Source organism: Wolbachia endosymbiont (group A) of Andrena hattorfiana (assembly GCF_947179565.1).
Taxonomy (GTDB): domain Bacteria; phylum Pseudomonadota; class Alphaproteobacteria; order Rickettsiales; family Anaplasmataceae; genus Wolbachia.
Window position 1 is genome coordinate 171,297 of sequence record NZ_CAMXBT010000003.1, and the last position, 115,343, is coordinate 286,639.

Genomic DNA, 115,343 nt, shown 5'->3' on the forward strand with positions numbered 1-115,343 from the left:
TTTCTAACTTAAATCTCTTTTCCCATTTTCCCAGTGCTTCTGCTGTTGCTGCATAGATTTCCAAAGTTAAATCTCTATTTATTGGTTTATCCACTAATTCAAATAGTCGTGACCCATAATTTCTACGCATAATACGTGATCCTATCGGTGTGGTCAAAATATCAATAATTGATTGCTTTAAGTGTTCTATTCCTTCTAATTCCTTTCCCGTGCTAGCATTCATGCCTCTCATTCTGCAAATACATTTTTGCTAACACCTATCACTTTAAAACCACACGATACCAAGTCTCCTGTTCTCGTTACTCCAATACCGTTCACAAATACGCTGTTTGATCCTTGTGTTATCGTCTCTCCCAGAGTTACAATATCACCTTTTCGACACACAGATCTTCCTTTCTCAAAAACGTCGTTGCTTCCACTCATACAAACATGGGCTGGTATTCCACTACAATAATCTCCTACACAAACGATTGCTTTACCCATATACTAGTTTAGATCTATTCTCCTTCCCTTAAGTTTTATTCCCTTTTTTGTCATTTTTATACTTGATTCCCCAACTTTCAACGTTATTTTATCTACTACATCTATCTCTAAATGACCATTTTCCTTGTTGTACAACACCTTTGTTCCATCTCCAAATTTAAAACTATTTACCTCTTTTTTGTTTTCTAGTGCAGCATACTTCTGTTGATATATTCTAGCCAGCACTACTCCTAATGATAATTCCCCAAATGGCGATAATACTATCACTTGTTCATCGAGACTCAATGGTGACCAGATTCTATCTTCTCCAGCTCTTCTTGCTATCCATGGCAGATAATCTGTTACAATATCTCCTATTTGCACTTTTACTCTTGCTTTTTCATAATCTACTTCTTTCACAAGCCCAATACGTACAATGTTAGCTAACTTTCTTTGCAACTCTGAAATAGCAAAATTACTTTCCAACATTAATTCCTCCAACATTTATGCTATGTGGCTTAATTTTTTCCTCTAACCAGACTGATTCTCCCAAATGTAGCTCGTGTACCCATTCTACCATCCACACTAAATACGCATCCAATTCGGGTCTAAATCCTTCAATTTCTGCAGATATAAATTCTCCTGGCGAAACATTTTCCACGTTCCAAGTATTTTTATTTACTACTCTCGCAACCTCAGCAGCTAATGCTCTGACAATAATAGGTGCATTCTCTATTGTGCTATCAATCACAATTCGTGCCTCAAATCTTGCTTTTAGGGCTAATTCTTCTGTTCCCGGATCTTTTCCTGGTTCCAAACTCACAAGCTCTACAAACACCGCTGGCGCTATTATTTCCCGACGTTCTGTTGGATACATTTCGCACGTTTGTATTGCTGGGATTTCTTCCCTGAGCTTATTACAGATTGCCTCATGTAAATTTCCCCAGAACATTATTTCATATAACTCATTTGCTGATCAAAATACTTCTCAAATACTCTCTCTACTTCATTATCAACTAACTCTTTCATTATTTCCCGAGCTTGCGTGTTTACTTTAATTTCATCTATTGGTAACGGTGTCATGTACCTTCTTTTGAATATTCCTATATGACCATTTTTCATTGTTGCTATGAATGCTCCTTCATACGTACGGCTTCCTACCTTTGCTCCTATCTTTGTCTGTTTTATACTCCCAAGTTTTGCTACTCCTATCCACTGCGAACTCAGCTTCACTACTGACCATAAACGCTTTCTATTTGCTTTATCCACACTTAACTTTTTTCTCTTTGCTTTTTTTGGTATTTGTTTTTCTTCGCTAACTTGTTTGACAGTTTGCGATCTTACCCATAGTGCCGTTTTGTTTAATGCTCTTACTGTTGCTAATTCTATTTTTCTTCTTTCAGCATCTATACTTTGTATAATACTACCGGTAACTTCAACGTTAATACGCATTCACACTCCCGATGCTTGAATTTTCCACAATACTCCTGAATTGTCCCTAAGTGGTGCTACCTATGGCACATCTCTTCCTTATTACCTGCAATATTTCATCTGCTGATATTTGGATCAATGCACCTATACACACCTTTTTTCTCAGTTGTAAAGTAGTAGTCCCCAACTGCAAGATCAGTTACAGGCGTATGATACACACCTTCTGAAATGCTGACTATCTCTTCTATCATGCCTGACTTCTCATCTAATAGAAATATGATTCCCTTATTGCTCACAATAAATAATTTCCCATCTATCATCGGTCTAGCATAATATGTGTCTTTTAGTTTATCATTTAGCTCATCATTCACCACTAAGTTAGTACTCCAAATTATCTGACCATCAGGTATTGCAACTTTCATAACTTCATTCTTTGTGTTTACTACAAAAAATTCGTTACCATTTATATCATCGGGGTACAGCCATGGCATAATCCCACCACCACTGATATTTTTTGCTTCCATGGCCTTTAACCACAAAAGATCTTCTGATCCTATATCAATCGCAACAATGGTAGAATTGTTTGTAGCTATTAATGTGTTATTCTTTACTACTGGAGTAGTTGTGATATCTGCAAGCTGAGTGTCTAAAATATTTGTAGAAGGTAACTTATAAGACCACAACTTTTTCCCATCTTTGTCAAAAGCTACTAACTCTCCATTTGAAAATGGAACTATTAGCTTATCGTGTATAACCACAGGAGATATGTAATTTGATCTTGTCATTTGATTACTACCATTAGACATATGATAGAACCAGCTTGTATTACCATTCTCTATGTTCAGCATGTACAAATAGTTATCTACAGTCAAAATTGCTATTCTATCATTAAAAATTGTAGGGTCTCCTTTCACCAAAGACTTTAACTCCTTTTTCCACATAACTGCGTCTTCATTTATTTCATATTGTGTATTATCTCTATTTATTGCATATAGCACATTATCTATTGCTAAGTAAATTTCTCTACAATATTCACTGCAAGTAGCACTCATTCTACCAATTGTTTCATGACTACCAGATAAATCTACATCCTTCCAGTACCACCCTGTGTTGTACAATACTCCATCACCACCAATAATTAGCTCATAACTTTCGTGTATAGGAATTGGTTGTATATAACCTTGAGAAAACTCTCTACTTGGATTATTCCACGGGTGACACCTATATTTATTTTTTATTTCTAAGCTAGGCTCTACCCCATCTTTTGCAATCACACAACTTGTGCTCAATAAGAAAGCAATAAAAAAAATGGCTAGTTTCATAAAACTTTTCTAGAAAGATCACTTTATATACACATTAAAGATACGATATATTGAACAATTTCACTATCGTTAGTTTTGATTTTAACATGAAAAAACCATTTTACATTCTCACTGCGTTTATTTTCCACAATATTCCTAAATTATCCCTAAGTGGTGGTGAATATACTTTGTACTTACGCTTACCAATAATAAAGATATCTCCTACTACTAGCTGCAATACATCGAATATACTCACCTCAAGAAAAACCATCTTCCCGACAAATTGCCCTTCCGTATAATTTATCTGGCTGTTGCTTTAATATCTGTACCTTGTATGACTTATCCCTTGATTCATACAACGCTTGCTTCCCTAAATGTGTAAAACAATCTTTCAATAACCTTTTAATATTTTCTTGCATTCTTCCTTTATACTTACTAAACTTCTAAAGCTTATGTAGGCAGAGCAATCCTTTTTCGTACCTCCTTTCTTGTAGTTGCTCTGTCTACAAAAACCATTTTACCTTTATGCAATAAACTTGAAAGGCATACAAAGTGGCTATATTGGTAGGAGTAAATCTCCTTTTTGGCTCCTCTATGCTGCAGCGATTTTAACTAATATCCCCGGGCGATGGCACATCGGCAAAGGGTTGGATTGGGTATGAAGGTCAGTCCCTCTATCAAATCTTCTTGGCTCTTGTTTTGCATATAACGGTTGTCCTAGTGTATTTACCGTCTCATTAAATTCCGCCGGGGCAAAGTAAGTAGTAAATGTGTTTGCTGTTCCTAGTGGAAAACAGTGTCCCGTGTCTTTTTCTATAAACCTTCTCACATTTCCTTCAGGGTCAGTTGCTTGCCCTCTGTACTCCTCAAATGTTATTCCACAGAATGTAAATCCTGACCTCATGTCGTTCCGGAGTTCTGCTCCTTCTTGCCATCTCTCATATGCTTCTTTTACCTTGGTATGAGAAGTTAGTGCATCAAAAAACTCAGGACTTACCAGCGCATGAATCCCCGTCATATATTCACCACTTAAGTTATCTTCAACATGGCGCAATACTTCCAGACACTTACGCTTGACATCGGTGGTTGCTGTTCCCAGTGCAAAATTTACTACTTTTGGTGTAATTTCAAATTCGTTGTAAAGATTTCATAACTCTGACCCATCTGCGTCTAAAATTATTCCTTTGAGCGCCCCCATCCGTAAGTGTTCTAACGCTATTGCATGTTTGTTTCTCATCAACTTCAGGTGATCTGTTACTACACTCGCCAACGCTTTCAGTTCATTCTCTGACCCAAATGCTCTTATTCCTTGCACTTCCTCAGGTAACACTACATCATCATGGGGAATATGTGGTATCGCAAATGTTCTTATTTTTCGTTTTCCACGTTTTCCCACTGTTGCTGGTGCTCCCGGAACTTGCGTTGGTAATAAACTCAATACTCCGTTTTGCTCTTCTATCGTAATATGTCGAAATCTTACCGATCTACTTGGAAATAAATTTAAATTTTCGACGCGACCATAATTTATCGGCAATATGTTTATTGCTTTAGTTAATTCCGTCATACTAAATGCTGGATTTGTAAATGGATTTTGCATGTTTTTTCCCCTTTATGCTGTGTGTTTTAAGATGTTTGGTAGCTCTGCTCTTCACTTAGGCAGTTGGCGTTTAAACTCCCTTGCGGATGATGATTCCTCGTGCTTCAAGTTGCTTTATTGCTGCAGCTTTTTGCTCTTCTGTTATATTTGTTAACTGTAGCCTTTTATCCTCTCTTAGTTCTTTTGATAATATTTGCTGTTCTGTTTTTTGCTCTGCAGCTTGCATAAAACACCTTATCTTGACAATTAATGCCATTTATATTGAACAATTACATAATGTGCAAACATTTTTTTACATAATTTAATTTGTAGAAAGTTTTGCCTCAAATGCTTTTTAATTGACTCTCTTCTACAGGATAGTCATAATATATTATTTAGTCACAAGATTTAAGAGGGGGAACACTATGGGTCTGCTATATGAAATATTAGAAACGTTAAATAATGATCAAAACTTAGACTCAACTAATATAGTTGAAAAGATAAAACAAGAGTTTGAAAGGAGAATGGATGAGCTGTACTCACAATGGGATACTTGCAAACACAAATATAAGCTATGCGAAAAAGAATATAAATCATGGCAAGAAAGTGGGTTTTCATTAGATTACCCACTGCGTATAGCTGCTCGAAATGGTTATATGAATATTCTCAAAGCTATGATAGAAGCTGGTACAAATATTAGTGGTGATATCAAGTATACTCCTCTGCATGAAGCTGTTGAAGATGGCTACATAGAAATGGTACAGTTTTTATTGGAAAATGGAGCAAATGTCAATGCAAAAACTGAAGTGAGTGAAGAAACCCCTTTATACCTTGCTGTTAAAAAAGGCAATGTAGAAATGATAGAGCTACTTATAGAAAAAGGAGCAAATGTTAATGCAGGTAATAAAGATGAGAATACTCCTCTACATTACGCAGGAAACATAAATATAGTGAGGTTACTAGTAGCAAACGGAGCAAATGTTAATGCAAAAAGTAAAAGTGACCCTCCTTATTCTATGGGATCTACTCCTTTACATTATGCTGCCAGTGCAGGTGATAAAGATATAGCAGAATTTCTGATAGATAATGGTGCAGATGTCAATGCCCAAAACGCACAAGGAGATACCCCTCTACATAAAGCTGCTTCACTATTTCGAGTGGACACAATTAAGTTTCTGGCAGCAAAAGGAGCAAAAATCGATATAATAGATAATCTTGGACAGACTCCATTACATGTAGCTGCACATTTAGGTTCAGAGAAAACAATATTAGCCTTAGTAGAACTTGGAGCAGACCCTTGGATAGAGGATAACAATGGTGCAACTCCAATAGACCATTATGTGTATGAAAGGCAAGCTTGGCAAAGCCGTGTTGATTGGGGTTTCACACAAGACCGTCCTCGTGAAACTGGGTACTTAATGAAGTTAAAACAAGCATACAATAAAGATCTATTTGTTCGTTATTCAACACTGTTACTGGGTGCTGTAGCAGCAATAACACTTTTCACAACTGGCAACATTACACCAGATGCAACACGTATAATAGGTGCAGCGGCTATAGTTACAGTAGCAGCACTTGCAGCTGGTCGTATCACATATGAAGCGGTTTAAACCCAGTACTAAAATGGCAAGAGTAGAACATGAGCGTTTTGTAGCAGCACAGCAATCACCACAGTAGTCTATTTCTAAATAAAAAAACTGTTTGCATTATATCTCATATTGTGGTAAGCCTAGCGTTAAGTGGTTCATATGAGGTAAAAATGAAAAACATTATCATCGCAGGCTCTGGTCCTGTTGGTTCATTCATGGCAGTGCTCTGTGCACTGGGATGACATCCTCCTAGTAGAGATCGCTTTTGTAATTGCAACATTCGTGCAATCTTTAGCTATAAATATTTAAGAAATTTACCAAACGAAAAAAAAGGCAAAAGAAGTCCCATGGTGGTTGGCTATTCACTATGTACTTAAATATCGGCGTTTTTTTTATTCTAAAACGCTTGATTAAGAGCGATTTAGCTGCTTTTAACTTGCAACTAACCTACATCGCAAGTGTTTAAGAAATTTACCAAGCAGAAAAAAAGGCAAAGAAACCCCAGGGTAGCTAGTATTCAAATTCTCCCTTGTCAATTTGACGTTTTTTGCTGTCTTAAACGCTTTATAAGCGCGTTTCGGCTTGTATAGGCAGAAACCTAAAAGTTTTATAAAGACATGAGGTACACATAGTGCAAAAAATTAAGCATGATTTACGCCAAATACATTAAGTTTTTTTGTCATTAATCCACTGCAGAGATTGCGAAGATAAATAAATAGCTTCAGTATTATGATAAGTGGGCTGGCGGAGTTTGTCAAGTAAGTTTTTCGTTTCTATGTTGTCAGCTACTTGCATGACACCTCTGGGCACTGCCGTCATAAAGGAACCAGTGTTAGCTACTTGGATGACAACCATTGTATTTGAGGCAAAATTGACTATCACTTCTTTTTATAGAGCTTGCTCCAAATTCTATTGTTAGTTAATACAAAAAACACTGTTAAAATTATAAAATACGCCACTACTTTTAATCCAAGTTTATGCCGGCGCTCTAATTCTGGCTCTGCTGCCCATTGTAAAAAATTTATCACATCATACGCCATATTTTCAACTGTGGCTTTTCTTGCACCATCATATTCCACCATTCCTTCAGAAAGTGGTGGCGCCATAGCTAACCTGCCTGTTGAAAAGTAAGGGTTGAAGTATAAATCATTTTCATCGTGCTCGCCGTTTTGATAGCCTGTTAACAGTGAATAGACATAATTTGCACCATCATGCCTTGCTTTAATAATTAACGATAAGTCTGGTGGAACTGCACCATTATTGCTTGCTGCAGCTGCTTCTTTTGTATCAAAAGGTGCAATAAAATAATCCGAAGGTACTCCAGGTCTATCGAACATTTCACCCAAATCATTCGGACCATCTTTAACTTGATAAGAAGCTGTAATCTGTTTTATATCTTCTTCAGAAAAACCAACATCTTGCAAATTACGAAATGCTATCCTATTCATTGAATGACAAGCAGCACAGACTTCTTTATACACTTTATAGCCTCGTTGAATTGACTCTCTATCGAAAGATCCAGTAATTCCATCAAATTTCCAGTCCATTTTTTTTATTTGGTGATGGCTTGAATTCTTCTGCATACACAAAATTAGCAAGAAACAATATGCAGAGTATAGCTAATATATTTCTCATCAGCATTACTTCATCTCCGGCACAGAATCACTTAAGGTTTTTGGTGGTTCTTTTGGCTTTTCATATTTACTAAGAAGCGGTAAAATTATCACAAAGTATGCAAAATAATAAAGAGTGGATAGCCTACTCATAGTGATGTAAGGCTCTTTCACCTCTTGTCCTCCAAGCCAGGCAAGAAGTGCAAAATTTATTGCGAAAACCCAAAAAAATTTCTTGAATACCGGGCGATAAGCACCACTTTTAACTTTTGATTTATCAAGCCAAGGTAACAAAAACCAAACTAAAATAGACGCAAACATGGTAAGCACACCAGTAAGTTTATCTGGAATTGAACGTAGCATTGCATAAAAAGGTAAAAAGTACCACTCTGGCACTATATGTACCGGAGTGACCATAGAATCAGCTTCTATATAATTGTCTGGATGTCCAAGATAATTAGGAGCATAGAAAACAAATGCAAACAAAACTACAAAAAACAGACCAAAAGTTATGCAATCCTTGACTATATAATAAGGATAGAGAGGAATGGTATCCTTATCTGATCTTACCTCCACTCCACTTGGGTTACCAGAGCCAAACCTATGCAGAGCTATCACATGAAGCATAGCTAAAGCAATAATAACAAAAGGCAGAAGATAATGCAGAGCGAAAAAACGGTTAAGTGTTGGGTTATCCACTGAAAAACCACCCCATAACCATATAACTATTTTATTGCCAACTAAAGGTATAGCAGAAAATAAATTGGTTATAACTGTTGCACCCCAGAAACTCATTTGTCCCCAAGGCAATACATATCCCATAAAGGCAGTTGCCATCATTGCAAAAAATATAAATATACCAACAAACCACACCATCTCTCGTGGCCTCTTGTAAGATCCGTAATATAACCCACGCATTATATGAACATAGACTACCATAAAGAAGAGCGATGCTCCAACAGCGTGAGTGTAGCGTATTAACCACCCGTAATTCACATCTCGCATTATGCGCTCTACACTATTAAACGCATAATCAACATGTGGAGTGTAGTGCATAGCAAGAAATATACCTGTTATTATTTGTAAAATTAGCGCTACACCAGCTAAAGAGCCAAAGTTCCAAGCATAATTTAAGTTTTTTGGCACTTGGTAAGAAGCAGTGTGTTTCAAAAAAGAAAATATAGGCAATCTATATTCTATCCACCCTAATATGCCTTTTTCTTCTTCTATCGTTGTTTTTTTTTTTCTGCATAACTTAAAGCTTTCTCTACCTTTAACTCGTTTTATTGTAACAACTTATCCTTTACACACAAATAAAAAGTTTAAAGCGATATTAATTACTACCTCTTCAGCAACCTATCACGTGCCGCATTTAATTTTTGTGCAAAATACTCTGAGCCTCCTTTATCTGGGTGAACTAATTTCATTAAATTTTGATATGCTTTATTAATTTCATTTTGACTTGCCTCAGGATTCAGCCCCAGTATCTTTAATGCTTCATCTTTGGACATGTTATCACCAGTGTAATTTTCAGTATAACTTCTACTGCTATTAAATTCGTTCAAAAACTTACTCAATATAGAGTTCATCATGAAACTTATGTTATTTTTTTTTGTCAGGAAAAGAAAAAATACAACAACGCTAGGCAAGACAAATGTAATTACTATGAATACTAAAAAAAGAAAAAAGATGAATGACATGTATATTTTTTTATCATTTTATGATTAAATAGTAACAATTATAATTGTCATGGTAAATAACATGTTCATCCAGATTGAAGAAACACCAAATCCAAACACACTGAAATTTCTCCCTGGATTTGCAATTCTAAACGAAGGAGAAACGGCTGATTTTTCAAATGCAGATGAAATAAAAAACTCCAAGTTAGCAGCAAATCTTTTTCAAATAGAACATGTGGTAAGAGTGTTTTTTGGTCATGATTTTATTTCAGTAACAAAATTGTGTGGAATTAATTGGGATACATTAAAAGTAGAAATTTTAACTACAATCATGGATCACTTTACTTCAGGTGGAAAAGCACTAGATAAAGAAGGAGTAAATGATAATAATATACCAGATGAAGAATTTTTTGATAAAAATGATATAGAAATTGTAAATAGAATAAAAGAATTGATGGAAAGTTATATCAAACCTGCAGTTGCTCAAGATGGTGGCGATATCAAATTTCGTGGTTATAAAGACGGGATAGTTTATGTTGAGTTACAAGGAGCTTGCTCTGGATGCCCAAGTGCTGCAATTACTTTAAAGCAAGGAGTGCAGAATATGCTGAGCTACCACATACCAGAGGTTGCAGGTATAGAGACCACACTATGACTAATCAAACGGTTAGAGGAACAAAAGATCTCCTGTTTGATGAATGGTACAAGTCTAAACACATAGAGCAAACAGCAAGCAGAATCTCAAGTCTATATGGCTTTTTGCCTGCTCAAACTCCGATATTTGAATATACGGAAGTTTTCACAAAGACTTTAGGTGATAGCTCAGACATCATCACTAAAGAGATGTACACCTTTAATGATAAAGGGGGAAAGAGCATAACTTTACGTCCTGAGTTCACTGCAGCGGTTGTTAGGCTATTAATTGAAAAAAAACTGCAAACGCCGATAAAATTATTTTCAACAGGGCCTGCATTTCGTTACGAAAGACCGCAAAAGGGAAGACAGAGGCAATTTCATCAGATAAATTTTGAGGTTTTTGGTGTAGAAGATTCAAAAGCCGATGTTGAATTGATATCACTCGCTCAGCACTTACTAACTGAATTTAGCATCAATAAAAATGTAAAGCTGGAAATCAACTCTTTAGGTGATGGTGAAACAATAACTAAGTATAGAGAAGCTTTGATCTTATACTTTACAAAGTATCAAAATGATCTATCAGAAGATAGCAAAAATAGGTTGATCAAAAATCCACTCAGAATACTGGATTCTAAGGATGAGAAAGATAAATCAATAATTTCTGATGCGCCTAAAATCAGTGATCACTATACAAAAGAATCTTCATATTTCTTTGACCAGGTGTTAAATGGACTGCAAGCTCTTGGCATACCTTACACTGTAAATAGCAAATTAGTTCGAGGTCTAGACTATTATTGTCACACAGTATTTGAATTTATCACAGAAGATTTAGGTGCACAAGGGGCAGTTTTTGCCGGTGGAAGATACGATAATCTAGTATCTTCAGTAGGTGGAAAACATACTCCAGCGATAGGATTTGCAGGAGGTATTGAACGCATAATGGAGTTAATCAATTATTCTCCGGAAGAAGAGCGACCTATTTACCTAATTCCGATCGGCAGAGAGGCTGATGAACATGCTCTAACACTTGCGAATGAATTGCGCAGAAATGGTTTACATGTAGTCTACGAATATAGCGGAGCACTTAAAAACCGAATGAAAAAAGCAAATCAAGCAAATGCTAAAGCTGCTTTAATCTTTGGCGATGAAGAATTGAGTAGTAAAACTTTAAAGATTAAAAACATGGATACAGGTGAAGAAAAAATAATTGCTCGCGATAACACAATAGAAAACATCAATTAGGAGCAATGCAAATGTTTTTCTTAGTCAGCTATAGAAGAAAATTCGTCTGCACAAGAATTTTTCATAGCATTCAATGTATCATAATCTGTAAAATCTAATTTTACTGGTGTAATAGTAATAAATCCTCCTTTTATTTTATTTACACTACCACTGCCTGAGTGCTCTCGAGACCAATTTAAGCTAAAAAAGCCATTCGAATTTTCAGTAAAAGTTAAATCCCCATCAATGTTATATTCACCTTGTTCAGCAAATTCTACTCCTTTTACTTTTTCCGTAGCAGGAAAATTTACACTCATCACTATGTTTTTAGGCCAACCAACCTTAACTAGCTTGGCAATAACCTTTGGTGCAAAAACCTTTGTATTGTGCCAGTCTATTTTATCATGATAAACTTGGCTCAGCGCAATAGAAGGTATAGACCTTGCAGCACCTTCCATTACAGCACCAATTGTTCCTGAATAACAAATATCGTCCCCGACATTTGATCCAATATTTACTCCGGACAATATTAAGTCTGGTTTTTTATTCATAACTTTATTTAGCGCAATAATGACACAATCTGCAGGAGTACCAGACACACTAAATTCCCTTTCACTATGTTGGTTTATTCCAATAGATTGTTTCACTGGATAATCAAGAGATCTTGCAGCCCCGCTTCTATCAGTATCTGGTGCCACTATCCATATTTCTGACGCAAAATTCCGTGCAATCTCTTTGAGTAATTTTATTCCTTCACTTCCAAAGCCATCATCGTTTGTTATCAATATTATCATATACAATACTCAGCTATACAGTTCCAAATTATGTAAATCACTGACTGTAAATAAACTCATAAGGCTTTAGGTTTCTTTGCATAACTACAAACTGTAACAAAGAACCTGCTGTAAATCAATAAGAAAAGATTAGGAGTGAAAACAGGTTGGAAAGTATATAGCTAAAGGTTTACTGACAATCGTCTTATTCCACTACCTGCTGACTTACTTTCTGCTTAGCATATCCATCAAATCAGATTCTTTGAGTTTACTATGGTCAACTTTACTGAACTTATTTACCACAGAGCTCATTTGATTATACTGCTTAATCAGAAGATTAACTTCAGTTACACTTGTTCCGGACCCCTTAGAAATTCTAAGTCTTCTTTTGCCATTTAAAATATCTGGATTTTGCCTTTCTTTTTCAGTCATTGAGTTTATGATAGCTATATATTTTTTCACTTTATTGTCATCTGGCACACTGCTACTTAGCTTTTTTGTGAATGAACTAGGAATGAATTTCATTATGTTGCTAATACCATCCATTTTATTGAGAGTTTTTAACATTCCCACTAGGTCGTTTAGGTCGAATTTACCCTTTTTTACTTTCTTTTGTAACTTATCAATTTCTTCCTGACCAACAATCTCAGCAGCTTTTTCAACCAATGAGACAACATCACCCATGCTAAGTATCCTTTTTGCAATTCTATCGGGGTAAAAATCATCGAGGTCACTTAATTTTTCACCACAAGCAATAAATTTAATTGGACAATCGGCGATCATTTTCATAGAAAGAGCAGCACCACCACGTGCATCACCATCAACACGGGTAAGAATAATGCCGGTTACACCTATTGCCTCATTGAATGATTTGGCAATGTTGACCGCATCCTGGCCTATCATTGCGTCGGCTACTAAAATAACTTCTGCAGGTGAAGCTATTTCCTTTATGGCTTTCAACTCATTCATCATATTATTATCAATATGAAGCCTGCCTGCGGTATCTAGTATTAATACATCACAATTATCGTTCTTTGCTGTTGCCAGTGCCCTTTTTGTAATTGCAATAGGCCCCTCATTTATTACTATAGATAAAGTTTGTACGTCTATTTGTTTACCCAGCACCTCAAGTTGTTTCTGGGCAGCCGGCCTATAAATGTCTAAAGAGGCAAGCATCACTTTTTTCTTTTGCTTTTTTAGCTTTAAAGCAAGCTTTCCTGAGGTAGTTGTTTTACCTGCACCTTGTAAGCCCACCATCATAATCACAGCAGGGGGTTTAACTGCTAGATTTAAGTCACTTTTCTCTGATCCGAGAACTGCAACTAAATTATCCTGCACAATTTTAATTATCATTTGTGCTGGAGAAACACTTTTTATGACTTTTTCCCCAATCACTTTATCTTTAATGTCATTGATGAATTTTTTCGCAACTTCAAGTGAAACGTCAGCTTCAATTAAAGCTATACGTATTTCACGTATGGCAAGATTAAAATCATCTTCAGAAATGATTGACTTTCCTCTCAGTTTACTAAATACAGAATTTAAACTTTCAGTTAACGATTTAAACATAATAGCGTTAGTAGAATACTCATTAAAAAGAGAGAAGAAGCTGAAACAAAACTCACTGAGTTATAATCCAGCACTTCTTTTAGTTTAGTAATATTATTAAAGTATAAACCAGCAAGTGAATTAGTCAAGTTTTGCACTATGCTGGCAAACATTTCTCTAGTTTTAGAGACTAACTGATTGAACAGCAAGACAATATAGGGTATGAAAGCTCTAAAAGTCCACTCAACATCCATTTTAAAATTTATTCTCGGGTAAAATAACTTGCGTAAAGGAATAAACAATAAAGTGGTACATAATAACAAATTAAATTGCGACAAAATATTTTTTGTGTTGTACACAAAATCGAAAATCGAAGATTTATTGTAAATAGGTAAGTAAGGATTGCCAGTGATTACGCATATAAATGCTAAAATGATCATAGTCATTTTGCCCCCCCTCTCTGCTAAAGGTTGTGACTTACTTTTTGCAATAAATAAGTAAGTCACAACCTTTAGCCCCACACTTAAATGAAGCAGCAAATTTAGAACCTTATATAAATTTTTATACCCTTTTAAGGCAACAGTGTTCATTTCAATTTCAGCTGTGATATATGATTTACTGATAAATCCAGCGGTTCCAGGAAATGCAGCCATTGTAAGTATTGCGATTATAGCACACATGCCTTCCACTGACATCAGTTTACCTACTCCATTAAAACTAATTGTTTTTGTTCGTGAAATAATCGAATTGCTGACCACAAACAATAATGATTGATAAACAAGAGAGAAGATTATATGCAGTATCAAAATTGGTATTGCCTTTTCCGAAGGGCTGAGTAAACCTCCTGCAATAATCAGCAAGCCCATTTGTCCTACAATATTATAGCATAAAAATCTACGAATATTTTGCTCAAGAGAAGCAAATATAATGCTGTAAATTGCAGTGATGGCGCCTACAAGCGCTAATATTTCAGTACAATCTTGCCATAGGTTATAAGTGTGTAAAAGCATCACTAAAAAAGAGACTTTAGTGGTAAATAAAGAGAGATATGTAGTGCCATGTAGCGATGCAGCAGGATATGCATCAACAACCCAAAACGAAAAAGGGAAACAAGCGCAGTTTATCAATAAACCTAAAATTATCAGGTTAGTACTTTGCAGTGCCAATCCTGCTGTTAATATAACTCCAACGAAAAAGTGTACACAAGCATACCTTATTGCAGGTCCACTATCTCTACAGCCAGCTGCGATAGTAAAAAATGCACTGACGGTCATTAATTCACAGAATATTATAACCAATATCATATGTTCAGATAAAACTGCATAAAGTGAACTAATAGTGTAAGCAGCAAAAGATAGCATCTCTGAAAAAGTCAAATTTTGTGCTGGTAGAACAGCTAAAAATGCAACTGATAAAAAAGATATTAGTATGATACGAAAAGATAAATCAAAATCCAGAATTGGGAGAGACCAATTTACTGCAATGCTCAAATTTTCAGGTAATTTTAGGACTATAACTATTAATACAGTCAGTAGAAGTAACAGTGACGATTTATAAAGTTGCACAATAATTTAAACCAATATGGTTTATGCTATCTCAATATATGAATAAAATCAATTTGCATATTAACCACTAATTAAACTAATTATCATATAATTATATCAGAGTTTAGAAGGTTATAGAGAAACCGGTCAGATTAGGTTTTTAATCTAATCTGACCGATAGCTTTAATAGTGAGGTAAGCTTTAATATAGCATTCTTAATTCACAATTCTACACTCGTGCATAATTTATTTTTAATTTGTGCACGAGCGTTAGTAAATTATTTACTTTTTGAAATAAAATTTGGCATCACTTTAATATCCAGACTTAGTAAACCTCAGTAGGGCTGCCAGTTGGACCCATAAGAATTACTTGTTCACCTTCTTTAAAACATTTACATAAATTAGTGGAACCGCCAGTTTCAAGCAAAATAGTGGAAATAATTCCTTTTTTTTTGTCTACTTCAGTGCCGGTTACGGCTATACCTTCCATAGCAAGGCTTGTATTATTGGTTTTTCTGCTATTGGTTTCAAAATTTTGCAACCTAAAGAATTGTCCAGGTTTAAAATTCTTTGCCGCAAGTGGTGCTTTGATCACTATTTCCACAACTTTGTCTGTTAAATATTGAACTTTTATAACCTTTGCAGTGAATTGCTCTTTGATTTTATTGAAAAATTCTTTATTAGCCAGGTGTTCTGATATTATTCCAGCGCGTGACGCTTTAGTGTACAAATGCTGCAATTTGTAGGTAATTCGCATAGCAGGTGGTGTCATGCAAGTAGCTGACACTGGAATCCAGTTCTGACTATACAACCATCTGGTGTACTCATTCAAAATTAAGTTTTCTGGATCCCAGTGTCTGGGCACTGGAATAACATCTTTTTTGGTGAAAGTTACTCTTACATTACAACATTCATACAATTGTGCATATGACTCCGAGATTCTAGCTGGAGTGGCAGAAATGAAGCTATTAACTCTATTCAAAAGCTGAGAAATGATAGGGTAACCATTCTTAGCGCTTGCCATAGCTTTCACGACGCTGCCGCTATACGAAGGATGAAGATCACCAAAAAAGCTAATTGTTTTATTGCCTTGCTTATATACTAATATTCTGTCTTTATTCTGCATCTTAGGAGAAAATATTGGATCTATTTCTTTTCCTGATGAATTCAAATGAGTAAAATACCCATTGCTTAATTTAAAATGCTTTTTATCTTCTGTTGCAATAACTGTATTTGGCTCAGTACCTGCTGCTATAAAAATAGAACGTGCTTTCATGCATTTGATTTCGCCGGATTTTGTGTCTATTAGTTTTATTGATTCAGCATGATTATATTTATCCGTCACAACTTCAACTGGCTCTAAGTTTTCAATAAAGTAAATCCCTTCTGACAGTGCATTTTGCACCTCTTCACCATTTAATCGATAACTTGGCGAATCTTTTAGCTCTTTTCTATATACAACTTTCACTCCCCCCAAACTCTGCATTAACTCTAATATTTTTATTTCTCTCCTCTCTTTTTTTGCTAACTTTTGCTTTTCTCGGATCAATTGTGCGTGCGATATAAACTCATTCGCAATTTCGCGCTCTTCCTCTGTCCAATCCTTTTCAACACAGTCCTTTCCATACTTATCAACTAATATCTCATAACGAAGAAGAAATTTTTCTGCTTGAATTGGATAATACGCTAAAGCTTCAGTGGCAGTGTCAATCGCAGTAAGCCCCGCACCTATGACAACTATCGGCATACGAACTTGCAGATTTGCTATAGAATCAAATTTAAGAGCGCCAGTCAGCTGTAACGACATAAGAAAGTCAGATGCCATACGCACTCCACGAGCTAGTATATTCTTTATTTTGATCATTCGTTGCTTGCCAGAGCCAAGTGCTAGTGCGATGTGATCAAAACCCAAGTTGAAAGCATCATCAACATTAATCGTGCCACCAAAACGAATGCCCCCATAAAGTGCGAAATTCTCACGTCTTTCCAGCAGTAATCTAATAATCTTTAAGTAATTTTTATCCCACCTAGAAGTAATGCCATATTCTGCCACTCCACCAAACCCACCTGCCGTGCGTTCACTCAATTTTTCGTGTTCAAAATCTTTAATTAGCTGGAAATTATCGATTAAAGGTTCAATCTTTAGTCCATCAATGGCGATAACGTTATGCCCATCATTCAACAAATGATGAGCTAAATTAAAACCAGCAGGACCAAGGCCTACAACTAGAACGTTTTTTCCGGTGTTTTCTCTTGGCAATGAACGCTGAAAATTTAAAGGATTCCAACGGCTGAGCAGAGAATATATTTCAAATCCGTACGGTAAACTAAGCACATCATCCAAAATCCTTGTTTCAATCATTGGCACATTCACGGGTTCTTGTTTCTGATATATGCACGAGTTCATGCAGTCATTGCATATTCTGTGCCCAGTAGCCGCACATAATGGGTTATCTATCATCACAATTGCAAGGCTTGCTGTGCTGTAACCTTCGCTTTTCACCAGATTCATTTCTGATATTTTCTGTTCTAGCGGACAGCCATGCAGCTCAACTTTTAGTGGGGACTGTTTAAAAGTATTGTCGTTATTAATTAGCCCCTTTGAGCAGCTGTCCTTATTTTGCTTATGACAGAATATGCAGTAGTGAGCGTTATCTAATGCTTTGTTCAAACTCACCTTTTTGCTTGTTAGATCAAAACCATATCGTCTTTTTACTTCATTTGAATACAGCACTTCAACTTTGTCCACTTCTTTTTTAGAAAATGGCATGAGGTTTTCGTGGTCGATTTTTTTATGAATACTAAATAATATACTCTGTTTATTTTTTACTCTCCATACTGCATATTGTGCCGCAAGTTCTATTTCTTCTTTGTGATTTTCTTTATCTTCAAACCAATGCATCACCTGCTCGGCAAAATTTTTTTCTGTTGTTGGCAAAGTGAGAAAATGACTTAGTTTGTTAGTAATATCTATATTCGCCACATTAATGTATTTCTTCAATGCGTAGCGTTGGACAAATAACCTTTTGCATTTATATATCACAGCAAAGTCATTGTGTTTTTTCTTTAGCTCTTCTATTTCTTTTTCAATGTTGAAAAGTTTTGCAATGAACTCGTCAAATAAATATGAGAGGTCTATTATTAACTGGCTATCACCAATCTGATTTTCCCTTGCTTCAATTAATGAACAAAACAAGCTTTCATCACATGATTTAATATAATTCAAAAATGTCTCATCCAATTTTATTAATCCACTGCGAGTATATAAACTTGAAAATGAGATATTAAGCTGCATTATACAGTATGCACACTGTCTTTTGTATATTACGTATTTTGTAGCATAGCTAAAATCGTTGCTTCTGCAACCTTTTCTTCACCAACACACGCAATACACTCAAATTTACATGCACTTAAACGTGCGTTTTTAACATTAGCTTGCAGAATCAGTGTGTCCCCTGGAGTGACTGGCTTTCTGAATTTTGCATTTTCAATAGACATAAAGTAAATAGCTTTGTTTTCTATTGTACCTTGACTTTCTTTACCAAGAACACATATAGCAGATGCTTGAGCTAGAGATTCAATTATCAAGACTCCTGGCATTATTGGATGACCAGGGAAATGACCAATAAAAAATGGCTCATTAAAAGTCACATTTTTGATTGCTTTTATACTTTTACCAGGATCACACTCTATAACCCTATCTACTAAGAGAAACGGATAAGAATGTGGTAGTATTTTTATAATATCACTGATATTAAATTGCATAAGCCTACTCAATGCCTTTTAAAGAAAATTCAGGTATTTCCTTGTTTATATTGTTTAATACCATATCCGATAAATCAACTTCATCCATAGAGTATAAAACTTGGTTCTTTTTTGAAATAAATAGTACTAAATCTATGTTGTTTTTTTCTGCCGTTTTTTTAGCAACTTCTTTTATCTTATTAAAAACACTCTCTACTGCATCTCTATAACTTTCTTCTAAATACAACATTTTTTTAGCGTAAGCATCTCTAGCATTTACAGTATGCTTATTAAACTGTTCTGTCTTTTCCTTTTTTGCTTCTTCTGACAAAAGTTCAAATTCTTCTTTTGATGGCTTAAATTTTTCTAACTCACTTTCAAATTCTTGTTGTAATCTAGAATTCTGCTCTTTTATTTGTTGTTGTATGTTTCGCAGAGCAAGAGATTCATTGATAACTTTATCACTATCAATAATGGCAGCCTTTGTGTTCTGAGGTTGATATCCTGCAAACTTATACCCCACAAATAAGGAAATAATTAAGGCAATAACCGATATAAATAACTGTATATATTTCATTCAAATCCCCGCTTCAATAGAAAATTTAACATTTGGTGATGGTATTATATCATAAGATTCCCTTACTAAAGGAAACCCAAAATCTAATCTAAGTCTACCAAAAGGAGAAGGCATTGAAAAGCCAAAACCTGGTGACACTCTTATAAGCTTACTATCATTATATGGATCTTTATATTTCTCATTTTTATCATCTAAGCCAAAAAGTGTTGCATAGTCAACAAATAATGAGCCTTTGATACCAGCATAGTCATATAGTTTTGGTAGTGGGAAATCTACTTGCTGTGTTAAATTAAAATAAGTTTTGCCTCCCAATGAGCTTTTATTTTTGTCTTCTGCTCTTGGTCCAATGCCGGAAAGGTCAAACCCTCTAATCTCATTACCCCCTTTAAAAAAGTGCTGGCCAATGTTTAGATCTTCATCGGTATAAGAAAAAATATGACCTGCTGCCATCTTAAAGCGTAGTATTATGCTATCGTCAATTTTACTTAATATAGGATGCGTGTAAAAAGACAAGAACTCAGATTTTAGGAAGTTTACATTTCCTCCCAATCCTGAAATATCCTGACTTATACGCAATAAATATCCTTCTTTTGGAGCATAAAGATTATCCAGTTTATTATATGCCAATGTGTATCCTACTGATGAAATCTGATGTTCACCTCCTTGCCCCTTTATTATATCAGAGATGTCATTGTCTTTTCTACCCTTATTATCCATGTGTATACGGTTATACTTGTAAGAGTAGCGAATGGAATTAGTTAAGCTTTCTATAACTTTGTATGATAATTTTGTTGAAAATCCCATGTCACAACTGTCGAAGCTAGTGTGTGGTTTATCTTGTTTTTCATAAAATACGCCCACACCTAGTGATGTATCAGAATCGTTGAAATTATTCTCAACAACCTCTACATTAGTAGAAAGTGAATATTTATTTTTTTCAAGAGCAAAAGAGAGCTCTTTACCACTGCCAAATAAATTACGATCTGTGAAATCAGTTTTTACAAATGCTCCGCCAGGAAAGGACATACCTCCTGCTAAAGATAATGAGGCAGTTCTTTTTTCTTTAACATTTAAGTCAAGATTTACTGCATTGTCATTAACTGCGTAACTATTTACTTTCACTATTTCAAAAAAATCACTACTCATTAGTTTTTTTACGTGATTTTTGAATCTCAGATATATTGTATGCATCACCTTCTGCTACACTTAGCTTACTTCTGATCACCTTATCTAAAGTGCGATCGTTACCATCAATTGTAATTTGATTTATATAAATCTTTTTACCCGGCAGCACTCTGTAGGTCACATCTACAACATTGTCACGTTGTGCATACTCTGGATTAACTTTTGCAAATATATATCCTTTCTCATTTAAATACTTGTTTATTTTTTCTACTGTATTATTAATTTTAACTCTATTAAATATCTTATCGTTTTCCTCTGTTATAAAGTCCAATATTTCTTCTTTTAGGCTTAAATCCTGAATTTCAGTTTCAATATTAACCTCATTATTTCCAAACAAATATTGCTGTCCTTCGTCAATCAAAAAAGTCAATTCTATCTGATTGTTATTATTAACCTCAACAATCGGTTGAATATTATTTTGAATATATCCCTTAGACGAATAAAAACGATCGAGCAATTCTGTGTTAATCAATAAATATTGTGGTGAATAACGAGTTCCGCCCTTAAACATGGCTCTAAATAACTTACTAAATATGTCATTACTATGCACTTTAATAGCTTGCTCTAGCTCGTTTTCAGAAAAGTTTTTGTTACCTATAAATCTTATATCCTTAATTTTAGAGGTTTTACCTTCTTTTATTTTAAAAATTAGATTGACCCTATTACTATCAAGCTTATTCAGCTCATATGCAACGTTAACACCAACCTTACCATTATTTCTATAAGTAGTGATTAAATCCATTAAATCGTTTTGCAATTTTGTTTCAGTGAAAACAGTTAGCGATTTTGATTGAATTACATTATTTAGCAGCTCTTTGCTGTTAAATAATTTATTACCCTTTAATATTATCTTGTTAATTAGTGGATTTTCTTGAATTTTTACTACTAAATTTTTTTTATCATCGATATAAGCGTTAACACTAGCAAACAACTTTGTTTTATATAAACCTTTTATAATCGAATCTATATCATCGTCGTCTACATAGCTACCAGGTTCTAACTTTATATAAAACCCTATTGTTTGATTGCTTACTCGCTCATTGCCAATGCATTTGATATCTTTTATCTGTACTTTTTCCTTATTTTCTAAAGCAACAAGTAGAGCGGGAAAGGAGATAAAAATTACTATTAGTATGTAAAATAGCTTTTTCATATTTATTTTAAAAAAGACTCCTAATATCATTCAAAATTGCAATTGCCATCAGCAAGAACAAAATAAAAGCACCAAAGGTAGCCTCATATTTTTGATATTTCAAACTTAAATCTCTACATATAACTGCTTCTATAATATAACGAAATAAATGCCCACCATCCAGTAGCGGAATTGGTAGCAAGTTAATCGCAGCTAAATTAGCTGAAATAATTGCCATGAGATACACAACCATAATAAATCCTTTTTTGGCTGATTGCCCTGAATATTTTGCAATTTTTATTGGTCCACCTATTTCACTTGCACTTCTCTTACCAACGATAATTTGAAAGATAGCTTTGATCGTTAAGCACATAGTGTGGTAAGTTTCACTTACTGATAAGCTCACAGCCCCAAGAAAAGATGACTGCTTTAATGTATTGACTGAAATAATCCCTATAGTTTCTCTTTCTATTATGTTGCCAAAAACATCTCTACTCTCAATTGTCAATGGAGTCAGGCTAGTTCTACGCTCCTCATTATTTCTGCTATATTTAATTTCCATTCTCGTCTTGGGGTTCGACATTATCACACGTGAAATATCTTCAAAGTATTTTATTTTATGTTCATTGATTTGTGTAATAGTGTCACCTGGTAATAGGCCAGCTTGTTTGGCTGCACTTCCTTCAATTACATCCCTAATCACCGGTGGAGTGCGGTAATAACCTGCCGTGCTAAAAAATATTGTAAAAGCTATAACAGCAAGTATCATATTTGCAAAAGGTCCTGCAAAAACCACTGCTGCTTTTTTATACCGTGGTTTTGTATGAAATGAATACAACTTTTCTTCTTCAGTTAATTCTTTTTGATCATCTGGGACACTCGCTGCATTAGTATCCCCTAACATTTTAACATAACCACCCAATGGAACAGCGCTTATTTTCCATCTAGCTCCAGACTTATCGTTAAAACCAAAAATTTCAGGACCAAAACCTATAGAAAAAGATTCAACTTTAACTTTGCATGCTTTGGCAACAACATAATGCCCATACTCATGCACAAACACTATAACAGAAATGATTAAGGCAAATGACAAAAAACAATATATTCCATTGCCAAACTGATGAATGAAATTCAAAATTAACTCCACCTGTGTATTTAGATCTTAAACAAATGTTAAGTATATTAAAACGCGCCTCGCTTGACAAGTATTTAGTTTAACTTTTAAATTAAAAAAAGTTTAATTGTAATGACAGATACCTCACTACTCAGAAGAAAATTGATGTATAGAAGCTGGCATAGGGGTTGCAAAGAAACCGATATACTTTTAGGGCATTTCGCATTGAAATATCTTGATAAATTTTCCTTGAGCGAACTAATCGAATACGAAAAAATAGTTGATCTTGATGATTACGAATTATATTGTTACATAACTCGTAAGACAAACCTCCCTCCTGGCTTAAATAGTCAGATAGTCAATTTAATTGCTTGCTTTATTGAAGCTAATCCTTTATGCACTCAAGATTAGTGATAATCTTATTTACCTTATCTAGTACCTCAATATATTCTATTCTTTTCTCGTTTCTATACTTTTCGCGCTCTTGATTTGCTTCATCCAACCGCTTTGTTAATTCTAAAATTTTATCCTCAAGAATTAGCGCTGCAAGTAAGAAATTTAATGCATCCGAACCCTTACCTCCAGTTTTTTGGGATACAGAACCAACTAGCTTGTCAAAACTATTAGCAAGACGTAATAAATGGCTCTTCTTCCCACTTTCGCAAGATATTTTGTATGTGTTATTACGTATAACTATTTCTACTACTTGCATATGGTGCTAAAAATTTCTATCGTACAGTATAAACTCAAACCCCTACTTTCATCTTATTTATGGTATAAATTTTTATTCATTTATCAAATCAGATAATTTTTTACTGCTACGAAAATATGTTTTAAAGTATTGATTCTTTGTAAACTTCTGTAACATTAAATGGCTTGTTTCTTTCAAGTTATAACTTCTAACTGAAAAAGAACCAAACCCCCTAATTTCAACTCTATTATGATGCTTCAATGTGCTTGAAAGTATCCCAAAAAATCTATCAACTATAGCTGCTATAACAATCTTATCTAAAAAAGGATGTCTTTTTGCTACCCTCGCTATTATATCAGACTTTGTTGCCATTTATATGAAGCCAAAATAAGTAAACCTTATCACTTAGCAGATAATACTACGTTATATTCTTCAACACCCAATACTTCAACTTCTATTTTTTCTGATATAGAGAACTTTTTATTTTCCGGTAAATGCTCTTGATCTATTAGAAGGGTTACATCGTTCTCAACTTCAACGACTAGTCCATTATCTTCTCTCTTACCTACAATAACCTGTATTTTATCGCCTACCTTAACTTTCTTTATCAGTTCTTCAAGAGGATCATACTCTATTTGTTTTATTCCAAGATAAATTCTTACCCGATTCACGTTAGCCCTTATTACTTTTGCTTCTATTTTATCACCTACATTATACTTCTTTATCTCATCTGAGCTATTTTTAGACCAACTTAAATCTTTCACATATATTGCCCCTTCTATGTTCTCATCTATTTCAGAATCATTGAAAGCAACAGATACATATGAGCCGGTATTATTCTTCACTTCGCCAGAAATAATAGAACCAGGAGGATATTTATTGATAAATACTTGCCAAGGGTTGTCTACACACCTTTTCATGCTTAAACTCATCCTACTCTTAGCAATGTCAATACTGAGAATTTTTACATATACTTCTTGTCCCCTTGTTACGAGACTACTAACTGGTAAATTACTCTTAACCCAAGTTATTTCTGACGAGTGCACTAAACCTTCAATTCCAGGTCTAAGCTCAACAAACAATCCATAATCTTCTATGCTTGTTACATAACCCTTATGCACACTATCAACTGGATATTTTGACTCTGCATCTTGCCAAGGGCTATCTTCTAGCTGCTTCACACCCAAGGAAATTTTAGCATTTTCCTTATCTATTTTTATAATTTTAACTTTTATAGTCTGGCCACAAGCAAAAACTGCAGATGGATGACTCACTCTACTCCAAGAGATATCTGTAATATGTAGCAATCCATCTATAACTCCCACTACATCTGATTCATGAATACCGACAAATACACCGTAATGAGTGATGCTTTTTATTTTTCCTTCTATTATATCGCCTTCATTTAAAGATTCTAAAAATTTAATTTTTTCACCAGCGTGCAATTTTTCTAACACCAGCTTTCTTGATACTACAATATTACCTTGCTTCTTATCCATTTTAAGCACGATGAACTTTTGTTCAGTTTCAATAAGGTGCTTCGCGTCTTTTACTTGCTTCAAATCCACATGACTCAGCGGTAAAAAAGCGCTTATTCCGTCACCAAGATCAACAATAAAACCACATTTAATTGAGCGTTTAATAACTCCGCTTACTTCAGCTCTTGTAACTGTATCTTCTTCCAACTTATTCCATTTCTCGTCTCTAATTGCTTTTTCACGGCTAAGAACAACATTACCACGATAATCTTCAATTCTTTCCACATAAACTCTAATTTTCGAGCCAATAATGATCTCATCATTACAACCGAGTTCCTTGATCAGAATTCTCCCGTCAGACTTTAAACCAATATCAACCACAACGTCGTTAGGGTTTATTCTTGTAATTACACCTTCTACCACATCTCCTTCTTTAATTTTGTTAACAAAAGAATCTTCAAACAAGGCATTATCTTGATCCTCAAATTGGCCTTGACATATCTCTTCTATAAACTTGTTTGATGATAGCTTTCTGATAGTAACCGGTAGATTTACAACTGGATCATTATTCATGCAATGTGACCTTTAATTTAAACTTTATTAGAACTCATATATTATATAATATTAATAATTATTGACAAGTAATTTTTCGTTAATTCATTTCGAGAATTGTTTAAGCTATATAAAATATAGTGAGAAAATTATATATGTATCAAGAATATGGTATTTAAGAATAGCAAGTGGATTAGATCGTTCTCCAGAAGGTCCAGGTTAAAACCGGATGTTGATGAAATATTGGAAAAATATTCTATTCAAAACAGCAAGGAATCTATAGAGAAGATTGTAAATTCACGAAAAAGAATATGGGTAGAAATAGGCTTTGGCAACGGTGAAAATATGCTTTACCAGGTGCTCAATGAACCTGATCTATTATTTATAGGATGTGAGCCCTACTTAAAGGGGGTTTCTCGCTTGCTAACAAACATAGAAATACAAAACATAAAAAACATTTTAATATGGACAGAAGATGCGAGAGAATTGATTGCAAATTTTCCTGACAACAGTGTTGAAAGATTCTTTATCCTCTTTCCAGATCCATGGCCAAAAAGAAGTCACAATAAAAGACGATTAATTAATACGGAATTTTTAAATTTATTAGCAAAAAAAATACTTATAACAGGGGAAATATTCATTGCAACCGATCATCAGGACTATGCAGAGTGGATAGCATCACATATAAAGCAGTGTAACTCTTTAATCTATAGGGAAGACGATTTCACAAGTTATACTCTTACAAAATACCACAAAAGAGCGCTCAAAGATCAGCGTAAAGTAAGGTTCTTTAAAGTAAGTGTTATTAATAATTTGCAGACTATGGATCAATAGAGTTTTTGCATATCTCTTTTACGTTAACTATAGATTAAAAATAATAAAAAAAGAGGGAGAAATAGAGTAAATTCCTTTAACTACTTCTCCTTATGAAGAAATAGCAAATTTTTTAAGTTTCTCTTTAACCAACGGGCTCCCATGAGGAGAGGAGAGTAAAGATCTTTTTTTATAGATATCTTAACACTTTTTTCTTCTTTTGTAGTTGGCGGACGAGTAAGAAAGTGAACCTTTGGTGCACCACTAATTATTGCCATTGGTGTTTGCTCTGCCCCTTCTCCCATAACTAAAACAGCAGATGTTGCCAGTGCATCAAGAAGATTGACTTGTGTTACTTGCAGTGATTGATTATAAAGATCTGGCTTGCCTATATAGGAATAAAGTGGTTCAAATCCACACCAACCAAGAGCAACGCCCGTAACCCCACGACGCATAGGTGTTACATTACTATCTGTAATCAAAATGCCAAGATGTTTTATGCAGTGTTTTGTCTTGAGATAGTTCCATATTGATAGAGCTGTTTTCTGAACATCCTTTGGGTATAAAATATACATTTCATTACCATTTGATTCATCAATGCCAGCAGATGGAATTAAGATATTATCTTTAATCGTTAAACAGATACTATGAGGATTGTGGTCCACATCAACAATTGCATCAGCTTCTCTTTTGATTAGCTCTTCTTTAGAACAAGCAGTTTTGCAAACTGCTTGTTTTTGACAAACGGAAATGATTTTTGATGTGATAGCAAGAACAACTTCCTCTCTTAGCAACTCTGAAACATAGCAATCAAGAACCTGCTCTAATACTTCTCCACATTCAATGCGGTGGGTATAAATTGCTTCAATATGCATATTAACGTGTTAGCTTGCATATAGTATAGTCTTTTGTTTTGGTAAGAATAGTTTTATTCCATCTATCAAGAAGTGTTAAGTTGAAATATACATCACCTTTATAAAGTCTGTGAATTTCTGTTATGATAAACTCTGAAATTAGATCATACTCCAAAAAAAGGTGCGCTATTTGTGCTCCACCAATCATGAAGATTTGAGGGTAACTCCAATTACCTTGGATTGACAAGAACTCTTGCATAGAAGAAACAATAGTGCATTCTATGCCTTTATTAAAACAAGGACTTAATTTGTTACGAGAAAAAACAATAGGCTTTAATATGTTTTGTGGTATTGTTTCAAATGTTTTTCTTCCCATCACAATAACTTGTTTGTCAGTGACTTGACGAAAATGATCTAACTCACTTGGATAATGCCAGGGCAATCCATTATTTATTCCAATCACCCCCTTGGGATCAACAGCCATAATTCCGATAATCTTCATTCCTGTAAAGCAGCTTGAGCTACAAAAAATCGCATGTGATCACGCACATTATGCACTCGAAGGAAATCAACCTTGTTGTGCAATGCAGATGATAAAGCAATTGTTTCTAAATCTCGGTTAAAGACAGGTTCTGTAGAAAAAGAAGAAATAAATGACTTTCTAGAATGACCAACCAGAACTTTGCAGCTAAAACTTTGCAATGCTTCTATATTGCGTAAAAGCCAGATATTCTGATATAGAGATTTTCCAAAACCAATACCAGGATCAATAATTATCGAGCTTTGATCAAAACCTAGGGTAAGTAACCTGCTAAGGCTCTTCTCTGCCCAATTATTTATGATATCAATTGGGTCAGTGTCGTCTGGAATAATGTTGTCTTTATGTGGTGGTATTGAAAGTGAATGCATAATAACGATGCTGCAACCATTACTAGCAATTGCTTTTAAGGTATTATTATCTAGAGCTTCCTTCTGATCGTTTACCCAGGTAATTTTGTAGTGTTTTAAAACATTCAAAATAACATCTGGCCAGAAACTATCAATGCTAACTTTAATATCGCCAGCTTTCATATAATCGCTAAGATTATCAAGTACTGGCTTTAGACGTGCATACTCTTCCTCTGGGATCTGCATTAAAGATCCAGGTCTTGTTGATTGAGCACCAAGTTCAACTATGCTTGCACCATCTAATAACAGCCGCAGTGCCTGCTTGGTTGCTTGATCTGAATCATAATAAAGACCACCATCTGAAAATGAATCAGGAGTAATATTGACAATACCTACAAGCTCTGGTGAAAGCGTAAAACTCCTTAAAAAGCAATCCTTAATGTTAGGAATATCATAAGCAACAGTACCGAACGTCTTGTTGATTATTGGAGTATTATCCATGGGGCTCAGCATTGCCATTAAGTGAAGCAAAAATGGTCTGTTTATCAATTCTGGGTGAGGAATTCTAAGGTAGGGTGTATCGAGCGTTAGATCATCCCATAACAAAATATCCAAATCAATAACGCGAGGTGCCCACTTTTTATAGACCTGCGGACGGCCAATATCACACTCAATTTGTTTTAGACCTTTTAATAGCTCTTCGGGAGAAGAAGAACAACTTCCATAGACAATCATGTTGAGAAATGGCTTATCCCACTCAGGTGGAGCACCGTTTGGTAAAATGGCCTTAGTTTCTAGAATGATCGAAGACTTTAAATCTTTAAAATAGCGTTCCTTTAGTAACTGAGCAGCCCTTTGTAAATGGGAAAAGCGATTTCCTATATTTGAGCCAATAGAAATATAGATCATTAGTTACCTTCCTGTTCTTGTAATGTATTACAATAAGTAAAGAGAACACCTCCATGCACACCGGGAACGGGTGGTGCAACTTTGTGAGCAGTCACTCTTATGGAAGAAATAATATGTTTTTTTTGCACCAAAAGATTATTAATGGCTCTGTATATATCATGAGTTAAGTGCTCGATTAAATTGAATTGCTTGCTTTGAACGAGAGATTGAATACTCTGAACTACCTCCAAGTAACATATAGTATCCTCAAGCCGGTCAGTTGTAAGTCCTAAAGGGGGGGATTTAAAGGTAAAATCAATATTAACACTAACTAATTGAGAATGAAACTTCTCTTCTGCACTACATCCTAAATGAACCCAAAGCCGCAGGTCAGATATAAGAAGATTACATTGCATTTTAATATCACTGAGTTTAATCTACTTACAATTAATGACACACACTAGCGTTCATTATCCCGTCAAGAAAACCCCACAAGAGTTTTGCTCCTTTTTTAGCGCCTTGCATGGCTTTCTCTTGCTCTTCTTCGCTTAAGTCTGCAATAAGATTTGTACATTCCTCAGAATGCCATTCATCAGCATGCATATGAACCGTAAAAAATTGAAGAGAACGCTCATCACTTATTGAATAGTGTTTTTTTAAACCTTCAATTTTAGACTTAGAAACCTCTGGAGTTTGACGTTCATAAGCATAAAGTGCACCCAAACCGGAAGCAAAGTCTGATCGTACAATATCAAAGTAACCATCAACTAACTCCTGTGTCTCTTTAATCTGTGCATCCTTATGGAGATCAGACCGTGTTACACCAAGCCCTTCAGCAAAACGTTTCCACAACTCTGGGTGATTTTCATCACCTTGTTCTTCTTCTATCAAATTACCAAGCAAAACCTGTCGCATTTTTAGATCTGGGCACAAAAAATGTATACCACTGATATAACGAGGAAACGCAGCAACGTGATGATAATATTCTTTAGCATAGGTTTGTAAAGCTTGCAAGCTTAAGCTTCCTGTATTCCATGATTGGTAGAATGGATGATTTAGTAAGTGCAACTCATCTAACTTATTATTCAAAGATTTAGTAAATTCCATTATTTCCTCTATTATATCAACATATAATTCATATACTATAGTTTTCTCATTGTTACGATCATGCTAAGATCAACACAATGGTGGGATTGGTAGGACTCGAACCTACGACCAATTCGTTATGAGCGAACTGCTCTAACCGACTGAGCTACAATCCCTTTCATCAATATTTATAATACACACAAAAGCAAATTTGTCTATTAGCTTATTTCACTATCAACCCAACTTAGCAAATCATTTGTTGCACCAATTTTGCGTGCAATTTCCTTACCATCTTGAAATATGATTAAAGTGGGTATAGATTGCACTCCATACTTACTTGGCACTTCAGCCCCTTCATCTATGTCGAACTTGCAGATCTTAATCTTGCCTTTTCTGTCTTTAGCCAGCTGTTCAATACGCGGCATTAGACTTTTACATGGCCCACACCATTCTGCCCAAAAGTCTATCAGAACAAACCCTTTATAGTCAGTGACTTCAAATTTGAAATTTTGATCATTTACTGATATAATGTCATCACTCATAAAATACCTAAACTTAGAACGATTGCTTGTAAAATATAGCGCATCAATCAACAGTTAATCAACTAAATTCTTCTGAAAAATTGCCCTAAAGTGTCTTGCACAAACAAAAAACTTCTCACAAATGGTTATATCTGATGATTAAAGATATCCACGTTTTCCCAACCCATTAAGTCTAACTCAATGCGAGTAGGAAGAAATTCAAAGCACTTTTGGGCCAATTCTTTTCTATTTTCACGTTCCAACATTAAATCTAGCTTTTCCTTTATCTTATGGAGATACAAAACATCAGATGCAGCATAACTTTTTTGTTTGTCTGTCAAATTTTCATTTCCCCAATCAGAAGATTGCTGTTGCTTATTTAATTTGGTATCAAGTAGTTCTAAGCACAGTTCTTTTAAGCTATGATTATCTGTGTAAGTGCGAACTAACCGTGAAGCTATTTTTGTGCAATAGCACGGAAGTGCCCAAGTTTTCAAGTAATAATGTATTATGCTCAGATCAAATCGCGCGAAGTGAAATATTTTAGTTATATTTTTATCCTCTAATATTTTTCTCAAATTTGGCGCTGTGTAATCGTTCTTGAGTTGAACTAAGTGAACGTTGCCATCATTAAAAGAGAGCTGCACAAGGCATAATCTATCTCTGCTATGAAGTAGCCCCATTGCCTCGGTATCAACAGCTATAGACCTTATATCATCTGGTATTGAACTAGCTGGCAAGTCGTCTTTATATAAAAATATTCCCATAAAATTAATACATTTTTTGGCACAATTGAAAACCTATGATAATCAAAAATGAGCCTTAAGTATACGAAAAGATCATAGAAGGAACCACGCAAATTTATGGGCTCTCAAATTTTTCGTGTACACGGGGTTTACAAATCGCTGTATATGCCTATAATTAAGTAAATTTAGGTTAATTTAATTGCGGGAGTAGCTCAGTTGGTAGAGCGCAACCTTGCCAAGGTTGAGGTCGAGGGTTCGAACTCCTTCTCCCGCTCTTTACTTTCAAAATCATTTCGTCAAAAATCCCTTGACATATTTCGCCAGCGCCCTTATTATGACGTCCAGTACAATGTTGCAAATTAAAAATCTCTCCATCTTGTGCTGGTTCTTCGATTCTAAATGCCACTTCTACCTGGTCATAACCAATCTGAATTCGTTCTACTAATGCTCTAATGATGCCACGCTTAGTTTGCCAATCTAGCTGTTCCAAATTCGATTTTACACTGGAATAAAGACTCTTTATACTGTTGATGATAAGGTTCATTCCCTTCTCTATTGCCTTTTGATCAACTACCTTTTTCTTTTCTTCTTCTATTCCTCTTAAGCGTTCCCTCATTCTTTTCATCGTCTGTTTAAATTCTTCCTCACTTATATATCCTTTATCTCCTACATTTTCTTGACTATAATAGTCTTCCATTAACTTTTCGATGCCTTGTTTTATTTAATTTTCTCTTCTTGAAAACTTTTTATCTGATGATTCATCATTTTTATTTTCTGCAATTCTACGTTGATACTCATTTTTTATCATCTCTGGGTTTTTTAGTAAATTTTTCACCTTTTCCCATATAGCTATTTCTAACATATCTGTACGGACCAATTTATTAGTACACTTCTCCCTACCATCAGTAATACGTATAGTACTACTACAGCGATAATAGCTAAACTTTTTTCCCTCAGCTCCACATTGTGCACCACTATACGCATATCCACAGTTTTGACACACAACTAGACCTTGTAATAGATATTTCTTTTTTCCTCCCTCTCTCTGCATCCTTGCTCTTTTTCTATTTTCATCCAGTTGCTTTTGTACTTTATTAAATAACCCTTCATCAACTATTTTTGGTACTGGTATATAAATCCAGCTGTCCTCATCTGTGCGACAGATAGAAACCTTTTGTTTATTTCTTTCTCTTCTTTCAACCCTCTTTAATTTACCAAATGCTGCTTGTCCTTTATATGCTGGATTTCTTAATACCTTCCAAATTATTATTGGACACCACACCTTCTTTCCCGTTCTTGTTCTAATTGACCTATCTCTTAGTCTACGTATCACTTCCCTTATACTTATTCTTTCTTGACCTACCCACATGAATAGCTGCTTTACTATTTTTGCTTCCTCTTCATTTATTTCAAACTTTGTCTTTTCTCTATCTACATGCTTTATACGATTATAACCAAAAGGTGCAACGCCAATTACACTTACACAGCCTTTTTTTGCTCTATGGAGTTTTCCCCTTCGACTACGTTCCATAATCTTTGTACACTCATACTCTGCTACTAATCCTTGCATTCCCAATAACAATTTAGACTCTGGATTATTTTCAGTCTTATGATTTAAGAATATTACTTCTACTCCTGCTTTTTCAAATTCATCAAGTAATATCATTTGATGTGCAGATTTTCTTGATAATCGGTCAGGTGAATGAATATAAATTTTATCAATTTGATCTTCTCCTACTTTATCACGTAATGCATCTAAACCTTCACGTTCTAAACTCCACCCACTAAGCCCATCATCCTTAAATTCATACTCATTCAATAACTCATGCTTATCTGCAGCAATTCTATGCTTGAGCTCGGCAATTTGACTCTCTATTGTATTGTTCTGCGCTTGACTCTTCGATGAAACTCTTGCATATAAGGCCACTGTTATCATTTTTCTTTATCTCCTTTTCATTGTTTCTTTTTACCGCATACCTTAGTAACAGCTCATAGGCGTCTGCTAGATGTTGTTCCGCTAATTCATCTGGCTCATATCGGCAAGTTAATGTTCTTTTTCTCATAGTTTCTCCTGCAAATGTTTTTATAGTGCAAGGAGCCTTACCACTCCTTTTTTCCATCAATCCATTTACTCTTATGAAAAAGACCAACTTTTGTCAGCTACAGCCTTCAAATTTGGTCTAGCCCTTCCTTTGCCAACTGCTGTTGCGCTTTCTGATACGACTCTTATTTTTTTAACAAACTTTCCATTTTCTCTGTTTCTTTCTTTAATACCTCGGCTATTTCTTTGCTATTTTTCGCATAATCCATCGCTGTCATTCCAAACTTATCTGCTTGCTCTATTTCAGCCCCTGCTTTTACTAGCTCCTCCACTATTTCTTTTTCACCTACCATACATGCAAGGTGCAGCGGAGTGCATTTATTGCCATACTCTTCAGCATTTACATTCCCTCCTGATTTTATCAATTCTCTAACTGTTTCTAGACGTTTCTCCGTTATCGCTAGATGCAGTGCTGTATGTCCTCTTACATCTGCTGCATTCACATCTACTCCTTTTTCGATTAATAACCTCACTGTTTTTGCGTCTACTGCATAATATAGAACTGTTCTTCCATTTTCGTCTCTTTCATAAACACTTTTAAATGAGTTCTCTAATAGAGATTTATTAAATGCCTCTTTCTTACCAAGCTTTATGTTTGGTAGAAGCTGTAGCTTTACTCCTCTCGTTTGAGTTTTATTACTACAACTCCCCCTAAAGAACCGTGCTTGCAGATTTCCCGCACACGGCTCATCAATATTAGTTTTCACAGTCGTCCCTCTTATGCATATAAAGAAAAATGTATTTTTGGCTTTGGTAATGGATTTACTTCTACGTAGTGTACAAACTGTTCCCAGGTCATACTCCTTTTCTGACTACGCCGATTTATCCATTTAAATGCTAGCTTTCTTACTGATGTGTAAAATTGTTTCAAACACCAATAATTTCCGCTAATACCAAAGTAGTTATAGTGTCCTGTTAATTTAGCCTTCAGTACTTGCCACCAATCTTTAAGTCGAATACTTCCGCGGACTTTTTCCAACCACTCTTTGATTTCTTTTAGTTTTCTGGCTAGATTTAACTTTGAGGTTTTATGTCCCATCATTAATCTACCACGACGACTTTTTGCACCATAGTGCGTAAACCCCAGAAAATTGAAACTTTCCGTCCTTCGTTTCTCTCTTATCGCTTGTTGCCACTCCCTCTTGCCAAACTTTACTACTCTGGTCTTGTTTTCAGATACTTCCAACCCAAATTTATTTAACCTTTGTTTCAGTAATTCCAGAAATTCTTCCGCGTCTACCTTACTTTCGCAACAAACCACAAAATCGTCGCAAAACCTTATTAGTTGTATATATACTCTGGATCTTGGTTTAAATTTCTTTTCAAGCCATAAATCCAACACATAATGTAAGTATATATTTGCTAATACAGGACTTACTATACCACCTTGGGGTGTACCTTGTTTTGTTGCTTCATAATATCCAGCTTCAACTATCCCTGCCTTAAGAAAACGCTTTATTAACCAAAGTAAATTTGGGTCAGTTATTCGTTCCCTTAGACATCTAATTAGCCATTTATGCTGTATATTATCGTAGAACTTCTTGATATCCACTTCTACAATGTAGTTTATTGGTTTGTACATAACTGCTTTATCTAGTGCATTTACCGTTTGATGACAGTTTCTTCCAGGTCGAAATCCATATGAGCTGTCCAGAAAGTTTGCCTCGTAAATATTTTCTAATATCTTCTTCAGCATAATCTGTACCAACTTATCCTCAGTTGATGGTATTCCGAGTCCGCGTTTCTCTTTACTTCCGGCTTTTGGTATATACACCCTCCTCACCGGTTGTGGTTGATATTGCTTTCTCTTCATACTATCCACTAGTCCTTCCAGTCGCTCTTTTAGATTTTCTCCGTAAGCTTCCACTGTTACCCAGTCTATTCCACAAGCCTTGTACGCTTTAGCTCTTTATAACACTCTGCAAGGTTTCCTACATTTATTAGATGGATTAGCGATGTGAATTTCAGTCGCTTATCTTGCTTTGCTCTTACTGCTATCTGGTTTAGTTTATTTTGCATGTTATTCCAACCTCCGTTGTATTGGCATAGCAATCCCTATACCAGTTACTATATTGCTGATCGCTTCCCCTTGTACGTGGCTTTCCCACACTCCGAGTACTATCAATCAGTCCGACTTCCTCTGCATCTTCCGCTAGTTCTTGCCTTTGTTGACTTGTTCCAGCGTACCTTTGTAGGAATGCATAGGATCTCCCAAGTTCACTTGAAGTCCATTTCAATACATGGCACGGTCTCAGATCCCGATAGAGTGAGTGATAACTCGCCTTTGCATTATCCCTCATGCTGTCTTCCACCAAAATGAAAATGTCGACCTCTATGTCTTCAGGTATTTCGGGACTCAATCCCTTCACTTTCGTTGTACCCTGCATTGTCCATTCCACTAGCTCTATTACACTCGTTACCTCATGCAACATAGTGGTCTGTTCTAAACTGTTGGCTAGACTTTGTTTATGTTGGATTTTCACCAACTGTTCTCCAAGCACTTCTTGGCGCACCATAATCTACCCCACCTTTCTTTAAAATTAAGTCCCTTTTTAAAGCTTTCCTTCTCACCACCTCATCTATCATTTTGTTCACTTTGCTCATTATCTTGCTTGCTAAATTTTTACATTCCTCCTTTATTAGTGATTTATCTTTCTTTCTGATTTCTTCTATCTCTATTATTTTTAACTCAGGTAAATAGCTTCTATCTAACATATATGCTATTTCTCCCACTAGCCTCTCTATTCCATAGCACGTCAGTTCTCTACTTTTTGTTATTCCTCCTTGTTCTCTCAAAAATTTACTTGCCTTTTCACTCTCTTCGCTATCACACAGACAATACTTTTCACTTTCCCATATGTAATACATTGGTGTTGCACCATACTTATTCAGTTGATTAACTTCAGCTCCGGCCTTTACTAGCTCTTTTATTATTTCAACTCCTGCTCCTCCTATTTTGCACGCAGAGTGCAGTGGCGCACATCCGCTGATATATTGAGTGGCATTTATTTCTGCTCCTCCCCTTATCAGCACTTTTACATTTTCTAAACTTTTCGCAAATACTGCACAGTGCAGTGGTGTATAACCATTTTTATCTCTTGCATTGATCTCCGCTCCTTTTTTTATTAATAACTTCACTGTTTTGCAATCGGAGATTCCTACTGCATGGTGCAATACTGTTTCCCCTTTTTCATCCTTTTCATTAATATTCTTAAACGAGTTCTCTAATAATTCATAAAATGACTTATTAAAAGCTTCTCTCTTTTCCTCACTGAACTTCATACATACCTCACTATAAAAAAATACGCCAATTTGGCTCACTTCAGTGCAAGATCAATTTCTTATGTTTACCTACACCTACCTAATTTATAGCTGTTTTAGCATGGAAAAGCAACTTCTTTTTTTTCAAAAAACACACATTTTTACCGAATGTTAATGTAATATATGAAGATATAAATATAAGTATTTAGCATATTAAACATACGACCTGTTTTTCTTCCCAACTTCTATTCAAATGTCGATGTTCGTGCCAAGTTAAGACACCTCCGTACAATACTAAAATGTAACTTTCTAATTCATGTATTGAATCCTTTTGCTCTGAATTTAAATCGCTTTCAAAATGAATATTGTGCTCTGCCACACCAAATCTTATAACTTTTTTGTTGGTAAAATCTTCTACCTTGTAGTGGTGAGTAACGCTAAACCTTTCTAAAATTGGCTTGTGTTTTAAATTCCAATGTTGCCCTGAAAGTTTATCGCTTCCCAATACAAATTTATTCCCTCTTTCCTCTACACTACTAACTGGAAAGCACGCATTTATTTCTCCTAAATTCCAACTATCCGATAATACTATCTGTGCTTTCGCAAACTTAATTTCCGGCAATAAGCTCTGTGGTAGTGGATATAGTGCTTTTAAGTTGTACCACTGATGATTTCTTTCATAGATGCCTTTGTAATCCTTTGTATGAGTCTCTGTTTCCCCAAGTACTGCTACATCTAACCGATATATATCATTACTAAATGTTTGTTCATAATGCTCTCTTAAATAGTTGTCTACAATCTCTACTAACGGACCTCTAGAACTGAAAAAATTTATTCTTCCAAATGATAACACTGGTCCATCTTTTTCAACCTTTCTACCTGAGTAATCCGATAACAAATTTCCAAAAAAGCTTTCATCTAAAATAAACCTATCAACGTTGTAATAATCGTTAAAAATTCTCATTAGTCTCGATCTTGCTGGTAATGACAGCTTCGCAAATTCTACAACCACATCTACAAAAAAGTCATTTGGAACATCTTTTATACCTATCTGCAATTCAAAAAAATGTTTACCAGGTGGTTCTTCGATAATTGTAATGTCTTCTATATTCGCCCACTTTAGTGCTATTTTTAGTGATGCAGGCGTTCCACGTAGCTTTTGAAATTTTACTCCTTCTATTACAGCTTTTCTTTTATCCCTTACCCAACGTAGAATTTCCCCCAATTCATATTCCTCAATCAACCACGGCAATGTTTCTCCTTTTAGGTTGAACTTAAATCCTCTGATACAGTTTGGGTCAACCCTATAATCTGTTGCATCAACCAGTGCTTGCTCTTGCTTTGTTGCATTTGGTGGTAATAACATTACTCAATCTTTAAATTTCTCAAATTTGCACACTCATTACCTAGTACCACAACATTCTCTTTTGGCTCTACTAATTCTACGTTTTCTACACCATCTACAAATAAATTCGCTATTATCCAAGATTTTGTTACACTCCACCCTAATCTTTTTGCTAATTCAAACTTCTTAATAAACTGCTTCTTGATTTCTTCCTCTGATGTTATACAATTCGTGCTGATTCTGCTGTGGATATCTATTTCTGTAATGTTGCAACCCATTACTGTTACTGTATCGGTTAAAACCCTTATATCATCTCTGGTAACCTGCTTTTTTACAATTTCAAGTAGCTCTTCTGGAACTATACTAGTTGTGGATAATTGTGTTGATAAGATTGAAATTTGTACTTTCCCTGGTATAGGTGATTCTACTAATGCATCTTTTACTCTACTATCTGCTGACAGTGCATGATACCTATAATACTCCTTGCTCCCACATGTGCTCCAACCCATTATCTTTGCTTTAATTCTTTTTCTAAATCGTTCATCCTCTTCTTCTTTTTCTCTCTCTACTCCATAAAATTCAGCCAAATTATCAAGATCTTCTCCTACTGCAAATTTCAGTAAATTACTCTCTACTGCTTCATTTATTCTTTCTCTGAGCAAAAGTTCTCTCCATGCTGCTACCTCCATAATCTTTACCGCTGGATCACTTTCAACTAATGCTGAAAAGGTTTCATCTCTACGGACCAATTCTTCCTTCATTCTCGAAAAGATTTCTTCATAACTCAGCTTTTCAATAATATTAGGTGTCTGCATTTCTAAACAACTATTCCTCTAATATCTATGAATTTGCCTTCTGGAAGATAAATACCTTGAAGTACAAGAATCACTTTTCCTTCTTTTACTTCTGTAATTTTTACTTTTTCTAACTTAAATCTCTTCTGAAATTTCCCCAGTGCTTCTGCTGTTGCTGCATAGATTTCCAAAGTTAAATCTCTACTGATTGGCTTATCCACTAACTCAAATAGTCTTGATCCATAATCTCTTCTCATGATTCTACTGTTAATAGGAGTGGTCAGTATATCAATTATCGATTGCCTTAAGTGCTCTATTCCTTCTAATTCTTTCCCTGTTTTAGCATCCATTCCTTTCATTTTTAGCCTGCAAACACGGTTTCACTGCCTTTTATTACTTTAAACCCACATGAAACTATATCTCCTACTCTTCCTGCACTAAGACCATTTGCAAATACTGTTTTTGATCCTTCAGTTAATGCTCTTCCTTCACTAAAACTGTCTCCTTGTCTACATATTGACTTACCGTTTACAAAAACATTGTTACTGCCGCTAATACAGAAATGCGGTGTTACTTCTACACAATAATCTCCTACTCGTGCAATCGACTTATTCATTTAATTAAGGTTTATTCTATCTGCTTTCAGTTTTATTTCGCTCTTCGTCATCTCTATGCTCGATTCCCCAGCCTTCAGTGTTATTTTGTCTACTACTTCAATCTCTAAATGATGTTTTTCCTTATCATATGTAAACTTTGTCCCATCTTGAAACTTCACACTATTTATTTCTTTTTTATTCTCTGATGCAGGGTATTTTTCCTGGTATATCCCTCCTAACACCACTCCTAACGATAATTCACCAAGAGGAGAAAATATCATAACTTGTTCATCGATATCTGGCGGAGACCAATCTCTATCTTTTCCTGCTTTGCTCGTTATCCACGGTAAATAATCTGTTAAAAATTCTCCTATTTTCACTCTTACTTTCGCTTTTTCATAGTCTATTTCTTTAACTAGGCCTATACGAATAATATTCGCTACTTTTCTCTGTAACTCTGCAATGGCAAAATTATTTTCCAACATGCATTTCTCCCACTTCTATTTTATGTGGCTTAATTTTCCCCTCTTCCCATACTGATTTACCTAAATGAAGCTGATGACTCCAATCAACTATCCACACCAAATATGCATCTAATTCGGGTCTAAATCCGTCAATTTCTGCAGAGATAAATTCTCCTGGTGAAACATTTTCCACGTTCCAAGTATTTTTATTTACTACTCTCGCAACCTCAGCAGCTAATGTTCTAACAACTACCGAGGAATCCTCGACTGTTCCATCAACTACAATCCTCGCTTCAAACCTGGCTTTCAATGCTAATTCCTCAGTACCTGCATCTTTACCTGGTTCTAAACTTGCTAATTCTACAAACACCGCTGGCGCTACTAATTCTTTCCTGATTGCTGGATAAACCTCACAAGTTTGAATTGCTGGTATTTCTCTCTTCAGCGTAGTGCAGATTGCGTTATGCAAATCTTTCATTTCCTGTAATATAACTCAATTCACGTTCAAAAAATTTTGTAAAGACTTTCTCAACCTCATAATTAACAAAATCCTCTATTATCCTTGAAGCCTCTGGTTCCAATCGCAATTTAACTTCTTGTATTGGTAATGCTGCTCTTCCTTCACGTTTAAAAGCTCCTTTATAACCTCTTGGCATGGTTGCAGTAAATGCTCCAATAAATTCATGTTTTCCTATTTTTGTACCCCTTCTTGTTTGTTTCATTTTACTCATTGATGATACTCTGATATCATACAAGTTTGCTCTTATTAAAACCTCCAATCTGCTTGTTTTTGCTTTAAAAATTCTTAGCCTTCTTCTCATTACCGTCAATTTTATCTTCTTTTCCTCACTGATTTCCTTAGCTGCTTTTGCTTTTAACCATAGTGCTGTTCTGTTTAACGCTTTCACTATTGCTAATTCTATTTTTTTTCTTTTAGCATTTACACTTTCTATTACCTCATTACTATTAACTTCTATATGCACAGACATTTTACACCCCAGACGCTTCGATTCGCCAGACCATTCCAGATTTATCTCTAAGTGGTGGTGTGTGTATTTTGTATTTGCAATCACCTATAACAAAAATATCTCCTACCATTGGCTGCAGTACATCAAACGCACTTACTTCCAACACTAAAGTTTCTGCTACAAATTGCCCTTCACCAATCTCGTATAATTTATCTGTCTCTTGCTTTAATACCTGTACCATATATGACTTATCCTTTGACTCATATAAAGCTAACTCCCCTAAATGGATAAGACAATCTTTCAATAATCGCTTAATATTTTCTTGCATTTTTATGCATTAAGTCCTTATAAATATGCTAAGAAGAGTCATACTGGTAGAGTTCTCACCGCTTTGTAGTTAGTATTGTTATGCTGCAACGACTTTTACTAGTACCCCTGGTCTATGGCACATTGGCAGAGGATTTGACTGTGTATGTAAATCTGTTCCTCTATCAAATCTTCTTGGTTCTTGCTTTGCATATAGTGGCTGTTCTAGTGTGTTTACCGTCTCATTAAAATCTGCTGGTGCAAAATATGTTGTAAATGTACTTGCTGTTCCTAGTGGAAAACAGTGCCCTGTATCTTTCTTAATAAATCTTCTAACCGTTCCTTCAGGATCAGTTGCTTGTCCTCTGTATTCCTCAAATGTTATTCCACAAAACGTAAATCCTGATCTCATATCGTTCCTTAGCGCTGCTCCTCCTTGCCATCTTTCATATGCTTCTTTTACTTTTGCATGAGAAGTTAGTGCATCAAAAAACTCAGGGCTTACCAAGGCATGAATTCCAGTCATATATTCACCACTTAGATTATCTTCTATGTGCCTCAATACTTCCAGACACTTACGTTTTACATCAGTTGTCGCTGTTCCAAGGGCAAAATTTACCACTTTTGGTGTGATTTCAAATTCGTTGTACAGATTTAATAATTCTGAACCATCTGCATCTAAAATTATTCCTTTCAGCGCTCCCATTCTCAAATGTTCTAATGTTATCGCGTGTTTGTTTCTCATTGATTGCAAATGATCAGTTATTACATCTGCCAGCGCTTTCAGTTCACTTTCTGATCCAAATGCCCTTATTCCCTGTACTTCTTCTGGTAATACTACATCATCATGTGGAATATGTGGAATTGTAAATGTTCTTACCTTTCTTTTGCCGCGTTTTCCTACTGTTGCTGGCGCTCCTGGAACTTGCGTTGGTAGTAAACTTAATATTCCGTTTTGCTCTTCTATGGTAATATGTCTAAATCTTACTGACCTACTTGGAAACAAATTTAGATTTTCAACTCGTCCATAATTTATCGGCAATATATTCATCGCATTTGTTAGTGCCGTCATGCTAAATGCTGTATTTGTAAATGGATTTTGCATTTTTTCTTTTCCCCCTTTATGTTTCTTATTATTTACTAGACCCCTTTGCGGATAATGATCCCTCGTTCTTCAAGTTGCTTTATTGCTGCAGCTTTCTGCTCTTCAGTGATATTTGCTGGCCATACAACTGCATGATCCGCAAGAAGGGCAATACGAGTAATTATTATTGCTTTAGTATCTCCATCTTTGTTATTTACATCGCTTGTTATCACACCTATCGCTATTTGTGTGCCATCTGTTCCAGCGGGATTGAGTACCCTAATAAAACCATCGTCCGTCTTTTTGGCAACTACTGCACCAAGTTTGATATTTTGACCTTTAGCTACTGTTATTTGGTCTCTTGAATATAGACTTGATGCCTCATACTTTAATATGTCACCTAGATTATTTTGCTCAGTTATACAACTCATAAATTTTTCTCCTTAATTGCTTACCGCCGCTTTTATCAATGCTATATACGGCGGTTATAAAAATACTTTAACGCCTGATTGCGCACGACTTTTTGCTACCTGCATCATCAACTCTTCTCCTGAATTCTGTGGTATTGCACTCAGTATCTCTGTCTTCTTCGTTCGCTCTGCAAGTAACTCCATTAAAATCTCCCGTGCTTGCTCAATACTTATGCCCTGCTCAATAAATTCTCCTATTTTCTCTGGCATATGCGATAAATTACATAAGCGTATTAATTCAAGAACTTCAGTACGATACTTAGTTAAATTATCAGTTTCTTCTTTTACATCATTTGTAGTTTGTTCATTCATAGTAATACTCCTGTTTTTATTAATAGATGAAAGAATTGTAATTCCATCCGCAAGGCCTATTTCTACTGCTTTCTCCCCAAAATATAGCCCTGCCTCTGTTGATCGAATCTTTTCAATTGAAAGACCTATGTTCCTTGCTATCAGCTGCACAAACATTTCATATAGTCGGTCTACTTCTTTTTGTAAGCTTTCCAGACTTTCAGATGTCATTGGCTCATGCGGGTTTAAATCATTTTTTCTACTTCCTGCAAATACTGTGGTATATTTTATTCCACATTTTTCATCAAATCCACTTTGATCTATATGACTTGCTATTACTCCAATACTGCCAACACCAGAAGTTCTGCTCACAAATACCTTCTCAGCGCTAGAAGCTATAGCATATGCAGCAGAATATGCATCATCATTTGCTATCGCTATTATCATCTTTTTTCCTCTTGCACTATAGATAAAATCAGCTAAGTCAAATACTCCATTTACCTCTCCTCCTGGGCTGTCTATATCAAGTAGAATCGTTTCTATACTACTATCTGCTAATGCTTGCTTTACTTGTACTTCTATTTGCTCATATGATGTCATCCCGAGTATTTCATCAAATGCACCTGGTTTTTTCGTCAAGATTCCATGAATTGGTATAATTGCAGTTCTTTCTATGTTACTTTTGATGGAGTGCTTTATGTTTTTAAACGTGGGATGTTTTTGATTGTTCAATGACAATAGCTCAAAACTCCTTGGTTCAAGCATTAATGGTTTTCCTAAGAGCATCATAACCCTTTACAATCAGAGTCGAACATTAAGTTGAGACCATTTGCACGTTTTTGATCTTCTGCTATTTCTTGATCAATTTCTTCTACATCGTAACCCATTTCTGATACTACTTCTGCTCGACTTTTGAAGCCATTTCTTACCGCCATCTGTTGTGCTTGCTGGTCTTTAAGTGGATCCACCCAATCAAATCCCTGTGGTATCCATTTTACATCTTTAAATATTTGATTATCTGTTGTAGAAAGCTCTCCAGATAAAGTGGCAAGTTCTAGCCATCTACTCCATACTGGTCTGCAAAACTGGAATACCATAATGTTGTGTTGCAGCATAGCGCATCGACGACGAAACTCTATTAATCCAGCTCTGATTGATGAATAATTAACACCTGTTAAATCTCCTGTTAGTTGCTCATATGTTATTCCTGTGTCTATTGCAATAGCTCTCAGCTGCTGCCTCATGAATGCTTCATAACTTCCTCCAACATCAGATGGCTCTGAAAATTTTATGTCCTCTCCTGGGTCTAAAAGCTGCATAGTTCCAGGTTCTAGGCCAGATAATGCTACTCCTTGCTCATTTGCTTGCGCCTCACCTAAAATATTTGCTTCAGGATCAAGTCTCGTAATAAACCCTGCAAACATCGCTGCTGTCTTTTTTCTCACTAATTCTGCATCATCGTATTGATCAAGCTCATAAAGTTTCAGAAGTATACTCGAAAGCCATGGCTCTCCTCTAATTTGCCCAGGTCTTAGTGGTCTATAGATATGTAAAACATCGTTTGCTGGTACTCTCACTGACTCTCCAAACGTACTTTCACCAGGGTGTTCTTTAAATAGGTAGTATGCTTCTCTTTGCCCAAGCCTGTTAAACTCAATTCCGTTTCTTATTACATTACCATTTCCTAAAGTTTGATTTGTTTTATTATCTAAATGTTCAGACTCAAGTACTTGCAGTTGTAATGGCACAGAAAATCTATCTTCCAGCTTTCTCGTTCTTAAACGTACAAAACATTCTCCTCCCTCTATCATACTTCTGCATACTAGAGCTTGTAATCCATAAAAATCACTTACTCCACTACTGTCTGCTTCATCTGTCCATTTCAGCCATAATTCTTGTACTTTCTTTCGAAATTCTCCATCCCTTGCTTTTGATTGCGGTTTTATTCCTGTTCCAATAGAGTTACTTACTATTGTATCAATGATATTTGCTGCATATGGATTTTTTCTCACCATATCACGTGATCTACTACGTAAAGTTTCAAGGCTCTGAGAAAGTAAATTATTTATGCTTCCTGTTTCTCCTTGCCAATACATTACCCTTCTTCCTGAGCCTGCTGCATCCCAAGCAGAACTTTTGATTTTTGGCTTACTAAATAGTTGTTTTAAGGTTTTTAACATCCTGATAACCAAAAATTCTTTAATTCTTCTATTGTTCCATTAAATTTACTTCTATCACATGGTCCTATTCCTCTTACTGAATGCGGTTTAGGTCCCATTTGACCATTAGTGTATTGCCACAAAACCCACTTATTCCATCCTTTTGGTAGTTTATACCATCTTATTTTCCACAGTGGACACTTAGTTAAAATTGGTGTAGCAAAATCTTTTAGAAAATAAGCTCCTCCACAAATCAACGGTAAACTATTAGTTCTTTCTTGAACTCTAGTAACAAAATCTTCTGCCTGTTTTGGTGTTATGTTTTCTCCATTTTTGTTTTCTTCTATATCTAGAGCAAGTAGAACTTTAGAACTATCACCTACTGTCTCTAAAAAATGCTCAGCTTGGTCTTTTCCGTTTTTTCCTACTCCAAAATGGTATGCACCATACAGAAGTCCTTCTTCTTCAGCAACTTTTCTTCTCTCTGCGTACTTTAGATCTACAAATTTTAATCCTTGAGTTGCCTTATGTACTACACCCAATATTCCATCTTCTTTGACTAGCTTAAAATTTACATCTGCATTCCAATGTGATAGGTCTACTACTGCATTCGCATATACTTTATTTGATAAATCAGCTATTTTCTTACATTTATCTTCTTTTTCTAATACACCACTATTGACTATTACATACTTTAATTGTTTCAGAAAATTTTGATATTCTCTCATATAATTCCTTTACTCGTTGAAAAAACAATTTTCCTCTTTTGGCTTCATTCCAGCAATCTTCAGCTCAGCTTTAATACGTTGTCTTAAGCTTAGTAGATCCTTTATCTGAACTTCAGCATATCTCACAACATGGTCACCATATGCAATTGATACTACTCTTTCGCCACTTTGCAGCTTCTTTATCGCTTCTTCGACTTGAATTAAATAATCTTTATTGTACATCTTACTTCTCATTCAACCATTTACTTTGCCTCACTTTTTTAGGCTTTTTACTTTCCATTTTTCCACTCAAACTATTCCATTTACTCTCTGGCCAACGATCGATTCCAAGCGCAATAGATGCAGCTCTTGCATAAATTCGGCAATCTAGTACTTCATTTCTTTCTCTTACCTTTTGCCACTCTTGTTTGGTATATCCTTTCACCACTTTGCTGACTAATTGCTCTGCCGTTAGCTGCTTAAAATATTCAGGTGCATATTCTGGAAAGTGACAATATCCAGGTAGAGCTTTTCCTTCTTCTTCTTTTAAAATATTAAGTAGTTGAAAAAGCTCTGACTTTAATATCGATACTCCTACTGGCCAGAGCTTTATTCCTCTCTTTAGCTTTTGACCACCAACTGTTACATCTACTCTACTTGGGCTACTAAGTGGTACTAGTGCTTTATTTACACCTTTCACTGCCATTACTCTTCCAGATCCTTGATGACCTCTTACCCAATTGTATACTTCCTGTGTTGCATACCCAGCATCAACTGCCATCATGCTTATCATGTATTCAAGACCATTTTCACCGATAAAATGATGATTGAGTAACTCCGAAAGTTTTTTCCATACTTCTCTACCCCCAGTATCTCCTTCAAATACTCGATAGTCTATTGACCAACTTTCGCGGCTTTTTCCCCAGGCTACAACTTCTACTTCTAAACGATCTTTTTGTACATCTACTCCTGCGGTAAGTACCACTTCTCTCCTAGGTACTGTGCCTACGGGAAAAAATTCTCTCCTGTTAAATAATTGCTTCCAATCTGGTACTTCTCCCTTATCTATCCAGGTTTCTCCAAGCGTTGTGTTGATCCAAACTTTCAGTAATTGTTCACTTTCTTTGGCATGCAGAAAATCCTCTACTGCTTGTTGCCAACTATACCAGCCAACTGGGCTATAAAGACTTGAAAGATGAAATCCTTTTTTCTCCCCTTCTTTTACCCCTATAGCTCTCCATTCTCCACGCTCAAGCATCTCTGTCTTTTGATGATTTTCTATCTTTCCGCTACATTCTATGCAAATATAATGTGCTGTTCTCGAATCATTATTTTCCCATTTTATTTGTGACCATTTTAAAACTTGATAATAACTACAATGCGGACAGGGAACAAAAAAGTATCTCTTATCTGTCGCTTCAAACTCCTTTTCAATTCTGCTTATTCCATGAATCGTTGGTGTTGATACCAGAAAAATCTTTCGACGTGCAAATGTATTGGTTCGAGCTATGCTGAGTAAAACTGGATCTCCTTCTCCTCCTGAATCTCCAGGGTAAGCATCTATTTCATCAAGAAAGAGGTATTTTACTGGCATAGATCTCAGTCCTACACTGCTATTTGCTCCAGTTATTACTACTATTCCACCTGGAAATTCCTTACTTTGTACAGTATTCCCTGAATCTCTTGACCTTGGGTCTTTTACTTTACTCTTTAAACATGGCGTACTCTCTATTAACGGCGCAAATCTTCCTTTTGACCAACGCTTTCCCATTTCAACTGTTGGCTGCACAACTAACATTGGACCAGGAGTCTGATCTATAATATAGCCTATCCAATTGTTACCAGCTTCTGTTCCCCCAATCTGCGCTCCTTTCATGAATATTACTTTTTCCGCTGGAGAAGATGGAGATAGTGAATCCATGATTTCTTTTAAATAAGGAGTTCTCTCTGTTCTCCACTTTCCTGGCTCTGATGCTGCAGTTGGCGCTAAAACTCGATACTCATTCGCCCACTCTGATACTTTAAGCTGCGGATCTGGTCTTAAACCTTCAGAAAAAGCTCTAGCATATATCATTGCCTGCATCTACTCACAATTGGTTCTAACTCAACACCATTAACAGTAGGACTACACTCTTCCAGTTCCATAAACATCTTTTTCTGAAATTCGTTTTCTATATATCTTTTTCTTATCTCACTTAGCATTATTGCTACAGCAAGAGCAAATATCCCTGTCATTGTTGCAAAAATGATTGCACTGCTTATTGTTGTTGCTGTTAAACCTATATATGCTGCTACTGCTATTGCGCTGACCGTAATATAGATGCAGATAATGTTATTATGCTTTTTCATCCTTTTATCTGCTATTTCTCTCTGTGCTATATATTTATTATTAAGGGTTGGAAATTTGACAGCTGTATCTCTACAGAGCAATGCCCCATTTTTTTCAGTAAACAAAACTTTTAGTAATTCTAAATTGTTTGATTTGATTGCTAAATGTAAAATAGGTGTATAATTTGCTCCTTTTTTCAGCAATAACTTTACTACATGTAAATGCCCTTTTTCTGCAGCAAGGTAAATCGGTGATAAACCTTTATTATTTGAAATATCAATATCAATTTCTTCCTTTAAAATTGCATCTATAAGCTCAATTTCTCCTTTTTGTGCAGCTAAATGCAATAGACTATTCTTTTCAGAACCGTATTTATTACTCATCAAAGCCTTTTTTATCTCAGGTTTAGCGTAATCAAATGGTGTCTTGCCGCTATCGTCTTTTACCAGAGGGTCTATATCTTCTCGAGTTAGTAAAACTTCTATTGTTTTAAGTCTTTCAGCGTAATGTAGTGGTGTTCTATTTTCGTAGTCTTGCAAATTGACTTGAGCATTAGGCTCCTTTATTAAGCATTTGAGGATATCAAGACATAAGTCTCTTTCATCGTAATTAGTATTACTTACAGCTATATGCACAGGTGATAATTTCATTGAGTTTTGTCCTATGCGCGCGCTATTTACATCTGCTCCTAGCCTTAGCAGTAACTTTACTATCTCCAACTTTTTGTTATTAACTGCATAGTGCATTGGTGTCTGATTTCGTGCATCAAAAACCTCGATTTCAGCGTTTCCTTCTTCCACTAAAATTTTGACAATATTCTCATGTCCTATGCCTGCTGCTAGATGTAATGGAGTATGATGCAAAGCATTTCGTATATTAACGTCAATACCTTTTCCTATCAAATATCTAACTGCATTAATTTCACCTATCATTGCAGCTAAATGAAGTAAACTATCTTGTTCTGACCCGTATTTGTTATTAATTAGCGCTTTCAATATTTCTGCTTTTTTCCCTTCTTTGGCGTAATCAAGAGATGTTCTGCCATCATTATCTTCCACAAAAGGATTAATATTCTTTTTCGTGAGCAGCAGATCCACCATGCTTAACTCGTCAAACTCTATAGCGCAATGTAGTGGGGTTTTTCCGTTTAATCCTCTAACATTTACATCTACTCCCGGTTGATTAATGAGGCATTTTATTAATTCTAAACTTAAGTTAGCAGACATTATTAAAATTTAGCGTTAGATAATTCTTCAAGTGAGTTTGTAATCTCTTCAGTTAGCGTCTTATGAATCTTTTCAGTATCACTCAGTGATGCAAGCAGCGCTGAAACTCTATTTGGAATATTAAGTAAATTATTACGTACAACTCTTGCTACATTAAATGCTTCAGTTTTTACTTCTTCTACTGCTACAAGTTCTCCTATCTCAGCTTTTGCCTTTGCCTCCAATAATCTTCCCCGCTCCATTTCATTTTTTATTCGCGTTTTTAGCAGCATTGTAGAAAGGTTACTTGTGCTTTCGTTCTCTGAATTGTTTTTTCTTCTCAGTGGTTGACTTGGATCTCTGATTGTTTCTATAGCCCTATTTGCTCGTTCTCGGTCAATGAGTCCATCCTCTAACTCAACTATTCCTTTCTTCACTAAATAACAGACATATTGCTTTGATACTCCTATCTCTCTTGCCCATTCCGTCTGCGTGATTTTTTCCACTTTTTTTGCCCCTTTATTGCTGTTTTTCTTCTTGAATTTGTGCAAAAGTTTTGCCAGTACCAGAAAGAATAGCTTCCCTACCTGTGTACACTTGCCAACGTTTTATAGTTACATCTACAAATTTTGAATCTAGCTCTATTGTCCTGCAGATTCTTCCTGTTCTTTCACATGCAATTAGTGTGCTGCCAGAACCACTAAATGGATCAAGTACAATATCTCCTGGCCTACTGCTGTTTACTACCGCTCTCTCCATTAACTCCACTGGTTTCATCGTTGGGTGCAGTGAGTTGTATGTTGGCTTATCATAGAACCAGAGATCACTTTGATTACGTCCTCCATGCCACTCACGTTTATTGCCGCTTCTCCAACCATAAAGTATTGCTTCGTATTGTCTTTGATAGTCAGACCTTCCCAGCGTAAAATGATTCTTTGCCCAAATGATAAATGTTGACCATCTTCCCCCTGCTTCTTCAAATACCTTCTGCAAGGTCGAAAGCTCCGATGATGATGCACAAATGTAAATTGCCCCTTTGGTGTATGCTAAAACATGAGTACAAACGTCATACAGAAAAAGTTCGTATTTTTCACCTTGATCATCGTTTAGTATTTTTTTGTCTTCTCTTTCTTGACTAGCGCCATAATCAACGTTATACGGAGGATCACACACCGTAATATCTGCCATTTTGTCGTCTAACACCGCTTTAAATGATTCAACTTCGCAGCTATCACCACAATAGATTCTATGACCACCTAAAATCCATAGATCCCCTGGTTTTGTTATTTCCACTTTTTTGTCATCACCAGCTAAATCAGAAAATTTTTCTCCCTTTTCCCCCTTGTTCTTCCCTTCCATCAAGATTATCAAGAAAGCGTTGGACTTTTTCTAGCTCAAATCCAGTCATTTTAAGATCAAACTGCAAATTTTCTAACTCTTGAATTTCCACTCTTAAAAGCTCATCATCCCACTTTGCCCAATTAGCTGATTGATTGGCAAGTAACCGAAAAGCTTTGGTTTGTGGTTCATTTAAATTATCACTTAAGACCACGGGAATACTCTCCATACCAAGTTTTCTTGCTGCTTTCAGTCTTAAATGACCATCAACCACAGTACCATCACTTTTTGCAACTATTGGAATACGAAAGCCAAATTCCCTGATTGAAGCACACATTCTGTTTACTACGTCATCATTTTTACGTGGGTTACGCTCATATTCAACTAGGTTTTCAACAGGATAATAGTGGATTGCTAAATTCATATAATTTAAATTCTTAATAATTAAAAAGTTAATATTCAAAATATGTCTAACACTAGAAAAGGCCTGAGGTCGAACCCACCAAACCCGCCAGTCTGGCTGAAAGGACCCACTTTTTATGGGATTTTTGATTATTAAGATCTTTACTAATATTCATAACATAGAGTATTAAAGCCAAAGCATCAGATTCATTATCATCTTTAGGCAAAAAACCTTTTTCCTTTACAGCTTCAATAACTTCACTCTTACTTGCATTGCCTTTGCCTACTATGAAGCGTTTTATAGTTTTAACATTAACACCTTGGTAGGGAATATTGTTCTCTTCACACCAAGCAGAAAGGTGTGCTAAAAACCCTCCATAGATATGTGCAGCATCAGTTCCTAGGTGTCTTCTCACCTCCTCAAAGTACACTACAGAAATGTCTTTCAAAGAATTGAGCCAGTTACGAAAGTTTAAGAAGCACATTCCACCTCCACTGAAACGACTACCATGAAAGCTTTTGCTACCACTTTTAATTACTCCATCTGTAAGAATTGACCAGCCGGTTTGTTTGCCTAGGTCAAGTGTTAAAATTGACATTATCGGAAGTTGTTGTATAGTATATATACACGGTTGCTTGCAATTTCGTCCAAAAAATGTTGAAAGTTTTTTATATAGTTGCTAACTATTTGAGTGGATACCCTGTAACGTAAAAATTTTATAACGAGTGTTATACAGCTTAGCAGGCTGCTATTTCTTTGCAAAAAATGTTTTAAGTTTGTTAAAAGGTTTGTCTCATAGCAATCAAATTACTACAGATCCTTTCTACTGCTTGAGCAGCTAAAGAAGTAATACACCGGAAAATCCAGATAACTCAATTTGTTTTCATCTATCTATGTTAAAGGTGCTACAAATGTACCTAAGGGGCTTTTCCTTTCTTTCCTTAAGTTTTTTCCTTTGTAATTTTTTTAGTATTTCATATACTTTCCATTCTTATTCATTTATTATTATTTATAATATATGTATATATAATATTTACATACATTATATAATATATAAGGTTTTCGGAAATTGGAAATCAGCCAGTATAGAGGGTTTCATCCCTTTCCAATTGGCTCAATTTTTAAAAATGGAAATGCAGGATTTTTGTATATAAAGCAGCCAAAAAAGGATAGAATTTTAATAACTTAGCTGTACTACATTTTATGTTTCCAAATTTCAGCAATTCACTAGAAACGGCAAGATCTCACAAAACTGGAAATCAAATTTTCTCTCGTTCAATTTTCATATCAGCACAGTCTATCTTATTTAATTTCATAGATGTCTTATTTTATTTATTAATAAAACAACAATTGTCTTATTTAATTTTTCATAATAGCCAAATTGTTCTTATTTAAATTCTGCAGAGTCTTGAAAGAAGAATTAGTAATAAACCTTTGATTATTCGAGGTTTTTATGCAATCTAGAAATTCTTTTTCAGGTATTGATCCAATAGTTATTAAATATATAAAGTATTACGCTCATTATCTTAAATATGTTAACTGCTTTATTCATGAGAGTCTTGAAGACATAGAGGTGGAACTTTTTTGTGAGGTTTGGCCTTGCCTTAGTCTGTATGATGAAACAAGAAGTAGCTTTAATACTTTTGTTGCTAATTTAACCAGACATCGTGCTCGTAACCTCTTACGTAATCAACTGTGCACCAAACGTCAGATCAACTTTGGTATTGATGATAACATACCAGATTGTAAATATCTTGAAAATGATATAATGGTATACATTGACGTAAAAAATATAATCTCAAAACTACCGGAATCTCATAGAAAATTATGTGAGCTGCTTAAGGTTTCTACTATTACCGAAGCTTCCAAAATAACAGGCATACCAAAAACAACTGTCTACAACATTTTAAGGCAAATACGCGATAAATTTTCATCTCTAAAATGAGATTTGCTTAAACTTTTTTTTTGCAAATTTTGGACGAATTGCATAGGTCACCGTGTATATATATCTGAGTGATCAAACCAGGAGAAAAATGAAAATAATTAGTAGAGATGAACGACTGAAGACGCAAACAGGAACGAAAATTGTGATCTTTGGTCCTTATGGAATCGGTAAAACTAGCCTGCTTAAAACTCTTGGTGAATCAACAACACTTTGTCTTGATTTTGAAGCAGGACTTTTAGCTGTGCAAGACTGGAAGGGAGATTCAATCAATATGCGTACTTGGAATGAGGCAAGAGATATTGCTTGTCTTATTGGTGGGCCAAACCCTGCATTAAAATCTGATCAAGCATATAGTCAAAGACACTATGAGCATGTATCTGGCAAGTACAAAGATCTTTCTTCGGAGTTTTTTAAATATCATTGCATTTTTATCGATAGTATCACTGTAGCATCACGTTTATGCTTTTCATGGGCAAGGATGCAACCTGAGGCTTTTTCCGATAGATCGGGAAGAGAAGATAAAAGGGCTGCTTACGGAACACTTGCCCAAGAAATGATGGCTTGGCTCAATCAGCTTCAACATATTCGGGATAAAGACATCATCATAGTTGGCACATTAGGTCAGTATCTTGATGATTGCAATCGTTCAACCTGGCTGCCTCAATGTGAAGGGACTAAAACTGCTAGTGAAATTCCTGGAATTGTTGATGAGGTAATCAGCATGGTTGGTATTAAACAAGAGAACGGAACAGAAAAGCGTTCTTTTGTCTGTCAGACCATTAATTCTTGGGGATATCCAGCTAAAGATCGAAGTGGTTGCCTTGACATGGTTGAAGAGCCGCATCTCGGTAAATTACTTGAGAAAATTAAAGCCAAAACCTTGGCTTCTGTTGCCTTAGTTTAATTTTAAAATTGGAGTAATATGGAACAAAACTTTTTCAATATCAGTCAAAAAATTCCCTTTTTCAGTGTGAAAGAATACTTAGATGATCAATCACCAACACCAGAAGATATTATCCACCCTAGAATTTTAACAAAAAGAGGCTTATTGGTACTGGGTGGCCCACCTAAAATCGGCAAAAGCGACTTTTTGATCTCTTGGCTTATCTACATGGCTGCTGGTAGATCATTTCTTGGTATGACACCAAATAGACCTTTGAAAATTTTCTACATGCAAACTGAAATTGAATATGAATATATGAAAGAACGTTTGCAACAACTTCAACTTGATAACGAACTTTTGGATGTGGCTGCTAACAACTTAATCATTACGCCAAAAGTGCACTTATCATTTAATCATGATGAAATAAGTGAAATCAAGGAAATTGTGAATGAACGCTTTAAACCTGATGTTTTGGCCATAGATCCATTACGTAACATCTTTAGCAGCGAGTATGGAAATGAAAATGATAATAGTGCTATGTTGTTCTTTCTGCAAAAGACTCTTGAAAAGCTACGCAGTGCTGTCAATCCAGATGCTTGCATTGTACTCACTCATCATACAAAAAAATTATCAAAAAAAATGCTGGAAGAAGATCCATTTCAGGGTTTAAGCGGAGCTGGTTCTTTGAGGGGATTTTACAGTACGGGAATGGTGATGTTTTCTCAAGATGATGAAAGCACTGTACGTCAGATAGTATTTGAACTGCGTAATGGTGAACGTGTGGCAAGTAAGCTTGTCGATAAGATAAATGGTCGTTGGAAGATTGTAGACCAATGGAGTTGATTCTTTTTTTCACTTTACAATTAATCTATAGGAGGACAATATGCTATCAGATTTTTTAACTGATTTTAATACTGCAAAATCACAAAGTAATTTAATACCAAAAGGGACAACGGTGAAAGTCAAAATGGCAATTAAACCTGGTGGTTATGAAAATTGGTTCACTAAAAGCTATACTACTGGCAGCATCTATTTAAACGCTGAATTTACTGTCACTGAAGGGCCATATGCAAAACGTAAGATTTATCAAGTAATTGGTATAAAAAGTGGCAAAGCAAGCGTTGAAGGAGAAGATACTTGGGGAGAATCTGGTCGTTCTATGTTGCGAAGTATTTTAGAGTCAGCACGGAACATTCATCCACATGACACTTCAGAAAAGGCAACTCTTGCTCGTAAGCTGAACTCTATTGCAGATTTAAATGGCCTAGAATTTACCGCAAAAGTTGGCATTGAGACCGATAGTAGATATGGAGACAGGAATAGAATTGCTACGGTTATTACTCCAGAACAATCTGAAGTTGATTGGTTACCATTTTGAAGTACGAAGAGGAGAAGCTCTGGATTGCTGTAATTGAGAGAGCTATCAAAGATGCAGCAGGAAAAAATCTAGAGCTAAAGAAGGAAGCAACTGAGTGGTTAAATTCGAAATCTTTTGAAACTGTTTGTGAGCTAGCTAATCTCAGCTCTAAACGTATGAAAAGTATGTATGGGGGTTTTATGCAGAGAAAGGAAATAAAAGGATTATTGATTGATAATATTAAGGAGTGCGTACCTTACCTAATTCCAGATGGTAAGTTTTACCAAGAGAAGACTTATGTTGGCAGCTTAAATGGAGATACCATTATGGTCAAAATAGTAGGTAAAAAAGCTGGTAATTGGCGTAATTTTACCACAGGGGCTAGTGGTGACATTATTGATCTTTGGACTTTAATTAAAGGTAATATAGATTCTGCCAAGGAGTGGTTAAATACTAAAAATACTGAGAAATTACAAAATAAAGAAGAAATAAAAAAGTGGACAAAGGGGGAAAAGGCATTTTCTGTAGGACAGTATTTAAGCGATCAATCTCCAATGCCGAAAGATGTCATAGGCCCAAGAATTCTGACATCAGGGGGGCTTTTAGTTATAGGCGATACTCCAAAGGTTGGCAAAACCAGTTTTCTACTTTCTCTGTTAGCACATATGGCAGCCGGAATATCATTTCTTAATATGAAGCCTGCAAAGCCACTAAAGATACTATATTTACAGGACGAAATGAATCGTGACGGTGTGAGAAGGCAAGTGCAGGAGCTCAAAAAGCTTATGAGTTTGGTAAAAGAAAACTTGGTCATTACTTCAGAAATAAAAATAACGTTGAATGACGAAGGAATAGAGAGAATCAAAGACATTATTGTGGAAAAATTTGGGACAAAGATGATCGATCTTATTGCAATATACTCTCTGACAACGCATCTGATGCCACTTTCTCTTTTACGGAGTGGGATTGAAAAATTACGCTCTATCGGCATTGGAATAATTATGACCCATCACACTAAAAAAGTATCCACAGCTACACTGGAAAAAGACCCGTTTCAGGCTTTAGTTGGAGCTAATGCACTCAGAAGCTTCTATACATCTGGTATAATAATGTTTCAACCCAGTAGAAGCAAAAATATCCTGCAGGTAGCGTATGAACTTGGAAACGGAAAACCTATACCAGCAAAATTTATTAGCAGGGCTAACGGATGTTGGAAAGCTTCTAAGGTTGTGGCATAGCAAAGTTGAAATTGTTAAATCTATTGTGATTTTACACTACAGAAAAACGGGCATATCGATTGAAAAAGAAGAGCTTAAAACTCAGCTTTTACAAAACATCAGATCTTGTCTTTCGTACCTACTACCTAATGGCACTTTTTGCAAAAATGAGTTTCAAGTAGGCGATGTCTGGGGTAATAGAGGAAAAAGTTTAAGAGTAGAGCTAAGTGGTAGTAAAACCGGGTTATGGAACGATTTCGCAACCGGGGATAGTGGTGACATTATCGATCTCTGGGCAGTCATACACGGGAAGAACGCGAGGACAGAGTTTTCTGAAGTAATGGCTTCTATAGGTGAATGGCTTGGCAAACAACATACTAGAGAAAAAAAGAGTATCAAAGATCTAGAACAGTACATGACTTGTAGCTGGAATTATTACGATGAAAACAACCAAGTTATTGTTATAGTTTACCGTTATGACCCTCCTGAAAGAAAGAAGGAATATCGTCCATTTGATGTTAAAAAGCTAAGTTTTGGTGAACCAGATATAAGGCCACTCTATAACATTCCAGGTATCTTAAAGTCTGATAAAATTATTCTTGTGGAAGGAGAAAAATGTGCTGAGGCACTTATAGAACAGGGGATTACTGCAACAACAGCGATGTTTGGAGCAAATGCACCTATTGATAAAACAGACTGGAGTCCACTTAAGGGAAAACATATTATCATTTGGCCAGATAATGATGAAGCAGGTAAAAAATATGCTAAAAATGCTAAAAAAAAGCTTTCAGAGCTTGGAGTCGCGTCATTTTCTATTCTAAAGATTCCACAAAACAAGCCAAAGAGTTGGGATGCTGCAGACGGTGTGTTAGAAGGAATGAACGTTGAAGAATTTATCGAAAAAAATTCTGCAAAACAGTCGCTTAACATTTTAGATTGGAGTGTGAGTCGTTATTTAGGTCAAGCACCAGTACAAAGATTTCTTGTTGAAGGATTATTTCCTTTAGGCGTAACTTCAATAGTAGCTGCTATGGGAGACACAGGCAAAGGTATGCTTCTTCTTGACCTAGCGCTTAAGGTTGCAAGTGATACAGATCAAGTATGTGGTTTTGGCCCACTTGTTACTGAGCATGGATCAGTGGTGATTTTTTCAGCAGAGGATGATGCAGATGAAATACATCGTCGCCTTGATCGTCTTGATCCTGAAGGTAAAAGAGCAGAATATCATGATCGGTTATTTATTATACCTATGCCAAATATGGGAGGACCTTTCTCTATGCTAAAAACCAACATGCGCGGTAAATGTCCTGAAATTTCAGAAAAGTTTGAAAATATTAGTAGACAGTTAAGTACAATCAAAAATTTAAAACTAATCATCTTTGATCCATTAATATCATTTGTCCATGCTGATATAAATTCAGATCCAGAGCTTGGTTGGTTTTCTACAGGATTACTTGCAAGTTTAGCAGCTGAAATGGGAGCTAGTGTAATTACTGCACATCATATGAGAAAACCTAAAATTTCAACCGTAGAACAAGCAAGAGAAGCAATAAGAGGCACTACTGCACTTGTTGATGGAGTTAGGTGTTCTTTTGCACTATGGCCTGCGTCTACAGAACATCAAAATTCAGTATTTAATGATCTGAAAATCGCAAAAGTTAACAATGCGATTTATCAAGGAGCTATAGTCAAATCCAATGGGTTAGCAGACAGAAGTACAAGAACTTACTTACGTTCACCAATTGGCTTACTTGAGGATATATCCGAGCAGCTTAAACTTAATACATTGTCTGATGAATATCTAAAAAAGATACTTATGCAAGCCATTGCCATTTCAGCACAAGCAGGACATCCATTTACCCATACAGGCGGACCAGGAGTGTTTAAACAAAGGCACAGATTACCAGCTATATTTCATAATATCAGTAGGCATAAGCTTGAGCACTTAATACAGGTCTTATTAAACGAACATAAGGTAGTGAAAGGTATGGCTGCAAACTCAAAAGAAGATAAATGGCTTGATGTTCCAAATGGTCCAATTGCAAGAGGTGAAGGTAAATTTAAGTTAGGTGCTGGAATTTTTAACTTCAAGTAAGATTTCCATTTTTTAAAGGCAACTCAAAGAACGTTCTGTAGACTTAGCAGCACCTAAAGAAAGTATAAAGGGATTGAGACGGTAACCATGGTCTTTGCAAGAGTATCCTGGCCAGCCGACATTCTCAATAATATCGTTACAATCAATGCCAAGCTTCTCGAATAAATTTTCTTTTATTGCTTTGATCATTCTATTTAGGGGTCTTCTAATCTTGTACTCTAAGTTGTGAATTTCTGAATTAAAACCCAAACGCTCTCCTAGTTGATTAATATTAAGGAATTTATATTTTTCTGCTGGCAATCCGTTTTTGAAATCCTGCCAAAACTGAGCTAATAACACATGCATAATATCAAGACATGCTACTGAATACTTACTGATAACTTGGATGTTATTTATGTAGATTGAGTTATTTATAATATGCAAATGCATTATCCTAGGCTGAGATAGCTCAGTAGATGGAGTTAGCGACATTTATTAATTTATTACGTTCAATAAACTCATTGTAGTATATTTTTAATAAAAAAGTAGAAATTTTTTGGACGAATTTTGAAGCTACCGTGTATATATACTATAGGGGTCGAACTTTCGAATGTCAATACTCACACAATCAGGTCGAGCAGCAATAGCAGCAAGTATAAAAGAGCAAGTTATACATCTTGCCTGGGGAAATGGTGATGCAGGATGGGAAAGTAGTCATCAGGTCGAAAAAGTTTTTGTTGAGGATGAAATAGCTCTAGATCACCACACTATTAAAGATGTAAGGGTTTTTAAAGGACAAACAGTATATCAGTCAAACATAGACTATACAGTTGATAGCAGTACTAGTGTTATTCAGCGCACAGAAAATAGCTCTATTGTAGAGAATAGTACAGTTACCATAGAGTACGTTCAAAGCACACCACCAGAGCCTATCAATGCTACAAAGCTGATAAATGAAGTTGGCAGACGTACTGCAGACGAAGTTCTCTTCTGCACAGGTGATGAAAACGGCGAACTTGTAACTCCTTCTGGAAGGTTTAGGCCCTCAAATGTACCAACCAATAACTTTGTATCTTGAAAAAAGCATCTAGTGTTTTAAGCTTAAACATTAGGTAGAGAAGGGAAAACTTTGTCAATAACTTTAGATATAAAATCTGTGGTATAGGAAAGAGTCCCTTCTCAAAAGTTATAGGCTGGACGGTATCTTAGAAAGACCAAATGGTTCTAATTCTGTATTCACAAGGTTAGCCTTACTTTTCATTTTTAATGGTAACATATGGGGTTATATATGATCAACAACTTTTTAGGTATAGATGTTTCAAAAGAACATTTTGATGTTTCTCTCTCATTCATAAGCAAAAAAGGAAAACATGAAACTAGGAAAAGGAAATTTAAAAATGATGATACTGGGTTTCAAAGTCTGCTGAACTTTCTACAAAAACATAACGTAGAAGAAGTAAAAGCTTGCATGGAAGCCACTGGTTGTTATAGCGAGGCTTTGGCTGAATTCCTTTATAACGCTAGACATTTTGTGAGTGTTGTAAATCCAGCTTGCATAAGGTTTTATGCAAAAAGTAAGCTTGCACGACAAAAGAATGACCAGACTGATGCAGAAATTATTGCAGATTATTGTCAAAGACAGGAACTTTCTCGTTGCTTCTCCTGAAAAGAAAAAATTAAAACATCTTTATCGTTGTTCAGATGCGTTAAAAGATGAATTAACATTAGTAAATAATCATTTAGAAAAGACAGAGAGACTGCCTGAAGAAGTTGTAAATGTTTGGGAAAACCTAGCAATGACCATAGAACAATCAATAGAAACAATAAAAAACTCCATATGTGAACTAGTAAAACAACACAAAGAATTGTTGGAAGATTTTCAACTCTTACTGACTATTCCAGGCATAGGAGAGGAGTCAGCAGTAGCTATTTTAGCTGAAATTCCTGATATAAAAGCCTTTATAAATGCCAGGCAATTGGCAGCATATGCAGGAACTATACCAAAAAATGTAACATCAGGTTCATCTGTACATGCCAAGCCCAGATTAAGTAAAACTGGTTCACGAACATTACGTAAGGCAATGTACTTTCCTGCTATAGTAGCCAAGAATCATAACCCTATTATTATGACTTTTTGCGAAAGGTTGAAAGAGAAAGGTAAGCATAATATGGCTATTGTGGGAGCTGCAATGCGTAAGTTACTCCATATTATTTTTGGTGTCCTAAGTTCAAAAAAGGCTTTTGATCCTGATCATATAAAAAACCGCAAAACAAAGTTATCTATGGAAAGCTTGTTTATTTGATAAAGATTAAATGTAAAATTTGTATGTCAATACTCACACAGTCCGGTAGAGCAGCAATAGCAGCAAGTATAAAAGAACAGCCTATACATCTTGCTTGGGGTAGTGGTAATTCAAATTGGGAGAGTAGCCACAGAGCAGAAAAAACTTTTGTTAAGAATAGAGTAATGCTCGATCATTTCCCAGTTAAAGAGGTAAAAATCTTTCAAGGCTCAACAACCTATAAGCCAAGCATAGATTATACGATTGACAGCAATACTGGTACTGTTAAGTGCCTTGAAAATAGCTCTATTACAGCGGACAGTACAGTTACTGTAGAGTATATTCGAAGTACACCAGCAGAGCCCATTACTTCTACAAAGCTGCTTAATGAACTTGGAAGACGCATTGTTGATGAAGTCCTTTTTTGCACAGGTGATGAAAATGGAGAACTTATAACTCCTTCGGGAAGGTTTAAATCTTCAAATATGCCAACCAATAATTTATATCTTAAATTTACCTTCGGTTTCACGGATGCAGCAAATCAAGTGATCAGAGAGCTAGGAATTATGGTTGGCACCAAAGTAAAAGAAGCCTTACCACCAGGGCGAAGATATTTTGAACCTAAAGATATTGAAAATCCTGGGATTTTATTGGTTTTAGAGCACACTGTGCCGCTTATCAGAACTGCAGCTACAAGAGAAACTTTTTCCTTTGTTGTAACATTTTGACATATGACAATAGTCTATTTTTTGAAAGAAAAACACTTCGATCAGAAGAATCAACAAAATCTAAGTTCATTATTCAACGTTCTTGTAACTTTTTTGTTGACGTACAAGAAGGTTGTAAGTTGGAAATGTGATATAAAAAGAAGCAAGAAGAAAGATAACTCTATAAAAATGTGGTTATCGCCAGGCTTGAGCAACCGTAAGACGGTAGTATTATAACATACGTAGATATCAAGGTACTCAAGCCTATCCTTCGAGACGTTTGAATAGTTGTTTGGGACATATATATGCACCCGTTTACAATCTTAAATTTTAACTTAAACTCTCGAGGTTCTTTATGGTTACATCTTATCAAAATTTTATTGGCATTGATATCGGAAAACTTGAATTTTTTACTGCAGTTAATGAACAAAAAGGTGTCATCAAATTTGACAATAGTTGTGTTGGTTGGAAACAACTCTACCAAAAATTTTCAAATATCTTGCCCAACTCCATGGTAATTTTAGAAGCTACAGGAGGTTATGAGCTTGGCTTATTGTATTTTCTTATTGATAGAAACATTGCTGTGCATCGTGCTAATACTCGTCAAGTTAAAAACTTCATTCTATCTCATGGAACTTTGGCAAAGACCGACAGTCTTGATGCAAAAGCGCTTGCCCAATATGGTTCTGAGCGTTGTGGACATTTGCAGCTATTTACACCTATCTCAAAAGAACAAACCACCTTGTTTGCACTTTGTCAGCGTCGTGACGATATTACGAAAATGCTTGTTCAAGAGAAGAATAGGCTAAAAACTCCTGGAAATGATTACATTAAGGAAAGTTGTCAACAAGCTATTGAATTCCTCAACAACCAGGTAGAAAAGCTTGATCAAGCTATACAAAAAATAGTCAATGAAAATCCTGAATTGCAACGATGCCAAAAAATTCTTGAAACAGTCCCTGGAATAGGTAGAAAAACCTCTCAATGTTTATTGTGTCTCATACCGGAACTTGGTTCTTTAAATAAAAGGCAAATTGCAAGCCTTGCAGGTGTTGCGCCTCATCCTAAGGAAAGTGGTAAAGCTATTGGCTACCGAAGGATTATAGGTGGAAGAAGTAACGTTCGTTCAAAGCTTTTTACAGCTGCCATGGCTGCTACAAGGTCCAAATCTGCACTTAGTGCCTTTTATTCTAAGCTTATTGAAAGTGGTAAGAAGAAGATGGTGGCTATAACAGCTCTAATGCGTAAAATAATAGTGATTGCTAATGCAAGGCTTAAAGAAGCAGTTAATTTGCATATTTAAAAATTTACATAGCAATAACTGAAATTGGTTAATGAATATGCGCTTTTAATGTGTGTGGACGCGCATATTCATTAACCAATTTCAGTTATTGCTGTGGTGGCTGTTTGATACAAAATTCTGTTTCTATAACAAATGGGTTTTTATTGCCCATATGAAGTTGCAAAATTACAAATAAAAAATTTTTAAAAAAACATAGTTGATATGACGTAGGGGTTGCCGAGAACTTGTCATTCCAGTGCTTGACACTGGCATCCAGTTTTCTTTATAATTTCCTTTGTGAAAGAACAAAAGTGCTTATTTGTAACCATAGCTGGCTTACCAAATGCTGGGAAGTCTACATTAATTAACAGCATCATAGGCAAGAAAATTGCAATTGTTACACCCAAAGTGCAAACAACAAGGACGCAAATAAGGGGTATTGCAACATGCAACAACACACAAATTGTCTTTACTGACTCCCCAGGAATTTTCTCAGCAGAAACAAAACTTGAAAAAGCTTTAGTCAAATCTGCATGGTCAGCAATCAAGGGTGATGACATCACTTTGTTACTTGTTGATGTAAGCAATTATTTGAAAAATATAGAAAGAATTAAGACTATATTTACGCGGCTGCAGCGCACAAAAGGCAGATGCATTTTGGTTATCAATAAAACTGATTTGGTAAAAAGGCCAGAACTCAAGATGGCGCATGAGCATCTGAATTTGCTTTATAAATTTGAAAAAGTTTTTACGATATCAGCATTAAAGAATGATGGACTTTCTGATTTGATGAATTACTTGTCTGAAGTTGCACCGGTGAGCCCTTGGTTTTATGAAGAAGATCAAATAACCGATTCCTCGACAAATTTTTTATCAGTAGAAATTACGAGAGAAAAATTATTCTTGAACCTGCGTGAAGAATTGCCATACTCTACTGCTGTTATAACTGAACAATTTGAGGAAAAAAAAGATAAGAGTTTAGTCATCAAACAGATCATATTCGTGTTGAAAGATAGTCATAAAAAAATAGTGCTAGGGAAAGGTGGCAGTAATATTAAAAAAATTAATATCGAAGCACGTGCTGAACTAGAAAAATTATTTGAGTGCAAGGTTCACCTCTTTTTGTTCGTAAAAGTGCGACCTTGGATCGACCGTCCAGAGGAGTATATAGGCAATGCTTAATTCTTTATTGGTATTTGATATTGAAACTATACCAGATGCAAATTCCTGCAAAAATTTACTCAATATTAGTGATGATAGTAGTGTAGAAGAGAAGAGGGATGCATTAACAAAATATCATCTTGAAATAACAAACGGGCAAAACTCTTTTCTGCGTCAGCCCTTCCATCAAATTGTAGTTATCAGTTTTTTACTTTGCAATATAAGCCACCAGAGCGGTTATGAGGTGTTCAAACTGCAAGAAATAAGATCTGGAGGCACACTAAATTCCAGTGAAAAGGAGCTAGTGAAAGGATTTTTTAACTACATATCAGAGAAAAAGCCAAGATTAGTTTCGTTCAACGGACGCACTTTTGATATACCAGTACTGAAGTATCGTGCTATGGTCCATGGCATTCAAGCAGAATATTTTCATAAAGCTGGCGATAAGTGGAATAGCTATAATCAAAGATATAGTAGTGATTGGCATTGTGACTTACTTGAAACCCTCTCTGGTTTTGGAGCCTCTGCAAGAGTAAAAATGAACGAAGTTTGTGCAGCATTTAACCTTCCTGGCAAGATTGGAGTTGATGGGTCACAAGTTATGGGCTTACATGATAGTGGCAAAATACAAGAGATTCGAGATTATTGCGAAACGGATGTAATTAATACTTATTTGATTTACTTAAGGTTCATGCATCATCAGGGAAGGATCACTACTGAAAGCTACAACAAAAGCGTGGAAGAGTTGCTTTTAGAGTGCGAAAAAAAAGAATACCTAAAGAAATTTAAAGAAGAATGGCAAATAACTTGTGGTGGAAATTTTTATATTGAATTTAAATGAATAGATGTTATGGAGCAATCTAATAATTGCTCCATAGTAATAGTTATAAACTCCTTGCAGTAGACAAGTAATTCTCATATGCTATCTTGCTTTGCACAACTTCTGCTTGTTCAATCTGAATAGATGAGGAATTTTCATGTGCTATCTGCTCAACTTCTACTTGTTCAACCTGAGAAGAATTTTTTAATTTATTATCTTGATATTCCTTTTTTACTTCCTCAAAAAAATTTGTTCCACCGAGAATATAACTTCCCAATTTTGCAGCATAATGTTGAGCATTACCTAAAACTGCAGAGTTAATTTGACTTAATGCCCTAACGGGATAGTAAAAGAGAGATACGTTATTATTTGACTTGAAATCACTTTCATCCATTACTTTAACAGCTTCATGATAACCATCTATTTTATGAAAAGAATATCCTTCCGGTGCTGATATTCTTAATTGTGCACCTACATGAGCATAACCAAAAAGACCAGGTGATACTGCTGGCACTGGATCTTGTCTATGTTGAGTTACTCTAATGGTTTTTTCTTGAAGAACGTCATTATAAAATTTACTAGCAGTAAGGTCAAAAACTCTTGGATCACCAAAAGTTGCAACATGAATATCTTCAGCTCTTTCTGTTTTATTAAGACATAAAGCAGCTATCTTAGCAATCGCCCCTCCCATGCTGTGACCTGTAAGATTAATTCTAAAATCTTTGATTTCTGATCCTTGTTTCTCAGCGTGAGATTTTAAAATGCCATAAAGATTAGGCCATGAATCCGTAAATGAGTTATAAGAACCACGATGAATTCTTCCACCTTTAGATAAAAGTTCCGAGGTAGTAAAAGATGCATTTAGATCAGTAATTAGATCATTTAAGCCCCATAAACCATGTTTTAAGCGAGTACCATGGTAAGCTATTGTTATTTCTTTACCTTTTATGAAAACATGACCAGCATCTTTTTCAAAGCTATTACCAAATGGAATGATTTCATAACTTTCTTTAGTAAGTTCAGCTCTAGTTTTATACATTTTTTCAGGGGATGGAATAATTTCATAACCTTCCGTAGTAACTTCAAATCCAGTTTTGTATACTTCTTCAGCTAAGGTGTTGCATCTTTTCAATTACTATTGTTAGAATAAAAAAATTTTACTTCCATAGAATAAATAGTAGAGTTATAATGCACTAGCAAGCAAAATATTAACCTTTGTGTTAAATTTTGGTTAATATAAACGTTAGGCATATTAAAAAAGTTATTTTTAAGGTGTTGCACTTTACTTTTGTTTTCGCTATAAGATTGCTTTAAGTTGAATTTTCAACATTTTTATATATTTACATTTAAGACAATGATTTCGAAATTTTTTGGGGGCACTTCATGAAAAAATCTATTTATACTAGAACTGCTCTAGTTTCTTTATTAACTTTATGTTCTTTCAGCAGTTTTGCAGCTGACTTTCCTGATGAGAGTATGAAGGAAATAAAAAAGCAAGAGAGCACAAAAACTTCTGGAAAAACAGAAGTTATGAAAACATCAAATAAAAAACTGAAAGAAAAGATGGACAGAATATGTAATGCTGATCCAAGAAAAAAAGCTGAAGAGCTTAAGAAAAAAGAGGAGCTAAGATTAGCAGCCGAGCAGAAGAAAAAAGAGGAGATCAGGCTAGCAAATGAGAAAAAAGCAAAGCTTATAGAGGATTCAAAAGCGAAAGCTCTAAATGCTAAGAATTCTAATATAGAAAAAGGTAAAGTTTCAAAAACTAAGGCTTCTAAAACTAAGAATGCTAAAATTAAAGCTAAAGATGTAAAGAAGGATGTAAAGGTTGTTAACAAAAATACAGAGGAAAAAGTTAAGGCAAATCCTGTTGTTTCAGTTGGTGGAGTTGATATTATCGACACCAATCAAGGGCAAAGTAATTTAAGAATAACTTTTGGTGGTGTTGTTGATGCTCAAGGTTATGGTAAAGCAGGGCCAAGTGGCACAGATTATAAACGTTATCACGTTATGCCAGGCAAATCTATAGATTCTCATCGTCTTACTAAGGATAAAGCAAAAGGAGCAAATCCAATATTCCCTAAAATAGGAAATATCGGTGACTATAGCAATGATATGGGTATGATTGCTGATGCAATATTGCACTTAAGAGCTGAAAACAAAAATGAAGATTTAGGTCTTCTCTATGGTGCTGATGTGCAGTTTCATGTTCCAGTGACCGAAGGTAAGGGAGCTTCACAGGGTGTTTATGCTGCGAAAGGCAGAAGTGCGCATGTGTTTGTTAACTCAAAATATGGTAACGTGAAGCTTGGTTACCAATTTGGTCCTGAGGCTCTGATGAGACTTGATGCAACAAGAATTGCAACTGTTGACGGAGCTGCAGATAGTGACTGGTTCAGAAAAGTGAACTTAGAAGGAAGCGCTGTAAGCTTTCCATTTTATGTAACACCACGTCTTTACACCGAAAGTTTTTCGAGTGAAAGTGAAAGATTCTCTTTCCACATGGCAGGGAAATATAACAAAAGCGTTATGACTACACTGCCATTTAGAGTTGCTTACTACTCACCAAATTATATGGGCGCAAGGTTTGGTGTTAGCTATTCACCTCGCTATGATAGTAGTTTATTTGTTATAAAGGATGATGATGACATAAAACATTTCGGTCCAGACTATGAGCACATAGTAAGTGCTGGCGTATCATATGAATATGACTTTGATAAACACAAGGTGAAAGTTAAAACTTCTGCAGTTGGTGAGTATGGTCAAGCGAAAAAACCAAATAAAGATAAGCATGTTTATGATAAATATGTAGAGTACAATGACCTTATGGGTGTTAATTTGGGTATAAGCGCTGATTATAAGATTAATGAAGACCAAGGCGTAAAATTTGCCGCTTCTTTTGCATATTTGGGTAAATCTAGCCAACCAAGTGGTATTACAAAACCGGGTGCTGATAAATATGAAACAATTGATAGTGCAGATCCTACTGATGGTATAAGAGCAGAAGGACTGGTGGCTCAATTCGGTGAAAATAGTATAGACACCATGTATTGGACTGTAGGAGCTGGCTATCAATATGAGAATATCTACACAAGTTTGACGTACTTTGGTAGCAGAATGAATGATGGAGATATGCTTCATGATGGTGCACTTGGCGTTCAATATGATCTATCTCCTGCATGCAGTAAGAGCAAATTTGTTCCTTACGCAGCTCTCCATTATTTTATGACTAACGAGAAACAAAACGCAAATCATAAGATTACAAAAGTAGGTAGTAACGAAGAGGCACCTTCTAACCAAGGAATTCTCCTTCTTACTGGTGTGAAGTTTTCTTTCTAACCAACTAGTGTACACCACAGTTAATTGTGGTGTATCCTTCTCTGTTGATGTTCAATGTTTATTTGTCAATCAAATAAACATATGGTGTCCTCTCTCCTGTCATCCCAGTGCGTGACACTGGGATCTAAGTTATATGCAAAATTATTACGTTTACATACTTGCAAGCAAGAATAATCGAACTTTATATACAGGTATAACATCAAATCTGATTAAACGAATCTGGGAACATAAGAGTAAAGTTATTTCTGGCTTTACATCAAAATACAATGTACATAAATTAGTTCATTTTGAAGAATTTCAAGATATAAATTCAGCTCTTAATAGAGAAAGACTGTTAAAAAGTTGGAAAAGAAAATGGAAGACTGATTTGATCGAAAAAGAAAATCCAAATTGGGTAGATTTATATGATAACATAGTCAGGTAAAATTAGATCCCAGTGTCACGCACTGGGATGACACCCTATGGTTACTGGGATGACACCCTATAGCTACTCAGATGACGGGAAAAGAACACACTGGCTTATCTACTAGCCGTATAGCTACTTTCAAATTCAATCAATTAAACAGGAGGCCCCTATGCAAACCACACTAAAAAATCATTTAGCTGGAGAATTACTTACCACCGCTACGTGCTGGAAATTAAAGCTCGCGGATGGAGAAGTAATGGGATTCACTGACTATGATGAAGATTTAAATATTGATAATATACTCTATAAATCTTCAAGTGGGTTTACAGCCAGTAGTATAATATTAAACAGCGATTTAAAAACTGATAATCTAGAAATTGAAGGGATATTAAATAGTGGTGATATTAAAGAAGAAGATGTTTTATCAGGAAAGTACGACTTTGCAAATATTGAAATATTTCTTGTGAATTATAAAGACTTGACCTAGGGAACAATGAATCTACATTCAGGAACTTTTGGTAAAGTGACATTAAGTAGTGGAAGATTTATTGTTGAAATTAGAGGGCTCTCAGCAAAGCTTGAGAGAAGCATAGCAGAATTATACTCTCCTGCATGCAGAGCACAATTTTGCGATGATAAATGCAAAGCCGATACTAAAAAATTTAGTAAAATAAGTACAATCACTAAAGTAATAGACGAAAGAAGATTTGAAGACACGAATTTAACTGAGAGTGATGAATATTATAAGCACGGAGTAGTGAAATTCTTTGGCTCAACAGCATTTGAAGGTATAGTAAAAGAATATAAAAATAGAGTAGTTACATTGTTTATTTCGTCTTCATACCAAATTTTTGCTGGAGATAAATATTCAATACTCGCAGGTTGCGATAAAACATTTCCAACTTGCAGAAGCAAGTTTAACAATACTGTAAATTTTCGTGGTGAACCCTATATACCAGGTTTTTATATTGTTTAGCAGCACAATTTTCAATATTATGAATATGCATGGAAAGGTGGCTGAGTGGTCTAAAGCACACGCTTGGAAAGCGTGCACATATGAAAATATGTCGGGGGTTCGAATCCCCCCTTTTCCGCATATTACTTCTAGAATAGTATAAAACCCGCTATGTCAGCCTCCTTTTACCCCACTTAGGTATGTACCAATATACCTAATTTTGTTACAACATTCCCAACAACATAAATTATTTTAGCAATGCTATCAATAGCATTGCTTTAAAAAGAGTGCCCATATTTTCAGTCAACCTTAAGAATTCACTAAAGATCCTATTCTTTTGTTCATCACTTGCACTTTTCATTAAAGCCTGGGTTCTTTCTTTTATGCCAAAAAGATATAAAAATTCTCTTTGAGTTAAAATCTCGCAATCTACGTGTTTTAATGAATCTTTTAATGCTTGAAAGTTCACAAGTGCAGTAATATCACTATTACCAACATTCTCAAGAAAATTAGCATACTTATGTTGTTTTATCGATTGCAAAGTGCTCTTATATGCGGGGTATACATAACCGTAATCTATAATCAAAGCAGCTCCTTTATTATTATGTATCTTCTTCTCAAGTTTTTTTAATATTTCAACCCCAGTTGAACATATTTCCACCACTGCACCATTAAAAAGTTTTCCATTTGCCGTTCCAGCGCTTGATGCATAATTGTACGAACGTTGCAATTTACAGGTAATTTGAGTAGCAGGTGGTGTCATTCCAGTGAATGACACTGGAATCCAGTGTTTATTATACAACTGCTCAGTGTGCTCATTTACAATTAAGTTTTCTGGATCCCAGTGCCGAGCTACTCGGATGACATCATTCTTGGTGGGAATTACCCTTGTATCACAACGTTCGTATAGCTGTGTGCTTGATGCTGGAGTCCAGTCTGGTTGAGCAGTTTGCACAATTTTGAGACCGTTATCGCCTTGTTTTGTCACCCTATTTTCATACCACCCCTCATCACGATATACAAACTGATCTATCGGAAGAGCGTCAAAGAACTCATTTGCTAAAAAAATGGTTGGTTGTTCTGGTAGGTTGTCAATATCTTTGTGCCAATTAACACCTAAGCCTTTTAATTTTTCCTTTTGTATCTTCCGTAAAGTAGGGCTTATTTCAACTAAGTGGATCAACATTGAATTAAAAAAGCTGCTGTATTTTTTAGTGACTCTTATTATATCGTGAATGAGTGTTCCTTTGCCTGGCCCAAGTTCAACTAGAGAAAATTTTGATGGCTTTCCTAATTTTTCCCATGTATGCATTATCCAAACTGCAATTACTTCACCAAATAATTGGCTGATCTCAGGTGCAGTAGTAAAATCACCATCCTTACCAAGTGGTAATCTACTCGTATAATAGCCGTATTTTTCATGGTACAAAACGGCATTCATGAAATCACTGATGGATATTGATCCTTGACTTTTGTCAATTAATTCGTGTATATAAGTGAGCATGTTATTAATAAATGTTTAACTATAGCGTGCCATAATATAAAATAGTAGAGTATTTATATATATAGTATAAACTTAAGTTTGTGAGTAATAGTGCTTCAGTTATGGACGACAAAAACACCGATTATGTTGCCCTTATACCTCAAGATGATAGTATTGAATACAAATTTGAAGAAGCTGTCAATTTTATAGAAAACAAGGTTATAAATGCTGATGGACTAACTTTAGCGGAAGTGTTTCAAGTGCTAGTTCAAATGCTAGATGGTGATCTAGAATTGGTAAAAAAAGTACTAGCATATGCTAATATTATGGCAAAGCATGGAATGAAGGTAGCAAAAGAGTCGCAATTAAGCAGAGCTGATGTTCGCCGAGCTTTGGAAGGTAAAGAAAGTGTTGTCAATAGACAAGATTTTATAAAGAAACCACCTCTTCCACCTGCTATAAAATCGACCAAAAAGAAAAGTAGAGGTCTTTAGATGGCTGAATCTATAAAAAAATTTACTGTACAATGTGACTTCAAAGGACAAAGTTCACCTTTTGCAATATATATAGGAAATCCAAAAAGTGATGCTCATCCAATTCATCATCAAAATTCCTGGCTTGTAAAAGAACGTGGAGGGAATATCCCTAATAAAGTAAAAGAAAGTCTACAAAAATTATATAAACTATCTCAAGAAAATGGAGTCTCTTTCTCAGAGTTATGTGCGTATGCCATTACTGTGGTTAGTAATAATGATAAAAAAAGTGACGACAAGCAGTGAGATAGTTTAATCCCTCAATATTTCATTTATAGAGGTTTTCGATCTCGTCTTTTCATCCACTTTTTTTACTATAACTGCACAATAGGTTGAAATATTATTTTTAGATGGAATAGACCCTGGTACCACTACAGAATAAGGTGGCACTTCGCCATAAAATACCTCGCTAGTTTCTCTATCAATAATCTTTGTTGATGCTCCAATAAACACACCCATGCCAAGAACTGATCCTTCTCTCACTACCACACCCTCGGCTACCTCGCTACGTGCTCCAATAAAGCAATTATCTTCTATAATGACAGGTGAAGCTTGAATAGGCTCAAGGACTCCACCTATTCCCACTCCACCGGAAATATGGCAGTTTTTTCCTATTTGCGCACAGCTACCAATCGTTGACCAGGTATCTATCATTGTTCCTGAATCAACATATGCACCAACGTTGATAAAACTTGGCATTAGAACAACATTTGTACCTATATAAGAAGATCGGCGGACAAAACACCCAGGAACTGCTCTAATTTTTAACTGGCGAAATTTCTCCTCATTCCATTCACTAAATTTGTTACCGATCTTGTCAAACCAGCAATTGGTATTGTCTATTATTTTGTTTTCTTCAGTGAGAAAATGTAATAATATTGCCTGCTTTATCCACTTATGTACTACCCATTCTCCACTTGATAGCTTTTCTGCTACTCTAATTTTGCCACTATCAAGGAGCTCAATTACCTCTTTAATTGCTATTCTTGCTGTTTCCTTTAGGTTACAGTCATTAAATTTTTCTCTATTTTTCCAAATATTTTCTATCTCACTTTGTGTTTTTTTTAGTTGCAAACCTTCCATTTGTTATATATATTAATATTAAATTTATAGCTCTGTATCATTTGAGCTTGTTACCACTTTATATGTAAGTGCTATGAAAATACAATGTAATAGTTGTACTAAAACTTACTTAGTATCTTCTGAGCAAATTGGTGCATTTGGAAGAAAGGTAAAGTGTACGAACTGCAATCATATATGGCATGAACATCTAGAAGAAGCGTCAAACAAATCGCACTCTGCTAATATACAGGAAAAAAAAATTAGTGGAAGGAATTTTTTACAAAATCTAGCATTTACCACTCTAGCTTTTGCAACAGCTACAGGGTTATGCGTCGTAATTGCTAATGGCATCTTTCCTAGAGAGATGAACAAAGCATACAAAACGATCAGTTCATATAAGGATTCAATAAGCTATAAATTAGGGTACAAAAAAGAACAAACAGAAAATCCAAATGTAAAAAAACTTGTTGTAAATAAGTTTTTTCAAGACTACCTTTTTTTATCTAATTTAAGATCTAGTTAAATAGGCATAAACCATCGCCGATATCGGTATCCAGTTCCTATAGCTAATCAGATGATGCAAATAGTATTAGGGTGACAGAGTCTTAAAAATAAGTTATTTTTTAGTAAAAAACAGCTCATGAATATTAAAATTGCACCTTCTATACTTTCAGCAGACTTTGCAAAATTAGGAGAAGAAGTAAGAAAAATTAGCGATTTAGGTGTAGATTACATACACATAGACGTTATGGATGGGAATTTCGTTCCAAATATTACAATTGGTCCTAGCGTTGTCTCTGCAATACGTAAATATAGCAATCTTCCTTTTGATGTGCATTTAATGGTCAAATCTCCTGGTAACCACATTGAAAGCTTTATAAATGCTGGTGCTGATATTATCACTGTACATGCAGAAGCAGAGATACACCTTGAGAGGTTGATAAGAAAGATAAAGTTATACAAAAATGTAAACAACGCAAAAAAAACGATTCAAGCTGGAGTCTCAATTGTTCCTTCAACTTCCCCAAGTGTGCTTGAATACATAATACATGAGCTAGATATTGTGCTGATTATGACAGTCAACCCTGGCTTTGGAGGGCAGGAATTTATTCATTCACAGTTGAACAAGATATCTACTATAAAAAAAATGATACAGGAGAGTAATCTTAAAACACAAATTTCAGTGGATGGTGGAATTAACTTTTCTAACGCAGCTGATATAATAAAAGCAGGTGCTGATATTTTAGTTGCGGGATCGGCGATATTCAAGGCTGAAGATATTAAGAAGGCCGTAAATGATCTTAAAATCCATCGTGGTAATCCTATATAGCTAGTGCAGCCCTACGTCATACCGCGATTCATTCGCGGTATCTCAGCCGCTAACACGTAGCGGAATGTTGGCAAACCTAAGATCTTTAGCTAGTTAACACAAATTATTTCTATTATCTACCAATTTGAAAAAGTCTCTGGTCCAAGTAGTCAAGCTACTTGGATGACAAGAGGTAACGCAAGAAGTTTACTCTTAATAAAAGCCTGATGATGAATCATTATTACCAAATTTCGGCTTATTTCTGTTGCTGAAACCAGAACGAGGACGAGAAGGCTTCTTATGGTAACTTCCTCCAGGTTTTCTATTAAATGAATTATTGTAATAATTATCCCTATCATTTGGACCATCTTTCCTTTCCTCGTTGTAAAGCTCACCTTCAAAAAACTCTCCCGTCTCTTGATCAACTCGACGTCTTGACAACTTTGGACATCTACCTTTTTCGAAGTCAATTACTAGTGCTTTGAAAGTATCATCTTGTTTAAGTATGCTCTCTATAGAATCTATGTGTTCATTAGCTACTTCACTTATGTGCATTTTTCCTTTTCTGCCATTAAGAAATTCAAGCTCTACAATAGACTTCCCTATTTTTACAACTTTGACATCAACTATAGAACCTTGTTCTAGTTCTGTTATTGAATCAATCATCATACTCTTTGCAATTTCAGCTCCAGTGCCACTCGTGGCAAAAACAGAAACTTTACCATTATCTCCTATTTCAATTTTTGCATTACTTCTTTCACACACACTGCGTATATTTTTTCCTTTAGCACCAATAGCTGCAGAAATTTTGTCTTTATCTATGTAAAATGATAACATCCTTGGTGCATGTTCTTTGACGTCATCACTGTGTTCTGAAATCACTGCATTCATTTTTTCTAAAATATGTAATCTTCCAGCTTTTGCCTGTTCTAAAGATTTTTCAACAATTTCAAAGCTTATACCAGAAATTTTCATATCCATTTGTAGTGCCGTAACCCCTTCACTAGTTCCTGCTACTTTAAAGTCCATATCACCAAGATAATCTTCATCACCCAATATATCGGAAAGTATCACATACTCGTCTTTATCTTTAATAAGGCCCATAGCAACTCCAGCGACAGGGGCCTTTATTGGCACACCCGTATCCATTAAAGCAAGAGAAGTTCCACAAACTGTTGCCATAGAAGAAGAACCATCAGACTCCAAAATTTCGGATACTACTCTTATTGTATAAGGAAATTCAGATTTACCGGGTAAAACAGGATGAATTGCTTTCCAAGCAAGTTTGCCATGACCGATTTCTCTTCTTCCTGGTGCACGTGCAGCAGAAGTTTCTCCAACAGCAAATGAGGGAAAGTTATAATGCAACATGAAATGCTCACGTCTATCCCCTTCAATATCATCCACAATTTGCTCATCTTGAGTAGTACCAAGAGCAGTAACAACCAATGCCTGAGTGCTGCCTCTTGTAAACAGCGCAGAACCGTGAGTTCTGGACAGAATATCAACTTCAACTTCTATCTGACGTATCTCATCATGCTTACGACCGTCTATCCTTACACCTTTCTTCCTAATTATTTTACGTACTAAAGATCTTTCAAAGTTTTTTACTGCATACGTAATTAACTTTTCATCTTTTCCAGTCTCTTTAAGATTATTCAATATATTCTCTCTGACCGCTTCTAGAGCTTGAACTCGCTCTTGTTTTACTGTTTGCGAATATGCTTTTTCAAAATCTTTACCGTATTTTTCGAGCTCTTGTGTTATATCTGATGTATCAACAGGAGCAAAGCTTTCAGGCTTATTGCCAACTGTATCAGCAAACTCTTTTATGAGCTTAATGACAGGTTTAAGGTGTTCATGGCCAAATTTTATTGCATTAAAAACATTTTCTTCAGAGAGCTCTTTCACTTCTGACTCAACCATTAAAATCGAATTTTCATCACCAGACAAAAACAGATCCAAGCTGCTTGCTTTCATCTCTTGAACAGAAGGGTTGAGTATATAGTTATTATTTTCATCACAACCAACTATCACTCCAGCTATAGTAAAGTGAAAAGGAACACCAGAAACCGCAAGAGCTGCAACAGCACCAATCAATGCTGGCACTTCAGGAGGATTGACTGTATCATAAGTTAATAGATTACACACCACACTAATTTCATCATGAAATCCTTCTGGAAAGAGTGGCCTTACACTCCTATCTATTACTCTTGAGATTAAAGTTTCTCTATCAGATGGCTTGCCTTCTCTTTTAAAAAAACCACCAGGGATCTTACCCATGGCATAGCTTTTTGCGATAAACTGCACATTTAAAGGTAGGAAATCAACGCTTTCTTCCTTCTTTTTACGTACAACAGTTACTAAAACAGAAGTATCACCGTAATTTACAACTACTGAACCATGAGCTTGGCGTGCTATTTTTCCTGTTTCTAAAGATAAGGCACGACCACCCCACTCTATAGATTTTTTTATAATTTTAAACATACTAAATTCCTCGATTATTTTCTAATGCCTAACTTCTCTATTAATTCCTGGTAGGCTTCATTACCAAATTTACGCTTTATATAATTTAAGTGCTTGCGTCTTCTACCTATCAATATAAGTAAACCACGCTTAGAGTGATGGTCATGCTTGTGCACTTTAAAATGCTCAGTTAAGTTACTGATCCTCTCGGTCAAAATTGCACATTGTACAAAAGATGAACCTGTATCATCCTCTTTAATCGCATATATATTTATCAAACTCTTTTTCTTTTCGGATGTTATCGACATCTAAACCTCATTTTAAATATTAAAAACACGAATAGGTTTCACACAACCATAAATAAAACTGCAGATTGCAATAGGTACACTACCCACTATCGCACAACAAATATCATAATTCTTTAAATTACGCAAGTTATTTAATACAACTTCCTGACCTTTTCTGATTTTCCCCGCATCTTCTAGGGAAATTTCAATTTTGAACATCGATTTTAAAGCCGATTCAATGGGAATGATGAAACTTTTTGCATTACTCCCTGTACCTTCTATTACTCCAGTATCACCTTTTGTTATCGGAGAGTAAGTTATTGTGTTTCTTTCAGCAAGCTGTTCAATTGTCACTGATTCGTTTTCTCTAAAGTCACCTACCATAGTTCTTCTTAATTTCGTAATGTGTCCAAAACAATTTAATGCAATGCCAAGATCCCGAGCAATTGATCTCACATATACACCACTACCGCACATCATAGAAAAATTTGCACTATTATTTATGGTGTCCACAGATATCAATTTCAGCTCATGTATTTTGACTTGTCGGGGTTTTATATTTACCTTTTGCCCACTTCTTGCCAATTTATATGCCCTTGCTCCTTTGATTTTTATTGCTGAAAATTGAGGAGGAGTCTGCTTGATCTCACCAATAAAATTTTCAATTGCACAATTTATTTGATTATATTCGGGTTTTATATCGCTAGTTCTAATGATATCACCACCCAAATCATCCGTTGTTCTTTGTTCACCCCATTTTATTGTAAAATCGTATACCTTTAAGTCACAAGATAAATACGGTATAGTTTTCGTTGCCTCGCCAAGAGCAATTGGCAATACACCTGAAGCTAAAGGGTCAAGTGTTCCCAGATGACCAACTTTTTTTATCCCAAAAATCCCTTTGACTCGGGCTACAGCCTGTGCAGAGCTAATTCCTATTAGTTTATTAAGATTCAGCCAGCCGTGTATCATACGTTTAATTATATACAACTGATAACAGTTTAGGAAGTAGCTTGAAATATATATTTTAAATGATAATGTAAAAAATGGCTTGACAAACATGCATTATTAACACATACTTAACCTTTTTATTAGCCTTATTTTAAGGGGACTATTATGACTATAAATACAAATAAAAGCATATTGAAGTGGGAAAACACTGCACATATAACAAAAATGAGTATTGAAGGTTTAGTTGCACTTGCATCTTTAGCGGGAGCAATAACAACAATATTAATTGCTACTAAAGTAATTGCTGGACCTGCATCTTTAGCACTTGTTGCTAGCCCTGCTGGAATTGCAGTTCTATTTATTGCCGCTGTATATTTTGCCGCAGCAGCTTATGCTTCATATCAGCAAATGCAGAAGAATGAAGAAATAGGAGTGAACGGTAAGGATGGTAAAGATGCAAACTTTGCTGCTCTTGTTGGTGATGTGCTAAAGAATGGTACAATTGTTAAAGAAACAGTTAAAAAAGACGGCGAGAACGATGTTCAGCAATTATTCCTGACACTTCCAATTGCTGATTACAAAGAACTAGCAAAAAATAATGAACCAGTTCACATATTATTAGCAAATGGAAAAGTTGTTGAACTTGATCACAAAGTTCTTGATGCTAATGCTACCGAATATAAAGTACAATTAACTAGCGTAGCTGGTAAAGATCAGCCTGCTGACATGAAAGCAGAGTTAGGTATGGCTGCTGATTCTAAGTCATTAAAAGTTGTGGTAAGTGATAAAGATCTTGAAGCTTTAAAAAATGGAGTTTCAACTAAATTAGGAGAGGTTGCAGTAGATGCAGCTCTATCAAAAATGCTAAGTAAGTAAGCAGTTTTAAATCGAGAAAAAAAGAGGTAGAGTTATCTCTACTTCTTTTCTCTATCATTTAGGTACGTAAGTTATGGTAATCTATCCCACATCTCAACTACATCCTTACTAAACTCTATTATTTCTGTTTTTTTGAACTGGTAACATTTGTTAATAGATTGAATTCCTAAATCTCCTATAAAAGAAGTGGCATCATTACCTAAAATCTTACCACTACGGCAGATTATCAGCCTGTCGATTAAACTATGCTTCAGTAGCTCTGTGATTAACACTCCTCCACCTTCAACTAATAACCTTGTTATGCCAATTTCTGAAACAAGTTTTGATGCCATGTCTTTTAGGCAGACTTTGCCAACATTGTTTGAATTAACTACTAAGTAGTTAATATTTTTTATTTTTTTCTTTACTTTATCGTTTGTAATCACCCAAGTTGCCGCCAAGCCTCTTGATGTCATCCAAGTAGCTGACACTGGGATCCATTCTTCTTCTTTTTTTCTAGATTCCAGCGTCACGCGCTGGAATAACACCGAAGAGTGAGCTGTTGGCTCTTTGCTTAAATCATAGCTATACAAGGGACCTGCAGTCTTTGCAATATTATGCTCTTCCTGCAATTTTTCCTGGCTATCAATAATTAGCCTTATTGGCGATCTATTTTCAAGTCCTGGTAATTTGCAAGTTAAGAGTGGATTATCGTTAATAAGAGTATTGCTGCCAATCATAATTGCATCATATTTTGCTCTAAGCTCATGCACCCAATTTCTTGTATCCTCACTTGTTATCCATTTGCTATCGCCTGTAAATGTTGCGATTTTTCCGTCAAGAGTTGTTGCGATTTTGCAAGCTATAAATGGTCTATGTAATTCTTTAGTGGCGAAAAAACCGACATTCAGTTCTTCTGCCTCTTTTTGCATAATACCTTGCTCAACTTCAATTCCTGCTTCTTTCAGAGCTTTAATGCCTCCACCTGAAACTCTACTATCTGGGTCAATAGTTGCAATTACTACCCTTTTTACACCAGCTTTTATGATTTTTGCAGTGCAAGGCCCTGTGACTCCGTGATGACAACATGGCTCAAGAGTGATATATATAGTTGCACCATGAGTTGAATCTTTAGTGTTTTGCAAAGCGACTACCTCTGCATGCGGACGTCCACCGATCCCTGTATATCCCTCACTAATAATTGTACCATCCTTTACAATAACACACCCGACAGCAGGATTTGGTGCAACATTTCCAAGATTTTTTTCTGCAAGCTTTAATGCAATTGACATGAAGTGATCATCTGTCATTAGAAAGAAGTCATTTCATAGGAGGTATCAAAAATTCTTCTGTGCTCGTGTATGGCAAATCTATCTGTCATACCTGAGATATAGTCACATATTATTACTGAACGCTGAGATTCACAAGCGAGTTTGCTCCACTCTATGGGAAGTAATCCTGGGTTTTCATAAAAACATTGAAAAAGTTCCTGTATTATGCGTTTTGCTTTGTTCATCGTTCTACTCAGTTTATAGCTTCTGTATATTTTCTCCATGTTGAATCTTTTCATTTCTTTTGTAGCATTCGCAACTTCTGGTGAAAATTTGACTAGCATTTTATTTAGACTTCTTACGTCTTCTACGCTTTTTATTTTGTGATTTTCAATATTTCTTTCAGTCTGAGAAACAACATCACTTATCATAGTTCCTATAGTTCCACTCAGTGATTCATGTATGAGTTTGCTCTGAGGCAATTCTGAATATCCGCTCCTTACGTCTTTAAACATTTTTCCAATTAAAGGGACATTCAGCAAATCTTCGATGGTTACTAAATTTGCTCTGAGTGCATCATCAAGATCGTGAACACTGTAAGCAATATCATCGGCAATTGAAGCAACTTGCGCTTCAATGCTTGAAAATTCCTCAAGTTTTAGATCATATTTTTCATTATACTCTAATAACAGCTGATTATTTGTAGAAGACTCCGCGTTTTGACCAAGCAAGGGACCATTATGTTTTGCAACCCCTTCAATCACCTCCCAACTTAGATTCATACCATCAAAATCAGCATGTTTTTGTTCAAGATAAGTTAAAATCCTTATAGCTTGAACATTATGATCAAACTCATACTTCTCGTTATCAAGATTCAAATCTTGAACTGATTTCTTTAGAGCATCTTCACCTGCATGACCAAATGGAGGATGACCAAGATCATGTGCGAGCGCTATGCATTCAGTGATATCCTCATTTAAGCCAAGTCTACGCGCAATGGACCTTGCAATTTGTGCAACTTCAAGGCTATGAGTAAGCCGAGTGCGATAGTAGTCGTGCTCATAATTGATAAAAACTTGTGTTTTGTACTCCAATTTCCTAAACGCATTAGAGTGAACAATGCGATCTCTATCACGCTGAAAGCAGCTGCGATTCTCATCTTCTGGCTCTTTGAAGTATCTCCCTTTTGTTTTGCTTGGAAAGCATGCATAATTTAATAGAAAATTATTGTTTGACATGTAAAATTTCTACTATAATAAATTATCAATAATAAACGGTGGCTACTATGTCAACAAATTACAACATCAACTTAACTGATAATGCACTAAAAAAAATCCACTCTCTTGCAGAGCAGGAAGGGGATAAGAGTTCCGTTTTGCGGGTTGCAGTTTCAGGTGGTGGATGTTCTGGCTTCAAATACAATTTTCTTATGGATCAAATGAATAAAAATCTATCTTTGGATGATGAAGATGATGAGTTTGATGACGAAGACGAAGATGATGACTATGAAGAAAGCGAGGACTATAGAAGCCACTCCAGTTTTAGCGAAAAAGGTAAAGATATAGTAATTAATGATGAAAATGGCAATCCTGTATTAATGGTTGATAATTGTTCAGCAAAATTTTTAAATAACTCAGTTATAGATTATACTGAGGATCTCAGTGGTTCTGGTTTTCAAATAAAGAATACCCTTGCTAAGTCTCAATGTGGTTGTGGTAACAGTTTTTCGGTTTAATTATTACCAAAATTTAGATGCCTTCTGGGTCTTTAAACATGGGTGATAATGTAGCTCTAGAACTAACTTCTGTAGATAAAAGCTTCAAGGACAATTCTGCTGTTGTAAAAGACATCAACCTAAGTGTCACAAGAGGGCAAGTAGTAGCGCTGATTGGCAATTCAGGTGCAGGAAAAACAACTATATTGCAAATCGCAGGCTTGTTGGACAAGCCAACTTCAGGTATAGTTACGATAGATGGAATAAATTGCACACAAGCTAATAATAAGCATAAAACCCATGTAAGAAGAAATTTTCTTAGTTTTGTTTATCAATTTCACTATTTGTTACAAGAGTTATCGGTGTTGGAAAATATTATGCTTCCTCAACTCATTGCAGGAAAAAGCAAAGCTGAAGCAAAAAAAAATTCGCAAGCAATGTTGGAAAAATTTGGTCTGGAAAATAAAGCAAGTAGCATGGTATCTGAAGTTTCGGGTGGGGAAAGGCAGAGAGTTGCAATTGCAAGAAGCATTATAAATTCTCCAAAGCTTTTACTTGCAGATGAGCCAACAGGAAATTTAGATCCAACAAATTCTTTTAACGTGTTTTTACTGCTACATTCATACGTAAAGGAAAATAACAGCTCTATGCTTATAGTAACGCACAATCATCTCCTTGCAGAAAAGGCAGACTGCATTTTCCAATTGAGAGATCGATCATTAGTGAAGTTGTGAATAGGGAAAATAGCACAACTTAAACTACCTATGCCTTATACTTATCTAACCAATGATCATTAACAGAGTACAACTCGCATGAAACGCTTTCATTGCTTTTTATACACGGACTTTTTAACTTACGCTGTTTACTTAGGGAACACCCCGATAACATAAACACAGCTAAAACAAAAAATAATAGCTTTTTAAACATAACAAAACCTTTTCATTTATATTACTACACTCATTTCTCTTGTTTGTAAAGGTTAGGCATATTCTTTTACCCTTACCTCTTTTTTGACCTTTTGAGAAGAAATAGCTGCACTGTTTAAGCGCAGTTTTATATAACCATCTACGATTTGAGTCACTTCCTCTTCTTTATCCCTTAGAAAGTGATTAGTATCGTCTATTATATGGTATTTCATGTGATCACTTTTTACTGAATTTATTAACCTTTTTGCTAATTCTGTTACATCGCTTTCTTCTGAGATTGTATCGTTACTGCTTTGTATTATAAGCCCAGAAACTGGACAGGGAGAAAGAAAAGAAAAATCGTACTTAGTTACCGGAAGAGAAAGAGCAATAAAACCCACTATCTCAGGGCGACGAATTGTTAGCTGCATGGCTACCCATGCTCCAAAAGAAAAACCAGCGATCCAAATTGGAACGTTGCTAGGATTATGTTCCTGAAGCCAATCAATAGCTACCGCAGCGTCAGTTAATTCTCCTATACCCTTATCAAAAGTTCCGGTAGATTTTCCCACACTACGAAAGTTAATTTTCAATGCAGAAAAATTGTTATCGATAAAAGACGTATATATACCATGTACAATTTTACTACCCATATTACCACCATATTGAGGGTGATGATGTAAAACCAGCACAACCGGCGCGTTGGCATCTTTGCTTTGGTGGTATTCACCTTCTATCTTTCTTGTTGCATTATTCAAAAAAACTTCTACCACGGTAACTCCTAATAAAAACCTGCTTGACAGGTATTGATGACATGAATTATTAATTATGTATTAATTTCGCTGTTTTTGCAATAAATTTTTTATCGTGTTAAAGCTAATGTACATAGTTATGGCTATAGTTGATGGTAAACTTATTTAAGTGACAGATGAGTCCATTCTCTTTAGAAAATAGTGGTTACGTATATGCTGATTACAATGCAGCTGCTCCAATTAGTGAGAATGTAAAAAAAAGTATATTTGAGGTCTTGTTAAAACAAACGCTCAATCCATCATCACTACATAAAAGAGGACAAGAAGCGAGGAAGATTCTCCAGGATGCAAGAGATAACATACGTGATGCTCTTGGTGTTCCAAGTGATAAAGAAATAGTTTTTACGTCTGGTGCGACTGAAGCGAATAACCTTGTTATGAGAGGAATAGCAGGCTATCTGCATGTAATTTCAGCTATAGAGCATCCTTCAATTCTTAATTCTGCATGTAATCCATATATAATACCCGTTAATCTGGAGGGCATTGTTGACTTTTTAGAGCTAGAAAAAATTCTAAGCAAACTTAAAGGAAACAAAGCAATAGTTTCAGTTATGATGGCAAATAACGAAACCGGAGTTATTCAGCCTGTTAAGGAAATAGTTGAAATAGCACACAAATTTGGAGCAATTTGCCACACTGACACTGCTCAAAGTGTTGGGAAAATTAAAGTTAATATGGAAGATTTAGGAGTGGATTTACTCACTTTATCCGCCCATAAATTTGGCGGTATAGCAGGCAGTGGAGTTTTAATATTCAATAAAGAACTTGCGATAGAACCTATTATAATAGGTGGTGGACAAGAGAAGGGATTTCGTGGTGGTACGGAAAATATTGTTGCGATTGCAGGCCTTTCTGCTGCACTGCAAAATATTCCAGACCTTCTATCAAAAATGAATGAAGTAAAGGAGCTACGTGATCAATTAGAGTGTGAATTATTAAATCTTGCCAGTGATATAAGAATCTTCGGTAAAAACTCTAAGAGGCTGCCAAACACAAGTTTTATTTACATGCCAGGAGTAAAGAGTGATGTGCAGCTCATGCATTTTGACTTGAATCATATTGCAGTTAGTAATGGTTCTGCATGTTCTTCTGGAAAAGTTGAGCCTTCCCATGTTTTGCTTGCAATGGGGGCAACAAAAGAGCAAGCAGAGTGTTCAATTAGAATCAGTATAGGTCCAGAAACTAAACCACAAGACATAAAAAAAACAGTGGATTGTTGGTATAATATCTACAAGAAGAACACCTTGGTATAGATAATACGTGGTATCATGCAGGGAGCTATAAATTAGATGTAAAAACTTACTTGACACCCTTCGCCAGCCCCCTTATCATAAAATTGAAGCTATTTATTTATCTTCACAATCTCTGCAGTGGATTAATGACAAAAAAACTTAATGTATTTGGCGTAAATCATGCTTAGTTTTTTGCACTATGTGCACCTCATGTCTTTATAAAACTTCTAGGTTTCTACCTATATAAGCTGAAACGCGCTTATATAGCGTTTAAGACAGTAAAAGACGTCAAATAGACAAGGGAGAATTTGAATACTAGCTACCCTAGGGTTTCTTTGCCTTTTTTTCCGCTCAGTAAATTTCTTAACGTTTATAATTTAGGTTAATCGCATTTAAAAGCGGCTGAATCGTAGCGTTTAGAATAAAAAACGCCAATATTTTGAAGTACATATAAATAACTAGTCACCAACGGGGCTTCTTTTGCCTTTTTTTTCGTTTGGTAAATTTCTTAATATTTATGGCTCAGGTTAGTTATAAATTAAGAGCAATATTCACGGAAATGGTGTCATTCCAGTGCTTGACACTGGGCACTTTAGACAATGTTACAAAAATAATATCATAGAATTCAATAGGATAATTCCTGGTGTACAGTCCCAGAGTGTGATGGTATGATAAAATATGAGAAAACAATACCATCAAAGGAGGAATTATGGGACCATACACCTAGAGGCTGTATTACAAGAATTTTGGGCGAACTTAGTTATGTGTAATATATTATCGCTTCATATGTGTGATGCACAAGGGCCTTGGAACCCAGATCAAATTACTGAGTATCGTTTAAATTTTTCAGTTTTATTTGGTTTAATGAGGCAGAAACTCTATCAAGTACTTATTGCGCCAAAAAACTTTCAAGCCCTTTTTGATAGAGCAAGCATGCGTGCTAAAGTTAAAATTCGACCAGGGCAGCCACAATAAGGTAGATAAGCCCAAACGCCATCATGTTTTTAGGAGAGTTTGATAATGGAGGCTCTTAAGTTGACGCCATTGGTTGAACGGATACCTCTTAACTTGACGCGTATGGTTTATTTAACACTCCCAACGGTTACAAATAATTCACCATTTCTTCTGGTTTCACTATCCTTTCAAACTCCTCCTCAGTGAGCAGTTGAAGTTTTGCTGCTGCTTCTTTTAGAGTGATATTTTCTTTATAAGCAAGCTTCACTATTTTTGCTGCATTGTCATACCCTATATGCGTATTTAATATAGTGACCAACATTAACGACTGATTCAGTAAATCTTTTATCCTCTCTTCATTTGCCTTAATACCAACTACACATTTTTCTGTAAAATTTAAACTTGCATCAGCTAAAAGTCTTATAGACTGCAAAACATTGTAAATTATCACTGGCTTAAACACATTCAATTCAAAATGACCGTTTGAACCACTAATGGTCACAGCAACATGATTTCCCATAACTTGAGTGCACACCATAGTTACTGCTTCACACTGAGTTGGATTCACTTTACCTGGCATAATTGAAGAACCAGGCTCATTTTCCGGTAACATTATTTCCCCAATTCCGCATCTTGGACCAGAACCAAGCAACCTTATATCATTTGCAATTTTCATTAAACTGACTGCTACTGTATTGAGTGTTCCACTGAGCTCAACTAAAGCATCGTTTGCTGCTAGCGCTTCAAATTTATTGCCTGCTGAAGTAAATGGAAGATTAGTAATTTCTGCAACTTTGCTTGAAAAATCTTCAGCAAAACCCTTTTTAGTATTGAGTCCTGTGCCAACCGCAGTGCCACCTTGTGCAAGCTCGTATATACCACTTAAAGTTGATTTTACTCTCTCTATCCCCTTTTTAATCTGGGCTGCATAGCCAGAAAACTCCTGTCCCAGTGTTAGGGGCGTTGCATCTTGTAAGTGAGTACGTCCTACTTTTATTATATTTTTAAATTCCTGAACCTTATTATCCAGCACCTTATGCAATTTTTCAAGATTTGGAATAAGCAAGCAGTTTATTTGCTCTGCTGCTGCTATATGCATTGCTGTTGGAAAGGTGTCATTTGATGACTGACCATAATTCACATGGTCGTTTGGATGTATCGGAGATTTACTACCCAAATTACCACCTAAAATCTCTATTGCGCGATTGCTGATCACTTCATTCATATTCATATTAGTCTGCGTTCCGGATCCGGTTTGCCAAACAACAAGCGGAAATTCATTATTAAATTTGCCATCTATTACTTCCCTTGCGGCTGCGCAGATTGCGTCCCCTACCTTATTATCTATGCTACCCTGCTTCATGTTAACACGTGCTGCTGCAAGTTTTACTATTGCTAATGCTTTAATCAGAGGCTCTGGCATTTTTTCTGTGCCAATCTTAAAATTTTCTAAAGAACGTTGAGTCTGCGCTCCCCAGTAATGTTCACTTGGTACTTTTACTTCCCCTAAGCTATCTGATTCTATTCTCGTTTTTCTATCCATATTTTCCTTCTTAGCGTCATGCAAACTGGTTCACTAAATAATTTTTTCATGTCTACTTCTTGGTTAATTAAATCATACTAGATCCAAGTAGTCAAGTGTGACCTTACCCAGAAAAAGTAGAGAGAAAGTTAAGACGTTTTTGGAGTAAAATAAAACGTTTTTTCAAAATATGGCAAATAGAAGGGAATATACAGCAGGATTCAAATTAGAAGCTGTTAAGCTGGTTAAAGAAACAGAAGTACAAAAATAGCAAAAGATCTAGGCATAGATGGCAGTATGTTAAGTAAATGGGTAAGAAAATATGATGGAAAAATGTCAGAAGCATACGCATTTCCAGGCAAAGGATCCTTATGACAAAGAGAGATTTGATTTACAGAAAGAGTTAGCAAAAGTAACAAGAGGAAGAGACATTTTAAAAAAAGCCCTGGCCAGTCAAAAAGAGTAAAATATTTTTTCATAAAAGAGCATAGTAAACACTATAAAGTGCAGGAATTATGTAGGGTTTTGAATGTATCTGCTAGTTGCTACTATAAGTGGACTACAAGGAAAATAAGCAGTAGAGAATCAGCAAATAAAAGCAGATATTCAAAAAAAGCTTCTAAATGTAGATATGGAGCTCCTAAAATTCATGCTGAATTGAAGGCTTTGGGTAAAAGTTGCAACTTGAAAACAGTGCAAATTATTATGCAGAAAAATGGTATTCGGGCTATATTGAGAAGAAAATTTAAAACTAAGAAGCAACAAACGGACAATAGAGTCGTAGCTCTCAATACATTAGACCAAAACTTTATTGTCGATCAACCAAATAAAATATGGGATTACTTATATAAAAACCAAAGAAGGATGGCTATATTTGGTAGGATCTATATTCACGCATGGTAGTTAATGAGTAGTTCAATAAATAAACAATTGGTTATTGACTCTTTATTGATGGCCGTTAATAAGCGCAAACCCGATAAAAATCTGCTGTTACATAGCGATCAAGGGTCACAATATACTTCGCAAGGTTATCAATATCTCTTATCCATAAAAAACATAGATGAGTCATAAAGGTTGTTGTTACGACAATTCTGTTGTGGAAAGCTTTTTCAGTTCTCTAAAAAGGGAGTTACCAATAGACACCTCTCTGCACTCTAAATGGTATATCAAAACTGCTATATTTGAATATATAGAAATTTTTTATAACAAACAACGTAGGCATTCTAATATTAATTATTGCATTCCTGCACAATTTGATGCATCATTCTCATGACAAAAACATCTTAACTTTCTCTCCACTTTTTCTGGGTAAGGTCAGTTCACCTATAGGCAGCAATTTTCTGTATTTACTTTAAATTGAAGAAAGCTCAAATGAAAGATCGTGTTTTGCTAAAAATCACAGAATGCAGTCTGGTTACAATTATTTATCACTAGTGCCTAAAGTGATCTCCTTTATCCTCTCATCTGCTAGTATTTTTAATTCCTCACCGTATCTATAATAATTTCGCTTTATAACGTGTAACTCATCAGCAGAAGAAGAATCTAATTTAGGGTAATATTCGTAATCGCAATTTTCTTCGATGTCCTCAATGCTTATAGATGATGCTAAAAGTGGAAATAGAATTAATAGTAAAGTTAGTAGGATTCTTGTACAACTATTACACCACGTCCTGGGTGTCATTCCAGCTCGTGACCAGAGAAAAAAAGATATGGATCCCAGTGTCAAGCACTGGGATGACAGAAGATAGTGCAAGAAATTTCGTAAAAAGCTTTTCATACCAACTATTTAAACTCAATTGTGTTATAAATATATTAATAGCGAAAAAAGAAAAACAAGGTTTAATTTTCTTTTTTATTTGCGATTTATCTATTAATTAACCGTGAAAGGTTACGTGTAATGCTCCTTCACATAATTATCAATAATTGCCTTAAATTCTTCAGAGGCATTATCACCTTGTAAAGTTTTGAAATACTTGCCGTCTTTGTAGACTGCTGAAACAGGTTTTTCTCCATATCCAGGCAAGCTGATTCCCAAATTTGCGTGTTTGCTTTCTCCAGGACCATTTACTATGCATCCCATAACAGCAATGTTCATATGCTCTACACCTGGATTCTTTTTCTTCCATATCGGCATATGAGTTTTTATATAGCCATTCACCTCTTCAGTTAATATACGAAAACGATCGCTACTTGTGCGCCCACAACCAGGACATGAATTAACTTGAGGGTTAAAGTGTCGCAAGCCTATAGATTGCAATATTTCCTGACACACCACCACTTCATTAGTACGCAATTCACCAGGGCGTTGAGTTAAAGAAGCACGTATTGTGTCTCCAATACCATTTTGCAATAAATAAGTAAGCCCTGCTGTGGTATTTATCACGCCTTTATTGCCCATACCAGCTTCAGTTAAGCCCAAGTGCAAAGCATAATTAGAAAATTTTACAAGCGCTGTGTAGACCGAAATTAAATCTTGTACTCTACTGACTTTACACGAAATGATTATTTTATCTGCACTGAGGCCAATTTCTTCAGCTTTCCGTGTGCTATTAAGAGAAGACATTACAAGTGCCTTGCGTAATACAACGTCAGAAGGTTTTGGATCACTGGACAAGGAGTTTTCATCCATCAGTTTTTGTAAAAGGTATTTATCAAGACTACCCCAATTTACTCCAATTCTAACCGGAAGATCGTGCATTATTGCATACTCTATCACCCTTTCAAACTTCTCATCACGTTTGTCGCCAAAGCCTATATTGCCTGGATTGATTCTAATTTTACCCAGCATTTTGATGTTGTCTGGATAATCTTGAACTAATTTATCTAGCTCATATTGACCGCAGCCTACCAATATTTTACCGTCAAAACCTTCTTTATTTATCTCTTCTACTATATAAGGTATTGCTCTTGCTACCTCCTCTGAGTTCAAGGCAATTCGCACCAATTCTGAACCTGCACGCGCTAGTTCTGTTATCTCTTTTGCATAATGTTTTGCGCTACTTTTTATATCATCAGAATCTATATGCACACCAAGCGCCATAGATTGTACGACTATAGGATTATTTCCACCTATCTTTACTTTTCCAACTTCTACAACATGAGTTTTGTGCCTGGAAATCGGCGATAATTCATATGCTTTATCATTCAATATTAGATCTTCATCTAGCATACTTATTAATTGTGATACTATTTTACTGTGTCAGCTACGCTGCCAAATGAACTCGAACCATTCAAACTATAAGCATCTACGTCATCCAAATTAGCAATAGAATCATGTGAGCACGTTTTTCTTGATGGATTTTCTTTTATAGTGACATTTATAGGAGAAACTTTTTTTTCTCGTGTTGAAGTAACTTTCTTCCCTTCTTGTTGTTCACTTTCATGCTGCTCGCTTTCATACTGGGAAACTGGCTCTTGATCTATAAATACAGCACCCTTTAAACGTGCGATATTAATACCATGCTGATTTATCATAGTGCTCTCTTCATCATCGACTATGCACGCTTCCATGTCATTTGGCTCATTATCAAGACTAGCAATTTTTTTCTCTTTTAATTTTTTGATTAGATCTTCTTTATTTATAGCTCGATCTTGTGACTTTTTTTTCTTGAGCAATTCCCTACGCTTCTCATACAGTTTATATGACTCAGCAAAATCCTCATCTGTATGAAAGTTTGCACCACCAGGGTTACCAGGAGGTATGTATCTCTTACTGAGCTTAGATTTAGCTTCAGCACTATGCACAGTAAAAAAGCTAGAAACCAAAAACATTAATATAAACAAAACTTTAGAAAAAATCCTAAGCATATGGTGCTATAGTAAATATCGTGTTTTAAAAGATAGCAATTAACAAACTTTAAGTAAACCAGAATCTTTACTAACTTTACAATAATATGTTACAAATATTTTTCTAAAAAGTGATATGTTTGCTATCAAAAAAACCTACATAGGCTAAGAGAAGAGTAAGGTGTTACAAGTTGCGTAACACCTTTACAAAAAGAGCGTCATCAACTTAATAAGTCAATCAGTGGTGTTTCATGACTAGCGATATTGTTTCCATCAAGTTTTGTGCCTGGCGTATCTTTAGATAAGTTCTTTTCTTTCTCCCTCTCAAGCTTAACTCCTTGATAGATGCAGAATGCAACAAAACAAGTTATCACTGTTACAGCAACAGCAGTGGCTATGGTACAAATTAGTAGTGTTTTTTCTTGATCTGCTACTGCTTCTGTGAGTGTTTCCACTTTTTCTTCCACGTCTGCGAGTCTTTCTTGCAAACCGTCTAAATACTTTTGTATACTTTCGAACCGTCCAGCATCGATCTTTTGAGCTGCCTGCAATTCCTCTAACCTGCTAAATGCAATTTGAAGTTGATCAGCATTGATCTGTTGACCTTTTTGCAATTTTTCTAGTGCACTGAATGCCTTTTGAAACTGCTCAGCATCCATCTGTTGAAGTTTTTCTAGTGCTTTTATTGTCGATTCATTAGAACCGAATAACAAATCATGAAGCCAATTTGTTGACATTTTTACCCCCTAGTTAATTAATATATTATAATTTTACATTCCAAATGTTTAAATTATTATTAAATTAACTGTCATTATGTATTGACCTTTTAATAATTTTGTTTGACTTGCTTTTTGAAAGTGCAAAAACTTAAGTTAATGTATTACAAGGTTGCTATTCAACCAATATCTCTCTTTTTCCTGAGTAATTTGGAGAGCTGACAATTCCTTCTTTTTCCATTCTTTCAACAATATTTGCAGCTCTGTTATAGCCTATTCTAAGTTGTCGCTGAATGTAACTGGTTGAAACTTTTTGATCTCTTTGAATGATGGCCACTGCTTGATTGTAGAGGTCGTTTTCTTCATCCTCTGTTTCACTTTCTGATTCCACAGAAGAATTTTCATCTTCTTTGGTGATTTCCTCCATATAATTTGGCTCACCTTGCATTTTTAGATGATCAACTATATCTTGCACCTCATTATCACTTACAAATGGGCCGTGAACTCGAATGATCTTACCACCAGAGGCCATATAGAGCATATCACCCATACCGAGCAATTGTTCAGCTCCTTGTTCGCCAAGTATTGTACGGCTATCTATCTTAGAAGTAACAGCAAAACTGATTCTCGTTGGAAAGTTCGCCTTTATCACACCTGTGATCACATCCACAGATGGGCGTTGTGTTGCCATTATGATGTGTATTCCTGCAGCACGAGCCATCTGAGCTAAACGTTGAATAGAGCACTCTATCTCTTTGCCGGCAACAAGCATCAAATCTGCCATTTCATCCACGATCACTACAATATACGGAAATGTCTCCATCTTGATTGGTATTTTTTCAAACAAAGGTTTGCCTGTTGTTGAGTTAAAGCCAATCTGCACAACGCGCTCCAATTCTATTCCACTATTCATTGCTTCTGTGATTTTTTGGTTATAGTTTATTACATTGCGTACATTTAAATACGACATCATGCGATAGCGATTTTCCATTTCTTTCACTATCCACTTAAGAGCGATAACAGCCTTTTTTGGCTCTGTTACTACTGGCGCCATTAGGTGCGGTATTGCATCATATATTGAAAGCTCAAGCATTTTTGGGTCGATCATTATCATCTTACATTCATCAGGACTTAATCGATAAACGAGCGAAAGAATCATAGTGTTAATCGCAACTGATTTACCCGACCCTGTGGTTCCAGCAACGAGCAAGTGGGGCATTTTAGTCAGATCTGCAATAACTGGTTTTCCACTTATTTCTTTGCCAAGGGCAATTGGGAGATTTAAGTTTGCATTCTGGTATTCTGGTGATTCAAGCAAATCACGCAGCATTACAATTTCTCGTTCCTTGTTCGGCAACTCTATTCCCATAGCATTTTGCCCACGAATTATTGAAATACGTGCAGAGAGTGCACTCATCGAACGTGCAATATCATCTGCAAGGCCAATTACTCTTGCAGATTTCGTACCAGCTTGTGGTTCAAGTTTGTATAAAGTCACAACCGGCCCATAGCATACACTGATAATTTTTCCTTGCACGCCAAAATCACTCAGGACTTGTTCCAGCAGAGATAAATTTTTATTGCTCTCCATTTCATTCAGCTGCTTTCTCTGCAAAGACTCCTCTGCTTTAGAAAGTAAATGAATGCTTGGAAACTCGAACTCACTGGAAGGTTTAAAAATTTCTTCGGTAGCTTTTTTCTGTCTTTCTTTTGGTTGTTGTTTAGTAGTGATTTTAGTTCTATGTCTTTCTTCTACTACTAATGGTGCAACTGAATATTCAGCAGTTTTATGTGATCTGAAGAATGGAACATTTACAAATAAGCAAGCTATTTTTTTACATAAGAAGAATAGAGAGTAAATTGCTCTCTTCCAACCAACCGATCCTACAAGACCTATTGATGTTACTATCACAAATACATAAAATGGGCAGTTATTAACGAGTGCATTCCCTATTATTCCACTGTGTCTGTACCTTGCAGTGATGCCTAGCGAAAGTTGTGGTAATATAGCACATACCCCTAAATTGATTAATATTAAATAGAGAATTTTCAGCAGTATTTTTGCTGGCCTGAAGATCAACAAGTAAACTATGGTTGTAGCTATTGTAACACTAGTTAATCCAAGAAATTGAACCAATATATCAGCTAAATATGAACCTACTATTCCACCTAAATTTGTCACTTCCTTATTTGTAGCCGTGTTTAAGGAAGGATCTTTATAGTTGTAGCTAAAAACTGATATATATACATATATTAAAAGGGATAGATATATTGCTGATTTTAGATATTTTTTTAACATCTACCTAAAGTAGTAAGCTACTGTATATTTTACAAAGTGAATTGTTATTAGCAATATCATTATAGATAAATCTAATCCATTGAACGGTGGTATATATCTTCTAATAATCTTTAGTGGTGGGTAAGTCAGCTGATTCAAGGTGCGCATTATGCGATTGACAGTATTATTATACACGTTCACTATATTAAGCCTAATCAGTAAATCTAGGACAATCCAACATATTAGAATGAAGCTATAAAGATCAAGTAACGTGTTGAGTAGATATATAATTGGATGCATGCATATCTATTACACGAAAGTTATAATAAAGACAAGTATTTAGCCTTTTCAAACTCAAAATGTTGTTTTTGCTGAACTAAAAAAAACTTCATTTTTTGAGCTGCACCTAAGGTAGGAGGAAGTAGGGCTGTATAAAATATATTTAATGTTTCAGTAGGTTCAATATTGCCTGCTTGTAAATATTGTCCCTGTGTCCTATTGAAACAATAATTACTATACGTTTTGCAGTATTTACACGATAGACAATACGGTAATCATCAGCAACTTTTATTCTTCTATGTCCCTTTAATCTCTTGCATAGCAACACACCGTTGCTAATAGGATCAATCTCAAGATACTTTTTTATTGCGTCTTTAATACTTGGCTTTACATCTTTCGGCAAGAAAGGCAAATTTCTTTTAAGAACATGCTTTAGATATTTAATGGTGTATCGCTTATTTCCAGATGTCTTCACTATCCTCTACTTCTTCTGCATCATCAGCATTTAACTCCCTAATAATTTTGGAAAATGCAATATCTTCCGCTTCAAGTTCGATTGCTTCCTTGACTAGCTTTTCTGTTAATTTTTGAACAGACTGCTTAGTGGCCCTAGCTAGTTCAACAAGATGCTGCGAAGTTTTTGGGTCAAAAGTTATACTAATTCCTGAATCTGCCATATGTTGTACCAAAGTCTACTAACAATTATACAACATTTTTCTGAATTTTTCAATAAAGAAAGTTGATGATATGTAAGAAAAATTTTGCCACCTGCGTTAATAAACAATTAAAGATTTAGCATATTTGTCTACGATAGTATTCCTCTATTCTATTACTTAAGTTAGACCACTTTTTTCTATTAATATTTTTTGTTTACAAAGATGAGCAATTACTCATCACGCAGTTGATCTATGGATATAATACTACCGTTTGATAATTTTTCAGTACATTTTTCACTTTTGTATTCTTTATCAGAATCGATACTGATTTTGTCAAATATTAAAACATCTCCTGAAATTTTATCACGAAACTCACTAATAGCAAAAAACGGTATAGTAATTCGCTCTTGTTTTCCTTGAAAACTCAAACTGACGCTAAATTTATCCTCAGAAACTTTTAAATCATAGAATTGATGCTGTAATATAATAAGCATTTGAGTGGGGTATGACTTTTTCAAACGATCTGGCATGGTCACACCATTAAAATATGTGAAAAATAATATTTCTAAATGAGGGATAAAACCATTACCTGATATAACATCTAAAGTCTTTTTGATAACTTGAAACTTGGCAGAATTAAGCAATTTTTTGTAATCTGTTTGCTCCATATAACTTCCACATACGTAAATTTTTGGGGAACTTCTGTTACCCGGCGTTCCCTGAACCGTGCTTATAGCAATGAAGTTATAGTGCTTAAATTAAGCAGCTATTGCATCATTGCCTTCAGCAGCAAAATTATCGTTTGCATTTAAATTATGAACTCTTAGCGGTGGTGTCTAACCGAGCAAAACTACCATCTTTACTATGCATGTCGATCCTTATTCGCCCCCATATAAATTAAAAATATGGTGGAGGCGCCGAGTACTGCCCTCGGGTACAATACACCTATTACAGGGTGATTTTATTGCTATAGTACACAAAATGTACATAGCTATTATATAGCAACATTAAATAAATGTCAAGATATTATGACCTTAAGTTGATTTATTGCTAAGACAAAATTAAGATTTCCAGTAAAAAATTCTGTGACCTTACCCAGAAAAAGTGGAGAGAAAGTTAAGAAAATTTTTTACAAAAAGAATGATGAATCACAATGTTCAGGAATGCAATAATTAATAGCAGAATGCCTACGCTGTTTTTTGTAAAAATTTCTATGTATTCAAATATAGCAGTTCTAGCTTGTTGAACAGAGTGCTTAGGTGTACAGTTCCAAAGTGTGATGGTATGATATATAAGAAATTGCCATCGAAGGAGGAATTATGGTTACACCTTTACAACTTTGTTATATTACGCAAAAAGACTCAAAACTCTCAAAACCTTATGAATTTATATGTAACCAGTGGACACAAGCATCCTGAATTATTTATACTAAATCCATACCATCACACTTTGGACCTAGTTCCTTATTCATTCTCACAATCCGTGAACGGTTACAAATACTGGAGTTTACCCTTTTTCTTGTTATTTTTTTAATCTATAGTTAGCATTCAAAACCATATTCGAAAAGTATCTCATATATTTCCAGATTTTTTCAATGCTGTTTATTTCATCCTCAACATTGTCTCTACCTTTATGAACTAAGTTACAATTTAGCAGCATTAAAAATTATAACGTATTCCTACCTCCAGAGTTGCATCTGGTATTTGTAATGCTTTTATACCACTTAGTTGCCCGCCTGCAGCAATACCAACTGCACCAACTATCTATGGAGCAATTTCATAATCAACACCGACCTTCAGTTTATAGGAAATAGAACCCAGTATTTTATCTACTACAGATGCCTCCTCTGCAGCAGCTCCAGTAACCTCACCTGCACTCAGAGTAGTGGTAGCTCCTGGATCTTTAGGTTTTGAATCTTTGCTTTTACCACCTTCACCAAAGCCAAAAGGTATTACTTATAAGTATCCTCCTAAACCTCCACTGACATATAGTTTAACGGGATCAATATCAAGGTCAGGGTAATAACGATAATTTGCCAATAAGCTAGCCCCTATTTTCCTTGTATCCTTATTAGCAATATCACTCATGTTAGCAAGAACCTCAAGTTCAAACTTAGAGTTTTTGTCATGATGATAACCAAAAACAACGCTAGGTTTCATTACAAAGCCACCACCCCATCCAGCACCAAAGTTTAAACCTGCATAGTACTGATCTTCTGACTTACTTGCACTATTATTAGCTGCACCTGCTAGAGATGAAGTAAGCAACACAGCCAAAACGCATAATCTCTTCATTTTCATATAACTCCTCATACAAAAAAATATATAATGCATAAGTATATATCCTTTATATTAAAAAAGATATAACCACATGTCAAAAAAAGTATACCCACAAAGTAAAGGATGTGCTACTCGGATGTATCCGTTCAGCAGAATGGCAAAATAGGTAGACAAGATAAACAAAAAAATCAAGAAAAAGTGAGTTTACAACAAATGGTGTCATTCCAGTCTGGAATCCAGCTTTTTCATAATCATCAAAACGTTGTATTTTAACATAAAACGGCTACTTTTATGCTTACCAACTTAATAAATTTCCTGGATTGTATATTAAATCAAAGTCGCAAGACTATAATGAGCAAGCTGTTAACTGGATTGATTGGGTGGAATCTTAGTACACTCCTAGCTAGAAAAAATGTAGTACGAACGGTAGGGGGATCTAAAAGATCGAATCACAATCCTGTACAGCATTTGCATTATTATTTGATTATATTTATAGGTACAAAAATGGCTAGAACAGTTTTTATGGGTATTGATGTTTCAAAAGAAACACTTGATATCTCAATCAACAATAAACATCAGCGTATAGAAAATGTAGAGACAGCTATATCTAAGTTTATAAAGTCAAAAATGGCTAACGTATTTGTTAAGTTATGTGTAAACAGGAGGTTATGAGAAACTTGTAATAAAGTTGTATAACATAGCTGTTCATAGAGCTCACCCAAATCGGGCATATGCATTTGCAAAAGCCTGCAATCACTTTGCAAAAACCGATAAATTAGATGCAAAACTGTTGGAAAAATATGCTGAATTCATCGCAAAAAACGATGGGGTAAAAGAGTGTATGGTTTCACAAAAGCAAGAAGAATTAAAAGAGCTAAGAGCAATTGAGCGCAATTTAAGCGATATGCAAACAAGTGCCGCTTGCAGAATGCCACAGGAAAAGCCAGGGAATATATAGAAAAACAGATAGAATTTGCAAAAGAGCAATCAGAGCAAATTAGGAAAGATATAGAAGGCATAATAAATTCTGACCCTGATTTGAAGGAAAAAAGCAAACTGCTAACTATAGTATTTTCAAAAGCGAATGATAAAGGTATAATATGTTTTTTAAAGTAGGGAAAGCGATGGTATATAGTGTAGATTTAAGGGAAAAAGCAGTTTCTTTGGTAGAAAAAGGAAAGTCAAAGGTTGAAGTTGCAGAGGTTTTTGAGATAGACACTATATAGATGGCTAAAAAAGAAATCTACTGGCCAAGGTCTCAAAGCGGTAAAAAGTACTGGTTTTATTCGGAAAATAGACCCAAAAATACTTGCAGACTATGTTAAAAAACACCCAGATCACACACTAGCAGAAATGAAACAAAACCTTGGCTTTGGAATAAGTGCAATTTGGTATAGGTTAAAACAGCTAAAAATAACCTTAAAAAAAGTCACATTCTATCAAGAGCGCAATCAAGAAGATAGGCAGCAATTTATCGATAAAGTCTCAAAAATAGACCACTGTAGCATTTTATATATAGATGAAGCAGGAGTTGATAATAGACTATACCGAGAATATGCATGAGCTCCAAGAGGAGAAAAAATATATGCTGATGTTCCAGGAAAAAAGTGGGAAAGAGTGAGTATAATAGGTGGATGGATTGAAAAGAAGTTTATTGCACCAATGACCTTCACAGGAGGGTGTAATAATGTATGGTTAGAGCGAACCACAATTGCAGCGTAATACAACCATAGTTATGGATAATGCTACATTCCATAAAACTCCCAAAACAAAGTCATTAATAGAGTCTTTTGGCTGTCATTTGCTTTATCTTCCAACATATTCACCTGATCTAAATCCGATAGAGCATTGTTGGCACACCATCAAAAGTCGCCTCAGACCTTTAATGCATCAATGTACAGACTTACACCTTTTAGTTGGTAATACCATTTTAGACGTTTATCATTCGTTTTAGAAAATACTATAGAATCCAGAAAAAAACATGCCTAGACGAGCTATTTGAATGACATTAGTTGTTAGCTATGCAGCTTTCATAACAGCTTCACTATTACAACATTTGTTTACTGTTATGTCTGTAAGATACCCTACTATACCACCTAATGCTGCACCTGCAATTCCTAATAATACAGCAGTTGCAATTACTCCGATAGCAATAATCTCAGGTATAATTCCTATTGCAGCTAGTGTGGCTCCTACAGCACTAAATAATAATGCTAAGCCTATAACTCTTGGGGAAATTTCTGAAGCTTGTTTTTGTGGAGAATTACGTTTTGGGTTGCCTACTATAGGTGGCTGATTAATTTGCTTTTTCTGCTGAAAATTATTGTTAGTTTCGTTACTGACAGGTGTTTGTTGCAATGGAACTGCACTGCTTGTAATCGTTTGTGGGCCACTGTCTACTGGTTGTTCTTGTTGTGGAGGAGTTGAAACAAACGGTTGTGTAGTGGTATCACTTGCAGCCGGTTGTTCTGAAATTTGCTTATCATCACAGTTGATAACTATATCGCTACCTACTTTTGATTGAAATGATTCGGTAAACACTACACTGTAATCTACATCATCAATTATTGTTTCTGAAGTTGGATCTGGATTTTGATAGTAAGTTATAGTAGCAGTGGATACTTTAGGTTTACCTTTTATCGTCTCTTTTACTAATCTTTTCTTTTCTATTTTACACACATTAAACTGATCAGAAAAACTAAAAGTTAATTTACCTTTAAGTTCCCTTTCGAAATCACTCACAAAGCTATCTTTAAAATCAAATAGAACAGGGATGTGCTTTCCACCTAGAAAGATCTCTTTCATGCAGAACTTATTAGGGGCTGTTTTAATACGCTCACCTTCAAGCTCCATAACCTCTTCGATAGCTAGATACACTATACCTTCAGCTATTCTTGGATTGATTTTATTAATCAAATTTCTGACATACTCTTTATCTTCTTCATCAACTATAACAACTCTAATGTTAAATCTTTCACATCCATATTCATTATCTATACTCGAACCTATTGACTTTCCTCCAATTCTATCACTTAAAACAACCACTGGAATAGAAGATAACCTTTCATATGCTTCTTTCATAGATCCATCATCTTTCAAAAGCTTATTAGCTTTTTCCATAACAGTTTTATCTACACTTTGTTTATGATATTTTTTAAGGTATTTTTCACAAAAATTATTATAGCTATAACTGTGTTTCTGCGTTGCCATTTCTGCGTAGCGAAATGTGTTAAACAAATGCGAGCTTTCATTATTAAGCCCAACTGTTGACACACTATTTTGGCTCACTGTGTTTGGATAATGGGAACCTGGACCATATCTATTTTTCTCATATATCAATTCGCCTGCAACAACAGGCATTCCCCTTACTTTCATTTCATTTTTTGGTAGTAATTGGCCATTTGTAAAAGCAAATGCTGAAAAAAATGCCCAAGCATTGGTACCGTGTGAAGCAAAAGTTCTCTTATCAATCACATTACTGCGTACATTCAATCTAACTTCAGGGTGTTCCCTTTTAAATTCCTCACTTATCTCAAACAATTGTTTTTCCGACTCGCTTGGTCTTCTGTTCTGCATAAAGTTCTTATGAAGTTCAGAAAATTCTATTAGTTTCTGTATATGAGCCTCTTGCATATTTACCATCCTAGCCAAATAAACTTATATAATATCAGTTCAACCAATCAATCCACAAAAATCAAACGAATATTTTCAAAACAGTGCTAAACTTAGGCTGCTATGACAAGAACAGTTGATGTATTACTACCACTTCCAATTGATCAGTTATTTTCATATGCAGTTGAAGAAAATACTGAAGTTTTAGTTGGAGATTACGTAGTGGTGCCATTTGGCAAAAAACGCTTGATCGGAATAGTTTGGAAATATAGTGACAAGAGTGGTCGAGCATTAAAATTTATTGAGCAAAAAATCGATTTACCAAATATTAGACCAAAATTGATTGCATTTGCAGAGTGGGTTGCACAATACAATGTAATGCCTATTGGTATGCTTGCCAAAGTGATAATGGGAGGAGTGTTAAAAGTAAACCAAATAGATAAATTGGTTTGTGTTGAACAAAAGCAGGAAATAAGTGAAATAAGTTGCCAATTAAACCCTGAACAGCAGATAGCTAGCAATAAAATAATAAGCAGTTTGAATGAGTATTCAGTGACTTTGCTTGACGGTGAGACAGGATCTGGAAAAACGGAAGTTTACTTATCCGCAATTGCAAAATTGGTAGAAACTGTAAACAGTGCACAAATTTTAATCCTCTTGCCTGAAATTGTTTTAACTTCACAATTGGTAAATCGTGTTCGCGGTCAGATATCAAAAAACTTAGTTGAATGGCACTCAAGGCTCACTCCAAAAACTCGCCGGAATAATTGGCTCAATATAGCAAGTGGAAATGCGCAGATAATTATTGGTGCACGGTCAGCGCTTTTTTTGCCTTATAAAAACCTAAAATTGATTATCATTGATGAAGAACACGACTCATCTTTTAAACAAGAACAGGGAATTATATATAATGCTCGAGATATGGCGATAATCTTAGCCAAATTTGAAAATATTCCGATTATTTTATCATCAGCAACTCCACTGCTTGAAACGATTCATCATGTTAAAAGCGGGAATTACAATCATGTAAAGCTAACCAAGCGATTCGGTGGTGCAGAATTGCCACTCATTAAAGTAGTAGATATGAGGAACAACAAGCAATGGATCTCCTCTGAGCTTTTTGAAAGCATCAAACAAACCATAGAGAAAAAACAGCAGGTTATGCTCTTTTTAAACCGCCGAGGGTATGCACAACTGGCAGTTTGTAAAAAGTGTGGATATAAAATTTCCTGCTTAAATTGTGCTGTTTGGCTTACATATCACAAGAAAAAAAATGCTCTTTTGTGCCATCATTGCTCTTATCAATTAAAACTCCCAGAAAAATGCTCTGATTGCCAGAGTGAACAGTCATTTTCCCTTTATGGCGTAGGAATTGAAAGGTTACTTGAAGAAATGGTGAAATTAATACCAAACGCAAAAACTGCGATGATAAGCAGCGATCAGAAGTCGGTTAGTAACGTAATTGACTTGGTACTGAAAGAAGAGGTGAACATTATAATCGGCACACAAATAATTGCTAAGGGGCACAATTTTCCTAAATTAACTTTGGTTGGAGTAATGAATGCAGATTTGAGTCTCGAAAATTCTGATTTAAGAGCAGCAGAAAAGACGTATCAATTGTTGCACCAAGTTGCAGGCAGGTCAGGAAGGTTCAATAAAAAAGGAATGGTAATAGTGCAAACCAATAATCCTGAAAGTTCAATAATAAAAGCATTGCTACATCAAAAAAGGGACTCATTTTATGAAATTGAACTTAAGTCAAGACGCGAAGCCAAAATGCCACCATTTAGCAGATTAATAGCGCTTATAATTTGTGGTAAGAATCAGATTGCGACACAAAAAGCAGCGAATGAAATAGTAAAATCTCTTCTCTGTCATAAAAGTAGCTCAACTACTTGTATTCAGGAAAAAAATGTAAGTGCAGACAAAAAGGAATTTGAAATTCTTGGTCCATCACCAGCAGCAATAAATTTCTTAAATAATAAGTATCGGTATAGGGTGTTGCTAAAAATACACAATAAGCACAGTCTATCCATACAAAAAAAGCTGAAATATTGGATTAAAAATTGTAACTTGAATTCGAGTATTGCAGTGATAATAGATGTTGATCCTGTGAGTTTTTTTTAACGAGTTTATTGTATCCGTTAAGCCTTCTTGCCAATTACCACAACATTCTCACTGGGAAAAAAATAATCAGGTACAACCATATTTTTTGGTGCAGGACCCCCAATTACTCGGCCTGATGTGTCATAATATGAACCGTGGCAAGGGCAGAACCAACCGTTACCATCTTTTGTAGCGTGATCAATCGGCACACACCCAAGATGTGTACATATTCCAAGCATAATTAACCATTCGTCTTTTCCTTCGTATACTCTCTGCTCATCTAATTGAGGATCCCTCAAGCTCTTCACATTCACAGCTCTTGCAGCCTCAATTTCTTGCTTTGTGCGTCTACGAATGAATACTGGTTTACCTTGCCACTTTACTTTTACTCCGTGTCCTTGCTGAATTCCAGACAAATTCACCTCCACTGTGGAAGTTGCTAAAACTTCAGCAGAAGGATTCATAGACTTAACCAGTGGCCAAAGTCCACTTGCAGCTCCTATACCTGCCATAGCGCATGTAGTTAATGTTATAAAATCTCTCCTACTCTTATTTTTAGTAAGATCTTTAACGGGAGGTGTTTTTTTATCCTCTTTGTTTGCCAGTGGTTTTTTATTTTTAGTTAAATTTTTGCCCATTGATCTCTACTTAGCCATAAGTATATATTTTAAATTAAATACTGCGTATTAATCAACAAAAACTTGCGCTTTTTGTTTAACCTGTACTACAGTTGAGAAGAGATAGAGTTTTCAACTTCAGAAATACTATCTTCAGTGGAATCAGGATCTTCAATTTTCGCTACTGACACCACCTTTTCTCTACTCTCTGTTTTAAACAGAGTGACTCCTTGAGTGCTACGTCCTGCAATTCTGATATCATTTACTGAAATACGAATTAACTTTCCTTTATCTGTAATAAGCATGATATTATCACCCTGCTCAACTGGAAAACTAGCAACAACATTACCGTTTCTGTTGGTAGTAAGAATATTGGTGATACCAACACCACCCCTGTTAGTTATTCTATACTCATACGCAGAAGTTCTTTTACCAAAGCCATTTTCGGTAATAGTTAATATAAACTCCTCATTCACTGCAAGTTTTAAGAACAATTCGTTATCTATTCCTAAATCATTCAAAGTCTTTTCCAATTTAGAATCAATGGAGTTATTAATTGCAGTCCCCAGTCTTTTTGCAAGTGGAACTTTTAAGTAAAGTTCTTTTGTTTCTGTTGCTACACCTATCCCATTTAATATGGTCATGGATATCACGCTGTCATTCTTTGCAAGTTTGATACCTCTTACGCCATCTGAATTGCGACTTTTAAATTGACGCACATCACTTACAACAAATCTGATACTTTTGCCGAATCTTGTTGAAAGAAAAACATGATCAATTTCATTGCATACTTTAACTGATATTAACTTATCTCCTTCATCGAGCTTGATTGCTATTTTTCCATTGCTTGGAATATAGTGAAAATCCGCTAAAGAGTTGCGCCTTATGTTCCCATGAGCAGTAGCAAAAACTATGTTTTGATTTTCGTCATTTTCACTTGGTAATGGCATTATATTAGTTATAGTTTCACCATCGCTAAGCGGGAATATATTAACAAGTGCTCTTCCACGTGCAGTTGGCTCTGCAAGAGGTAACTTATAAACTTTTAATCTATAAACTCGGCCAATATTAGAAAAGAATAAAAGGCTAGTGTGGGTATTCCCAACAAATAATTTTGTGGTTACATCCTCTTCTTTTAATCCTTGTCCTAGCTTTCCTTTTCCACCACGACGCTGAGTTCTATAATGAGAAAGCTTCACACGCTTGATATAACCATTCATAGTTACGGTTATCACCATATCCTCTTGTGGAATTAGATCTTCAGCTTCAATGTCCGTATCTGATTCCTCTATTGAAGTTTTTCGCGGCACAGCAAATCTGTTCTTTATTTCTTGTAGATTGTTTTTTATTTCTTTCATCAACTTCCCTCCTGAGCCAAGAAAAGCGATATATTCTTTTATCAGGTTGATCATTGAACTTAGCTCAGCTTCTAATTTGTCTTTTTCAAGGCCTGTTAAACGTTGCAATTTCATGTCAAGAATAGCTTTCGTTTGCAGCTCAGTTAATCTATACACTCCGTCTTTCAAAAAGCTTGTGCTGTCTGAGATTAATCCAATAATTGTGTTTATCTCAGCTGAAGTTTTCCATTCTTTATTTAAAAGTTCTCTACTTGCTTCCGCAGGATCTTTTGCACCACGGATGATTTTTATCACTTCATCTATGCTCAAGACCGCAATGTAGAGCCCTATATATATATGAGCTTTTTCCCTCGTTTTTCTTAGACGAAATTCTGTTCTCCTGATTAATACTTCTTTTCTAAAATCAACAAAAGCAGCTATGATTTCTTTTAATGACATAAAAGCAGGCCTGTTGTTGTTGAGGACTAAAGTGTTAACACTAAAACTACTTCTTAGTGGAGTTAGTCCCAATATTTGATTAAGTATAAAACTTGCTTCAGCATTTCTTCTGAGGTCAATTACTACTCTAATACCAGACTTATCAGACTCATCCCTAATTTCTGTTATGCCATCAATTCTTTTTTCTTTTATAAGCTCACCTATCTTCTCAATTAATTTTACTTTATTTACCTGGTAAGGTATTTCATCAATCACTATTGCTTGCCTATCTTGTGGCAGGTCTTCCATGTGAGTCTTGCCTTGCACAACAATTGATCCACGACCCGTTGCAAATGCTGATCTTATTCCAGACCTTCCAAGAATCGTTCCCCCAGTTGGGAAATCCGGCCCTAGCATCACTTCAAGTAACTCATCCAAAGTAACTTCAGGATTATCTATATATAACATACAAGCATCTATTATTTCTCCAAGGTTGTGAGAAGGAATATTGGTTGCCATACCAACTGCAACACCGCTTGCACCATTTACCAATAGATTCGGAAATTCTGCAGGCAGTACAACAGGCTCTGTTTCATTTCCATCATAGTTTGGCCTAAAATCAACTGTATCTTCGTCAATATCATTTAGTAAGAAGTGCGACACTTTGTGAAGCCTTGCTTCTGTATATCGCATCGAAGCGGGTGGATCTCCGTCTATCGAACCAAAGTTACCTTGTCCATCAACAAGTGGTAAAAGAAGAGAGAAATCTTGGGCCATTCTAACCAAGGAATCGTAAATAGCTGCATCACCATGTGGGTGATATTTCCCCATTACATCCCCTACTATACGAGCCGCCTTTTTATATGGCTTACCAGCATCGTATCCAGCCCTTGACATTGCATATAATATGCGCCTATGAACAGGTTTAAATCCATCTCGCACGTCAGGTATAGCCCGGCTTATGATAACGCTCATTGCGTAGGAGAGATAAGAATCTTCCAGCTCTTTTACTATTGAGATTGGTACTATATTATCCTGCATTTTCTATATTTTGATTGAAGTAATTAATAATATTAACATTCAGTTAAGCAAATGGGCAATGACAGACTTGAACTGCCGACCTCCTCGGTGTAAACGAGATGCTCTACCAGCTGAGCTAATTGCCCCTTTAGATGTAATTCTATAGCTCAATATTATTATTGTAAACAAAAATAGCGATAAATTAGATTTAGGTAAGCTATAAGCTTTTATGAAATCTTTGGGTGCGTGCTGTGGAGTTTTATAAATTTTAGTCTTGCTGTCACTTTGTATAAAGGTATTTTTTCACTCACATCTTTCGAAGTTGTAGCCATGTTCAACAACTTTAAGTAGAATATTGTAGCATTTTTAAAATCTGAAAGTTTATCTAGAATAACAGCTAAATTATAGGTATAAAAAATATTGTTTTCATCAAGGGAAATAGCAGTTGTCATATACTCTTTACCTTTTACATAATCCTCCTTTTTCATATAAATCAGACCTAAATTTGCTAATAAAGGAGCATAATTTTTATGTATATCATACAATTTCAACATTTCACTCAACGCCAGATCAGGATCATATTGTGAGATTATCGTCAGAAAATTTTTTAATATGTAAGGGTTACTAGGGTATTCTTTTAACAGTCTTGTATAAATCTCTACAGCTTTTTTGTATTCTTTATTAGCGTAATAAATATTTCCCAATTCAATTAAAGCATTTTTATGATAAGGAAACTTTGTGATGATCTGATTAAGAAGAGAAATAGCTGTTTCATTATCTCCTGACTCAAAGGAATCTTTTGCTTTTTTTAAAGTAGAGTATATGTCAAAACTCTTGCCAGAATTCTGCGCAATTTTGATATTAAATTTGTCACTTTTTCTCTCAATAACATCAAGATCTTTATACTTTTTATCAGCTTTTATATGCTTGACAACACTATCAAAGGCCTTCTGTATCTCCAAATTTTCACTAGCATAGGTAACAGAAGACCTCCATAAAATCACAACGCAAATTAACATGCAGACAAACATAGATCCTAGTGTTGTGGCATTGGCTGCAGCGTGTAACCAGTAAACCTTATTTCTTTGAGCTATGCGTAACACATTACAAATTCATAAATGCTAAATTACCTATCTCATACAATAATAAAGATATTATTAATTAGCGGGACGAACATGCTGCGTAGAATGCACTTATCTTTTGTCTTCCATATTTCGCTCTATTAGACTTCTTGCATAACCCAAACTTAAGTAGAAAAAAGGCAAATAGTTATTATAGCTCTAAGTTTACCGACGATAAGAACCGTCATTCAAGTAGCTCCTCCCTGCCATCTAAGTAGCCTTCTTCTCCTGTCATCCCAGCACCTTCTTCCTGTTATCTGAGTAGCTGACACTGTACGAACATTGTCTATCAGGAAGGTGTCATGCAAGTAGCTGACACTGGTTCTTTTATGACGGTGTCATTCTAGTCTGGAATCCAGGAAACTTAATTGCAAGTAATGCATTGGGTTTGGTGAGTATGGGTTTTGCGTTATAGAATGAAGCACTTTTGGTGAATTTGTAAAGAAAACTGGATTCCAGACTGGAATGACACCATTTTCGGTCTCTTAAATTGCTTTAGCTACAAACATTAAGAAATTTACCAAATGAAAAAAAAGGCAAAAGAAGCCCCGTGGTTATTATCCGCTTTAAAATATTGGCGTTTTTTATGTTTTAAACGCTTGACAAGCGAGATTAAGCTGCTTTTAATTGCAACTAACTTACGCTACAAATGTTTAAGAAATTTACCAAGCAGAAAAAAAGACAAAGAATCCCCAAGTTAGCTAGTCCTTTACTATCTTTGTCGAGTATTGGCATTTTTTGATGTCTTGTAACGCTTTGTAAGCGCGTTCAGCTTATTTAGATAAAAATCTAGATGTAGATGAAGTTTTGTAAAGACATACAGTATCTATATACTGCAAAAAATTGAACATAAGACGCCGATACATTAAGTAATCCTTACCTTTTAATCTGCAGATTGGCGAAAGCAAATACAATAGCCTCACTGTCATGATAAGGGGGCTGGCGGAGTTTGTCAAGTAAGTTTTTGTCTCTACTGAATGACATCTGTGGCTTGGGAGGTAGTGCAAGAAGTCTATTTCCACAAAAATGCTTCAATTTATCTTAACATTTTGTCAACTACCTTTATAGGAATGACAATTTAAAAGGGCATTTTTACATATTCCATATGGCTGCCAGTTGCACCTCTCACATGCGTAATCAAATTTCTTTAAAGACATTTTCTCTCTAATCTTTTTTACCGCCTCATTCCAATTTAAAGTCTCGCCAATTTTTATTCCTAAAATTCCCATATGCCTTCTATCTAGCTCTAAAACTTTAGCTTGTGTGGTGCATTTACCTTGTTTAATCTGGTTTGGGCAAGCACTACAAATACTACCAAGATTGCCGACTACTTCGATTTGAGTGTTAGGATCACTAATTACTTTGCTTGCTATCTTTTTATAATTTTCTACAAAACCCTGAGAATACCCATATCCCCGAAACGCGAGGGTGCACATGAAATGATGAGGGTGGAATTTTATCATTTTTTCAAATATTGCAAAGCTGCTACAAGTAGAAAAATTTTTACCAAACCAGGAAGGATAAATGGTAAAACACCCACCATTATTGCTTGTCCCAGACCCAAGTAAACAGCAAGCCAACTAACACCACAAATAAAGATTACAACTGTACCAGCCAGACAACTTAAAGAATTACACACAAATGATTTATATTTAGAGTTCAGTAATTCATTTACTTTGCTCATTACCATAACAGCAGCTAAACAGCCAATTAAATATCCACCTGTTGGTCCGAGAAAAATGTGATAACCACCAGAAAAATTCGCAAAAACAGGAAATCCTGCTGCACCAAGTGATAGATATGTAAGCACAGAATAGAATGCTGTTCTGCGGTTAAATTTAAGCCCAATAAGCATTACTCCTAAAGTTTGCAATGTGATAGGCACAGGCTGCAATGGTACGCTTATTTGAGCCATCAAGAATAAAAGTAAAACGCAAGACAATATTTCAGTCAGTGTTGATCTGCTGCTAGATTGTGTTATAAACATACCTTCCCAATAAAAATAACTTATTAAATGTAATATATGTGTATAAGAGGTTTTGCAATTTAAATTTTGCTCATATTGTGCTACAATGAATTATTTATGCACTATTAAATTAAAAATGATGAGTAAACAAGATCTATTATCGTTGATGAAAGCAAGACACAGCGGACGTTCATACGATACTACAAGAGCAATATCTCAGGAAGACATGGATATTTTAATGGAAGCTGTAAGGCTAACTCCCTCATGTTTTGGTGATGAACCTTGGAGATATGTGATATGCAACAAACAGAACAATCAAAGCGCATGGGAAAAGCTGCTAAATTGTCTTGATGAATCTAATCAAAAATGGGCAAAAGATGCACAAGTGTTAATCATATCTTTAAGTGCTAAAAACTTCCGTAAACGAGGTAAAGGAGAAAATCTTTGGGCTAGTCATGATACTGGTGCAGCAAATTATGCACTTATGCTACAGGCTGCATCTGTGAACTTAATGGCTCATCAAATGGGTGGATTTGATAGAGATAAAATAGTAGAAAGATTCAACATATCCGATGATTTTAATGTAATGTCAGTGATAGCGGTTGGTTACGAAGAAGAGGGCGCTGAAACAAGTAAGAAAAAAAGAAGACCAATAGAAGAAATATTTTTTTATGATGAGTGGCCAAGGTCCTAAAAATTTTATCAAGATGCACGGTACTGGCAATAATTTTGTTATCATAGACTCACGTTCAACAAACAATTTAGACTGGAACTATAGACAAATTGCTGATCAAAGCAGTTGTGATCAAGTGATAATTATAACAATGTCTAATGCTGCAGACTGCTTTATACATATCTATAACGCTGATGGTAGTCGAGCTGAAATGTGCGGAAACGTAGCACGCTGTGTTGGATATTTGATAATGTCAGAAAAAGGTACTGAGTATATCACTATTGAGCTGGTAAACAAACGCACTTTAGAGTGTTTTAAAGTTGGTGATAAATCCATAAAGGTTAACATGGGTAAACCTTTGCTAAAATGGCATGAAATTCCCTTGTCTACTGAGTGTGACACTCTTCACTTACCTATAGAGCTTGAAATGCTAAAAGATCCTGTTGCAGTAAATATTGGTAACCCTCATATAGTTTTTTTTGTTGATAACATAAGTGAAATACCATTGCGAAATTTAGGACCAAAGCTAGAAAATCACGTACTATTTCCTCAGAAAATTAATATTAGTATTGCACAAGTTGAAAAGTCTGGAGAAATAGCTTTAAGAGTTTGGGAAAGAGGTACAGGCATTACTGCATCATGCGGTAGTGCAGCCTGTGCAGCACTTGTTGCATCCACACTACGTGGATATCTGACTGCCCAACAGACTTCAGTAGATTTACCAGGAGGTAAGTTATTAATCGAATGGGCAAATAACGTATTCATGACCGGTGATATAGGATTTTTGTGATAATTGTTTTCACAATGCAAAACTACTTGACAAACTCCGCCGGCCCCCTTATCATGGAAGTGAAGCTATTTTATTTCACTTCGCAATCTCTGCAGTGGATTAATGACAAAAAAACTTAATGTATTTGGCGTAAATCATGCTTAATTTTTTGCACTATGTGCACCTCATGTCTTTGTAAAACTTTAGGTTTCTACCTATACAAACCGAAACGCGCTTATAAAGCGTTTAAGACAGTAAAAGACGTCAAATAGACAAGGGAGAATTTGAATACTAGCTACCCTGGGGTTTCTTTGCCTTTTTTTCCGCTCAGTAAATTTCTTAACGTTTATAATTTAGGTTAGTTGCATTTAAAAGCAGCTGAGTCGCGGTTATTAGACGTTTGGAATAAAAAAACGACGTACTTGAAAGTATAATGTAAGTAACTAGCCAACCACGGGGCTTCTTTTGCCTTTTTTTTTATTTGGTAAATTTCTTAATATTTAGATTAGTTGCAATTTAAGAGACCAGAAATGGTCAGTGCTTGGCACTGTCCTCCTTTGTCATCCCAGTGCCTAGACACTGGGATCTAGCCTTTATTATTTGGTTGAAATTAAGTTTTCTGGATCCCAGTGGGCTTTGTTGCATCGTTCAAGTGAAAAGAACTGGCAGTTACTGACAAAATTCATTATAAATAGCCATTTAACTGTTGAAGAAAAAATATGCCACAAAAAATGAGAGTCAGTAACTGCCATGAATATAACAAATTTCTAGAAAAAAGAGGAAATATTTTTCATTATATCAACGAAGCCATAGAAAATTGGTATGAAATTGGGCTAAAATGTAGGGTGGCAACAATATTTACAGCAACAAAGTGGTAATTTTGATACATATAATAACCCATCTATTCAGAATAGGTTTGAGACAAACAGTGGGATTTTTAGAGGGATACATTGAACAAATAGGAAAAAATTTGCAGCTATTCACAAGCATCAAAAGAAACTTGATATTAAGATCAATGATTGCAGAGTTGAAAAAAATAATATGGAAGATATCGAAATTGCTATAGACAGTACAGGAATTAGTATATACAACAACACACAGCAAGGAAAATAGCACTGACAGAAAATATCGTGGCTATGAGCAAACGAGAAAATTGCACGTAATGTTGAATATAAACAACAAAAAAGCCATAGCTGTAAAATACAGTAACGGTGTCTACTCTGATCACTATGGAGCTTGTGATTTGCTAAAAGAAGTTGATTTTCAGCATGCCATAAAAGCACTATATGCAGATAGAGCATGTGATAGGCACAAGTTTTATAAGTTGTGTAACGAATATGATATAAAGACAAAAATTCTACCAATAAACAATGCGGCAGAACATCCAGAAATAGATTATATGTCTGATAGGAATGCTGCTATTAGGTTAATAAAATTATACGGTGAAGATGGCATGAAAGAATGGAAAAAAGAAGTAAATTATGGGAAAAGATCTTATATTGAAGGGTTTTTCTCAAGATTAAAGCAAATATTCGGATTTAGTTTTAGGAATAAATCTGAGATAAATCGAGAAAAAGAACTGCTAATCAAATGCTATTTGCTTAATAAATTCACTGATATTGGTATGGCTAAATTTGAGATAGTTACATGAATTTACCATAAATCACCATCTCATAAAGTGTGATGCAACAAAGCCACTCAGGGCTGACTTCATTTTCCAAAAAGCTTTTAATTCTGTGTACTACAAATCTCTTCTTAATAAAGTCAAAAAGCATCCATAGGCAAAGTACGATAAAACATATGGTAGCCAAAATTGATAGCACTACTGATGCAAAAGCTAACCCTGTAAGTACCTTTTTTGATTTTTGATTCTGGTATGCCAAGTATAACGACACAATAGAAGCAGTGGACAATATAGCAGAACATAACCATAGTGAGATTATTCTCCTATTGAATTTTTTTTCTTCAGCATTTAATTCTTCTTGAAAGAATCTTGGATTAACAATTCTAGAGAAATAGGGATAGTCAAAATAATGCTTAACTAACTTACTTTCTTGTCCCTTAAGTGGATTTTTACCACGAGCATTAACCTTAATACACCCAAGTACTCCAAAAAAGTTTATCACGTGTTTTGTATTTTCTTCTGGCTTGATATCACTATTGGTATGATAAATAACTTTCATTTTATCGTTAATGAATATTTAGTTATTTTAACATAAAGATCAAAAAAAACAAGAGAATATAAATATGAATAACCAGTATGATGAAAAGCTTATAAGAAATTTCCTATGATTCCTTTTAAGCGAGTTTTGAATTTTTGAAATGTCATGACATTGTTGATACGGTTATCAAGAAACGATAAAGTATCCGCAAAATCTTCTGAATAATCATTGATAAAAAAAAGTATCGTACTTAAGTACACTCCAGCTAATATTGCTCTTTTTGTATAGTAGTTAAAATCTGTTGATTGGTCATGAATGCCATACCAAATCGCGCTAATAGTTCTGTATAAAAGTTTACTAGAAAAATATGTATTTTTTGGTGATACGGAGAATGATAAAACATTTTTTAAAAGTTCTCTATAATTCGGTAGCTTAGCGTAGTTTGAAAGGCGTATTTGAATAGCTAACTTTACCCGCTCTCGCACTTTCATGTCTTCTAAATTGGAATTTCTTAGTTCAGCTTCCATTGAGCTATTTAAGTCCTCTGCTATGTGCTCCAAAGCGCTATATATTCCATTCTGAAATTTGCAAAAGCTATTAGCTAGATTAAGGTCTGTGCAAATCTTTAATAGGGTTTCATCGCTTATCCCTTCAAATGGAATAACCCTAATTAGCTTATCTATTATTAACTTTATTTCATCTTGTTCCACGCAACATTATACTAAACAGCATGTGTGATTGTACCTGAGATTTTCAAACATTCTACAAAATGCTTCACCACGTTCCTCGAAATTTTTCCATTGATCAAAAGAAGCACACGCGGGAGAAAGTAATATTGTTACTTCTTCTTCGCTATTTTTGGCCTCTTCAAAAGCAAGTTTAAGTGCGTTTTTCAAATTGCAACATTTTACGAAATCTACTTTATTCTCCATAGTGTTTGCAAAGGCTTCGGTTGATTCCCCAATAAGAAAAGCTTTTCTAATCCTTGTGAAATGCTTGCTTAATGATTCTATTCCACCTTTTTTGCTTCTTCCACCAACGATCCAATTTATGTTTTCATAAGATAAGATCGCCTTTTCGCTCGACTTTGCATTAGTTGCTTTGCTATCGTTCACGAAAAACACATTTCTTATTTTACCAAGCAGTTCATTCCTATGCCTCAGTCCTGAAAAGGACTTGATTCCATTGATAATAGTGTTGCTATCTACTCCAAGTAGCTTACATACGGCATATGCGGCTGCTATGTTTTCTGCATTGGATATTAGGTTTATTTTCACGTCGCTTACTGATAAGCTATGATTCTCTAGTTTTAACGAGATCTTCTGGATCAGAGTAGCCAAGCACTGGGATGACAAAAGAAGTGGCTGGAATGACAAAGAGGATGACATCGAAGCTGAGATTGGAATTTTGTTTCCAGTGAATTTGTTAAATATGTCAGCAGTAATCTCATTGTCACATCCTATTACGGCAACCTCACTACCGTTTATCAGTTTTAATTTAGTTGCTATGTAGTTCTCCATACTTCCATGCCTATCTATGTGATCTGGTGTAATATTGAGCAGTGCTGAAATGTCCACATTAATTTCATTCATCAACTCCAATTGAAAAGAGGAAAATTCAATTACATAAATTTCTGCATCTCTTTCTAGATCCAAAACAGGAACGCCTAAATTTCCACCAATAGCTACTTTTTTCCCTGCAGATTTTAATATGTGCCCTATTAGTGATGTAGTGGTTGATTTACCATTTGTTCCTGTGATGCCTATTACCTTCTGGTTCGTAGTTTTAGCTTCAAGAAATAGCTCAATGTCTGATTTTATTTTGCAATCAAATCTCCTTGCAAGTTTCACTATCCAATGTGGCTCTTTTGGCACTCCAGGGCTTAAAACCAATGCACTGATCTCATGCCAATTGTATTCCTTGGGATGAATAAAATTACATTTTTTATACATCATTTTTGCATTTGCTATTTGCTCTTCATGATCATCCCATGCATATATTCTTGCACCATTCTTTATTAGAGCGTTAATGGCGGATAAACCAGTTTTACCAAGACCAAAAACCGCGACGTTTTGATTTTTGTATTTGTTTAGTTGCACTGCTAGATAACTTATGCGAACCATTTTATAAAGATATCGTACAAACTACAACAGACTTCTTGCATAGGTCACAACTGTCATTCAGTAGAAACGAAAAAACTTGCTTGACAAACTCCGCCAGCCCCCTTATTATGACAATAAGGGTATTTATGACTCAAAACTTGTTTTTGACCTGCAGGCTCA

At 35.4% G+C, this 115,343-nt stretch carries 108 protein-coding genes, 4 tRNA genes, 1 other RNA gene and 20 pseudogenes (1 of these 133 only partly in view); 42 read left to right on the forward strand and 91 right to left on the reverse strand.

The features are described 5' to 3' along the window. The 9 genes and pseudogenes from OM966_RS05760 to OM966_RS05800 all read right to left on the reverse strand — a co-directional run. Positions 1-232, reverse strand: the 5' portion of a protein-coding gene (locus OM966_RS05760; protein ID WP_264329176.1) for a GPW/gp25 family protein. Its footprint begins 104 nt before the window's first position; the window shows 232 of its 336 coding nt (coding positions 1-232); it begins with the start codon at positions 230-232; its stop codon lies beyond the left edge, outside the window. After that, positions 229-483, reverse strand: coding sequence for a PAAR domain-containing protein (locus tag OM966_RS05765; RefSeq protein ID WP_264329177.1), 255 nt, complete (start codon positions 481-483; stop codon positions 229-231). Before OM966_RS05765 ends, OM966_RS05760 begins: the two co-directional genes overlap by 4 nt. 3 nt (positions 484-486) lie before the next feature. After that, the gene (locus OM966_RS05770; RefSeq protein ID WP_264329178.1) at positions 487-951 is read right to left on the reverse strand and encodes a phage baseplate assembly protein V; all 465 of its coding nucleotides are present in this window, start codon (positions 949-951) and stop codon (positions 487-489) included. Then, entirely contained in the window at positions 938-1,414 is a 477-nt protein-coding gene (locus tag OM966_RS05775) for a hypothetical protein (RefSeq protein WP_264329179.1), read from the reverse strand. The genes OM966_RS05770 and OM966_RS05775 overlap by 14 nt, the downstream gene beginning before the upstream one ends. Further along, a complete protein-coding gene (locus OM966_RS05780) occupies positions 1,414-1,914 on the reverse strand; it encodes a phage tail protein (RefSeq protein WP_264329180.1) in 501 nt (166 codons plus the stop codon). The genes OM966_RS05775 and OM966_RS05780 overlap by 1 nt, the downstream gene beginning before the upstream one ends. Positions 1,915-2,009: 95 nt before the next feature. After that, a complete protein-coding gene (locus OM966_RS05785; RefSeq protein WP_264329181.1) occupies positions 2,010-3,215 on the reverse strand; it encodes an outer membrane protein assembly factor BamB family protein in 1,206 nt (401 codons plus the stop codon). 100 nt (positions 3,216-3,315) lie between these two features. After that, positions 3,316-3,613: pseudogene (locus OM966_RS05790) on the reverse strand (head-tail joining protein). A gap of 173 nt (positions 3,614-3,786) precedes the next feature. After that, positions 3,787-4,791 (reverse strand): annotated as a pseudogene (locus tag OM966_RS05795) (major capsid protein). 70 nt (positions 4,792-4,861) lie between these two features. Then, a pseudogene (locus OM966_RS05800) lies at positions 4,862-4,939 on the reverse strand (head decoration protein); the annotation flags it as partial. 256 nt (positions 4,940-5,195) lie between these two features. Between OM966_RS05800 and OM966_RS05805 the strand changes: the two are divergent. Then, complete coding sequence (locus OM966_RS05805; protein WP_264329182.1) at positions 5,196-6,380, forward strand: ankyrin repeat domain-containing protein; 1,185 nt, start codon at positions 5,196-5,198, stop codon at positions 6,378-6,380. A 103-nt stretch (positions 6,381-6,483) separates the two neighbouring features. Here OM966_RS05805 and OM966_RS05810 read toward each other — a convergent pair whose 3' ends face one another. The 4 genes and pseudogenes from OM966_RS05810 to OM966_RS05825 form a co-directional block, all read right to left on the reverse strand. Next, the gene (locus tag OM966_RS05810) at positions 6,484-6,639 is read right to left on the reverse strand and encodes a hypothetical protein (RefSeq protein WP_264329183.1); all 156 of its coding nucleotides are present in this window, start codon (positions 6,637-6,639) and stop codon (positions 6,484-6,486) included. Positions 6,640-7,237: 598 nt separating this feature from the next. After that, positions 7,238-8,000: pseudogene (locus tag OM966_RS05815) on the reverse strand (cytochrome c1). Further along, complete coding sequence (locus OM966_RS05820; RefSeq protein WP_264329392.1) at positions 8,000-9,202, reverse strand: cytochrome b; 1,203 nt, start codon at positions 9,200-9,202, stop codon at positions 8,000-8,002. The pseudogene OM966_RS05815 and the gene OM966_RS05820 overlap by 1 nt, the downstream one beginning before the upstream one ends. 110 nt (positions 9,203-9,312) lie before the next feature. Then, on the reverse strand, positions 9,313-9,564 hold the full coding sequence (locus OM966_RS05825; RefSeq protein WP_264329184.1) for a DnaJ domain-containing protein: 252 nt from the start codon (positions 9,562-9,564) through the stop codon (positions 9,313-9,315). 169 nt (positions 9,565-9,733) lie between these two features. On the opposite strand from OM966_RS05825, the gene OM966_RS05830 reads away from it, so the two are divergent. Then, positions 9,734-10,306 carry a NifU family protein gene (locus OM966_RS05830; protein ID WP_264329185.1) on the forward strand — a complete coding sequence of 191 codons (573 nt, stop codon included), beginning with the start codon at positions 9,734-9,736 and terminating at the stop codon, positions 10,304-10,306. Beyond that, entirely contained in the window at positions 10,303-11,529 is a 1,227-nt protein-coding gene (hisS, locus tag OM966_RS05835; protein ID WP_264329186.1) for a histidine--tRNA ligase, read from the forward strand. The genes OM966_RS05830 and hisS overlap by 4 nt, the downstream gene beginning before the upstream one ends. Before the next feature lie 20 nt (positions 11,530-11,549). On the opposite strand, the gene surE is transcribed toward hisS, so the two are convergent. From surE to rseP, 8 genes and pseudogenes are all read right to left on the reverse strand, one after another. Continuing rightward, the gene (gene surE / locus OM966_RS05840) at positions 11,550-12,302 is read right to left on the reverse strand and encodes a 5'/3'-nucleotidase SurE (RefSeq protein ID WP_264329187.1); all 753 of its coding nucleotides are present in this window, start codon (positions 12,300-12,302) and stop codon (positions 11,550-11,552) included. A 204-nt stretch (positions 12,303-12,506) separates the two neighbouring features. Continuing rightward, positions 12,507-13,850, reverse strand: coding sequence for a signal recognition particle protein (ffh, locus tag OM966_RS05845; protein ID WP_264329188.1), 1,344 nt, complete (start codon positions 13,848-13,850; stop codon positions 12,507-12,509). Continuing rightward, positions 13,835-15,394 (reverse strand): proton-conducting transporter transmembrane domain-containing protein, encoded by a 1,560-nt coding sequence (locus OM966_RS05850; RefSeq protein ID WP_264329189.1) that lies wholly within the window; start codon positions 15,392-15,394, stop codon positions 13,835-13,837. The genes ffh and OM966_RS05850 overlap by 16 nt, the downstream gene beginning before the upstream one ends. 303 nt (positions 15,395-15,697) lie before the next feature. Further along, a complete protein-coding gene (locus tag OM966_RS05855) occupies positions 15,698-18,667 on the reverse strand; it encodes a WPE palindromic element domain-containing protein (RefSeq protein WP_264329190.1) in 2,970 nt (989 codons plus the stop codon). 29 nt (positions 18,668-18,696) lie between these two features. Beyond that, positions 18,697-19,137, reverse strand: a complete 441-nt coding sequence (fabZ, locus tag OM966_RS05860) for a 3-hydroxyacyl-ACP dehydratase FabZ (protein WP_253309601.1) — start codon at positions 19,135-19,137, stop codon at positions 18,697-18,699. A gap of 4 nt (positions 19,138-19,141) precedes the next feature. Beyond that, positions 19,142-19,693 carry an OmpH/Skp family outer membrane protein gene (locus tag OM966_RS05865; RefSeq protein WP_264329191.1) on the reverse strand — a complete coding sequence of 184 codons (552 nt, stop codon included), beginning with the start codon at positions 19,691-19,693 and terminating at the stop codon, positions 19,142-19,144. Then, positions 19,694-22,031 (reverse strand): annotated as a pseudogene (gene bamA / locus OM966_RS07265) (outer membrane protein assembly factor BamA). A 7-nt stretch (positions 22,032-22,038) separates the two neighbouring features. Next, on the reverse strand, positions 22,039-23,157 hold the full coding sequence (gene rseP, locus OM966_RS05880; protein ID WP_264329194.1) for an RIP metalloprotease RseP: 1,119 nt from the start codon (positions 23,155-23,157) through the stop codon (positions 22,039-22,041). 99 nt (positions 23,158-23,256) lie between these two features. Here rseP and OM966_RS05885 point away from each other — a divergent pair, with 99 nt between their 5' ends. Continuing rightward, positions 23,257-23,535, forward strand: a complete 279-nt coding sequence (locus OM966_RS05885) for an FAD assembly factor SdhE (protein WP_182158663.1) — start codon at positions 23,257-23,259, stop codon at positions 23,533-23,535. Here the strand turns inward: OM966_RS05885 and OM966_RS05890 are convergent. The 3 genes from OM966_RS05890 to OM966_RS05900 all read right to left on the reverse strand — a co-directional run bounded on the left by OM966_RS05890 (position 23,510) and on the right by OM966_RS05900 (position 25,866). After that, positions 23,510-23,836, reverse strand: a complete 327-nt coding sequence (locus OM966_RS05890) for a cell division protein ZapA (RefSeq protein ID WP_182183710.1) — start codon at positions 23,834-23,836, stop codon at positions 23,510-23,512. The two genes, OM966_RS05885 and OM966_RS05890, sit on opposite strands and share 26 nt — an antisense overlap. 72 nt (positions 23,837-23,908) lie before the next feature. After that, entirely contained in the window at positions 23,909-24,187 is a 279-nt protein-coding gene (locus tag OM966_RS05895) for an HU family DNA-binding protein (RefSeq protein ID WP_010963035.1), read from the reverse strand. Positions 24,188-24,216: 29 nt separating this feature from the next. Then, on the reverse strand, positions 24,217-25,866 hold the full coding sequence (locus OM966_RS05900; RefSeq protein WP_264329195.1) for a 30S ribosomal protein S1: 1,650 nt from the start codon (positions 25,864-25,866) through the stop codon (positions 24,217-24,219). 147 nt (positions 25,867-26,013) lie between these two features. Between OM966_RS05900 and trmB the strand changes: the two genes are divergently transcribed. After that, positions 26,014-26,679 (forward strand): tRNA (guanosine(46)-N7)-methyltransferase TrmB, encoded by a 666-nt coding sequence (gene trmB, locus OM966_RS05905; RefSeq protein ID WP_264329196.1) that lies wholly within the window; start codon positions 26,014-26,016, stop codon positions 26,677-26,679. An 80-nt stretch (positions 26,680-26,759) separates the two neighbouring features. Here trmB and OM966_RS05910 read toward each other — a convergent pair whose 3' ends face one another. The 8 genes from OM966_RS05910 to OM966_RS05945 form a co-directional block, all read right to left on the reverse strand. Further along, positions 26,760-27,533, reverse strand: a complete 774-nt coding sequence (locus OM966_RS05910; RefSeq protein WP_264329197.1) for a putative folate metabolism gamma-glutamate ligase — start codon at positions 27,531-27,533, stop codon at positions 26,760-26,762. Between the two features lies 1 nt (position 27,534). Beyond that, the gene (locus OM966_RS05915) at positions 27,535-28,014 is read right to left on the reverse strand and encodes a dihydrofolate reductase (RefSeq protein ID WP_264329198.1); all 480 of its coding nucleotides are present in this window, start codon (positions 28,012-28,014) and stop codon (positions 27,535-27,537) included. Next, positions 28,011-29,309, reverse strand: a complete 1,299-nt coding sequence (folP, locus tag OM966_RS05920) for a dihydropteroate synthase (RefSeq protein WP_264329199.1) — start codon at positions 29,307-29,309, stop codon at positions 28,011-28,013. The genes OM966_RS05915 and folP overlap by 4 nt, the downstream gene beginning before the upstream one ends. After that, positions 29,309-29,704 (reverse strand): dihydroneopterin aldolase, encoded by a 396-nt coding sequence (locus OM966_RS05925; protein WP_264329200.1) that lies wholly within the window; start codon positions 29,702-29,704, stop codon positions 29,309-29,311. Before OM966_RS05925 ends, folP begins: the two co-directional genes overlap by 1 nt. A 31-nt stretch (positions 29,705-29,735) precedes the next feature. Then, on the reverse strand, positions 29,736-30,395 hold the full coding sequence (locus tag OM966_RS05930; protein WP_264329201.1) for a CADD family putative folate metabolism protein: 660 nt from the start codon (positions 30,393-30,395) through the stop codon (positions 29,736-29,738). Between the two features lie 78 nt (positions 30,396-30,473). Beyond that, positions 30,474-30,550, reverse strand: a tRNA-Ile gene (locus tag OM966_RS05935). Between the two features lie 42 nt (positions 30,551-30,592). Further along, positions 30,593-30,916, reverse strand: a complete 324-nt coding sequence (trxA, locus tag OM966_RS05940) for a thioredoxin (protein WP_264329202.1) — start codon at positions 30,914-30,916, stop codon at positions 30,593-30,595. A 125-nt stretch (positions 30,917-31,041) separates the two neighbouring features. Further along, positions 31,042-31,662, reverse strand: coding sequence for a ribonuclease D (locus tag OM966_RS05945; protein ID WP_264329203.1), 621 nt, complete (start codon positions 31,660-31,662; stop codon positions 31,042-31,044). Between the two features lie 180 nt (positions 31,663-31,842). Here OM966_RS05945 and OM966_RS05950 point away from each other — a divergent pair. Further along, positions 31,843-31,915 (forward strand) — tRNA-Gly (locus tag OM966_RS05950). A 447-nt stretch (positions 31,916-32,362) separates the two neighbouring features. On the opposite strand, the gene OM966_RS05955 is transcribed toward OM966_RS05950, so the two are convergent. The 26 genes and pseudogenes from OM966_RS05955 to OM966_RS06080 all read right to left on the reverse strand — a co-directional run. Continuing rightward, entirely contained in the window at positions 32,363-33,577 is a 1,215-nt protein-coding gene (locus tag OM966_RS05955) for a recombinase family protein (RefSeq protein WP_264329204.1), read from the reverse strand. After that, positions 33,486-33,764 carry a hypothetical protein gene (locus OM966_RS05960; RefSeq protein ID WP_458694305.1) on the reverse strand — a complete coding sequence of 93 codons (279 nt, stop codon included), beginning with the start codon at positions 33,762-33,764 and terminating at the stop codon, positions 33,486-33,488. The genes OM966_RS05955 and OM966_RS05960 overlap by 92 nt, the downstream gene beginning before the upstream one ends. A gap of 103 nt (positions 33,765-33,867) precedes the next feature. Further along, a complete protein-coding gene (locus tag OM966_RS05965) occupies positions 33,868-34,335 on the reverse strand; it encodes an ankyrin repeat domain-containing protein (protein ID WP_264329394.1) in 468 nt (155 codons plus the stop codon). Positions 34,336-34,460: 125 nt separating this feature from the next. Then, on the reverse strand, positions 34,461-35,609 hold the full coding sequence (gene ltrA / locus OM966_RS05970; protein ID WP_264329205.1) for a group II intron reverse transcriptase/maturase: 1,149 nt from the start codon (positions 35,607-35,609) through the stop codon (positions 34,461-34,463). Positions 35,610-35,620: 11 nt separating this feature from the next. Beyond that, entirely contained in the window at positions 35,621-35,761 is a 141-nt protein-coding gene (locus OM966_RS05975) for a hypothetical protein (RefSeq protein ID WP_264329206.1), read from the reverse strand. Beyond that, positions 35,746-36,258, reverse strand: a complete 513-nt coding sequence (locus tag OM966_RS05980; protein ID WP_264329207.1) for a hypothetical protein — start codon at positions 36,256-36,258, stop codon at positions 35,746-35,748. Before OM966_RS05980 ends, OM966_RS05975 begins: the two co-directional genes overlap by 16 nt. Then, the gene (locus OM966_RS05985; protein WP_264329208.1) at positions 36,209-37,024 is read right to left on the reverse strand and encodes an ankyrin repeat domain-containing protein; all 816 of its coding nucleotides are present in this window, start codon (positions 37,022-37,024) and stop codon (positions 36,209-36,211) included. The genes OM966_RS05980 and OM966_RS05985 overlap by 50 nt, the downstream gene beginning before the upstream one ends. A gap of 184 nt (positions 37,025-37,208) precedes the next feature. After that, entirely contained in the window at positions 37,209-38,369 is a 1,161-nt protein-coding gene (locus OM966_RS05990; RefSeq protein ID WP_264329209.1) for a phage tail protein, read from the reverse strand. After that, on the reverse strand, positions 38,369-39,163 hold the full coding sequence (locus OM966_RS05995; protein ID WP_264329210.1) for a baseplate assembly protein: 795 nt from the start codon (positions 39,161-39,163) through the stop codon (positions 38,369-38,371). The genes OM966_RS05990 and OM966_RS05995 overlap by 1 nt, the downstream gene beginning before the upstream one ends. Before the next feature lie 2 nt (positions 39,164-39,165). Then, positions 39,166-39,501, reverse strand: a complete 336-nt coding sequence (locus OM966_RS06000; protein WP_264329211.1) for a GPW/gp25 family protein — start codon at positions 39,499-39,501, stop codon at positions 39,166-39,168. 2 nt (positions 39,502-39,503) lie between these two features. Beyond that, positions 39,504-39,758, reverse strand: a complete 255-nt coding sequence (locus OM966_RS06005; RefSeq protein WP_264329212.1) for a PAAR domain-containing protein — start codon at positions 39,756-39,758, stop codon at positions 39,504-39,506. Continuing rightward, positions 39,759-40,223: a phage baseplate assembly protein V gene (locus tag OM966_RS06010; RefSeq protein WP_264329213.1), complete on the reverse strand. Its 465-nt coding sequence runs from the start codon at positions 40,221-40,223 to the stop codon at positions 39,759-39,761. Then, positions 40,210-40,680, reverse strand: coding sequence for a hypothetical protein (locus OM966_RS06015; RefSeq protein WP_264329214.1), 471 nt, complete (start codon positions 40,678-40,680; stop codon positions 40,210-40,212). The genes OM966_RS06010 and OM966_RS06015 overlap by 14 nt, the downstream gene beginning before the upstream one ends. Next, positions 40,664-41,191 carry a phage tail protein gene (locus OM966_RS06020; protein WP_264329215.1) on the reverse strand — a complete coding sequence of 176 codons (528 nt, stop codon included), beginning with the start codon at positions 41,189-41,191 and terminating at the stop codon, positions 40,664-40,666. Before OM966_RS06020 ends, OM966_RS06015 begins: the two co-directional genes overlap by 17 nt. 1 nt (position 41,192) lies before the next feature. Next, positions 41,193-41,498, reverse strand: coding sequence for a head-tail joining protein (locus OM966_RS06025; protein ID WP_264329216.1), 306 nt, complete (start codon positions 41,496-41,498; stop codon positions 41,193-41,195). A gap of 78 nt (positions 41,499-41,576) precedes the next feature. Beyond that, the gene (locus tag OM966_RS06030; protein ID WP_264329217.1) at positions 41,577-42,581 is read right to left on the reverse strand and encodes a major capsid protein; all 1,005 of its coding nucleotides are present in this window, start codon (positions 42,579-42,581) and stop codon (positions 41,577-41,579) included. A 35-nt stretch (positions 42,582-42,616) separates the two neighbouring features. Next, positions 42,617-42,991 (reverse strand): head decoration protein, encoded by a 375-nt coding sequence (locus OM966_RS06035; protein WP_264329218.1) that lies wholly within the window; start codon positions 42,989-42,991, stop codon positions 42,617-42,619. A gap of 54 nt (positions 42,992-43,045) precedes the next feature. Continuing rightward, the gene (locus OM966_RS06040; protein ID WP_264329395.1) at positions 43,046-44,107 is read right to left on the reverse strand and encodes a S49 family peptidase; all 1,062 of its coding nucleotides are present in this window, start codon (positions 44,105-44,107) and stop codon (positions 43,046-43,048) included. Next, positions 44,107-45,501 (reverse strand): phage portal protein, encoded by a 1,395-nt coding sequence (locus tag OM966_RS06045; protein ID WP_264329219.1) that lies wholly within the window; start codon positions 45,499-45,501, stop codon positions 44,107-44,109. Before OM966_RS06045 ends, OM966_RS06040 begins: the two co-directional genes overlap by 1 nt. Continuing rightward, complete coding sequence (locus OM966_RS06050) at positions 45,495-46,208, reverse strand: glycoside hydrolase family 25 protein (RefSeq protein ID WP_264329220.1); 714 nt, start codon at positions 46,206-46,208, stop codon at positions 45,495-45,497. Before OM966_RS06050 ends, OM966_RS06045 begins: the two co-directional genes overlap by 7 nt. Further along, positions 46,205-46,430: pseudogene (locus tag OM966_RS06055) on the reverse strand (hypothetical protein). Before OM966_RS06055 ends, OM966_RS06050 begins: the two are co-directional and overlap by 4 nt. Position 46,431: 1 nt before the next feature. Then, the gene (locus OM966_RS06060) at positions 46,432-48,261 is read right to left on the reverse strand and encodes a phage terminase large subunit family protein (protein WP_264329396.1); all 1,830 of its coding nucleotides are present in this window, start codon (positions 48,259-48,261) and stop codon (positions 46,432-46,434) included. Beyond that, positions 48,258-49,742: an ankyrin repeat domain-containing protein gene (locus OM966_RS06065; RefSeq protein WP_264329221.1), complete on the reverse strand. Its 1,485-nt coding sequence runs from the start codon at positions 49,740-49,742 to the stop codon at positions 48,258-48,260. Before OM966_RS06065 ends, OM966_RS06060 begins: the two co-directional genes overlap by 4 nt. A 2-nt stretch (positions 49,743-49,744) precedes the next feature. Beyond that, positions 49,745-50,227: a hypothetical protein gene (locus OM966_RS06070; RefSeq protein WP_264329397.1), complete on the reverse strand. Its 483-nt coding sequence runs from the start codon at positions 50,225-50,227 to the stop codon at positions 49,745-49,747. A 13-nt stretch (positions 50,228-50,240) separates the two neighbouring features. Continuing rightward, positions 50,241-51,483: pseudogene (locus OM966_RS06075) on the reverse strand (DNA modification methylase). A gap of 121 nt (positions 51,484-51,604) precedes the next feature. Continuing rightward, a pseudogene (locus OM966_RS06080) lies at positions 51,605-52,060 on the reverse strand (crossover junction endodeoxyribonuclease RuvC); the annotation flags it as partial. An 855-nt stretch (positions 52,061-52,915) separates the two neighbouring features. Here OM966_RS06080 and OM966_RS06085 point away from each other — a divergent pair. From OM966_RS06085 to OM966_RS06110, 6 genes are all read left to right on the forward strand, one after another. Beyond that, positions 52,916-53,407, forward strand: coding sequence for a sigma-70 family RNA polymerase sigma factor (locus tag OM966_RS06085; protein ID WP_264329223.1), 492 nt, complete (start codon positions 52,916-52,918; stop codon positions 53,405-53,407). 88 nt (positions 53,408-53,495) lie between these two features. Continuing rightward, positions 53,496-54,311: an ATP-binding protein gene (locus tag OM966_RS06090; protein ID WP_264329224.1), complete on the forward strand. Its 816-nt coding sequence runs from the start codon at positions 53,496-53,498 to the stop codon at positions 54,309-54,311. An 18-nt stretch (positions 54,312-54,329) separates the two neighbouring features. Continuing rightward, a complete protein-coding gene (locus tag OM966_RS06095) occupies positions 54,330-55,133 on the forward strand; it encodes an AAA family ATPase (RefSeq protein WP_264329225.1) in 804 nt (267 codons plus the stop codon). A 40-nt stretch (positions 55,134-55,173) separates the two neighbouring features. Beyond that, positions 55,174-55,668, forward strand: coding sequence for a hypothetical protein (locus tag OM966_RS06100; protein ID WP_264329226.1), 495 nt, complete (start codon positions 55,174-55,176; stop codon positions 55,666-55,668). Then, positions 55,665-56,885 carry an AAA family ATPase gene (locus OM966_RS06105; protein ID WP_264329227.1) on the forward strand — a complete coding sequence of 407 codons (1,221 nt, stop codon included), beginning with the start codon at positions 55,665-55,667 and terminating at the stop codon, positions 56,883-56,885. Before OM966_RS06100 ends, OM966_RS06105 begins: the two co-directional genes overlap by 4 nt. Then, the gene (locus OM966_RS06110) at positions 56,800-58,959 is read left to right on the forward strand and encodes an AAA family ATPase (protein WP_264329228.1); all 2,160 of its coding nucleotides are present in this window, start codon (positions 56,800-56,802) and stop codon (positions 58,957-58,959) included. The genes OM966_RS06105 and OM966_RS06110 overlap by 86 nt, the downstream gene beginning before the upstream one ends. 12 nt (positions 58,960-58,971) lie before the next feature. Here OM966_RS06110 and OM966_RS06115 read toward each other — a convergent pair whose 3' ends face one another. Next, positions 58,972-59,430 (reverse strand): hypothetical protein, encoded by a 459-nt coding sequence (locus tag OM966_RS06115; RefSeq protein ID WP_264329229.1) that lies wholly within the window; start codon positions 59,428-59,430, stop codon positions 58,972-58,974. 118 nt (positions 59,431-59,548) lie between these two features. On the opposite strand from OM966_RS06115, the pseudogene OM966_RS06120 reads away from it, so the two are divergent. The 7 genes and pseudogenes from OM966_RS06120 to OM966_RS06150 all read left to right on the forward strand — a co-directional run. Beyond that, a pseudogene (locus OM966_RS06120) lies at positions 59,549-60,004 on the forward strand (hypothetical protein); the annotation flags it as partial. Between the two features lie 222 nt (positions 60,005-60,226). After that, positions 60,227-61,241, forward strand: a pseudogene (locus OM966_RS06125) (IS110 family RNA-guided transposase). A gap of 23 nt (positions 61,242-61,264) precedes the next feature. Further along, positions 61,265-61,948 carry a hypothetical protein gene (locus OM966_RS06130; protein ID WP_264329231.1) on the forward strand — a complete coding sequence of 228 codons (684 nt, stop codon included), beginning with the start codon at positions 61,265-61,267 and terminating at the stop codon, positions 61,946-61,948. A gap of 3 nt (positions 61,949-61,951) precedes the next feature. Continuing rightward, positions 61,952-62,164, forward strand: coding sequence for a hypothetical protein (locus tag OM966_RS06135; RefSeq protein WP_264329232.1), 213 nt, complete (start codon positions 61,952-61,954; stop codon positions 62,162-62,164). Positions 62,165-62,282: 118 nt separating this feature from the next. Next, positions 62,283-63,230 carry an IS110 family transposase gene (locus OM966_RS06140; RefSeq protein WP_264328356.1) on the forward strand — a complete coding sequence of 316 codons (948 nt, stop codon included), beginning with the start codon at positions 62,283-62,285 and terminating at the stop codon, positions 63,228-63,230. Positions 63,231-63,506: 276 nt separating this feature from the next. Then, complete coding sequence (gene era, locus OM966_RS06145) at positions 63,507-64,391, forward strand: GTPase Era (protein ID WP_264329233.1); 885 nt, start codon at positions 63,507-63,509, stop codon at positions 64,389-64,391. Continuing rightward, positions 64,384-65,211 (forward strand): 3'-5' exonuclease, encoded by an 828-nt coding sequence (locus tag OM966_RS06150; RefSeq protein WP_264329234.1) that lies wholly within the window; start codon positions 64,384-64,386, stop codon positions 65,209-65,211. The genes era and OM966_RS06150 overlap by 8 nt, the downstream gene beginning before the upstream one ends. A gap of 43 nt (positions 65,212-65,254) precedes the next feature. Here OM966_RS06150 and OM966_RS06155 read toward each other — a convergent pair whose 3' ends face one another. Continuing rightward, the gene (locus tag OM966_RS06155; RefSeq protein WP_264329235.1) at positions 65,255-66,322 is read right to left on the reverse strand and encodes a lipase family protein; all 1,068 of its coding nucleotides are present in this window, start codon (positions 66,320-66,322) and stop codon (positions 65,255-65,257) included. Between the two features lie 251 nt (positions 66,323-66,573). Between OM966_RS06155 and OM966_RS06160 the strand changes: the two genes are divergently transcribed. From OM966_RS06160 to OM966_RS06175, 4 genes and pseudogenes are all read left to right on the forward strand, one after another. Continuing rightward, positions 66,574-68,529 (forward strand): WD0745 family porin, encoded by a 1,956-nt coding sequence (locus tag OM966_RS06160; protein ID WP_264329236.1) that lies wholly within the window; start codon positions 66,574-66,576, stop codon positions 68,527-68,529. A gap of 133 nt (positions 68,530-68,662) precedes the next feature. Beyond that, positions 68,663-68,953, forward strand: coding sequence for a GIY-YIG nuclease family protein (locus tag OM966_RS06165; protein WP_253309591.1), 291 nt, complete (start codon positions 68,663-68,665; stop codon positions 68,951-68,953). 151 nt (positions 68,954-69,104) lie between these two features. Beyond that, positions 69,105-69,911, forward strand: a pseudogene (locus OM966_RS06170) (DUF2163 domain-containing protein). A 31-nt stretch (positions 69,912-69,942) separates the two neighbouring features. Next, a tRNA-Ser gene (locus OM966_RS06175) sits at positions 69,943-70,029 on the forward strand. 108 nt (positions 70,030-70,137) lie between these two features. Here the strand turns inward: OM966_RS06175 and OM966_RS06180 are convergent. Further along, positions 70,138-71,394: an SAM-dependent methyltransferase gene (locus OM966_RS06180; RefSeq protein WP_264329237.1), complete on the reverse strand. Its 1,257-nt coding sequence runs from the start codon at positions 71,392-71,394 to the stop codon at positions 70,138-70,140. Between the two features lie 101 nt (positions 71,395-71,495). Between OM966_RS06180 and OM966_RS06185 the strand changes: the two genes are divergently transcribed. Both OM966_RS06185 and OM966_RS06190 read left to right on the forward strand, forming a co-directional pair. Further along, complete coding sequence (locus OM966_RS06185; RefSeq protein ID WP_353273101.1) at positions 71,496-71,867, forward strand: hypothetical protein; 372 nt, start codon at positions 71,496-71,498, stop codon at positions 71,865-71,867. Further along, positions 71,868-72,152 (forward strand): DUF2610 domain-containing protein, encoded by a 285-nt coding sequence (locus tag OM966_RS06190; RefSeq protein ID WP_264329238.1) that lies wholly within the window; start codon positions 71,868-71,870, stop codon positions 72,150-72,152. Between the two features lie 6 nt (positions 72,153-72,158). On the opposite strand, the gene dapD is transcribed toward OM966_RS06190, so the two are convergent. Further along, positions 72,159-72,989, reverse strand: a complete 831-nt coding sequence (gene dapD / locus OM966_RS06195) for a 2,3,4,5-tetrahydropyridine-2,6-dicarboxylate N-succinyltransferase (protein ID WP_264329239.1) — start codon at positions 72,987-72,989, stop codon at positions 72,159-72,161. 73 nt (positions 72,990-73,062) lie between these two features. On the opposite strand from dapD, the gene OM966_RS06200 reads away from it, so the two are divergent. Beyond that, positions 73,063-73,491, forward strand: a complete 429-nt coding sequence (locus OM966_RS06200; RefSeq protein ID WP_264329240.1) for a zinc-ribbon domain-containing protein — start codon at positions 73,063-73,065, stop codon at positions 73,489-73,491. A gap of 117 nt (positions 73,492-73,608) precedes the next feature. Further along, positions 73,609-74,298: a ribulose-phosphate 3-epimerase gene (gene rpe / locus OM966_RS06205; protein WP_264329241.1), complete on the forward strand. Its 690-nt coding sequence runs from the start codon at positions 73,609-73,611 to the stop codon at positions 74,296-74,298. Between the two features lie 192 nt (positions 74,299-74,490). Here the strand turns inward: rpe and pnp are convergent, their stop codons facing one another. Genes pnp through truB form a run of 3 tightly spaced genes read right to left on the reverse strand, consistent with a single transcriptional unit; the run spans position 74,491 to position 77,999 of the window. Beyond that, entirely contained in the window at positions 74,491-76,764 is a 2,274-nt protein-coding gene (pnp, locus tag OM966_RS06210; RefSeq protein ID WP_264329242.1) for a polyribonucleotide nucleotidyltransferase, read from the reverse strand. A gap of 14 nt (positions 76,765-76,778) precedes the next feature. Further along, positions 76,779-77,051, reverse strand: a complete 273-nt coding sequence (rpsO, locus tag OM966_RS06215; protein WP_006279944.1) for a 30S ribosomal protein S15 — start codon at positions 77,049-77,051, stop codon at positions 76,779-76,781. A 12-nt stretch (positions 77,052-77,063) separates the two neighbouring features. After that, entirely contained in the window at positions 77,064-77,999 is a 936-nt protein-coding gene (gene truB / locus OM966_RS06220) for a tRNA pseudouridine(55) synthase TruB (RefSeq protein WP_264329398.1), read from the reverse strand. 147 nt (positions 78,000-78,146) lie between these two features. Between truB and OM966_RS06225 the strand changes: the two genes are divergently transcribed. Continuing rightward, positions 78,147-78,857, forward strand: coding sequence for a hypothetical protein (locus OM966_RS06225; protein WP_264329243.1), 711 nt, complete (start codon positions 78,147-78,149; stop codon positions 78,855-78,857). Between the two features lie 71 nt (positions 78,858-78,928). Here OM966_RS06225 and ribD read toward each other — a convergent pair whose 3' ends face one another. Together ribD and OM966_RS06235 are read right to left on the reverse strand one after the other, a co-directional pair. Further along, positions 78,929-80,146, reverse strand: a complete 1,218-nt coding sequence (gene ribD / locus OM966_RS06230) for a bifunctional diaminohydroxyphosphoribosylaminopyrimidine deaminase/5-amino-6-(5-phosphoribosylamino)uracil reductase RibD (protein ID WP_264329244.1) — start codon at positions 80,144-80,146, stop codon at positions 78,929-78,931. After that, positions 80,146-81,345 carry a deoxyguanosinetriphosphate triphosphohydrolase gene (locus tag OM966_RS06235; protein WP_264329245.1) on the reverse strand — a complete coding sequence of 400 codons (1,200 nt, stop codon included), beginning with the start codon at positions 81,343-81,345 and terminating at the stop codon, positions 80,146-80,148. The genes ribD and OM966_RS06235 overlap by 1 nt, the downstream gene beginning before the upstream one ends. A gap of 47 nt (positions 81,346-81,392) precedes the next feature. Between OM966_RS06235 and OM966_RS06240 the strand changes: the two genes are divergently transcribed. Further along, positions 81,393-81,842, forward strand: coding sequence for a HesB/IscA family protein (locus tag OM966_RS06240; RefSeq protein ID WP_264329246.1), 450 nt, complete (start codon positions 81,393-81,395; stop codon positions 81,840-81,842). Between the two features lie 38 nt (positions 81,843-81,880). Beyond that, positions 81,881-82,555 (forward strand): ABC transporter ATP-binding protein, encoded by a 675-nt coding sequence (locus OM966_RS06245; RefSeq protein WP_264329399.1) that lies wholly within the window; start codon positions 81,881-81,883, stop codon positions 82,553-82,555. A gap of 245 nt (positions 82,556-82,800) precedes the next feature. On the opposite strand, the gene OM966_RS06250 is transcribed toward OM966_RS06245, so the two are convergent. Further along, entirely contained in the window at positions 82,801-83,499 is a 699-nt protein-coding gene (locus tag OM966_RS06250; RefSeq protein ID WP_264329247.1) for an alpha/beta hydrolase, read from the reverse strand. A 155-nt stretch (positions 83,500-83,654) separates the two neighbouring features. On the opposite strand from OM966_RS06250, the gene OM966_RS06255 reads away from it, so the two are divergent. Together OM966_RS06255 and OM966_RS06260 are read left to right on the forward strand one after the other, a co-directional pair. Then, positions 83,655-84,791, forward strand: coding sequence for a cysteine desulfurase family protein (locus tag OM966_RS06255; RefSeq protein ID WP_264329248.1), 1,137 nt, complete (start codon positions 83,655-83,657; stop codon positions 84,789-84,791). A 699-nt stretch (positions 84,792-85,490) separates the two neighbouring features. Further along, a pseudogene (locus tag OM966_RS06260) lies at positions 85,491-85,788 on the forward strand (IS4-like element ISWosp8 family transposase); the annotation flags it as partial. An 84-nt stretch (positions 85,789-85,872) separates the two neighbouring features. Here OM966_RS06260 and fumC read toward each other — a convergent pair. Then, positions 85,873-87,267 (reverse strand): class II fumarate hydratase, encoded by a 1,395-nt coding sequence (gene fumC, locus OM966_RS06265; RefSeq protein WP_264329249.1) that lies wholly within the window; start codon positions 87,265-87,267, stop codon positions 85,873-85,875. Between the two features lie 169 nt (positions 87,268-87,436). Here fumC and OM966_RS07595 point away from each other — a divergent pair. After that, positions 87,437-88,519 (forward strand): annotated as a pseudogene (locus OM966_RS07595) (IS3 family transposase). Between the two features lie 147 nt (positions 88,520-88,666). Here OM966_RS07595 and OM966_RS06285 read toward each other — a convergent pair. The 11 genes and pseudogenes from OM966_RS06285 to OM966_RS07600 form a co-directional block, all read right to left on the reverse strand. Beyond that, a complete protein-coding gene (locus tag OM966_RS06285) occupies positions 88,667-88,927 on the reverse strand; it encodes a hypothetical protein (RefSeq protein ID WP_264329253.1) in 261 nt (86 codons plus the stop codon). A gap of 207 nt (positions 88,928-89,134) precedes the next feature. After that, a complete protein-coding gene (gene ispG / locus OM966_RS06290) occupies positions 89,135-90,415 on the reverse strand; it encodes a flavodoxin-dependent (E)-4-hydroxy-3-methylbut-2-enyl-diphosphate synthase (RefSeq protein ID WP_264329254.1) in 1,281 nt (426 codons plus the stop codon). A gap of 17 nt (positions 90,416-90,432) precedes the next feature. Next, positions 90,433-91,053, reverse strand: coding sequence for a TRP75-related protein (locus OM966_RS06295; protein ID WP_264329255.1), 621 nt, complete (start codon positions 91,051-91,053; stop codon positions 90,433-90,435). 200 nt (positions 91,054-91,253) lie between these two features. Further along, a complete protein-coding gene (locus OM966_RS06300) occupies positions 91,254-91,769 on the reverse strand; it encodes a hypothetical protein (protein ID WP_264329256.1) in 516 nt (171 codons plus the stop codon). Positions 91,770-91,923: 154 nt separating this feature from the next. Then, a complete protein-coding gene (locus tag OM966_RS06305; protein ID WP_264329257.1) occupies positions 91,924-94,047 on the reverse strand; it encodes an FtsK/SpoIIIE family DNA translocase in 2,124 nt (707 codons plus the stop codon). Beyond that, the gene (locus OM966_RS06310; protein ID WP_264329258.1) at positions 94,048-94,326 is read right to left on the reverse strand and encodes a YggT family protein; all 279 of its coding nucleotides are present in this window, start codon (positions 94,324-94,326) and stop codon (positions 94,048-94,050) included. It lies immediately after the preceding gene. Positions 94,327-94,468: 142 nt separating this feature from the next. Further along, complete coding sequence (locus OM966_RS06315; protein ID WP_264329259.1) at positions 94,469-94,780, reverse strand: type II toxin-antitoxin system RelE family toxin; 312 nt, start codon at positions 94,778-94,780, stop codon at positions 94,469-94,471. Beyond that, complete coding sequence (locus OM966_RS06320; protein WP_253309905.1) at positions 94,761-94,982, reverse strand: hypothetical protein; 222 nt, start codon at positions 94,980-94,982, stop codon at positions 94,761-94,763. The genes OM966_RS06315 and OM966_RS06320 overlap by 20 nt, the downstream gene beginning before the upstream one ends. 209 nt (positions 94,983-95,191) lie before the next feature. After that, complete coding sequence (locus tag OM966_RS06325) at positions 95,192-95,629, reverse strand: ClpXP protease specificity-enhancing factor SspB (protein ID WP_006279412.1); 438 nt, start codon at positions 95,627-95,629, stop codon at positions 95,192-95,194. Positions 95,630-95,651: 22 nt separating this feature from the next. Then, positions 95,652-95,987, reverse strand: a transfer-messenger RNA (tmRNA) gene (gene ssrA, locus OM966_RS06330). Between the two features lie 103 nt (positions 95,988-96,090). Continuing rightward, positions 96,091-96,224, reverse strand: a pseudogene (locus OM966_RS07600) (IS3 family transposase); the annotation flags it as partial. Positions 96,225-96,306: 82 nt separating this feature from the next. Between OM966_RS07600 and OM966_RS07400 the strand changes: the two are divergent. Continuing rightward, positions 96,307-96,494: pseudogene (locus tag OM966_RS07400) on the forward strand (hypothetical protein); the annotation flags it as partial. Between the two features lie 125 nt (positions 96,495-96,619). Here the strand turns inward: OM966_RS07400 and OM966_RS06335 are convergent. Beyond that, a pseudogene (locus OM966_RS06335) lies at positions 96,620-97,261 on the reverse strand (hypothetical protein). 483 nt (positions 97,262-97,744) lie between these two features. Here OM966_RS06335 and OM966_RS07605 point away from each other — a divergent pair. From OM966_RS07605 to OM966_RS07405, 4 genes and pseudogenes are all read left to right on the forward strand, one after another. After that, positions 97,745-98,305, forward strand: a pseudogene (locus OM966_RS07605) (transposase); the annotation flags it as partial. 35 nt (positions 98,306-98,340) lie between these two features. Continuing rightward, positions 98,341-98,466, forward strand: a complete 126-nt coding sequence (locus OM966_RS06355; RefSeq protein ID WP_264328471.1) for an IS630 transposase-related protein — start codon at positions 98,341-98,343, stop codon at positions 98,464-98,466. A 49-nt stretch (positions 98,467-98,515) separates the two neighbouring features. Beyond that, positions 98,516-98,803: pseudogene (locus OM966_RS06360) on the forward strand (IS630 transposase-related protein); the annotation flags it as partial. 172 nt (positions 98,804-98,975) lie between these two features. Beyond that, positions 98,976-99,194 carry a transposase gene (locus tag OM966_RS07405; protein WP_264736254.1) on the forward strand — a complete coding sequence of 73 codons (219 nt, stop codon included), beginning with the start codon at positions 98,976-98,978 and terminating at the stop codon, positions 99,192-99,194. Between the two features lie 65 nt (positions 99,195-99,259). Here the strand turns inward: OM966_RS07405 and OM966_RS06365 are convergent, their stop codons facing one another. Beyond that, positions 99,260-100,816, reverse strand: a complete 1,557-nt coding sequence (locus tag OM966_RS06365; RefSeq protein ID WP_264329263.1) for a hypothetical protein — start codon at positions 100,814-100,816, stop codon at positions 99,260-99,262. 159 nt (positions 100,817-100,975) lie between these two features. On the opposite strand from OM966_RS06365, the gene priA reads away from it, so the two are divergent. Then, positions 100,976-102,979, forward strand: coding sequence for a replication restart helicase PriA (gene priA, locus OM966_RS06370; protein ID WP_264329264.1), 2,004 nt, complete (start codon positions 100,976-100,978; stop codon positions 102,977-102,979). Positions 102,980-102,996: 17 nt separating this feature from the next. Here the strand turns inward: priA and petA are convergent, their stop codons facing one another. The 6 genes from petA to OM966_RS06400 all read right to left on the reverse strand — a co-directional run bounded on the left by petA (position 102,997) and on the right by OM966_RS06400 (position 109,478). Then, on the reverse strand, positions 102,997-103,596 hold the full coding sequence (gene petA, locus OM966_RS06375; RefSeq protein ID WP_264329265.1) for a ubiquinol-cytochrome c reductase iron-sulfur subunit: 600 nt from the start codon (positions 103,594-103,596) through the stop codon (positions 102,997-102,999). 86 nt (positions 103,597-103,682) lie between these two features. After that, positions 103,683-106,391: a DNA gyrase subunit A gene (gyrA, locus tag OM966_RS06380; protein ID WP_264329266.1), complete on the reverse strand. Its 2,709-nt coding sequence runs from the start codon at positions 106,389-106,391 to the stop codon at positions 103,683-103,685. A gap of 52 nt (positions 106,392-106,443) precedes the next feature. After that, positions 106,444-106,516, reverse strand: a tRNA-Val gene (locus OM966_RS06385). Positions 106,517-106,597: 81 nt separating this feature from the next. Then, positions 106,598-107,473: a tetratricopeptide repeat protein gene (locus OM966_RS06390; RefSeq protein WP_264329267.1), complete on the reverse strand. Its 876-nt coding sequence runs from the start codon at positions 107,471-107,473 to the stop codon at positions 106,598-106,600. A 1,070-nt stretch (positions 107,474-108,543) separates the two neighbouring features. Further along, entirely contained in the window at positions 108,544-108,954 is a 411-nt protein-coding gene (locus OM966_RS06395; protein WP_264329268.1) for a DUF1284 domain-containing protein, read from the reverse strand. Continuing rightward, positions 108,951-109,478: a biotin transporter BioY gene (locus OM966_RS06400; RefSeq protein WP_264329269.1), complete on the reverse strand. Its 528-nt coding sequence runs from the start codon at positions 109,476-109,478 to the stop codon at positions 108,951-108,953. Before OM966_RS06400 ends, OM966_RS06395 begins: the two co-directional genes overlap by 4 nt. Before the next feature lie 85 nt (positions 109,479-109,563). Here OM966_RS06400 and OM966_RS06405 point away from each other — a divergent pair, with 85 nt between their 5' ends. The 3 genes and pseudogenes from OM966_RS06405 to OM966_RS07610 all read left to right on the forward strand — a co-directional run bounded on the left by OM966_RS06405 (position 109,564) and on the right by OM966_RS07610 (position 112,550). Next, entirely contained in the window at positions 109,564-110,151 is a 588-nt protein-coding gene (locus tag OM966_RS06405) for a nitroreductase family protein (RefSeq protein WP_253309888.1), read from the forward strand. Further along, the gene (gene dapF, locus OM966_RS06410) at positions 110,132-110,920 is read left to right on the forward strand and encodes a diaminopimelate epimerase (protein ID WP_264329400.1); all 789 of its coding nucleotides are present in this window, start codon (positions 110,132-110,134) and stop codon (positions 110,918-110,920) included. The genes OM966_RS06405 and dapF overlap by 20 nt, the downstream gene beginning before the upstream one ends. A 698-nt stretch (positions 110,921-111,618) precedes the next feature. Beyond that, a pseudogene (locus OM966_RS07610) lies at positions 111,619-112,550 on the forward strand (IS5 family transposase). 40 nt (positions 112,551-112,590) lie between these two features. Here the strand turns inward: OM966_RS07610 and OM966_RS06425 are convergent. From OM966_RS06425 to murD, 3 genes and pseudogenes are all read right to left on the reverse strand, one after another. Then, positions 112,591-113,082 (reverse strand): annotated as a pseudogene (locus tag OM966_RS06425) (alpha/beta hydrolase family protein); the annotation flags it as partial. Between the two features lie 89 nt (positions 113,083-113,171). Beyond that, a complete protein-coding gene (locus OM966_RS06430; protein ID WP_264329272.1) occupies positions 113,172-113,771 on the reverse strand; it encodes a COQ9 family protein in 600 nt (199 codons plus the stop codon). Between the two features lie 6 nt (positions 113,772-113,777). Then, on the reverse strand, positions 113,778-115,184 hold the full coding sequence (gene murD, locus OM966_RS06435; protein ID WP_264329273.1) for a UDP-N-acetylmuramoyl-L-alanine--D-glutamate ligase: 1,407 nt from the start codon (positions 115,182-115,184) through the stop codon (positions 113,778-113,780). Positions 115,185-115,343: the final 159 nt, after the last annotated feature.

Excerpts from the sequence above, each read along its gene's own strand:
- OM966_RS05765 (WP_264329177.1), bottom strand. The coding sequence starts at position 483 with ATGGGTAAAGCAATCGTTTGTGTAGGAGATTATTGTAGTGGAATACCA.
- OM966_RS05770 (WP_264329178.1), bottom strand. The coding sequence starts at position 951 with ATGTTGGAAAGTAATTTTGCTATTTCAGAGTTGCAAAGAAAGTTAGCT.
- OM966_RS05775 (WP_264329179.1), bottom strand. The coding sequence starts at position 1,414 with ATGTTCTGGGGAAATTTACATGAGGCAATCTGTAATAAGCTCAGGGAA.
- OM966_RS05780 (WP_264329180.1), bottom strand. The coding sequence starts at position 1,914 with ATGCGTATTAACGTTGAAGTTACCGGTAGTATTATACAAAGTATAGAT.
- OM966_RS05785 (WP_264329181.1), bottom strand. The coding sequence starts at position 3,215 with ATGAAACTAGCCATTTTTTTTATTGCTTTCTTATTGAGCACAAGTTGT.
- OM966_RS05805 (WP_264329182.1), top strand. The coding sequence starts at position 5,196 with ATGGGTCTGCTATATGAAATATTAGAAACGTTAAATAATGATCAAAAC.
- OM966_RS05810 (WP_264329183.1), bottom strand. The coding sequence starts at position 6,639 with ATGTTGCAATTACAAAAGCGATCTCTACTAGGAGGATGTCATCCCAGT.
- OM966_RS05825 (WP_264329184.1), bottom strand. The coding sequence starts at position 9,564 with ATGATGAACTCTATATTGAGTAAGTTTTTGAACGAATTTAATAGCAGT.
- OM966_RS05830 (WP_264329185.1), top strand. The coding sequence starts at position 9,734 with ATGTTCATCCAGATTGAAGAAACACCAAATCCAAACACACTGAAATTT.
- hisS (WP_264329186.1), top strand. The coding sequence starts at position 10,303 with ATGACTAATCAAACGGTTAGAGGAACAAAAGATCTCCTGTTTGATGAA.
- surE (WP_264329187.1), bottom strand. The coding sequence starts at position 12,302 with ATGATAATATTGATAACAAACGATGATGGCTTTGGAAGTGAAGGAATA.
- ffh (WP_264329188.1), bottom strand. The coding sequence starts at position 13,850 with ATGTTTAAATCGTTAACTGAAAGTTTAAATTCTGTATTTAGTAAACTG.
- OM966_RS05855 (WP_264329190.1), bottom strand. The coding sequence starts at position 18,667 with ATGCAGCTTAATATCTCATTTTCAAGTTTATATACTCGCAGTGGATTA.
- fabZ (WP_253309601.1), bottom strand. The coding sequence starts at position 19,137 with ATGCAATTTAATATCAGTGATATTATAAAAATACTACCACATTCTTAT.
- OM966_RS05865 (WP_264329191.1), bottom strand. The coding sequence starts at position 19,693 with ATGAAATATATACAGTTATTTATATCGGTTATTGCCTTAATTATTTCC.
- OM966_RS05885 (WP_182158663.1), top strand. The coding sequence starts at position 23,257 with ATGACAGATACCTCACTACTCAGAAGAAAATTGATGTATAGAAGCTGG.
- OM966_RS05890 (WP_182183710.1), bottom strand. The coding sequence starts at position 23,836 with ATGCAAGTAGTAGAAATAGTTATACGTAATAACACATACAAAATATCT.
- OM966_RS05895 (WP_010963035.1), bottom strand. The coding sequence starts at position 24,187 with ATGGCAACAAAGTCTGATATAATAGCGAGGGTAGCAAAAAGACATCCT.
- OM966_RS05900 (WP_264329195.1), bottom strand. The coding sequence starts at position 25,866 with ATGAATAATGATCCAGTTGTAAATCTACCGGTTACTATCAGAAAGCTA.
- trmB (WP_264329196.1), top strand. The coding sequence starts at position 26,014 with ATGGTATTTAAGAATAGCAAGTGGATTAGATCGTTCTCCAGAAGGTCC.
- OM966_RS05910 (WP_264329197.1), bottom strand. The coding sequence starts at position 27,533 with ATGCATATTGAAGCAATTTATACCCACCGCATTGAATGTGGAGAAGTA.
- OM966_RS05915 (WP_264329198.1), bottom strand. The coding sequence starts at position 28,014 with ATGAAGATTATCGGAATTATGGCTGTTGATCCCAAGGGGGTGATTGGA.
- folP (WP_264329199.1), bottom strand. The coding sequence starts at position 29,309 with ATGATCTATATTTCTATTGGCTCAAATATAGGAAATCGCTTTTCCCAT.
- OM966_RS05925 (WP_264329200.1), bottom strand. The coding sequence starts at position 29,704 with ATGCAATGTAATCTTCTTATATCTGACCTGCGGCTTTGGGTTCATTTA.
- OM966_RS05930 (WP_264329201.1), bottom strand. The coding sequence starts at position 30,395 with ATGGAATTTACTAAATCTTTGAATAATAAGTTAGATGAGTTGCACTTA.
- trxA (WP_264329202.1), bottom strand. The coding sequence starts at position 30,916 with ATGAGTGATGACATTATATCAGTAAATGATCAAAATTTCAAATTTGAA.
- OM966_RS05945 (WP_264329203.1), bottom strand. The coding sequence starts at position 31,662 with ATGGGAATATTTTTATATAAAGACGACTTGCCAGCTAGTTCAATACCA.
- OM966_RS05955 (WP_264329204.1), bottom strand. The coding sequence starts at position 33,577 with ATGATAACAGTGGCCTTATATGCAAGAGTTTCATCGAAGAGTCAAGCG.
- OM966_RS05975 (WP_264329206.1), bottom strand. The coding sequence starts at position 35,761 with ATGCAAAATAAACTAAACCAGATAGCAGTAAGAGCAAAGCAAGATAAG.
- OM966_RS05980 (WP_264329207.1), bottom strand. The coding sequence starts at position 36,258 with ATGGTGCGCCAAGAAGTGCTTGGAGAACAGTTGGTGAAAATCCAACAT.
- OM966_RS05985 (WP_264329208.1), bottom strand. The coding sequence starts at position 37,024 with ATGAAGTTCAGTGAGGAAAAGAGAGAAGCTTTTAATAAGTCATTTTAT.
- OM966_RS05990 (WP_264329209.1), bottom strand. The coding sequence starts at position 38,369 with ATGTTATTACCACCAAATGCAACAAAGCAAGAGCAAGCACTGGTTGAT.
- OM966_RS05995 (WP_264329210.1), bottom strand. The coding sequence starts at position 39,163 with ATGCAGACACCTAATATTATTGAAAAGCTGAGTTATGAAGAAATCTTT.
- OM966_RS06000 (WP_264329211.1), bottom strand. The coding sequence starts at position 39,501 with ATGAAAGGAATGGATGCTAAAACAGGGAAAGAATTAGAAGGAATAGAG.
- OM966_RS06005 (WP_264329212.1), bottom strand. The coding sequence starts at position 39,758 with ATGAATAAGTCGATTGCACGAGTAGGAGATTATTGTGTAGAAGTAACA.
- OM966_RS06010 (WP_264329213.1), bottom strand. The coding sequence starts at position 40,223 with ATGTTGGAAAATAATTTTGCCATTGCAGAGTTACAGAGAAAAGTAGCG.
- OM966_RS06015 (WP_264329214.1), bottom strand. The coding sequence starts at position 40,680 with ATGAAAGATTTGCATAACGCAATCTGCACTACGCTGAAGAGAGAAATA.
- OM966_RS06020 (WP_264329215.1), bottom strand. The coding sequence starts at position 41,191 with ATGTCTGTGCATATAGAAGTTAATAGTAATGAGGTAATAGAAAGTGTA.
- OM966_RS06025 (WP_264329216.1), bottom strand. The coding sequence starts at position 41,498 with ATGCAAGAAAATATTAAGCGATTATTGAAAGATTGTCTTATCCATTTA.
- OM966_RS06030 (WP_264329217.1), bottom strand. The coding sequence starts at position 42,581 with ATGCAAAATCCATTTACAAATACAGCATTTAGCATGACGGCACTAACA.
- OM966_RS06035 (WP_264329218.1), bottom strand. The coding sequence starts at position 42,991 with ATGAGTTGTATAACTGAGCAAAATAATCTAGGTGACATATTAAAGTAT.
- OM966_RS06040 (WP_264329395.1), bottom strand. The coding sequence starts at position 44,107 with ATGCTCTTAGGAAAACCATTAATGCTTGAACCAAGGAGTTTTGAGCTA.
- OM966_RS06045 (WP_264329219.1), bottom strand. The coding sequence starts at position 45,501 with ATGTTAAAAACCTTAAAACAACTATTTAGTAAGCCAAAAATCAAAAGT.
- OM966_RS06050 (WP_264329220.1), bottom strand. The coding sequence starts at position 46,208 with ATGAGAGAATATCAAAATTTTCTGAAACAATTAAAGTATGTAATAGTC.
- OM966_RS06060 (WP_264329396.1), bottom strand. The coding sequence starts at position 48,261 with ATGATATATGCTAGAGCTTTTTCTGAAGGTTTAAGACCAGATCCGCAG.
- OM966_RS06065 (WP_264329221.1), bottom strand. The coding sequence starts at position 49,742 with ATGTCTGCTAACTTAAGTTTAGAATTAATAAAATGCCTCATTAATCAA.
- OM966_RS06085 (WP_264329223.1), top strand. The coding sequence starts at position 52,916 with ATGCAATCTAGAAATTCTTTTTCAGGTATTGATCCAATAGTTATTAAA.
- OM966_RS06090 (WP_264329224.1), top strand. The coding sequence starts at position 53,496 with ATGAAAATAATTAGTAGAGATGAACGACTGAAGACGCAAACAGGAACG.
- OM966_RS06095 (WP_264329225.1), top strand. The coding sequence starts at position 54,330 with ATGGAACAAAACTTTTTCAATATCAGTCAAAAAATTCCCTTTTTCAGT.
- OM966_RS06100 (WP_264329226.1), top strand. The coding sequence starts at position 55,174 with ATGCTATCAGATTTTTTAACTGATTTTAATACTGCAAAATCACAAAGT.
- OM966_RS06110 (WP_264329228.1), top strand. The coding sequence starts at position 56,800 with ATGAACTTGGAAACGGAAAACCTATACCAGCAAAATTTATTAGCAGGG.
- OM966_RS06115 (WP_264329229.1), bottom strand. The coding sequence starts at position 59,430 with ATGTCGCTAACTCCATCTACTGAGCTATCTCAGCCTAGGATAATGCAT.
- OM966_RS06130 (WP_264329231.1), top strand. The coding sequence starts at position 61,265 with ATGTCAATACTCACACAGTCCGGTAGAGCAGCAATAGCAGCAAGTATA.
- OM966_RS06135 (WP_264329232.1), top strand. The coding sequence starts at position 61,952 with ATGACAATAGTCTATTTTTTGAAAGAAAAACACTTCGATCAGAAGAAT.
- OM966_RS06140 (WP_264328356.1), top strand. The coding sequence starts at position 62,283 with ATGGTTACATCTTATCAAAATTTTATTGGCATTGATATCGGAAAACTT.
- OM966_RS06150 (WP_264329234.1), top strand. The coding sequence starts at position 64,384 with ATGCTTAATTCTTTATTGGTATTTGATATTGAAACTATACCAGATGCA.
- OM966_RS06160 (WP_264329236.1), top strand. The coding sequence starts at position 66,574 with ATGAAAAAATCTATTTATACTAGAACTGCTCTAGTTTCTTTATTAACT.
- OM966_RS06165 (WP_253309591.1), top strand. The coding sequence starts at position 68,663 with ATGCAAAATTATTACGTTTACATACTTGCAAGCAAGAATAATCGAACT.
- OM966_RS06180 (WP_264329237.1), bottom strand. The coding sequence starts at position 71,394 with ATGCTCACTTATATACACGAATTAATTGACAAAAGTCAAGGATCAATA.
- OM966_RS06185 (WP_353273101.1), top strand. The coding sequence starts at position 71,496 with ATGGACGACAAAAACACCGATTATGTTGCCCTTATACCTCAAGATGAT.
- OM966_RS06190 (WP_264329238.1), top strand. The coding sequence starts at position 71,868 with ATGGCTGAATCTATAAAAAAATTTACTGTACAATGTGACTTCAAAGGA.
- dapD (WP_264329239.1), bottom strand. The coding sequence starts at position 72,989 with ATGGAAGGTTTGCAACTAAAAAAAACACAAAGTGAGATAGAAAATATT.
- OM966_RS06200 (WP_264329240.1), top strand. The coding sequence starts at position 73,063 with ATGAAAATACAATGTAATAGTTGTACTAAAACTTACTTAGTATCTTCT.
- rpe (WP_264329241.1), top strand. The coding sequence starts at position 73,609 with ATGAATATTAAAATTGCACCTTCTATACTTTCAGCAGACTTTGCAAAA.
- pnp (WP_264329242.1), bottom strand. The coding sequence starts at position 76,764 with ATGTTTAAAATTATAAAAAAATCTATAGAGTGGGGTGGTCGTGCCTTA.
- rpsO (WP_006279944.1), bottom strand. The coding sequence starts at position 77,051 with ATGTCGATAACATCCGAAAAGAAAAAGAGTTTGATAAATATATATGCG.
- OM966_RS06225 (WP_264329243.1), top strand. The coding sequence starts at position 78,147 with ATGACTATAAATACAAATAAAAGCATATTGAAGTGGGAAAACACTGCA.
- ribD (WP_264329244.1), bottom strand. The coding sequence starts at position 80,146 with ATGACAGATGATCACTTCATGTCAATTGCATTAAAGCTTGCAGAAAAA.
- OM966_RS06235 (WP_264329245.1), bottom strand. The coding sequence starts at position 81,345 with ATGTCAAACAATAATTTTCTATTAAATTATGCATGCTTTCCAAGCAAA.
- OM966_RS06240 (WP_264329246.1), top strand. The coding sequence starts at position 81,393 with ATGTCAACAAATTACAACATCAACTTAACTGATAATGCACTAAAAAAA.
- OM966_RS06245 (WP_264329399.1), top strand. The coding sequence starts at position 81,881 with ATGGGTGATAATGTAGCTCTAGAACTAACTTCTGTAGATAAAAGCTTC.
- OM966_RS06255 (WP_264329248.1), top strand. The coding sequence starts at position 83,655 with ATGAGTCCATTCTCTTTAGAAAATAGTGGTTACGTATATGCTGATTAC.
- fumC (WP_264329249.1), bottom strand. The coding sequence starts at position 87,267 with ATGGATAGAAAAACGAGAATAGAATCAGATAGCTTAGGGGAAGTAAAA.
- OM966_RS06285 (WP_264329253.1), bottom strand. The coding sequence starts at position 88,927 with ATGACACCCAGGACGTGGTGTAATAGTTGTACAAGAATCCTACTAACT.
- ispG (WP_264329254.1), bottom strand. The coding sequence starts at position 90,415 with ATGCTAGATGAAGATCTAATATTGAATGATAAAGCATATGAATTATCG.
- OM966_RS06295 (WP_264329255.1), bottom strand. The coding sequence starts at position 91,053 with ATGCTTAGGATTTTTTCTAAAGTTTTGTTTATATTAATGTTTTTGGTT.
- OM966_RS06300 (WP_264329256.1), bottom strand. The coding sequence starts at position 91,769 with ATGTCAACAAATTGGCTTCATGATTTGTTATTCGGTTCTAATGAATCG.
- OM966_RS06305 (WP_264329257.1), bottom strand. The coding sequence starts at position 94,047 with ATGTTAAAAAAATATCTAAAATCAGCAATATATCTATCCCTTTTAATA.
- OM966_RS06310 (WP_264329258.1), bottom strand. The coding sequence starts at position 94,326 with ATGCATCCAATTATATATCTACTCAACACGTTACTTGATCTTTATAGC.
- OM966_RS06320 (WP_253309905.1), bottom strand. The coding sequence starts at position 94,982 with ATGGCAGATTCAGGAATTAGTATAACTTTTGACCCAAAAACTTCGCAG.
- OM966_RS06325 (WP_006279412.1), bottom strand. The coding sequence starts at position 95,629 with ATGGAGCAAACAGATTACAAAAAATTGCTTAATTCTGCCAAGTTTCAA.
- OM966_RS06355 (WP_264328471.1), top strand. The coding sequence starts at position 98,341 with ATGTTTTTTAAAGTAGGGAAAGCGATGGTATATAGTGTAGATTTAAGG.
- OM966_RS07405 (WP_264736254.1), top strand. The coding sequence starts at position 98,976 with ATGGATAATGCTACATTCCATAAAACTCCCAAAACAAAGTCATTAATA.
- OM966_RS06365 (WP_264329263.1), bottom strand. The coding sequence starts at position 100,816 with ATGCAGAACAGAAGACCAAGCGAGTCGGAAAAACAATTGTTTGAGATA.
- priA (WP_264329264.1), top strand. The coding sequence starts at position 100,976 with ATGACAAGAACAGTTGATGTATTACTACCACTTCCAATTGATCAGTTA.
- petA (WP_264329265.1), bottom strand. The coding sequence starts at position 103,596 with ATGGGCAAAAATTTAACTAAAAATAAAAAACCACTGGCAAACAAAGAG.
- gyrA (WP_264329266.1), bottom strand. The coding sequence starts at position 106,391 with ATGCAGGATAATATAGTACCAATCTCAATAGTAAAAGAGCTGGAAGAT.
- OM966_RS06395 (WP_264329268.1), bottom strand. The coding sequence starts at position 108,954 with ATGATAAAATTCCACCCTCATCATTTCATGTGCACCCTCGCGTTTCGG.
- OM966_RS06400 (WP_264329269.1), bottom strand. The coding sequence starts at position 109,478 with ATGTTTATAACACAATCTAGCAGCAGATCAACACTGACTGAAATATTG.
- OM966_RS06405 (WP_253309888.1), top strand. The coding sequence starts at position 109,564 with ATGAATTATTTATGCACTATTAAATTAAAAATGATGAGTAAACAAGAT.
- dapF (WP_264329400.1), top strand. The coding sequence starts at position 110,132 with ATGAGTGGCCAAGGTCCTAAAAATTTTATCAAGATGCACGGTACTGGC.
- murD (WP_264329273.1), bottom strand. The coding sequence starts at position 115,184 with ATGGTTCGCATAAGTTATCTAGCAGTGCAACTAAACAAATACAAAAAT.